Below are 103,316 nucleotides of genomic sequence, written 5' to 3'. Positions count from 1 at the left end.
GCCGCCATGCCCCCCAAGAGGGTCACCCCCACGCTGTCCGCGGGGGCCGGGCGGCACGACCCCCGGCTCTGCCCGTGGCCCGCCGCCCTTACCAGTTAAACCGGGGGGGGGGGGGTCGGGCACCCCCCCCCCCCCCCCGCCCTGTCGTGGGCACGGCCCGCGCGGTCAGTTGGTGCCGATCTTCGCCAGCAGGTCGACGATCCGCGACTGGACCTCGTCACTGGTGGACCGCTCCGCGAGGAAGAGGACGGTTTCCCCCGAGGCGAGCCGCGACAGCTCCATCTGGTCCATCCCGGCCGAGGTGTAGACGACCAGCGGGGTGCGGTTCAACTGCCCGTTGGCCCGCAGCCAGTCGATGATCCCGGCGCGCCGACGACGTACCTGCATCAGGTCCATCACCACGAGGTTCGGCCGCATCCGGCCCGCCAGGTCGACGGCCTCGCTGTCCGTCGCCGCCCGGGCCACCTGCATCCCCCGCCGCTCCAGGGTCTGCGTCAGGGCCACCGCGATCTCCTCGTGCTCCTCGATCAGGAGGACGCGCGGAGGATGCTGTTCGCTGTCGCGCGGAGCCAGCGCCTTGAGGAGGACGGCCGGGTCGGCCCCGTACGCCGCTTCCCGGGTCGCCTGGCCGAGACCGGCGGTGACCAGCACGGGGACCTCGGCCGCCACGGCCGCCTGGCGCAGCGACTGCAGGGCGGTACGGGTGATGGGACCGGTCAGCGGGTCGACGAAGAGCGCGGCGGGGAACGCGGCGATCTGGGCGTCGACCTCCTCACGGGAGTTGACGATCACCGGACGGTAGCCGCGGTCGCTGAGCGCCTGCTGCGTCGGTACGTCGGGGGCGGGCCAGACCAGCAGACGGCGCGGGTTGTCCAGCGGCTCGGGCGGCAACTCGTCGTCCATCGGCCGCGGGTGCGGCCGGTTGGCCACCTCGACCGCGCCTCCGGGCCCGTCCAGCGGCTCGGGCCCCTCGGCCCCCTCGTCGGGCGCCCCTATGGCGTACGCGCGCCCCTCCGCGACGGGCGCCGCGATGAGCTGCCCTTCGCCGTAGGCGATACCGGCGCCGGGCCCCTGGCCGGACGGGTCCTGGCCGGAGGGGTCCTGGCCCGGTCCCGGTCGGGAGGGACGGTCCGACGGGTCCGGCTGAGCGGGCCCCTGGGCCGGGGGCTGGTTCCGGCCGGGGTTCTGGCTCCGGGGCTGGGGCGGGCCGGGCTGGGCGCCGGGCGGGGGGACGGGCACGGAAGCACCGCCCGGGCCGCCCTGCTGGGGCCGGGGCTGCTGCGGCGGGACCGGCTGGGACGGGTTCGGCTGGGACGGGTTCGGCTGGGACGCGTGCTGACCGCCGGCGGGCCGGGCCGGATCCCGGTCGCCCTCGGGCGGGGCGGCGAGCTTGCGCCGCCGGCCGGCCCCGCCGACACCCTGGTACGGCTGGTTCTGCTGGTGTGCGAGGTGCTGGGCGAACGGCACGCCCTGGCCCAGCGTCCGCACGCTGAAGGCCCGCCCCTGCGTCGAATCGGGGTGGACGCCCTCCGGCATCGGCTCCTCGGCCGGCAGCGGCTGCCGCCGCGCGTCCGCGGCCGGAACGCCCGCGTCACCGTCGGCCGGATGCGCTGCCGGTTCGGCGAGGGACGCCGTGCCGGTGGCATGCGCGGTCGGACCGCCCCCGGTGCCGGGCCCGTGCGTGGTCGGGGCCGCCCCGGTGCCGGGTCCGTGCCCTGCGACGGAGGCCGTGCCGGTGGCGTGCGCGGTCGGGCCCACTCCCGTGCCGACGCCGGAAGGGGCGTTCTGCCCGGTTCCGCCCCACGGTGCGGGGCCCGGGTCCTGCGGTACGCCGGTGTCGGAACGGCCCGGAGCGGGCGCCGCCCCGGGGGGCCGGGGTACCGCGGGCATGCTCTGGTCGGCGGGGCCGGGACCGGCGGTCCCGGGGGAGGGGGCGCCCTGGGCAGGGGGCCCGTCCGTCTGCGGGCCGATGCGCGGCGGGGCGACGGGGTGCGGCTGGGGAGGGGTGTAACCGGCCTCCGGTGCGGTACGCGCGTGGTGCGCGCTCGCCCCCGGGGCAGGGCCTGCCGGGGCTTCGGGCGCGATCGGGGCGCGGTCGGCCTCGGCCGGCGGCAGGGCGAAGGCGGTGCGCGGACCGGCCTCGGCGGCCGTGCGCTCCTGCGCGGCGGCCAGCGCACGCCGGGCCCGCCGGCCTCCGGGACGGCGGTCGGACGGAGACGCTTCCGGGCCCAGGCCGCCCTCGGGGGCGCCGCCGTTGCCGGACGCGAGGGCGGGGAGGGCGAGGTTCTCGCCTTCCCGGCGGCCCCGCCGACCGGCGGGCGGGACGGGCTGCTGCGGATCCACCGGGACTCCGTGCGGCGGAACGGGCTGCTGCGGGCCCGCCGGAACCCCCTGGGGCGGAACGGTCTGCCCGAGCTGCGGACGACCACCCCCCTGGGCGTTCTCGGCGGCGGTGACGACCGCCCCCTCGGACGGCCCGGAAGACGCGGCGGGGGCCAGGGCCAGCGCGCTCCGCTGCGGCCGGGGCTCCCGCTGCTCCTGCGCGGCGGTCGCGGCCTCTCCCGGAGCGGCGCCGGGGGGCGTGCCCGGAGCCGCCTCGGCCGGACTGGGACGGCCGCGCCGACGTCCGGACCCCTCGCCCTGCTGGGCCGGGATCAGCTCGGGGGCCTGCTCCTCGGGCGCGGCCGGGCCCCGGCGGGCCCGCCGTCGCCCGGTCGGCGCGACGTCCGGACGGTCGTCGGGGGCGGGAGGCGCGGCGCCGGTCGCGTGGTCCCCGGCATCCTCCGGCGTACCGCCGGGGCTGTCCAGGAACGCGTCGGTGGAGGACCGGCGCGCCCGGCGACGGCCGCCGCTGGTGACGCCGGGCGCCCCGAGGCCCTCGGGCGAGGAGGAGGCCGTCGGGGCGGCGGGCTCCGGAGCAGGGCCGGCCCCGTCCGTCTCCGGGGGCGCGATGGTGCCGGCCGCCGCGCCGACGGGCACGTCGAGGACGTACGCACTGCCGCTCATCCCCGGCATCTCATGCGTCTGGAGCACCCCGCCGTGCGCCCGGACGATGCCGCGCACGATCGGCTCGTGCACCGGATCGCCCCCGGCGTACGGCCCGCGTACCTCGATCCGTACGACGTCCCCGCGCTGAGCGGCGGCCACGACGACCGTGGAGTCGACATAGCCGCCCCCGGGGACGGTTCGCGCCTTGCCGGTCGAGTCGACCCCGCAGACGTCCGCGACGAGATGGGCGATGGCGGTGGCCAGCTGACGCGCGTCGACCTCCGCCTCGATCGGCGGGGTGTGCACGGCGAACTGGGCGCGACCGGGGCCGATCAGCTCGACCGCCCCGTCGATCCCGCCCTTCACGATCCCCTCGACCAGGGCGGGGGCCTTGTGCAGCCCCTCCATACCCGCGTCCAGGCGCTGGAAGCCCAGGACGTTGTCGACGAGCGTGGTCATCCGGGCGTACCCGGCGGCGAGGTGATGCAGGATCTGGTTGGCCTCGGGCCACAACTGCCCGGCCGGGTCGGAGGCGAGCGTGGACAGTTCGCCCCGCAGCTCCTCCAGGGGCCCGCGCAGCGAACCGCCGAGGACGGCGGTGAGCTGGGCGTGCCGGGCGCCCAGGGAGGCGAGCAGGTCGGCCTGGCTCTCGATCTCGGCGGCGTACCGTTCGCTGCGGTCGGCGAGCTCGGCGGTGTGGGCCTCCTTCAGCGCCTCGATCTCGGCGGCGTGCGCCTCCTTGAGGGCGGTGACCTCGTCGGCGTGGCTCGTGGTCAGCTCGGCGACGACGCTCGTGTGCTGCGCCGACAACTCCTCGTACGGGCGGCGGTCGGTGAACGTCATCACCGCGCCGACGAGCTGGTCCCCGTCCCGTACCGGGGCGGTCGTCAGGTCCACCGGCACCTGCGCGCCGCTCTTGGACCACAGCACCTGCCCGCGCACCCGGTGCTTGCGCCCCGACCTGAGGGTGTCGGCGAGCGGTGAGTCCTCGTAGGGGAACGGCTCGCCCTCCGCCCGCGAGTGCAGGACCAGCGGGTGCAGCTCCTGGCCTCCGAGGTCGCTGGCCCGGAAGCCGAGGATCTGCGCGGCGGCGGGGTTGACCAGGACGACGCGCCCCTCGGTGTCCGTGCCGACGACGCCCTCGGAGGCGGCCCGCAGGATCATCTCGGTCTGCCGCTGGGAACGGGCCAGCTCCGCCTCGGTGTCGACGGTGCCGGAGAGGTCCCGTACGACGATCATGAGGAGCTCGTCGCCGGTGTAACTGGAGTGGATCTCGTTGTACGCGGCCTGACGGCTGTCGAGGCTCGCGCTGGTGACCTCGACCGGGTACTCGCGGCGGTCCGTGCGCCGCGCGATCATCCGGGTCGGCTTGGTCCTGCCCTGCTCGTCCGTGGTCTCGGGCCGGCGCATCGAGCCCGGGATCAGCCGGGAGTCGAACTCCGGCAGCAGGTCGAGCAGACCGCGACCGACGAGCGCGGTGCCCGGGGACTCGAACATGTCGATGGCGATGGCGTTGGCGTTGACGACGGTGCCGTTGCAGTTGACGAGCAGCAGCCCGTCGGGAAGGGCATCGAGTATGGCTGCGAGGCGAGCAGTGCCTCGGGACGGCCTGCTGCTCACGACGACGCTTCCTCCCTGATTACCGCACCTTGCCGACAGCGGGCCCCATCTTGCCCCTCGGACCGCGGGCTGTCACTGGAGGAGTCTAAGGCCAGGGGGAGCCCCCGGGACGGCGGATGAGGGGGAGCTCTCACCAAGGTTCTGTGCGCGCCGGGTGCGCCGAGGACCCCTGGGGCGGCTGTCCGCGCACCCGATGACGTGCGCGGACACACGGCGCGGCCCCCGTCTTTCGGGGGCGCGCGGGACGTACCGGAGAGCCCCGGGCGCCGTCGGGAGCGCGCGCCTTCACTCCGGGGCCATCAGGGTGCCCGGCTGGGCTCAGCGAACGTCGGGGAGCACCGGGACGAGGCTGTTCCAGCGGGCGATCTCGCAACCGTCGCGACGGCTCGCGGTGGTGTCCACGGCCCGGCCCTCCCAGGTGCCCACGATGCGGGCGAAGGCGTCGCCGCCGTGGATCATCGTGCACATCGTGCCCGCGGGGGTCTCCCGGAAGAGCTCCTGCCGCCCCGACCGGGTGGCCCCGGCCTCCGCCAGCCGGTCACAGGCGGCCTGGCCCTCCGGGTGGGTGCCCCCGGTGGGTCCGCACTCCAGCTCGAACGTCCCGTCGGCCCCGGGGACGCCGGTGTTCTCCACGCTCACGGTGAGCCGGGTCTGGGTCTCGTCCACCTCGCCGGGCGCCTCGCCCGCCCCGCCGCCCGGGAGCCCGGGGAGCGGGAGCGGCACGGGCAGGGGCAGCGGTCCCGGGGCGGGCCGGGCGGCGGCGAACGGCCCGGAGGTGGGCACGGCGGAGGGCGCCGGAACCGAGGACGCGGGCCCGGAGGCGGTGGACGCCGGCACGGCGGTGGCGAGCGCGGCGAGCGAGACGACGGCGGTGAGGACGAGACGGCGCACCATGGGAAGCTCCAGGATCTCTGCGGCGAGGTCGGCCGCGGACGGCGGTCACGGACGATCACGGACCCGCCCGGCCACCACGGCTGACGGAAGACGACGGACGACGGACGGGCGACGGGGACTCGCGGAGCCGGCGACGGCTCACGGAGGCGACGGCGGACGGAGACCCGGGCCCCCGCCCTTCTCTCTAACGCGCGCCGCGCCAGGACGTTGCGCCACCGCGCCGAACCGCTTTGCCCCGGCCCCCGGAGGACTAGTAACGTGAGCCGCGATTGGTGGCACGGCGTTCGACTGTGTCATCATCTGCACGCACCACTCGCGTCCGCGCGAGGTGTGTGGAGGAGGCGTCGCCTAGTCCGGTCTATGGCGCCGCACTGCTAATGCGGTTTGGGTCTTAAAGCCCATCGAGGGTTCAAATCCCTCCGCCTCCGCTCCACCCCGAAGCCCCGTGCCCCTGGCACGGGGCTTCGGCCGTTCCGGGCGCGGGGGCCCGTCGCCGGGCAGGCGGGCGGGGCCGGGGAGGCCCGGAGGGGCCGGGACGGGTCGGGACGGGAGGAGCATGGCCGAGATGAGCCCAGAGACGCTGTTTTCGCAGGTCAGGCGCGGTAGGGCTAATGGATTTCGCGTCACGGCGCAGGTCATGTAATGTTGTTCTCGCAACGCCGACCGGGAAGAAAAAGCCTGGAACGCCAAGCACTCGTAGCTTAACGGATAGAGCATCTGACTACGGATCAGAAGGTTGCAGGTTCGAATCCTGCCGAGTGCACAGCAGGCCGGAGGCCCCCAGGAGAAATCCTGGGGGCCTCTCGCGTTTCGGGAGCGGGCAGCTGCTCCACGGCGATCACGGCTGACAGAGCCGACAGAGCCGACAGAAGCGGGGTGGACCCCAAACTCGCGCTGCTCACCACGGGTTGCTGTTCCACCAGACGTGGTCGGGGCGGCCGGCTGCTTGCCCGGCTCACCCGGTGGACGGTTCGGTTCAACCAGTCCTGCGGTGCGCGTGCCAGGTGGTGGTGGCCCTCGCGAGGCGCAGGGTCCACGGGGAGGGATCGGCGTTGCTGATCTCGGACCAGACGTTGGCGTTGGCGGCGGCGAAGGCGGTGATGCCCTCGGCGGGGGCGGTGTGCCAGGAGGGGATCTCGGCGGCCCAGTGCTCGGCGGATGTGGGGGTGTGTCCTGCAGCGATGAGCCAGATGATCCAGTAGGCGGCGTCGAGCCAGGCCGCGCCGCGGGTGGCCCAGGCCCAGTCGACCAGGCGGGCTCGGTCACCGGAGGAGGCGCGGTCGTCGATGAGGACGTTGGTGTTGTTCAGGTCGGTGTGGAGGAGGTGAGTCCCGGCGAAGTAGCGGAGGTCGTCGGGACGAGCGGCGTAGTGCTCCAGGCGCTGTTCGGCGTGCCGCAGCTCGATGCCGGGGCGAGGGGCCTCGCCGAGTCGGCGCAGGAGGGAGGCGACTTCGGGGAGGTCGGGGGAGCCGGGGGCGTAGTCGGCGTGGTGGCCGCCGAGCACTTCGAAACCGAGGAGGTCCCAGCCGGCGGCCTCGACGCGCCAGCGGAGGGCGGGGGCCAGGCCGGTGAGGGAGGGGGCGATCTCGGCCTCCCGGCGCTGGGTCCAGGCGCGGGGGTGGTCGGTGCGCAGCCCCTTGATGTGCCAGGTGCCCGTGGTGGAGGTGACGCGGGCCGCGATCTCGCTGTTGAAGCCCTCGGTGGTCTCCTCGACCGTGAGGAGGGGGCCGGTGTGCTCTTCGACGGCTGCGCGGGCGGCGGGCGGCAGTCGGTCGAGGCCGATGCGGGTGGTCGCCATGGGACGTCACTCTTCCACGAAGGGGGGTGCGGGTGGGAACGGGCAGTGGTGCGGGGGCTTCCGACGGAAGAACGTCCGGAAGCCCCCGCGGTTCTGCAGGGCCGGTCGTCTACCGGTACGGGTTGTCGTCGTTGCAGCCCGGGACGGCCCCTTCGGACAGCACCTCCAAGTCGTCCAGGAGGATCACTCCCTCCGGCTCCTCCAGGACTGGCGGCCGGGGGTTGATCTCCACCATGACAGCGGTCATGACGCTTCCTCGCTTCCGTGTTGGCAGTAGGTGTTCAGTGGTGCCTTCGCCTCCTGGTACGCCTTGGCGAGCGGTCGGCAGACCCGGCAGGTGCCGGAGAGCCGGCAGCCGCCGCAGCCACCGGTGCGAAGCATCTGGGCATTGGCGACGCCGGGAAGACGGAGGAGCCCGTCCAGGCCCTCGGACATGAGGTCGATGGGGTTTTCGCGGCCGACCTTGCACATGGTCGCCAGGCCGTGCGGGTCGACGTGGAAGAAGGTGTGGCCGGCGGGGCAGCCCTTGAAGACGCTGGTCTTGTCCAGGAAGCCGGGGGCCTGCGCTGCCAGCGGTTCGGGCGTGCCGGTGTAGGTGGGGGAGATCGTGCCGTACTCCTGGCGGCTCGCCCCGTACCGTTCGGCGAGGACCCGCATGGCGTCCAGCTCATGGGCGTTGTGCCGGGTGATGATCAGCGCCAGTTCCAGCGCGATGCCGGCCTCGCGCGCCGCGATGAGCCCCTTCTCGACCAGCTTGAACGCTCCCGGCTTCCGGGTGAGCGAGTCGAAGCTGTTCGGGGCCGCCCCGTAGAGGGAGACGGTCACCTTGTGCGGTGGCAGCTCGCGCAGGAGGCCGATGATCTCGGGGTGGTGGAGCCGGGAGCCGTTGGTAAGGATCTCGATCAGCATCCCGGAGCGGTGAGCGAGGGTGTACGCGTCCACGAAGTCCCGGTCGATCAGCGGCTCACCGCCGGTGAACTGGAGCCACAGCACCCCGGCGTCCCGCAGCAGGTGCAGGAGCCGGACCTTGTCCGGCCAGGGCAGTCCCTCGAACTTCCGCTCCGCGAGGTAGCAGTGCTCGCAGTTGAAGTTGCAACCCTTGTTGATCTCGTACGTGGCCCGGCCGTAGCCGAGACCGGTACCGGAGCGTACGAGGACGGCGTCCCGCATTGCCACGCCCGTCAGATCCACGTTCCAGGCCTTGCGGGCGTGGTCGAGGAGCCAGGCCGGCGGCGAACTGCTGCCCCCGGCGGTCGAGGCCAGCTCTTCGTAGAGCGTCCGGGGGATGCGCATGCCGCCCTTGGAGCCGGGGCGGGCGATCAGGAACGTTCCGTTGTACGGGCTCGCGATCAGTTGGTGCACGGGGTCTCCTCCGGGGCGTCTTCCCAGGTGTGCTGCTTGACGTGACCGGCGAACAGACAGCAGCCCTCGCCGTCAGGACCAGGGGCGGTCACCGGGCAGTCCGGCAGGACGACGAGTGCCGTCTCGCCTGTCCCGTGCCAGCGGAGCCACAGCGCGGTCCCGTACACCCCGTCGTCGGTGAGGAGACCGAAGTGCTCACCCTCGCCGTGCGCGGACAGCTGGCACTGCACGGCCCTGTCGATGTACGAGGCGGTCGACTTCGCCCGTGCTTTCCTTGCCAGGTCGAGGGGCACCCGGCGCCAGTGCGCGCACCGCATCACCACACCATCCGGAAGGACGCGACGGCGTTCCGGGCCTGCTGCGAGCACCGGGGGCAGACGCACGGCGGGTAGCGGCCCGGGTTCTCCGGGACCACCGGGTTCTCGCCCACGCGTACCTCCGTGAGAGGCCCCCACGTCTGGCCGGAGTCACGGGAGACCCGCAACGTCATCCGTACGTCGTCCTGTCCGTTCGCCATGGACAGGAGCATCGCGTTCTGCGAGACCGGCCAGAAAGACCAAGCGGATTACCCAACGTGGGTAACATCACCCTCGGTTGACCAAAGTGCAGCGATCCGTAGTCCTCATGCCGGAGCGTGCCCGATGCCCGAGCCATCTCGCTCGAAGGAACTCCCGGTCAGCCTGCTCACGAACCCAGTGATGATCGAGGCATGCCAGGCCAGGGACTTCGGCCGCATCTTTCAGCTGGTCAAGGCACGAGCAGGCATCTATCCGTCGATGGTCGCGCGCCGTTGCGACCTGACCCCGAGCCGCGTGGGCGAGGTGATCGCCGGACGACGGCAGCTGCTGCACATGGACGTGATCGAACGGGTCTCCGACGGACTGCGCATCCCCGGACACATGCTCGGTCTTGCCCGACGCTCCTGGGAAACGCCGCCCAGCCTGACAGTCACGCCCCGCGAACCGGCCGAAGTGCCGGCCCCCTCAGCCGGCGAACCACTGGCCGCCGGACTACCGGGGGCGGACGTCGACAGGATCCTTGCCCTGGCGGCCGAGCGGGATCTCAGCGCCTCGACGCTGGACGCGCTGCATTCGTCGATCGCGGACTACTGGCGCCGGGACGACGAGCACGGCGGCGAGACCTTACGGCCGGCGGTCGTGGGCCAACTCCGCTACGTCGTCGATCTCCTCAAGGAACAGCGTCCGGCTCCTCTGCGGGACGGCCTGCACAGCATCGCGGCCGAGCTGGCCCGGCTCACCGGATGGACCTACTTCGACGCCCGCCAGTACCACCAGGCACGCGCCTACTTCACCGAATCCCTCGGCCTGGCCAAGGCCATCGATGACCGCCAGTTCATGGCCAACGTCCTCGCCTGCATGAGCCTCCAGGCCACCTACCAGGACAAGCCCGGCGACGCCCTCGCATTCGTCACGGCCGCCCAGGACCAGGCCCGAGCGGCGGCGGGTACGACACCGCGCGTCCTGGCTATGCTCGCGATGCGGGAAGCCTTCGCCCACGCCACCCTCGGCAGCCACGGCGCGACCCACACCGCGATCTCGGAAGCCCACACCCAGTTCGGGCGGATCGGCAACGGTGATCCGGATCCGGCCTGGGTCGCCTACTTCGACGAACCGAAGCTGATCGTGGACACCGGCATCGCGCACGGCCGCCTGGGCGAAGCTGCCCTCGCCGAACCCCTGATTGCGGACGCCCTCTGCCGCGAACACGCATCGAACCACCGAGGCCGCGCCTTCCACGCCTTCTGGCTCGCCCGCACCCAGCTCCAACGCGGCAAACTCGACGAGGCGTGCCACACGGCCATGGCCGCGCTCGCCCCGGCGGCGGCCGTCAGCTCGCAACGAGTCGCCGGCCACCTTCGGGAGTTCTACGAGCAGTTGGAGCCCTTCCGTCGCGAACCGGCCGCGGTGGCTTTCGAGTCCCGGCTTCGGGCAGTGCTGCCCCGCCAGGTCAGCGGATCGCCTCGTCCATGAGCACGTAGAGCAGCCCGACGAGGGATCCGCCGCTGACGATCTCGCGCCGGTCGATCATGCCCCGCACGTCGGCCAGCGGGATCCACTCGATCCGGTCCGACTCGTTCTTCTCGGTCGGCGGACCCTCGTACGTTGCCCCGTCGGCCCGGAAGACGTGGTGCTGGGAGTCGGTGATGCCGTTCGCCGGCTCGGCGTAGATCAGCGGCTTGATCGGACCGGGGCGCCAGCCGGTTTCCTCCAGCACCTCACGGGCCGCCGCCTCGGCCGGCGTCTCGCCCTCCTCGACCAGGCCCATGGGCAGCTCCCACGCCCAGGCGTCCGTGATGAAGCGATGCCGCCACATCATCAGAACCTCGCGCCGCTCGTTGACGACGGCGGCCACGGCCAGGTGCCGAAGCTTGACGACGTGGTGCTCCCAGCGGTTCCCGTCCGGCGTCTCGACGTCGGTGAGCCACAGGTTCACCCAGCTGTTCTCGTAGATCGGACGTTCCCCATGGATCTTCCACTGCATCGCTGCGGCCCCTCTCGATCGGGCTTCAGCATCGCAGAGATGCGGGTGCAGCGACTGTGCATCGGACAAGTTCGCGTCACATTGACGCTTACAAGATGCGCGCGCAGCGTGGCATGTCGCGTGACGGGCCCCGGGAAGGTATGGCGGCTACGCGCCCTGACGGCTCGGTAGTGCAGCGTCTGGTGTCGGCAGAGGCGCACGCAGGGTTGAACGACGGCGCGGACAGGACCTTCCGCTGAGCGGTCAGGCCGAAGTGCATGTGTGCTGGGGCGGTTGTTACAGGTTTCTCTACCTCATCAAGCACCCGGCTGCGCTCCGCTCCGCCAGGCGCGCTTCCCGGCTCCGGCTGCGCCCGAGCTCCTGCCTTCGGCCCGCTCGGCGCTGCCGCCGCCGACGCGCGCCCGCAGTGGATAGGCCCGTAGAGCATGAGGCGAGAACCAAGCCCGCGGCTTCACGAGGATGCCTCCGGCGAGGGCGCTCAGACTCCGGGATGGACGGGGCGCCGTTCGCGAGTGCCGGCCGGAGCGGGGCGAGCGTCGCGGGGCTCCCATCCCGACCACCTTCGACCCAGGCAGAGCCGAGCGGTCGCGGCCCAGGGCGTCAAGGTCGTTCGTACAGTGGCGCGCTCCACCTTGACGCCCTGAACCACGACCGCTCCACGGTGTGTGGGTCGAAGGCGGACGGGATGGGAGCTGGGGCGAGTGGTGGGTGGCAAGAAAAGCGAGGGCCCCGGAGCGTAACGCCCCGAGGCCGCTTATTCGTCAGCTCAGACAGGGAGCAGCAATCCAGCTACCAATCCCTCTACGACCGTCACAGCTGCATTCAAAACAGCCAAAATCGACTTTCGCATTTTCTTCATATGGCCTCCCCTCGTGGAGCATTAGTATTCGGGCATTCTGACTTTGTGTTACCTAGGGTCAGAATGATGAACCTGAGTGCCAATGCAACCGAGACGAGTACGAGGAGGGCGGTAAGGGGAATTGAACCCCAAGTCCCGGCCCCTAGTCTCAACTGACGAACAGTCGAATCTTGCCACTCGGCTCGTTCAGCCGTCAAGAACGGATTCGTCCTACATTCGACTAGGTGCTGGCCCTGGGGCTGTCCTGTGTCATGCCGTGCGCGAGGCGCTGTAAGGGTCTTCCTCTCCGTGGCCGCTGGTCACCGTGCGATGGGATCTCATGTCGGGCAGGCTGCCCAGTTGATCTCCCGGCGAGGCGGGGGTCTCGTCGGCCAGGAGTATTAGTAGTCGCCTACCCAAACCGGACAGGGTGTAGGGGCGGTAAGTTCCGCTATAGATCATGCCGCGTAGTGCGCTCTCGACCAGCCCCAACGAGAGAAGTTTTTGGAGAATCGCGTATGCGCCAACTTGTAGGCCTGGGTCAATCCGGCACACATCTGCCACAAGCATCCCGTACTTCACATTGTCTGCAGGCTCCTCAGATTGAGGCCACAACCACTATGGCCACTGGGGAGCTTGTCGCTACGTTCATCTTGACAGCTCGGAAGCACTTGGATCGGGCATAGGTCCGTGCCGCACGCTGAACTGTGGGACGTTGTGGTCTCCGTCGCTGTCAATGGACGCACAGCAGCGGTGTATCGCAACCACAGAAACCGACCCCGTACGCCACCGTCTCTCCGGACCCTCGTAACGGCTGGTATGACCACCACTGTCCTATCCGGCTAGAGCTACGGATCAGAAGGTTGCAGGTTCGAATCCTGCCGAGTGCACAGCAGGCCGGAGGCCCCCAGAGTCGTTTTCAGAGCCCCGGCACAAGACGGACCGGCCCTGGAGCTCTACGGACCGGGTGGTTCTCAGGCGGTCGTCGCGGTCGTCCGTGCCGGGGCTGCCGTTACCCGGCGGCGGCGGGTCGGCAGGTTCAGTGTCGGGTGGGCCACGGACCAGGCCGCCCCTTTGCAGACCGTCTCCTTGTAGAGCGCGGCCGGACGGCCCGTCAAGGTGGCGTTGACCGAGCGGTCGTCGGCGGTGACGTACTGGATCAGGCCCTCCTTGCGGCCCAGGGAGACGCACTGGTTGAAGTAGCGCGGGACCAGGGTCGGGAGCTTGGCGCCGGTGAGGCGGGCGGCGATGGCGTCGGCGGCCTGCCAGGCGGTGGGGATGCCCGAGGCGCACGACATGCGCAGCGGTGTGCCGCCGGGGCCGGCCGCGCGGGCCGCGTCGCCGATGGCGTACACGTCCGGGTGCGAGGTCGAGCGCATCGTGGCGTCGACCGTGATCTGCCCGTCCTCGGCCGTCTCCAGCGCCGTGGCCCGGGCGATCGGGTGGACCGCGAAGCCCGTCGTCCAGAGGGTGGCCGCGGCCGGGACGGCGCCTCCGGTGGTGGAGACCCGGTCGGCGTGCACGGCGGTGACCTCCGTGTTCTCGTGGACGGTGATCCGCAGGCCGGCGAAGACCTTCCGCAGGTGGCGGGCGCCCTTGGGGGAGAGCCAGTCGCCCAGCGGGCCGCGGGCGATCAGTGACACGTCGAGGTCGGGGCGGGCCTCGGCCAGTTCCGTCGCACCCTCCACACCGGTCAGGCCGCCGCCGACGACCGTGACGGGGCTGCCGGGTGCGAGGGCCGCCAGGCGGTCGCGCAGGCGCAGGGCTCCGGGGCGGTTGGCGATGTCGTGGGCGTGTTCGGCCACACCGGGGACGGCGTGGGTGTTCCAGGCGCTGCCCAGGGCGTAGACCAGGGTGTCGTACGGCACGGTCTCCGAACCGTCCGCTTCGCGTGGGGCGCCCGTGACCGCACCGGCCCCGGTGGCCGGACCGGAGGCGGGGCCCGTGACCGCACCGGCCCCCGTGGCCGGGCCGGTGGCCGGGCCGGAGGCGGGGCCGGTCGCCACCGTCACCGTTCGCGCGTCCACGTCGATCGCCGTGACCCGCCCCAGCCGGAGCTCCACCCCCGTGCCCGCGAACATCTCGCCGAGCGGGCGGGGGCGCAGGGCCCGGCCCACCGCGAGCTGGTGCATGCGGACGCGCTCGACGAAGTCCGGTTCGGCGTTGACGAGGGTGATGGAGACGTCTTCGCGGTGCAACCGGGCGGCGAGGCGTCCGGCCGCGCTCGCTCCGGTGTACCCGGCTCCGAGGACGACGATGCGGTGCTGGTGGGCGGTGTGACGCGTGTGCTGCTGCATGTCCTGCCACTCCTGTCTCGCGCGGTTTTCCCCTTGAACCGGGCAGCCCCGCGTTTCCTGACAGGCGGCCGGAGTGACGTGGGCCACTCGCGTCAGCCGATGCGGAGCACCGGCTCCCCGTGGTCCGCCGCCGCCCACCGCCGCGTCGCGCGTTCCAGCTTGTCGGGGTTGGCCTGGTTGCGGAACGCCGCGATGCCGTCTTCGGTGATCTCCGGGCACATCACGCCGATGACCCGGCCCCGGACCACGGCCACCAGGGCGGGCAACCCGTTGGCGGAGGAGAGGTGGATCTCCGCCGAGCCGCCGATGAGTCTGAGGGCGGCCCGGTTGGGGACGAACAGGCTGCGCAGGAACGTCGCGACCGCCGCCGCGCCCGTGAACGGCTTCGCGCGGGCCGGCACCTTTCCGCCGCCGTCGCCGATCGCGACGGCGTCCGCGGTGAGCAGCCGGACGAGCGGTTCGGTCCGGCCGCTGACGGCGGCGGTCAGGAACTCCTCGACGATCCGCCGGGCGGCCGCCGCGTCGACCTCCGTACGGGTGCGGCCCGCCGCGATGTGCTTCTTCGCGCGGTGGAACAGTTGTTGGCTCGCGGACTCCGTGGTGTCGAGGATCTCGGCGATCTTCCGGTGCGGGTGGCCGAACGCCTCCCGCAGCACGTACACCGCCCGCTCGTCGGGGGACAGCCGCTCCATCAGGGCGAGCACCGCGAACGAGACCGACTCGCGCTGCTCGGCGGTCTCGGCGGGGCCGAGCATCGGGTCGCCCGCGAGCAGCGGTTCGGGCAGCCACTGGCCCACGTACGTCTCGCGCCGGGCGCGCGCCGAGGTGAGTTCGTTGAGGCAGAGGTTGGTGAGCACCTTCGTCAGCCACGCCTCGGGGACCTCGATGCGTTCGACGTCGGCGGCCTGCCACCTCAGGAACGTGTCCTGCACGACGTCCTCCGCACCGTCCGCCGAGCCGAGCAGGCGGTACGCGATGGCCTTCAGCCGGGGCATGGAAGCCTCGAACAGGTCCACCTGGTCCCCGGTCAGCGCCATGGCCCGGATCCTAACGGGAACGCGCGGCGGCCGTTCGGCGGGGCCGGGGCGGGGTAGCCGGACGGATACGGGGCGTGAGGAGCGCGCCTCACCGGTCAGGAGGTGGCGATGGGGGCGAAGAGGCAGGGACGGGAAGGGCGTTGGCAGGACCGGTGGTGGTCCGTGGGGCTGCTGGTGCTGGTCGTCTGGGTGGCCGTCCGGCTGGCCTTCCACGGCTGGTCGGCGTGGCCCGGGGTCCTGGTCGGCGGGGTCGGCTACGCCGCTTTTCTGACGTGGTTCCTGATGCGGCGGCGGCGTGAGGACGCGCGGGCCGTGGGCACCGAGCCCGACCGGGTGCCGGAGCTGGAGCGGCGCATCGCCAAGAACGGCGAGCTGCCCGAGGACCCGGCCGAGCGGCGGGCCATGGTCCGGTTGATCCGGCGGCGGGAGGAGAAGCTGCGGCGCAACCGGTGGTGGGCCCTCCCCATGCTCGGGCTGCTGTTCTTCGGGCTGCCCTTCCTCTGGTTCGCCGCAGGGAACGTGTCGGCGGGGCTGTGGATGCTCGGCTTCGGCGGGGCGTTCATGGGGTGGATGATCTGGTTCAACCGGCGCTTCGTCCGGCGCATGGCCGCGATGCGGCGGCGGATCGAGGGTGTCGGAGGGTACGCGTAGCATCGCCGCGCCGGGGCGGGACAGGTCCGCCCGGTGCTCTGGAGCCGCGGCGGTGAGGGATCCCGGATGGCCGGTGGGTGGTGGTGCGCCGGAATGCGCTGGTCCGGTCCGGCGCCCGAGCTGGGGTGGCGCAGGGGCGGCGACCGGCGGGTGAGCGTGCTCGCCTACGGGACCGCCCTCGGGTTCCGGGCCCGCGGGGAGCGGCACTGCGTGGGGGCGCGGGAGAACGCCTGCCCGCTGGGCGCCGTGGTGCCGGGCCGCTCGACCGGCGGGCGGTGCGCCGAGTGCGCGCGGCTGGACCGGGCCCACTCCGTGGCCGCCGACACCGTGGCGGACGACCCCCGGACGTACCGCGTGTACCTCGCCTGGTTCGGGCCCGGACTGGTCAAGGTCGGGATCACCGGGGAGGGGCGCGGGGCGGCCCGGCTGCGCGAGCAGGGGGCGGTCGCCTTCACCTGGCTGGGGCGCGGGCCCCTCATGGCGGCCCGCCGGACCGAGGAGGTGCTGCGGGCGGCGCTCGGGGTGCCCGACCGTGTCCCGTACGCCGGAAAGCGGGCCGTGCGCGGGCGGTTGCCCGGTGTCGAGGAGCGGGCGGGGGCGGTGGCGGAGCTGTACGGGCGGGCCGCCGCGCTCCAGGGGCGCGGCTGGCCCGAGTCGTTGGAGCGGCTTCCCCTCGACGTCGTCGACCACGGGGAGGCGTTCGGGCTGGATCGCGCGCCCGCGCCCGCCCGGTCGGTGCGGGAGCTGGTGGACGGGGGTGTCGTGGCGGGCCGGCTCGTCGCCGCCGCCGGACCCGACCTGCACCTCCACGCGGACGGCGTCGGCGTGGTCGTGCTGGACACCCGGCTGATCACCGGGTGGGAGCTGACGGCCGCCGAGGGGGCCGTACGCGTCCCCCTCATCGACATCGGCGGCGGGGATGTGCAGGGTGGGTTGTTCTGAACGACCCGCGACCGATCGACCCGGAAGGACCCGCGCATGGGGGCGCCCGAAACGACCAGGACGACCGACGGGGAGGACGTGGCGCGGTTCCGGGAGCGGATCGGGCTTCCCGGGATCATCGACGTGCACACCCACTTCATGCCGGAGCGGGTGCTGCGCAAGGTGTGGGCCTACTTCGACTCGGTCGGGCCGCTCACCGGGCTGGAGTGGCCGATCGCCTACCGGTACGAGGAGGAGCGGCGGCTGGAGCTGCTGCGCTCCTTCGGGGTGCTGCGCTTCACCTCCATGCTCTACCCGCACAAGCCCGGTATGGCCCGCTGGCTGAACGGCTGGGCCGCGGGTTTCGCCGCCCGGACGCCCGACTGCCTGCACACCGCGACCCTCTTCCCGGAGGAGGGGGTGGAGACCTATGTGGAGGAGGCCGTCGAGGGCGGGGCCCAGGTCTTCAAATCGCACCTCCAGGTGGGCGCGTACGACCCGAACGACCCGCTGCTCGACCCGGCGTGGGGGCTGCTCGCGGAGGCCGGGGTCCCGGTGGTGATGCACTGCGGGTCGGGGCCCGCGCCGGGGAGGTTCACCGGGCCCGGGCCGGTCGGGCGGCTCCTGGCGCGCCATCCCCGGCTGCGGCTGGTCGTCGCGCACATGGGGATGCCGGAGTACGCGGAGTTCCTGGAGCTGGCGGAGGCGTACCCGGAGGTCCGGCTCGACACGACGATGGCGTTCACCGACTTCAGCGAGGGGCTCAGCCCGTTCCCGGCGGCGGAGCGGGGGCGGCTCGCCGACCTGGGGGAGCGGATCCTGCTCGGGACCGACTTCCCCAACATCCCGTACCCGTACGTGCACCAGCTCCAGGCGCTGGAGCGGCTGGGGTTGGGGGACGCGTGGTTGCGGGCGGTCTGCCACGGGAACGCCGCCGCGCTGTTCCCGTGAGGGCCCCGGCCGCTTTCTCAGGCAATTCACAGAAACGAGTCAGGCTTCTCTCACGGGCGGCTCACAGAGTGGTCCCCATGACGACGACGATCTCGCCCCGGGGGCGTACCGAACCGCTCAGGCCGGACCGTACCCCCGTGCGGGTGCTGGTCGTGGGCGACGAGGCCCCGCTCACCGACCTACTCTCGATGGCCCTGCGGTACGAGGGCTGGGAGGTGCGCAGCGCCGGGGACGGGGCCGGGGCCGTCCGTGCCGCGCGGGAGTTCCGCCCGGACGCGGTGGTGCTCGACGTGATGCTCCCGGACATGGACGGGCTGTCCGTGCTCGGCCGGCTGCGCCGCGAGCACACCGGTGTGCCCGTCCTCTTCCTGGCCGCCCGGGACGCCGCCGAGGACCGGATCGCCGGGCTCACGGCGGGCGGCGACGACTACGTGACCAAGCCGTTCGGGCTGGAGGAGGTCGTGGCCCGGTTGCGCGGGCTCATCCGCCGCGCGGGGTCGGCCGCCGCCGGGCGCGCCGGGTCCACGCTCGTCGTCGGGGACCTGGTCCTGGACGAGGACAGCCACGAGGTGAGCCGGGGCGGGGAGCCGATCCACGTCACGGCCACCGAGTTCGAGCTGCTGCGCTTCCTGATGCGCAACCCGCGCCGGGTGCTCAGCAAGGCGCAGATCCTCGACCGGGTCTGGAACTACGACTTCGGCGGCCAGGCCAACGTCGTCGAGCTGTACATCTCCTACCTCCGCAAGAAGATCGACGCGGGGCGCTCCCCGATGATCCACACACGGCGCGGGGCGGGGTACCTGATCAAGCCCGGCGAGTAGGCGGGCCGCGGAGCCCCGCGGCGGCCGGGGACCGTATGCGGCCCGGGGTTCAGGAACCGGCCGCGTACGTTCAGAAGTCCCGCATCGCCTCGGGCGCGACGGCCCCGGCCGACTCCGTCCGGGTGGGCAGGACGGCGACCGTGCCGGTGGCCGGGACGGTGCGGGCGGCGGTGCCGGTGCTCATGGCCTCCTCCGTGCGACAGCGTGTGCTCCGACGACCGGCGGGACGAGGCGGACTCACCGCTTCCGCTTCCGTACCAGCAGGTCCGCCACCACCGGCCGGTGGTCGGACGCGACGCTCTCCGGCACCCACGCCTTCCGGACGGTGACCGTACCGCCCGGGCCTCCGCCGTGCGCCGCGGCTCCCCCCTCGCCGTGCGACCCGCCGGCGTGTCCGCCGCGCGGGCCGTCGTACCGGCCGTCCTTCGACACCGCCACGAAGTCGATCCGCTTGACCGGGTTCCGCGCGGGGAACGTGGGCGCGCCCGGGTCGGCGTCCGCCAGCTCCCGCCAGAGCGGGGCCAGTTCGGGGGCGGAGGGCTCCGCGTTGAGGTCGCCGAGCAGGATCTTCGGGCCCCGGTCCTCGGCCATGATCCGCCGGGTGTCGGCGACCTGGGCGACGCGGACGGCGGGGTCCGGCCGGTAGTCGAGGTGGGTCACGTAGACGTGCACGGGCAGCCCCCGCACGCGTACGACGACCTCCCCGAACCCCGGGGCGGGGGCCGGGGCCGGGTTCGGGACCTGGGTCGAGAGACGGGTGATCTCGTGGTTCTCGGCGCTCACGATCCGGTGCCGCGACAGCACGGCCACCCCGAACTCGGCGCGGGGACCGCCCGCTTCGGCCGGGTCCAGGCTGTAGATCGGGGCGAACGAGAGGTGCATCCCCAGCCGTTCGGCCAGTTCGCCCGCGAGATCCCGCCACGCGCTCCGGGCTCCCCAGTGCCGGTCGACCTCCTGAAGGCCGATCACGTCGGCGTCGATCGACCGCAGTTCGGCCACTTGGCGGTCCAGGTCGAAGACACCGTCCGCACCGGCCCCGGCGTGGATGTTGTACGTGGCGACACGCAGCGGAACACCCCCGCCGGACGGTGGCCGGGACGCCGCGGCAGCGGTGGCGGGCGGCGCGAGAAGTGCCCCCGAGAGGGAGGCGGCGAGCAGGAGGTACGGGGTTCCAAGGGTGCGGCGTCGCAGCGACATGGCTCTCCCAACGGCCGAAGATCGCGCACTTTGTCAGGTCTGCGTCGAGAACCGTACCGCTCGGCCCCCGTCCCGGTCCCCGCAACGCGACGGGTGCACCACCGCGGAAATCGACTTGTACGCCGTACAGGGTTGTTCTACGGTGTATGACGCAGCGTCCCGTACACCGTATGTCCAACGCTGCGGCGCCCCTGGCCGCGGCCCCCGGCATCCGGCCGTCTCCGGCCGCCCGGCCCTCCCGCCCCCTCGACCCATGGATCCCAAGGAGCCCGTATGACGGCGCCCGCCGCACCGCGATCCGACCCCGCCCCCCAGGGGCACCCGCAGCGCTGGCTGATCCTCGGCGTCATCTGCCTGGCCCAGCTCACGGTGCTGCTCGACAACACCGTCCTCAACGTCGCCATCCCCTCCCTCACCACGGAGCTGGACGCCTCCACCGCCGACGTGCAGTGGATGATCAACGCCTACTCGCTCGTCCAGGCGGGCCTGCTGCTCACCGCGGGCAGCTCCGCCGACCGCTACGGGCGCAAGAAGATGCTGGTCGTGGGCCTCGCCCTGTTCGGCGTCGGCTCGCTCGCGGCCGGGCTCGCCCAGTCCTCGGGCCAACTCATCGCGGCTCGCGGCGGGATGGGCGTCGGCGGGGCCCTGCTGCTCACCACCACGCTCGCCGTCGTGGTCCAGATCTTCGACGACGCCGAGCGCGTCAAGGCGATCGGCATCTGGTCGACCGTCTCGTCGCTCGGGTTCGCGGCGGGCCCCCTGTTCGGCGGGTGGGTCCTCGACCACTTCTGGTGGGGCGCGATCTTCCTCGTCAACATCCCGGTCGCCCTGATCGCCCTGGCGGCCGTGGTCCGGCTCGTACCGGAGTCGAAGTCGGGCCGGGGGGAGCGGCCCGACCTGCTGGGCGCGCTGCTCTCCACGATCGGGATGACCGCCGTCGTCTTCGCGATCATCTCCGGGCCCGAGCACGGCTGGACCTCCGGCCGGGTGCTCCTGACGGCGTTCGTCGGGGCCGCGGTGGTGGCCGGGTTCGTGCTGTGGGAGCTGCACATCCCGAACCCGATGCTCGACATGCACTTCTTCCGGAACCAGAAGTTCGTCGGCGCGGTGGCGGGCGCGATCCTGGTCGCCTTCGGGATGGGCGGTTCCCTGTTCCTGCTCACCCAGCACCTGCAGTTCGTGCTCGGGTACGGACCGTTGGAAGCGGGGCTCCGGACGGCCCCGATGGCGCTCACCGTGGTCGCGCTCAACCTGACGGGGCTGGGCGCCCGCCTCGTGCGGAAGTGGGGGACCCCCGTCGTCATCGCCACCGGGATGAGCGGCCTGGCGGCCGGTCTCGCCGCCATCGCGGTGCTGGGGCGGCACGGCTACGGGGGCATGCTGCTCGGCCTGGTCGTGATGGGTGCGGGGATCGCGCTCGCCATGCCCGCGATGGCCAACGCCATCATGAGCGCCATCCCGCCGGAGAAGGCCGGGATCGGCGCGGGGGTGAACGGCACGCTCGCGGAGTTCGGCAACGGGCTCGGGGTCGCGGTGCTCGGCGCGGTGATGAACGCCCGGTTCGCCGCCCTCGTACCGGCCGCCGTCGGGGCCTCGTCGCTGCCGGCCGCGCTCGCCGCCGCCGGGACGCCGGAGGCCCGCCAGCAGATCAGGGACGCCTTCGCCTCGGGCCTGGAGGTCAGCCAACTGGCCGGCGCGGTCGCGGTACTGGCGGGCGGTCTGCTCGCCGCGCTCCTGCTGCGCCGGGCCGAGGGGGCGCAGGCGCCCGTGGCCGCCGGGGAGCCCCCGGCGGGGAAGGCCGGGGACCGGGCAGACTCCACGGGACCGGCGGCATAGCAATAGCATCGGAGCGGACGCGCGTACCGGACCGTCAGCGTCCGGTACGCCGTTCTTCCGGCAGGACGGACGGCTCGGCGGGGCGGTTCGAGCGAGACGAGGAGAGTGCGCCATGGTGTCCGAAACCGGGTCCGACCACGCGAACGCCCCCGGGGACGAGGCCCCGGCCGGCGCCCCGCGGACCAGTGTGTGGCTGGACCGGCGCGCCCCCGCGCGTTCCCGCCGCACGGAGTCCCCGGCCGGCCTGGACCGCAACCGGATCACCGAGGCGTCGGTGCGGCTGCTGGACGCCGACGGGCTCGCCAAGTTCTCCATGCGACGGCTCGCCGCCGAACTGGACGTCACCGCGATGTCCCTCTACTGGTACGTCGACACCAAGGACGACCTCCTGGAGCTGGCGCTCGACGCGGTGTACGCGGAGATCACCCCGCCCCGCGAGGACACCGCCTGGCAGGACCGGCTGCGCGAACTGGCCCGCAGCTACCGCGAACTCCTCGTCCGGCACATCTGGATCTCCCCGCTGGCCGGGACCTTCCTCAACATCGGCCCCAACGCGATGCTGTTCTCGTACGCCGTCCAGGACATCGTCCGGGCCACCGGCCTCCCCCTGGAACGGCAGACGGGCGCGCTCTCGGCGGCCTTCCAGTTCGTGTACGGATTCGGCACCGTCGAGGGCCACTTCAAGGCGCGGTGCGACGCGACCGGGCTCACCCAGGACGAGTACTACCGGCAGGCGATGGGCACGATCCGGGCGCAGCCGCACATGCGGCAGATCACCGAAGCGTCGGACGAGCTCATGGCGGCCCGGGGCGGCGACACGGTCGAGGAGATGCGCGAGCGGGACTTCGTCTACGCGCTGGACATCGTGATCGCGGGCATCGAGGCGGTGCGCGACCGGTCCGGCGCCCCGGCCCGCCAGGGCGTGTCCGGCGGATCTTGACCGGGTCCACGACGCCGGACACACCCCAGGGCCTGTCGTCGACCTGCCGCCGGCCCGGGCGACGACGGCAGTGTGAGGACAGGCCCCGGCCCTCGGTCAGTAGCCGCGTCCCACGTCCACCGTCAGCTCGGGCCGGCGGCCCGCCGCCACGGCCTCCCAGGCGGCGGTGAAGTCCACGACGATGTCCTCGTCCGCGGTGATCCCCGAGGAGTGCGAGGTGATGACCGTACGGGGCAGCCGCCACACCGGGTCCTGCGGTGCGGCCGGTTCCTTCGGCAGCACGTCCAGCACGGCCCGCCGCACCCGGCCGTCCCGTAGGGCGCTCTCCAGTGCCGCCATGTCCACGGTCGCGCCCCGCCCCACGTTGACGAACGTCGCCCCGCGCACCGCCGCGAACCGGCCGGCGCCGAAGAAGCCCGCCGTGGCCCCGGTCAACGGCAGCGTGGAGACCACCCAGCGGGCCTCTCCCAGCGGTTCGGCGTCCTCGGCGGCCCCGATCACCCGGTCGAAGCCGGGCACCGCGCCGGCGGCGCCCGGTTCCGGCCCGGTCCGCGCGGTGCGGGCGACGCCCACGGTCCGTACCTCACAGGCCCTCAGCAGCCGACCGACCGCCGCGCCGATGCGGCCGGTCCCGTAGACCACGGCGGTCTGCCCCGCGATCAGCTCGGTCGGGAGCTGCTCCCAGTGGGCGCGGGCGTGCTGGGCGGTGAACTCGGGTACGGCCTGGCACTCGGCCAGCATCCACCCCAGCACGTACTGGGCCATCCGCTCGCCCATCCGCCCCACGGTCCGGGTCAGGAGCGCCGAGCGGGGCCAGGGGCCCGCGCCCAGCAGCCGGTCCGTCCCCGCGGTGACGCTGTGGAACCAGAGCAGGCGGTCCGTCCGCAGCGCCTCGGGCAGCGAGCCGCCCACGCACAGGTAGGGCTCGCCGGACGGCGGCGGTCCGTCCGGCAGGGGCTGCGCACCGCGCCCGGCGATCCGCTCCACCTCCCGTACGAGGCCGGCGTCCAGGGAGGGCGAGACCAGCAGCCGGGCCCGCGCGAGGTCGTCGGAGGCGGGCAGTGGGGCCGGCACGGGCAGCCCGCAGGCGAGGGGCGAGCGGGGGTGCGCGGGGGAGGGCGACGGCGGGGCCTGATCGGCGGTCCCGCCGGCCGCGCCACCGCCGGACGCGCTCCCGGAGGGGTCGGTCGCGGTGTTCGGAGCCATGCCCACAGCCTAGGACCGCCCCGGCCGCCCCCGGCCGCCCTCGCCCGTCCTGGCGGAGGACATCCGGTCCGGTCAGGTCCGGTCGGGTCCGGTCGGGACCGGTCACGGCATCGGCAGCGCCTCGCCCTGGACCGCCTGGATGTCCAGCTCCACGCGCAGCGTCGTGCCGATCGCGGAGATGCCCGCCTGGACGACCTGGTTGTAGTTCATCGCGAAGTCGTCGCGGCGCAGTTCGGCGGTGGCGTGGAAGGCCGCGCGGGTGCCGCCCCACGGGTCGGGCCCGGTGCCGAGGTAGGTGAGGTCGAGGTCGACGGGGCGGGACACCCCGTGCATGGTCAGCTCGCCGTGCACGGTCCAGCGGTCCGGACCGGCCGGGGCCAGGGCGGTGGAGCTGTAGGCGATCTCCGGATACCGGTCCACGTCCAGGAAGTCCGGTGAGCGCAGGTGCTTGTCCCGCATCCCGTTTCCGGTGTCGATGCTGGCCGCCCTGATCACCGCGTCGACGCGGGAGCGCCCGATCTGCTGGGCGATCTCGATCCGGCCGCCGAAATCGGTGAACCGGCCGTGCACGCTGGAGATCCCCAGGTGCTGGGCGACCGCGGCGACCGAGGAGTGCGCGGGATCCAGCGACCAGGCGCCCGGCGGCGGCAGCTGCACCCCGCCCTGGCGGGCCAGCACGATCTGGCCGCCCTCGATCCGGCCGCTCGCGGTGACGAGGGCGGTGGAGGCGGCGGGCGCGTACCCGACCGCCGTGACGATCACCGTGTACGCCCCGGCCGGCAGGGAACCGTCCGTGCGGACGGCCCCGTCCTCGTCGGCGGTGGCGCGCAGCACCTGGGCGCCGGTCATGTCGGTGACGGTGACGACGGCGTGCTGGACCGCCCAGCCGTCCCGCGTCCGTACCTGTGCGCGAAGTCCCATCCCGTATCTCTCTCCTAGCTCGATGACCCCCGTGGCCCGGCCGGGCCCGTGGGGCACATGAGTCGGGCCCCGGGGCGGTCACGGCAGGCCGTCCCCTGCTCGCCGTGCCCGCCACCGGGGCCCGTTTCCACCCGGTCGCGACAGCCTCTCCGCTGGGAGTGCCGTCCGACCAGGGGCCTTCGCGATCTCTTCACGTGCTCACGCGTTCACGTGGTGATCGCGTGCACCCCGCAGGTCGCTTCCCCGAGGTGCACGTGCTCACGCGCCGGAAGGATCAATTCCTGGAACGGCCGCCGGACCGGGCCCGGTTCCGTGGACCGGCCGGCCGCGGCCGCCCGGTCACTCGCCCGGGTGGGCGAGTTCGATGTCGTGTCCGTCGACCCCCGGGCCGCTCACGGTCAGCGATCCGGCCACCGGCGGATAGCCGGTCGCGATGACCGCGTACTCGCCCGCGTCCAGGTCGGTGAAGGCGTACGCTCCGTCCTCGCCGGTCGTCGCGGTGGCGACCACGTTGCCGGCCGCGTCGATCAGCGTGACCCGGGCGTCGGTCAGCGGGGCCCGGGCGGACCCGGCCCGCACGACGCCCCGGACCAGCGCCCCGGACCGCAGCGCGGCCTCGACGCGGGTGACGCCCTGGCCGCCGATCTCCACCGGCAGCGCCAGCGGACGGAAACCGGCCGCGGTGACCGCGACGGTCACGGAGCCCGGCACCAGCTCTCCGAAGGCGAACTCACCGGCCGCCCCGGACGCGCCGGTGGCCAGCACGTCGCCCCGGACGTCGGTGACGACGACCATCGCGCCCTCGACCGGCGCCCCGGTCTCCTCGGCCCTGACCGTTCCGGCCAGCCCGCTCGTACCGGACAGCAGGATGTCGAAGGCCAGCGGCTCCTCGCCGACGACCACCGTGGACGCCTGCGGCTGGAAACCGTCGGCGGAGGCGATCAGCACGTAGCTGCCGGCGCCGGGCGCGTCCAGGACGTAGGCGCCGTCCGGCCGGGCGACGGAGCGTCCGAGCTGCCGGCCGCCCAGCGAGATCAGGGTGACGGCCGCACGGGGGACCGGAACGCCCTCCGCGCCGCGCACCACACCGTGGACCGGGACGCCCCGCACGCTGTCGTACGAGAGGGAGGCGGGAGCGTCGGCCTCGGAGGTGTCGACCGTGGTGACCCCGGCCGCGCCCTCGGAGACGAGCCCGGTCGCGCCGACCGCGGCGGGCACGGGGGATCCGGCCGTCTCGGCGGCGGCCGGAACCGGGACGTCCTGCGAGGAGTCGGCGGGGGCGTCGTTCGCCGCGCTGGTCTTCAGGGCGACCTCCTTGATGAAGATCGTCACGATGAAGGCGACGAGCGCGGCCGGAGCGGCGTACAGGAAGACGTCGCCGACGCCGTGCCCGTACGCGGCCTCCATGACCAGCCGGAACGGCTCGGGCAGCTTGTCCAGGTCGGGGATGCCCCCGCCGCCGGTACCGCCGTGGCCGAACTTCGCGCCCTCGGGGCCGAGGGCGGCGAGACCGTCCTTGACGTAGTGGGTGACCCGGTTGCCGAGGACCGCGCCGAGCGCGGAGACGCCGATCGCACCGCCGAGGGAACGGAAGAAGGTGACGACGGAGCTGGCGGAGCCGAGGTCCTCGGGAGCGACCTGGTTCTGCGTGGCGAGGACCAGGTTCTGCATCATCATGCCGATGCCGAGGCCCATGACGAACATGAAGACCGCGACGTGCCAGTACGGGGTGTCGTACCGGATCGTGCCGAGCAGCCCGAGCCCGGCCGTGACCAGGAAGCCGCCGGTGACCAGCCACGCCTTCCAGCGTCCGGTCTTGGTGATGACCTGACCGGAGATGGTCGAGGAGAGGAAGAGGCCCGCGATCATCGGGATGGTCATGACGCCGGACATCGTCGGCGACTTGCCGCGCGCCAGCTGGAAGTACTGGCTGAAGAAGACGGTGCCCGCGAACATCGCGATGCCGACGAACAGCGAGGCGACCGAGGCCAGCGTGATGGTGCGGTTGCGGAAGAGGCGCAGCGGGATGATCGGCTCGGCCGCCCGCGACTCGATGAAGACGAAGACCAGGCCGAGCAGGACCGAGCCCGCGACCATGACGTACGTCTGCCACGACAGCCAGTCGTACTTGTCGCCCGCGAAGGTCACCCAGACCAGCAGCAGGGAGACGGCGGCGCTGATGAAGAACGCCCCGGACCAGTCGACCTTCACGCCCTCGCGCTTGACGACGGGGAGCTTCAGGGTCTTCTGGAGCACGATCAGGGCGATGACCGCGAAGGGCACGCCGACGTAGAAGCACCAGCGCCAGCCCATCCAGCTGGTGTCGGTGATGACGCCGCCGAGCAGCGGGCCGCCGACGGTGGCGACGGCGAAGACCGCGCCCAGGTAGCCGCTGTAACGGCCGCGCTCGCGCGGGGCGATCATCGCGGCCATGACGATCTGCGCGAGGGCGGAGAGACCGCCGACGCCGATGCCCTGGACGACCCGGCACGCGATGAGCATGCCGCTGCTGGTCGACAGACCGGCGACGATCGAGCCCAGCACGTAGATGATCAGGGCTATCTGGACCAGCAGCTTCTTGCTGAAGAGGTCGGAGAGCTTGCCCCACAGGGGGGTGGTGGCGGTCATGGCCAGCAGCGAGGCCGTCACGACCCAGGTGTAGGCGCTCTGACCGCCGCCGAGGTCGGAGATGATCTCGGGCAGGGCGTTGGAGACGACCGTCGACGACAGGATCGCGACGAACATGCCGAGCAGCAGCCCGGTCAGCGCCTCCATGATCTGCCGGTGCGTCATCGGCGTGCCCTCGGGGGCGCCGGGGCCGGTGTGGCCCGTATGCCCTCCGTGCTTGGCGTGGCCGCCCCGCACACCGGTGGGTGTGGTCGTAGCCATTGAGTTCCTATCCGTGCGTATTTGCTTCTGTTACACAGGTGTACGGGTGTGAGCCTCGTCGCCGAGGCGGTTCCTGCACTCCCCGGTATGGCTTCCGGGGGCGCAGCCGCCCGCTCCACGGCAGGCGAAGCTGTCGCGGAGCCGGGACAGCAGCGCGTTGAGCCGGCCGACGTCCTCGTCGGACCAGTCCTGGAGGTTGTGGGCGAACACCTCGGTGGTCCGCCGGGTCAACTCGTCGAGCTGGGCGTGGCCGCCGGGGGTCAGCCGCAGGATGCGGGACCGCTTGTCCGCCGGGTCCGGGGACCGTTCGATCCAGCCGCGCTCGGCCACATGGGCCACGTGGCGACTGGTCACCGACATGTCCACGGACAGCAGCTCGGCGAGTCGGCTGATGCGCATCTCGCCGTGCCGGTCCAGGAGGGTCAGCACGGCTGCGGACCCCGCCGGGCAGGCGGCGGGCAGCGCGCGGGCCAGCCCTCTCTTGACGGCCCCGACGGCGCTGAGCTGCCGGGCCAGTTCCTCGTAACTACTCCTTGCCGCCACGGGGCCCCCAGCGCGCTCACGACTATGTTGTTGCTTAGGGCAACGATAGAAGCCGTTGGTTGCTACAGGCAAACGAAAACGGCCTTGCAGAAGTAAAGGAACACCAAAGCCTCCGTAGGGCCCGGGTCAAGCCCCTTTCCGGCCCGCCCCGCCGCACGCCGGACGGGGGGCCGGACGCCCCCGGGGGTTGGGCGGGGGGCCCGAGTTCGCTAGGGTCCTGCCCCATGGCACACAACCCCCACGCCCCCCAGCCGGGCCCCGAGGGCAACCACGATCCGGCGGGCAGCACGCAGATGTTCCGCGCCTTCGTCGACGAGGGCGAGCCGCAGCGCCGGCAGCAGCCCGCGGCGACCTCGTCCGGACCGAAGGCCGGGGTGATCGCGGCGGTGATCGCGGTCGTCGTCGTCCTCGGCGCGGTGGCCTGGCTCGCCCTGGGCTGACCACGGACGACAGCGAGACGCGCGGGAGCGCGACCGTACGGATACGGCACGACCGGCAGGCGCACGGAAGCGTGTCCGTGCGAGCGCGTGACCGTACGACTGCACGACCCGGCCGCACGGGGACGGACCGCGGAGCCGCACAGCGACGGCCACCGCTCCGCCCCGGGCGGCCTTCGTGCGTTCCGGCCCGCCGCGTCGGCCCGTTCCCGCACGACGGAGACGTCCTGCACCCCGACGCCCCCCCCCTCGGGCCCGCCCCGGGCGCGTGGGCGGCTCATCGGCCGGGGCGGGCCCCTGGAGTCCTCCGACCGCCCGACACGCGCGTGGGCTCCCCGTCAGGAGCTTCCTGGGCGGCCCCGGGGGCGGAGGATGCGGAGGAGGACGTACCGGTTCCACGACCGCCGACGCCGCGATCGCCGACCCCGCCCTTCGGCCGCCGCGCCCCCGGCGACGTGCCCTGGGCGACGCGCCCGTCTTCCGCTTCGCTTCCGCAGCCGGTCAGCTCAGCAGGGGGCCGCCCGGGCACAGCGAGGCTGCCGAGGCGACCAGGGCGGTGACTCGACGGCCGGTGGAGGCGTGTGCCCGGCCGGGGAGGTCCGGCCCAGGGGGGTCAGGGGCCGGGGAGGTCCGGCCCCGGGGAGGTCCGGGGCCGGATCGCGTCAGTCCGCGATGAGCCCTTCCCTGAGCTGGGCGAGCGTGCGGGTCAGCAACCGGGAGACGTGCATCTGAGAGATGCCGACCTCCTCGCCGATCTGCGACTGCGTCATGTTCGCGAAGAACCGCAGCATGATGATCTGGCGCTCGCGCGGGGCGAGCTTGGCCAGCAGCGGCTTGAGGGACTCGCGGTACTCGACGCCCTCCAGCGCCGCGTCCTCGTAGCCGAGACGGTCCGCGAGCGAGCCCTCGCCGCCGTCGTCCTCGGGGGAGGGGGAGTCGAGCGAGGAGGCGGTGTAGGCGTTGCCGACCGCGAGGCCGTCGACCACGTCCTCCTCGGAGACCCCGAGCGCGCGGGCCAGCTCGGGCACGGTCGGGGAGCGGTCCAGCTTCTGCGCGAGCTCGTCGCTGGCCTTGGTCAGCGCGAGTCGCAGCTCCTGGAGACGGCGGGGCACCCGCACGGACCAGGAGGTGTCGCGGAAGAAGCGTTTGATCTCGCCGACCACGGTGGGCATCGCGAACGTCGGGAACTCGACGCCCCGTTCGCAGTCGAACCGGTCGATCGCCTTGATCAGGCCGATCGTGCCGACCTGGACGATGTCCTCCATCGGTTCGTTGCGGCTGCGGAACCGCGCCGCGGCGTACCGCACCAGCGGGAGGTTCAGTTCGATCAGTGTGTCCCGCACATAGGTCCGCTCCGGACTGTCCGTTCCCTCGGGGCCCGAGGCGGGGCCGAGCGCGGCGAGCCGCAGGAACAGGGAGCGGGACAGCGTACGGGTGTCGATGGCTTCCGGTGAGCTGGTGAGCACGGCGGGTGCCGGCACGCTCTTCGTGAGCGTGAGCACCTTCGAGCTGCCCTGTTCTTCGGACATGCCACCCCCTTGAGGTCGCGGACGGTCGCGGCGGCCGCGACCATCGGAGGAACGCAGCCTCCACCTGAATACCGGAGGCGGGGCTGCGGCAAACGCGCTTCGAGCAGAATGTCACATGTCGGCAACGCGCTGTAGTGACATGTCGACAAGTCAGCGCCGAATCCGCCCTGGAAACAGGGGGTGTGACCCCTATATGCCGTCAGAACTGCTCTCTGGACGGTCTACCCGTTCCGGTTACGCCTCGATCCTGTTTGCGGATCTCAGTCGGGCGAAACTTCTGGCGAGAAGCCTTGACACATGCATCTGGGAGACGCCCAGTTCGGCGCTGATCTGAGACTGGGTCAAGTTGCTGTAGTAGCGCAGGAGGAGGATGCGCTGCTCGCGTTCGGGAAGCTGGACGAGGAGGTGGCGTACGAGGTCGCGGTGTTCGACCCCGGCGAGCGCGGGGTCCTCGTAACCGAGCCGGTCGAGCAGTCCCGGCAGCCCGTCGCCCTCCTGGGCGGCCTCCAGGGAGGTCGCGTGGTACGAGCGTCCGGCCTCGATGCAGGCCAGCACCTCGTCCTCGGAGATCTTCAGCCGCTCGGCGATCTCGGCGGTGGTGGGGGAGCGCCCGTGAGCGGTCGTCAGGTCCTCGGTGGCCCCGGTGACCTGGACCCAGAGCTCGTGCAGGCGGCGGGGCACGTGGACGGTGCGCACGTTGTCGCGAAAGTAGCGTTTGATCTCACCGACGACGGTGGGCATCGCGAAGGTGGGGAACTGCACCCCGCGCTCCGGGTCGAACCGGTCGATGGCGTTGATCAGGCCGATCGTGCCGACCTGGACGACGTCCTCCATGGGCTCGTTGCGGCTGCGGAAGCGGGCCGCGGCGTACCGGACGAGGGGGATGTTCGCCTCGATGAGGGCGGCCCGGACCCGGCGGTGCTCCGGGGTGCCCGGTTCCAGGTTCTTGAGCTGGCCGAAGAGGACCTGGGTGAGCGCTCGGGTGTCGGCGCCCCGGGCCCTGGCGGGCCGGGCGGCGGGGTCGGGCGTCTCGGTCCGGATGTCCTCGGCCGGGGCCGGCGGGACGGCTTGGACGGCCTGGGGAGGCACTTGAGGCGCTGTACTGGCCGGCACGGTGTCGCCACCCCTTTGCGGTCAACTACGGTCAACTCATCCGTCAAAAGCGGTCATAGCATCACAAGACATGTGCAGTATGCGCAAGCACCACATAGTGCCGTGTTGTGGGCATAAGGGTTTAGAACCCCATGAAGGAACCCCCCGCCCGAGGGGCGAGGGGTCGATGGAACCAGTCCGGGAGCCGAGCGGGGGGAACGCGCCCACCGTGGCGGCGAGAGTGGTCAGAAGGGGTAGTCCGCGATCACCCAAGTGGCGAATTCCCGCCACTGCCCGGCGGCGGCCTGGTGGGCCGGGTGCTCGATGTACCGCTTGAGCGCGTCCTCGTCCGCGACGGCGGAGTTGATGGCGTAGTCGTACGCGATCGGCCGGTCGGTGATGTTCCAGGCGCACTCCCAGAACTCCAGCTCCGGAATCCGCCCTTCCAGCTCCCGGAAGGCCCGGTCCCCGGCGACGACCCGCGGATCGTCCCGCTCGACGCCTTCGTTCAGCTTGAAAAGGACCAGGTGGCGGATCATCGTACTTCTCCTACTTCACCAGTTCTGACATGAAGTCACCGACGCTCTGCGCGGCGCTGGAAATGCCTTCGAACCCTATCTGGACCAACTCGGCGGCCCGCTGAGGAGACTGGATGATCGTGTACAGCACGAAGACCACCACTATGTAGATGATGATCGTCTTTGCCTTGGCCACAATCCTGCCTCCCCGTCGGCCCCGCGTGCGATCGGGCGATTGTATCCGCACAGATGGTCGTATCCGGTGGCCGTTTCCGATCACTGATGGGCCTTTTAAGGACCTATGGCCCCGTCACCGAGGTCTTTCGCCGGATCTCGCGCCCCTCCCCGCCCGGCAGTATGGATACCGAGCCCCACGGGACCTGGCAGGACCCGGAGGGCCGGAACGGGGCCTCACTGTGGGGTCGGCCGCCGCGTGATCCCCCCTGACCGCGACGGCTGACCGTAGGCCCTGTTCTCCTCGGGGGAAGCGGCTTGTCCCCCCGACGCCGCTTCCCCCGACTTGATCCGTGGACCGGAGCGCCCGGTCGCCGTACACCTCTGTACGGCGGCCGGGCGCTCTGCTGTCAGGCATGCGGAAGGTGCGGCGGCAGGGCCGGCAGAGGGGAGCCCCGCATGCGCGGGGACGGCCACCTCGACGTCCCCGGCGAGGTCATCGAAACCCTCGGAACACCCCCGCCGGCGCGGGGACCACGGCATCTTCGGTGCCGGCATCGGCGGGAAGGCGGGACCACCCCCGCGTGCGCGGGGACCACCGTTCGTGACCTGCGGGTTTAGGTGGCGGGGTGGCGGTTTTTACTTACTTCTCGAGAAACCGGCATATCTGGTCTTCCGTTATGAAGCGGCCATCTCTGCAGTTCGGTCGGTGTCATTCTGCCCGCTGCCAGTTCGGGTGGCCTGGTTTCGGTGTAAGAGGTGGGGCTCCATGTCCCGTAGGCGTGGTTCTGGGTGTGTGCTGTGGTGTGCCTGCTGTGCCCCGGGTGCGGCAGCGGGCCGTCTGCTGGTCGGAGATCAGACAGGTTTGAGCAGGTGGCGGAGGTTGGCCATGTGGGCTTTGACTGTGGCGATTTCAGCTGGCGTGGGGGCGGTTTCGCTGCCGCCCGTGTGGGTGTGGTGGCAGGGGTGGCAGAGGCCGTCGGGGAGGGCTTCCGGGGGGCCGGGGCGGCCGCATGCCGTGCATTCGATGAGGATGCGGCGGGAGGGCGTGGGGGCTTCGGAGGTCGGTGACATGGCTTCCGCCGTGGGGAGTCGGGGCGGGAGTTTGTCGGTGAGGCGGTGGCGGAGGAGGCCGGTGGGGGAGTCGATCTGGGCGGGGAGTCCTGCGGTGAGGGCGCTGGTCAGGTAGTCGACGCTCACGCCTCGTGCGAGCCACTGCGTTGCCAGGGGTTCGAGAGCGGTGCAGTCGGCGGCGGAGAGGGCGAGGCGGTGGTCGTCGCGGCCCAGGCGGGCTAGGGCGAGGTAGGCGGGGGAGGGGGCGGTGGGTCCAGGGGTGGCGCGGAACGCCACCGGGACTTCGCCGGGGGTGTGCGATGCCGGTGGAGGGGTGACGGCCGGGGCCGGCGGTGTGGAGCCCGGGCCCCGGGCGGGTGTGTCGTGCGTCATCACCCGTGGGGGATGCCCTTGTTCGGTGGCGTGCGGCCCGCGTGTACCGGGTGTCGGCGGCGGAGTGCGTTGCTGCGCTACGGCGGCGGGTCCAGAGGGTTGGCCCCCGGCCGGGTGTTCCGCCTGCGTGGGCGGCGGCGATTGTTCCTCGGCTGCGGCCCACGGGGGCGGGGGCGTGGGTGCGTCGGCCGGGGCGATCGCCTGTACGGCGGTCTCGGTGGCGAGGTAGGTGTTCCACCATTCGTTGTCGCGTGCGGTGCGGGACCAGAACGTGCGGTAGGCCCAGCGGACTTGGTCGCCCGTGCCGACCGGGCACCGTACGCGGCGGAGGTGGCCCGCGACGGAGAGGGCGGACAGGGAGGTGCTGATGGCCTGCTGGCCGTAGAGCGGGAGCTGTTTGGCCAGTTGCTTCACGCTCATCGCCGCGCCCTCGGGGAGATGATCGACGAACCCGGCCACGTACCGCTCGCGGGCGGGCAGCAGAGCGAAGTCGTCGCGGGCGCGGGGTCGTTGGTGCGGGGTCGAACGTTTGCCGTAGCCGGGTTTGGCCATCGGGTAGGCGTGTGGGGCTGCTGGAGCGGGCGGGGCGGAGCTAAGGTGCTGAGTAGCCACGGGATCGGCTTTCTGGGTTAACGATCTTGCGGTGAGACCCCGGCTCGGTGCTTCCAACACTGCGTCGGGGTCGTTTGGTTCTCGCACCGTAGACAGTCGTCACGCTGCGCCGCAAGCCGTCACCATTAGTCATACTTGCTGGCCGTGACGGGGTGGGGAGGACGGGGAGGTTTTCCTCAACCCCCCTTATTTCCCTACCGGTTAAAGAAGGCGCTCGGGTCTCGGAGCTCGTAGTCCGACGTCCGAGTCCCGGGCCCCGAGCTTCGGGCCCGAGGCTCCTCCCCGTGCCCCGAACGAGTGGTCCGCCCACCTCGAAGCTCGGGGCCCGAGCCCCGAGCTTCGGGCGGGGGGGTGACGCCTGCTCTCGCCCAGAGCGACGCGCAGCCGGTCGGGACCGCCTTGTGCCGGCAGTTCGTCGGCCAGATGGTGGGCGGTCGCGAGGACGGGGCGCCCGTGGGCCCGTGGGACGCAGAAACCCCCTCGATCGCGTTTCCGCAGATCGAGGGGGTTTTCAGAAGCGGTAGCGGTGGGATTTGAACCCACGGTGACGGGTTACGCCACACTCGCTTTCGAGGCGAGCTCCTTCGGCCGCTCGGACACGCTACCGAGAGAGAGCTTAGACCATCCCGGGGCGTGGACAGAAATCGGTTCTCCGCGCACCGGCCCCGGGAGGCCGGTGGGTGGTCAGAGGGTGCGGAAGAAGGCCGTCAGCTGGGTGGCGCACTCCGGTTCCAGGACGCCGCCGACAACCTCCGGGCGGTGGTTCAGGCGGCGGTCGCGGACGACGTCCCAGAGGGAGCCGGCCGCACCCGCCTTCTCGTCGCGGGCGCCGTAGACGACCCGGCCCACGCGGGACTGGACCAGCGCGCCGGCGCACATCGTGCAGGGCTCCAGGGTGACCACCAGGGTGCAGCCGGTCAGGCGCCACTCGCCGTGGGCCTCGGCCGCCCGGCGCAGCGCGAGGATCTCGGCGTGGGCGGTCGGGTCGCCGGTGGCCTCACGTTCGTTGTGGGCGGTGGCCAGCTCGGCGCCGTCGGGGCCGAGCACGACGGCGCCGACCGGCACGTCACCGGCCGACGCCGCCCGCGCCGCCTCGGCCAGGGCGCGGCGCATCGGGGCCTGCCAGGGGTCGCGTACGGGGTCGGGCTCCGGTACGTGTACGGGACCCGGGGCGGGCTCGGGTGAGGGGATCGGCGGTCGTGCGGTCACCCGCGGACCCTAACGGACGGGAACGGAAGGCGGCGGGACGCGGCGGCCCGCCGGGGCGGGCTGAAGGGGACGGAGTGGGGGGAGGGGGGTGAGGTCGGGTGGGTGGCTGGGTGGAGTGGGCGGGGAAGGGCGGGGCGGGGTGCGGTGGGTGGGCTCAGGTGTGCGGTGGCGGTCCGGCCGGTCAGCGGACCGCCTCCAGGACCTCCGTCGCCCCCACGGCCTCCGCGATCTCCGCGAGTGCGTCGGTCTGCAGCGTCAGCAGCTCCTTCTCGGACATCCCGAGGTCGGCGAGGACTCCGAGCTCCCCGATCGGCCCCGCCGGTACCGCGTCCTGGTCGGAGGCGTCGTCGTCCTGGTCGGCGGCGGCGACGGAACGGTTCGGTTCGCCGTCCTCCGTGCTGTCGAGGTCGACGAGCTCCTCCAGAGCGGCGATCTCGTCCCCGGCCCCTGGCGGACGGCCGAGCACTTCATCGGTGAGCAGGATCTCCCCGTACGAGGAGCGGGCGGCGGCGGACGCGTCCGACACGTAGATCCGGGGGTCCTCCTCCCCGTCCACGCGGACGACGCCGAACCAGGCGTCCTCCTGCTCGATGTAGATCAGGACCGTGTCCTCGTCCACCGAGGCGTCCCGGGCCAGATCCATCAGATCGGACAGGGTCTCCACATCGTCGAGCTCTGTATCGCTCGCTTCCCACCCGTCTTCGGTGCGCGCGAGCAGTGCGGCGAAGTACACCGTGACTCTCCCACTGGTCATAGGCGAATCGGTCCGACGGGAGGGCGAACGGTGATCCGTCCGTCCTGAGCCCCGCCCAATCGGCATCGTGGCAGAAACAAGCGCCGTGCGAGACCTCTTCGGCCGTTGCGTCGGCCATCAGTTCCAGGAGTGCCTGGTCGGACGTGGCCCTGACGCGCCGATGAGCGGGGAGTACGCCGGTGGTACACGCCGGTCCCACCGGCGGCGTGTGTCCGGATTCACCAGCGGAACGTGCGCATCCGCATCTGCTGCCGCATCCGTGCGGCGCGGGCGCGGCGCGGCTGGACCCGGTCGCGCAGCTGCTTGGCCTCGTGGAGCTCACGCAGGAACTGGGCGCGTCGCCGACGCCGGGCCGCGTCACTCTCCGGGGCGTCCTCGATGTCGCCCACGGCACCCCGTGCGGCCGCCGCGCCCGCCGTGCCCGACGAGTCGGCCGTGCCCGCCGCACCGGTCGCCGTCGTCGTGCCCGTCGCCCCCTTCGCGCCCTCGACGTCGCGCTCCTCGCGCGGCGCACGCGGGGCCGGGTTGCGGCGCAGTTCACCGTCAGCCATCGACACACCACCCCAGTGCTGGGTCCGTATGCCCCCACCTTCCCCCCGAACAGGTGGTTGATGCCAGCGCAGGGGGCCGGGCGGCGCGGTTACTGTTGACGCATGCGGATCCACGTTGTCGACCACCCGCTGGTGGCGCACAAACTCACCACGCTGCGCGACAAGCGCACCGATTCCCCGACCTTCCGGCGGCTCGCCGACGAGCTGGTCACCCTGCTCGCCTACGAGGCCACCAGGGATGTGCGCACCGAGCAGGTCGACATCGAGACCCCGGTGACGCCCACGACCGGGGTGAAGCTCTCGCACCCCCGGCCGCTGGTCGTCCCGATCCTGCGGGCCGGTCTCGGCATGCTGGACGGCATGGTGCGGCTGCTGCCCACCGCCGAAGTGGGCTTCCTCGGCATGATCCGCAACGAGGAGACCCTCCAGGCGGAGACGTACGCGACCCGGATGCCGGAGGACCTCTCCGGCCGCCAGGTCTACGTCCTGGACCCGATGCTGGCCACCGGCGGAACCCTCGTCGCGGCCATCCAGGAGCTGATCAAGCGCGGCGCCGACGACGTCACCGCCGTCGTCCTGCTCGCCGCGCCCGAAGGCGTCGAGGTGATGGAGCGCGAGCTGGCCGGAACCCCGGTCACCGTGGTCACCGCCTCCGTGGACGAGCGGCTCAACGAGCACGGCTACATCGTGCCGGGCCTGGGCGACGCGGGCGACCGGATGTACGGCACCGCGGAGTAGGGCCCTCCCCCACGATTTCGCGTCCTGCCCCGGTCCGTACGAAACCGTACGGGCCGGGGCAGGACGTTTTCGCGTACGGCCTACGGCGCCCGGGCGGGACGCCGTCACGGGGCGGGCGTCAGCAGGACGGGGACGGGGCCGGGGCCGGCTTCGTCAGGGCCGCCACCGCCGCCGTGGCCTGCTGCGGGGTGGTGAACGCCTTGAACTTCGTCCCGAGGATCAGGTCGACCTCGGCCGTCTTCCTCGTGTCGGTCTTCTCCACCGCGCCCGTCAGCTGGGCGCCGAGCACGGTGAAGTTGCCGTTCTTCGCGGCGGGTGCGCCGAGCAGCACGCCCGTACCCGGCACCTTCTTGTCGTACTCCTTCGACGCGTTCCCCACCTCGCCGATGGTGAAGCCGCGCTTCTTGAGCTCCGCGGCGGCGTCCTTGGCCAGCCCGCTGCGCGTCGTCGCGTTGTAGACGTTGACCTTGATCGAGGCCGGCTTCGGCAGCGCCTTGGCGGGGGCCGCCGACGGCTTCGCGGTGGGGCAGTCCCGCTTGTGGTCGGCCGCCGCGGCGCCCTTGTCGCCGCCGGTGGTGAAGACGTCGATGAGCTGCAGAGTGCCCCAGCCGGCCAGGCCGAGGGCGGCGACGGCGCCGATGCCCGCGAGGACCAGCCTGCGGCGGTTCCGGGGGCGACGCATACGGGGGTAGGCATCACCCGTGATGCGGTACTTTCCGCCCATGCCGGGGGGAGTGAGCATGCTCATGGAAGCAGCGTAATGCGCGCGGTGATGTTGCGTACTAAATGATCAACGTAGGGCACCCGGACGGGGAGGAAAGCACCCGAAAGGCCCGAATTGGCGACTCGGCCGGGGGGCGGGGTTCCGGCGGGGGCGGGAGGCGCGGACGGGGGACGCGTGAGAGGTGCGCAGCGGGGGCGTCTCCCGTGGCCGGGCGGAGCGCGCCGCGCGGGCCGGGCGGGTGTCAGCCCAGCTCGAGGACGCGGGCGTGCAGCACCTGGCGCTGCTGGAGCGCGGCGCGGACCGCCCGGTGCAGCCCGTCCTCCAGGTAGAGGTCGCCCTGCCACTTCACGACGTGCGCGAACAGGTCGCCGTAGAACGTGGAGTCCTCGGCGAGGAGGGTCTCCAGGTCGAGCTGGCCCTTGGTGGTCACGAGCTGGTCCAGGCGAACCGGACGCGGCGCGACATCCGCCCACTGTCGGGTGCTTTCCCGGCCGTGGTCGGGGTATGGCTTCCCATTTCCGATGCGCTTGAAGATCACACGGAAAGCCTACCGGGCAAGGACCACCGGGCGCAGCCGGGGAAGCACACCACGGTGGCGGAGCAAAGGGCGTATAGCGCCGATAGGGCGGGATAACGGTGGCGCCGTGGGGGCCGGGGTCCGGGGTGCGTCCTTCCCGAGCAGGGGCCGGGGTCCGGGGTGCGCCCTTCCCGAGCAGGGGACGGGCCCTGCCAGGGCGGGTAACGGGACCGCTCCGAGCGGGCGGTGGGCCCCCTGCCCGGGCCGACGGCGGGCCCGCCCGGGCAGGGGGTGGGCCCGCCCGGGCAGGGGGGCCCGCCCGGGCAGGGGCCGGTACGGAACGCGGGGAGGGGGCCGTTGCTCCTACTCCGTGTCGCGGCCGTGGCCCTCGCGCAGGCCGCCGCCGCTGCCACCGCTGCCGGGCGTTCCGGAGCCGGTGTCGGGGGTGACCGGGCGGGTCAGGGAGCGCAGGTCGTGGGCGTACGTCCCGACGGCGTTGGCGATCACGTCGATGTTGGTGTCGAAGTGACGCATGTCGATGTTGTCCAGGTCGTCACAGGCCGCGTGGTAGCAGGGGTCGTACGCGATCCCCGCCTCGCCGCCGAACACCTTCGCCTGGGCTTCCGTCTTGATGCCCTCGGCCCCCGTGTCCGTACCGCCCGAGGGGATGCCGACCTCGATGAACGGCCCGTAGTCCGAGCGGCCGGTGAAGTCCGTGCCCGCGTGCGGCTTGCCCTTGCCGTCGAGGAACTCGTTGATGTCCCGCTCCAGCTGGGCCGAGCCCTCCGGCCCGGCGCCCTCGCCGACCTGGTCGGAGTCGTCGCCGTCGAAGACGAACTGGACGCCGTTGGGCGAGGCGATCATGTCGAAGTTCAGGTAGAGCGCGATCTGCTCGCGCTGCTTGTCGGAGAGGGCCGCGACGTACTTCTCCGAGCCGATCAGACCGTTCTCCTCGGCCGACCACCAGGCGAACCGCACCTTGTTGGCGGGGTCGCCCTTCGACTTCGCCAGCTTCAGGGCGACGTCGAGCAGACCGGCCGAGCCCGAGCCGTTGTCGTTGATGCCGGGGCCCTCGGTCACCGAGTCGAGGTGCGCGCCGAGCATCACGGTCCGCGCCGGGTCGCCGCCGGGGGTCTCCGCGATGACGTTGCGGGTGGGGCGGTCCTCCTGGAGCTCGCGGATCTCGAAGGAGACCGTGACCTCGCCGGCCGCGACGTCCTGGGCGAGCTTCTCGCCCTCCTCCTGGGAGAGTCCACCGGTCGGGATCTTCCCGGCGGCGACCTCGCCGAGCGTTCCGGACAGCACGCCCTCGACGTTGTTGTAGACGATCGCGCCGACCGCGCCCGCCTCGGCGGCGGCCGCCTGCTTCTCGGCGAAGGAGCAGCCGCCGCGCCTGATCAGCGCGACCTTCCCCGTGAAGTCCGCGGCGGCGTAGTCGGACGCCTCGCAGCCCGTCGTGGCGTCGACGGGCACCGCGGCGAGCGCCGCCGTCAGACCGCCCTCCTCCGTCGACGGCGTGTACGTCATGGCCTTGATCGTCACGTCGCGGGGCGTCGGCGTCACCACGGCGAGCTTTTCGGCCAGCGTCTCCGTGTAGGTGAAGCGGAAGTTCTCGTACGAGACCTTGTAACCGGCCCGCTGGAGCTGGCGGTAGACGTACGCGGCCGAGGCGTCGTGGCCCAGCGATCCGGCGGCGCGGTGGCCGTCGGCGGAGTCGGCGATCGCCTGGAACTGCTGGAGGTGGCGGTACGCGTCCTGGGCCGACGCGCTCTTCACCAGCTTCCGCGACAGCTTGGCCGCTTCCTTGCCGGGGTCGTGAGCGGCGGGGCGTCCGGGGTTGGGGGACGCGGCCAGCAGGAGCGGCGTGGCCAGGGCGGTGGCGGCCACGACGGCCATGGCTCTGCGACGTATGGCGTGCACAGGAGTCCTTCCGGTCTGAACGGCTGGAGCCCGAGCCGCCGGTGTTCCGAGCGGATCGGTGGGGAACGGCTGAACGAATGTGCTGGGAAAGCTAGCGAGTGACGTCCCGCCTGGGAACAGGTGTGGCCGGATTTCGTCGGTGGGGCGGTGGTGGCGTCCTGATTCGGACCATGTTCACGTCACTTTTCGGACGTCGGCCCGTCGTTCTCCTTCACCGGCCCCCGTACTCCGGCCGTCGCCGTGGCCGGGGCCGTCACTGTCGCCGTCGCCGTTGCCGTCTTCGTCGCCTTGGCCGTCGTTCCGGCCGCCGCCTCGGCCTCCTGCTCGTACGCCCGTTCCCTGTCCTTGCCCGCCTCCTCGCTGCTGTCGCTGCCGCTGTCGCTCGGGGTCATGCCGCCGATCATCGCGAGCACGACGGGCGACGGCGACCGGTACTGCGCTGATGGCCTCTCCGGGACGGCCGAAGGGAGTAGAGGAGGCGCGGCACCGGCTGCGGGGCCCTCACCGGCCCGCCTCGTCCGCGCGCATCCGTAGATAGCGGGCCTCGGGCTCGCTGAGGGTGGCGTCGGCGGCGGCGCGGTAGGCGGTACGGGCGGCAGTCGCGTCCCCGGCCCGCTCCAGGAGGTGGGCGCGTACGGCGTCGAACCGGTAATGCCGTCCCGCCGCCTCCGCCAAGGCGTCCACCTCCGCCAGTCCGGCGCGCGGCCCGTGCACCATGGCCACGGCGACCGCCCGGCTCAGGGCGGCGGCGGGGTCGGGGGTGCGCCGCACGAGGAGGTCGTACAGGGCGAGGATCTGCGGCCAGTCGGTGTCCTCGGGCCGCTCCGCCTCGTCGTGCAGGGCGGCGATCGCGGCCTGGAGCTGGTAGTCCCCGGCCGGGCCCCGGGCGAGCGCCTCCTCGGCCAGGGCGGTGCCCTCCGCGATGGCCGTACGGTCCCAGAGGGCGCGGTCCTGTTCGTCGAGCGGGATCAACTCGCCGCCCGGCCCGGTGCGCGCCGGGGTGCGCGCCTCGGTGAGGACCATGAGCGCCAGCAGCCCGGTCACGCGCCCGTCGTGGGGCAGCAGTCGTCGGACGGCCCGGGTCAGCCGGATCGCCTCCCGCGCCAGGTCCGTGCGGTGGAGGTCGGGACCGGCGGTGGCGGTGTACCCCTCGTTGAAGATCAGGTAGAGGACCTGGAGCACGGCCCCGAGCCGCTGGTCGAGCTCCTGGGCGTCCGGCCGCAGGAACCGCGTACCGCGCACCACCCGTTTGGCCCGGCTGATCCGCTGCGCCATCGTCGCCTCCGGCACCAGGTGGGCGCGGGCGATCTCCGCCGTGGTGAGTCCCCCGACCGCCCGGAGGGTGAGGGCGATCTGGGCGGCGGGGGAGAGCGCGGGGTGGCAGCAGAGGAAGAGGAGGGTGAGCGTGTCGTCCTCGGCGGGGGCCCGGCTCCCCCCGGCGGCCCCTTCGCCGGGGGGCGGGGAGACGAACGCGTCCGCCGGGGTGAGCGCCGCCGCCGTCTCCTCACGTCTGCGCCGGGCCTCGTCGCTGCGGAGCCGGTCGGTCAGGCGGCGGGAGGCGACCCGGATCAGCCAGCCGCGCGGGTTGTCGGGCACCCCGTCCCGGGGCCACTGCTCGGCGGCCGCGATCAGGGCCTCCTGGACGGAGTCCTCGGCCGGGTCGAAGTGCCCGTACCGGCGGACGAGCGCACCGAGGACCTGCGGCGCGTGGCGGCGCACCAGAGCCTCGATGACGTCGTCCGCCGCCTGGTCCATGCGTCTCCCCGGGTCTCGCCGAAGCATGCGCCGCCGACTGCCGCCGCCCGGTCCGCCGTCTGCCGCCGGTGCCGGTCTGCCCCGAACCTGGAGGCCGGCCGGTCCCGGCCCCGGGCCCGTACCAGTCGACCACCCGGTACGGCCGAGCGCCACACGCCGAAGGGCCCCGGAGGCCCGGCCGGCCTCCAGGGATCGGGCCCCGGTGCCCTGGTCGCCCTAGTCGTCGATCCCGCCGTCGATGGGCCGGATGAGGACCGGGTACTCGGGCGCCCCGGCCGGTTGCGGACAGCGCGCCACACGGGCCGCGATCTCGGTCACCCGCTCCAGGCTCTCGCAGTCGAGCACCCAGAATCCGGCGAGCAGCTCCTTCGTCTCGCTGTACGGCCCGTCCGAGACGACCGGGCGGCCCTCGGCGTCGAGGCTGACGGCCCGGCCCGCAGCCGGCTCCTTCAGCCCGTAGCCGGTGACCAGTTCGCCCGACTCGGCGAGGTCGTCGTTGATGCCGCCCATATGGGCGAACATCTCCTGCACGGCCTTTTCGTCCCAGGCCGGGCTGTCGGCGCTCCCCCTGCCGGACTGCGCGTCGTAGTCCGCCTGGCTGCCCTGGACCATCACCAGATACCTCATGACCGTCGCCTCCGTGATCCGCTCGTGCGTTCCTCGTTCTTCTTCCTCCTGCACAGGGGACGTCGGGGCCGACGCGGCGTTCTCGACACCACGCGCGAAAACTTTCCGGAATCACCCGGCGGAGGGCGCGGAACAGGGCGTTCAGTAAAGTTCGGCAGCGTCGCGCTCGCGCGGCGCCCGCCCCTCCCGCCTGCCCTCCCGGCTTCCCGCCCCCTTCCCGCTCCGCTCCTCCACCCCTCCGCTCCTCCACCCCTCTGTTCCTCCGCTCCTCCGCTGATCGAGGTCCCGACGTGTCACCCGTTCCGCCGCCGGCCGCCGCCCCCCACCACCACCCGGTCTCCGTCGTGGGGATCGGCGCGGACGGCTGGCCCGGCCTGTCGGGTGCGGCCCGGGAGGCGCTGGGCGCGGCGGAGGTGCTGATCGGCGGGGCGCGCCAGCTGGAGCTGCTCCCCCCGGAGTGCGCCGGAGCGCGGGTGGCCTGGCCGTCGCCGCTGCGGCCGGCCGTGCCCCGGCTGCTGGCCGAGCACCGGGAGCGCCGGATCGCGGTGCTGGCCAGCGGTGACCCGATGTTCTACGGGATCGGGCGCGCGCTCGCCGAGGAGCTGGGGCCCGAGGGGCTGCGCGTCTTCCCGCACCCGTCCTCCGTCTCGTACGCCTGCGCACGTCTCGGCTGGCCGCTGGAGGACACGGAGGTCGTGACGCTGGTGGGCCGTCCGGCGGCCCGGCTCGCCGCCTCCCTGTACGCGGGCCGCCGCCTGCTGGTGCTGAGCGCGGACGCGTCCACCCCCGCCGCGGTCGCCGCCCTGCTCACGGCCCGCGGATTCGGCCCGAGCCGGCTGCGGGTCCTGGAGCAGTTGGGCGGCGAGGACGAGGGGTGTGCCGAAGGGATCGCGGCACGGTGGACGCACCCGCCGGGCGACCACCTGAACGTCATCGCGATCGAGTGCCGGCCGTCCGCCGACGCGCTGCGGCTCGGTACGGTCCCGGGCCTGCCGGACGAGGCGTACGAGCACGACGGCCAGCTCACCAAGCGCCATGTCCGGGCGGCCACGCTGGGCGCCCTGGCCCCCGCGCCGGGCGAACTCCTGTGGGACGTGGGAGGCGGCTCGGGCTCCATCGCCATCGAGTGGCTGCGCGCCCACCCGTCCTGCCGGGCGGTGAGCGTGGAGCGGGATCCGGTGCGGGCCGAGCGGATCGGCCGTAACGCGGAACGCCTGGGCGTCCCCGGTCTGGCGGTCGTCACCGGCCCGGCCCCCGCGTCCCTGGCCGGCCTGCCCGTGCCCGACGCGGTGTTCATCGGCGGCGGCCTGACCGCGCCCGGCCTGCTCGACGCGTGCTGGGAAGCGCTGCGCCCGGGGGGCCGGTTGGTCGCGAACACGGTGACGCTGGAGTCGGAGGCGCTGCTGGCCGAACGGCACAAGGCGTACGGCGGCGACCTGGTGCGGCTCGCGGTCGCCCACGCGGTCCCGGTCGGCGGCTTCACCGGCTGGCGGCAGGCGATGCCGGTGACGCAGTGGTCGGTGGTCAAGTCCTCGGGTTCCGGGGCGCATTCGGACAAGGGAGATCGATCATGACGGTGTACTTCATCGGTGCGGGCCCCGGGGCCGCCGACCTGATCACGGTGCGCGGCGCCCGGCTCCTCGCCGCCAGCCCGGTCTGCCTGTACGCGGGCAGCCTGGTCCCGGTGGAGCTGCTGGCCGAGTGCCCGCCGGACGCCCGCCTGATCGACACGGCGAACCTGGACATCGAGCAGATCACCGCCGAACTGGTCCGCGCCCATGCGGACGGCCACGACGTGGCGCGGCTGCACTCGGGCGACCCGTCGGTGTTCAGCGCGGTGAACGAGCAGATGAAACGCCTGGACGAGGCGGGCATCCCGTACGAAGTGGTGCCCGGCGTCCCCGCGTTCGCGGCGGCGGCGGCGTCGCTCAAGCGCGAGCTGACCGTTCCGACGGTCGGCCAGACGGTGATCCTGACCCGTGTCGCCCAGCGCGCCACGGCGATGCCGGAGGGCGAGGACCTGGCGACGCTGGGCCGCAGCGGCGCGCTGATCGTGCTGCACCTGGCGGCGCGGTACGTGGACCGGGTGGTGGCGGAACTGCTCCCGCACTACGGGGCGGACTGCCCGGCGGCGGTCGTGGCGATGGCGTCCCGCCCGGACGAGATCATCCTCCGGGGCCCGCTGGACTCGATCGCCGAGCAGGTGAAGGCGGCCGGGGTGATCCGGACGGCGGTCATCATGGTCGGCCGGACGCTGGGCGCGGAACAGTTCCGCGACAGCCACCTGTACGCGGTGGGACGGGACCGAAACGTCTGCTGATCGCCCCGCGGATTCGTCGCCCCGAGGCGGACAGCGCCCCCTACCCCCGCCCCACCACCGCCCCCGCGCGGTCGATGCAGATCACGTCCACCGCCACCGGGGCGCCCCGCAGGACCGACAGGGCCTCGTCGCGGGCACGGGCGGCCACCAGATCGCCCAGGGGGACGCCCGCCGCCTCGCACAGGCGCAGGGCCTCCAGGCCCGTGTTGGCGGTGGCGATGCGGGAGGCCAGGCCGTCGTCGGCGCCGCCCCGGCGGGCCAGGTCGGCGAGGAAGGGCTTGTCCACCTGGGAGCGGGCCGAGTGGAGGTCCAGGTGGCCCGCCGCGAGCTTGGAGAGCTTGGCGAAGCCGCCGCAGATCGTGAGGCGGTCGACCGGGTGCCGGCGTACGTACTTCAGGACCGCGCCCGCGAAGTCGCCCATGTCCAGCAGCGCGATCTCCGGCAGCCCGTACTCCGTGACCACCGTCCGCTCCGAGGTCGAGCCCGTGCAGCCCGCCACATGGGTCAGGCCCGCCGCCCTCGCCACGTCCACGCCCCGGCGGATCGAGTCGATCCACGCCGAGCAGGAGTAGGGGACGACCACGCCCGTCGTGCCGAGGATCGACAGGCCGCCGAGGATGCCGAGGCGGCCGTTCCACGTGGAGCGGGCGATCTCCTCGCCGTGGTCGACCGAGAGCGTGATCTCCACGTCGCCCGCCGCGCCGTGCTCCGCCGCCACCCGCTCCACGTGCTCGCGCATCAGCCGGCGCGGCACCGGGTTCACCGCCGCCTCCCCGACCTCCAGCGGCAGGCCGGGCAGGGTGACCGTGCCCACCCCCGGGCCCGCCCGGAACACCACCCCGGCCCCGGGCGGCAGCCTCCGCACCGTCGAGCGCACCAGCGCCCCGTGCGTCACGTCCGGATCGTCGCCCGCGTCCTTCACCACCCCGGCGGTCGCCGTCTCCCGCCCGGCCGCCAGCTCCTCCACCGCCAGCGCGAAGGCGGGCGTCAGCCCCTTCGGCAGCGTGATGGTCACCGGGTCCGGGAAGTCGCCGGTCAGCAGCGCTGTGTACGCGGCCGTCGTCGCCGCCGTCGCACAGGCGCCGGTCGTCCAGCCGGGGCGCAGGCCGGTGTGTTTGAGTTGGGCACGGCGACCGCCCTCGGCCCCACCGCCCGGTGTGGCCGTCCCGCCGTCCACGCCCGACGCCTCAGCGTTCATGAAAGAGTCCGTTCCGACGATGATGCACATTCTCGTACTGGGGGGAACCACCGAGGCCCGCCGGTTGGCCGAGACCCTGGTCGGCGCTCCCGCCGGCGGCCGGCGCGTCCGGGTCACCTCCTCGCTCGCCGGACGGGTCGCCGCGCCCCGCCTGCCCCCCGGCGAGGTGCGGGTCGGCGGGTTCGGGGGGCCCGGCGGGCTCGCGGCGTGGCTGCGCGAACACCGGGTCGACGCGCTCGTCGATGCCACCCACCCCTTCGCCGCGACCATGAGCCGGAACGCGGCCGAGGCCGCCGCCCAGGTCCATGTTCCCCTCCTCGCCCTCCGCCGGCCCGGCTGGGCCGCCCGGGACGGCGACCGCTGGCACTCCGCCGGAACGCTCGCCGAGGCCGCCGGGCTGCTGCCCGCCCTCGGCGCACGGGTCTTCCTCACCACCGGGCGGATGGGGCTCGCCGCCTTCGCGGGGGCGGACCTCGACGCGTTGTGGTTCCTCGTGCGGTCCGTCGACGCGCCGGAGCCGCCCGGCCCGGCCCGGATGCACGTCCTGCTCGACCGGGGGCCGTTCTCCCTCGACGGGGAGCGGGAGGTCATCCGGCGTCACCGCATCGACGTCCTCGTCACCAAGGACAGCGGCGGGGACGCCACCGCCCCCAAGCTGGCCGCCGCCCGCGAGGCCGGGATTCCCGTCGTGGTCGTCCGGCGGCCACCGGTACCGGAAGGGGTGCCGGTGGCCGCGACGCCCGAGGAGGCCGTGGCCTGGCTGCGCGGGAGGCCCTGAGCCTGCGGGCAGCGGCGCGGCGCCCGGACGCGGCTCCACGCCTGCGGGCGGCGGCGCGGCGTCCGGACGCAGCCCTACGCCTCCGGGTAGCGGCGCGGCGTCCACACGACGGTTTCGCCGTCCTCGCCCCGCCGCACCCACCGGGTCTGCGACGACCCCACGATCAGCAGCGTCCGCATGTCCACCTCCGCCGGATCCAGATCGGCCAGCCGCACCGTACGCACGGACTCCGTCGGCCCGCCCACGTCCCGCGCCAGCACCACCGGGGTGCCCGGCGAACGGTGCTCCAGCAGCAGGTCGCGGGCCTGGCCGACCTGATGCGTACGGGACTTCGAGCCCGGGTTGTACAGCGCCAGCACCAGGTCCGCCGCGGCCGCCGCGCGCAGCCGCTCCGCGATGACCTCCCACGGCTTGAGCCGGTCCGAGAGGGAGATCGTGGCGTAGTCGTGGCCCAGCGGGGCGCCCGCGCGGGCCGCCGCCGCGTTGGCCGCGGTGACGCCGGGCAGGACCCGGACGGGGACGTCCGCGTACGCCTCCTGCGAGGCCGCCTCCAGGACCGCCGTCGCCATCGCGAAGACCCCGGGGTCGCCGCCCGACACCACCGCGACCCGGTGGCCGCGCCGCGCCAGCTCCAGGGCGAACTCGGCGCGCTCCGCCTCCACCTTGTTGTCCGAACCGTGCCGTGCCTGGCCCGGGCGGACCGGCACCCGGTCCAGGTAGGTGGTGTACCCGACCACGTCGTCGGCGGCGGCGAGCGCCCCGCGCGTCTCGGGCGTCAGCCACAGCGGACCCGCCGGCCCGGTGCCGACGACCACGACCTCGCCGCCCGAGGAGGGGGCGGGGCGCGGCGCGTCCACCCGGCTCGGCAGCACCGCCACCGAGAAGTACGGCACCGACGCCGGGTCGATGTCCGCCAGTTCGCCCGTGCGCTCCCCGGCCATCGTCGCCCGCTCCACGTACCGGGCCTCGGCCAGCCGCCCCGACGCCTCGAACGCCCCGCGCACCGCCGGGAACGTCCGCCCCAGCTTCATCACCACCGCCGTGTCCGTGGCGGCGAGACGGGCCGTCAGCTCCTCCTCGGGCAGCGTGCCGGGCAGGATCGTGAGGATCTCCTCGCCCTCAACGAGCGGGGTGCCGAGCCGGGCCGCCGCCGCGCTGACGGACGTCACGCCCGGGATGACCTCGGTGGCGTACCGGTCGGCCAGCCGCTTGTGCATGTGCATGTACGAGCCGTAGAACATCGGGTCGCCCTCGGCGAGGACCGCGACGGTCCGCCCGGCGTCCAGGTGGGCCGCGAGGCGGGCCGCGGCCTTCTCGTAGAACTCCTCCAACGCGCCCCGGTAGCCGCCCGGGTGGTCGGTGGTCTCCGTCGTGACGGGGTAGACCAGGGGTTCCTCGATGTGGTCGGACCGCAGGTGCGCCGCCGCGATGGACCGGGCGATCGAGCGGCCGTGCCGGGCGCTGTGGTACGCGACGACGTCCGCCTCGCCGATGGCCCGGACGGCCCGCAGCGTCATCAGCTCCGGGTCGCCGGGGCCGAGGCCGACCCCGTAGAGCCGGCCGGTGCCGTTCACCGGAGAAGTCACTACTCCTCCTCGCTCGCGATGGCGTTGAGCGCCGCCGCCGCTATCGCACTGCCGCCGCGTCGGCCCCGGACGATCAGGTGCTCCAGCCCCGAAGCGTGCTCGGCCAGGGCCTCCTTGGACTCCATCGCGCCGACGAAGCCGACCGGGACGCCGATGACGGCGGCCGGGCGGGGGGCGCCCTCCTCGACCATCTCCAGCAGCCGGAACAGGGCGGTCGGCGCGTTGCCCACCGCCACGACCGCGCCCTCCATCCGGTCCCGCCACAGCTCCAGGGCCGCCGCGCTGCGGGTCGTGCCCATCTTCGCGGCCAGCTCCGGCACGGACGGGTCGGAGAGCGTGCACACCACGTCGTTGCCGGCGGGCAGCCGCTTGCGGGTGACCCCGCTGGCCACCATCGCCACGTCGCAGAGGATCGGCGCACCCGCGCGCAGGGCGGCGCGGGCGTCGGCCACGACGTTCGGCGAGAACGCGAGGTCGCGTACGAGGTCGACCATGCCGCAGGCGTGGATCATCCGGACGGCGACCTGGCTGACGTCGGCGGGCAGCCCGGCCAGATCCGCCTCCGCGCGGATGGTGGCGAAGGACTGGCGGTAGATCGCCGGTCCGTCCTTCTCGTACTGGTGCACAGTGCTGTCGCTTTCTTCTGCCGGTGGAGGGTCGGTCTGCATGGGGTCTACGGGTGGTCCACAGGGGGCCACGGCTGCTCAGGCGCGGGCGGCGGCCACCGCCGCCGCGCGTGCTTCCGGATCGGCGCGGACCGTCCGCGGCGGATCCCGCCGCTCCCCCCGCACGTGGGAGATGCGGTGCCCGTCCGGGGTGGCGACCACGTCGATCCACTCCCCGTGGGGGTGGCCGCAGCGGCGTTCGCAGCCGGACCAGTACACAGGGAGGCGCCCGACCGGTCCGACGGCGGCCCCCGCTTCGGCGCGCACGTCGGCCAGCGACTTCGCGCAGCCGGGACGGCCGATGCAGGCGCCGACGCCGGTCCACGGGGAGTCGGGGGAGGCGATCAGCCCGGCCTCCCCCAGAGCGCGGAGTGCGTCGGCCGCCCCGGCGCCGGGGAAGGGGCCGGGGACGACGACCCCACGCCAGGGGGTGAGCCGCAGCTCGCCGCCGTACCGCCGGGCCGTCGTGGTGAGCAGCCGCCACTGGGCGGGGGTGAGCCGCCCCAGGGGTACATGGACGCTGATCGCGGTGACGGGGTCCGGCGCGGCCGGGGCCGGAGGGCCGCCCGCCGCCGGGGCCGCGGGGGTGGGCCCGCCCGGCGCTCCGGGACCGTGCGGGCCCGGGGCGGGGGGCGTCGCCGTGCGCGGGCGGGGGCGGTGCACGGCCGGGCCGGCCGACGCGGCGACGGCGGCCACCAGCTCCGCCCGTACGTCCTCGGGCAGGTCGCCCACGCGCCAGGCGCCGGAGTCCCGGGCGGCGCGGAGGAACGCCTCGGCGGCGGAGAGCGCGGCGCGCGGTCCCGCGTCGGCCCCGACCCGGAACACCGTGTCCCCCGCCCCGACCCGCAGGAGGAAGTCGTCGCCCTCCGCGATCAGGGCCACGTCCGCGCCGAGCGCGTCCACGTCGCCGTGGCCCGCGTCCAGGGCGAAGAGGAAGCGGCCGGAGAGCCGCGCCGCGGCCGGGCTCGCGCACACCAGCCGGTCCAGCTCGGCCAGATGCTCCCCGAGCGCGGGCGAACCGTCGAGTCCGGCGAGCGGGGAGGCCACGATGTTGCGGGCTCGCTCGTGGGCGGCGGACGGCAGCAGCCCGGCGGCGGCCAGCAGCTCGGCGAGCCCGCCGCCGCACTCCGCGTCGAGGCCGCGCAGCTGGACGTTGCCCCGCGAGGTGAGGTGCAGTTCGCCGTCCCCGAACCGGTCGGCCGCCGCGAGCAGGGCGTCCGCGCCGTCCGCGCTCAGTACCCCGCCGGGGATGCGCACCCGGGCCAGCGCCCCGTCGTCGGCCCGGTGCAGCCGCAGCGTTCCCGGACAGGCGTCGCCACCGTCGCGGGGGGCCGGGCCGCCCGGGGAGAGGGGCGAGGGGGCGGAATCGGGCATGGCGGCGAGCATACCGACCGCTCCGATCCGATCGGCGGGCTCGCCCCTGTGACCTGGGGGACAGTGATCAGGACTCCGGTAGCCGGCCGGGAGGGCCAGGGAGTCACGGGCCGGGGCGCCCCGGGCCAGGGCGCCCCGGTCCAGGGCGTCCCCTCCGGCACCGGTCACCACCCCCGGCACCGGCCACCACCCCCGGGTCCAGGCCGCCCCCTCCAGCCCGGGCCTCCCCTTCCGGCACCGGCCACCACCCCCGGGTCCAGGCCGCCCCCTCCGGCACAGGTCACCGTTCCCGGAACAGGTTCCCGCCCCCAGCCACAGGCCACCGCCCCCCCAGCCACAGGCCACCGCCTCCGGCACGAGCCGCTGACCCCGGCGCCGGTCACCACCCCCGCCCTCTGCCCCGTCCCCGCCCCGCCGCTTAGGATGCAGGCGGTGGTCCGTTCAGGCCGCCATCGCCAGACGGCGACAGGGGAGGAAGCCCGGTGAGATTCCGGCGCGGTCCCGCCACTGTGAGTCCGGCCGCCGACCCCGGCTGCCGGACGAGTCAGGAACTCCCTTCCCCGAGCACCCGGCCCTCCGCCGGGCCGCCGGGGAGACCCTCCGACACCGCCCGGGGCGTGGACACCCCGAGGAAGGCCTGACGCAGCATGATCCTGCTCCTGTCGACGTCCGACACCGACCTCCTGAGCGCCCGCGCATCCGAGGGGCCCGTCAGCTACCGGTACGCCAACCCCTCCCGCACCGACCTCGACGCCCTTCCGGAGCTGCTGGACGGCGCCGACCTCGTCGTCGTACGGCTCCTCGGCGGCGTCCGCGCGTGGCAGGAGGGGCTGGACGCGGTGCTGGCCACCGGCCGCCCCGTCGTCGTGCTGACCGGTGAACAGGCCCCCGACGCCCAGCTGATGGCCGCCTCCACCGTGCCGATCGGGATCGCCGCCGAGGCGCACGCCTACCTCGCGCACGGCGGGCCCGCCAACCTGGAGCAGCTCGCCCGGTTCCTCTCCGACACCGTGCTGCTGACCGGTCACGGCTTCGAACCGCCCGCCCCGGCCCCCGCGTGGGGCCCGCTGGAGCGGGAGGCCCGCCCGGTGGCCGAGGGCGCGCCGACCGTCGCCGTCCTCTACTACCGCGCCCACCACATGAGCGGGAACACCGCGTTCGTGGACGCCCTGTGCACGGCGGTCGAGGAGGCCGGGGGCCGCCCGCTCCCGCTGTACGTCGCCTCCCTCCGTACGCCGGAGGACGAGCTGATCGAGACGCTGCGCGCCGCCGACGCCATCGTCACCACCGTCCTCGCGGCGGGCGGCACCAAGCCCGCCGAGGCGTCGGCCGGCGGTGACGACGAGTCGTGGGACGCCGGTGCGCTGACCGGGCTCGACGTGCCGATCCTCCAGGCGCTCTGCCTGACCAGCCCGCGCAGCGCCTGGGAGGAGAACGACGAGGGCGTCTCCCCGCTCGACGCGGCCACCCAGATCGCGGTGCCCGAGTTCGACGGCCGTCTGATCACCGTCCCGTTCTCCTTCAAGGAGATCGACGAGGACGGGCTCCCGGCGTACGTCCCCGATGCCGAGCGCGCGGCCCGGGTCGCCGGGATCGCCGTACGCCACGCGAAGCTGCGGACCATCCCGAACGCGGAGAAGAAGATCGCGCTGGTGCTGTCGGCGTACCCGACCAAGCACTCCCGCATCGGCAACGCGGTCGGCCTGGACACCCCCGCCAGCGCCGTCGCCCTGCTGCGCCGACTGCGCGCCGAGGGGTACGACTTCGGGCCTGAGGAGGACATCCCGGGGCTGGTCTCCGGCGACGGCGACGAGCTGATCTACGCCCTCATCGAGGCGGGCGGCCACGACCAGGAGTGGCTGACCGAGGAGCAGTTGGGGAAGAACCCGGTCCGCATCCCGGCCGCCGACTACCGCCGCTGGTTCGCCCGGCTCCCCGAGGAGCTGCGCACCGCCGTGGAGGAGCACTGGGGCCCCGCCCCCGGCGAGATGTTCGTCGACCGGTCCGCCAACCCGGAGGGCGACATCGTCCTCGCGGCCCTGCGGCGCGGCAACCTCCTCATCCTCATCCAGCCGCCGCGCGGCTTCGGCGAGAACCCGATCGCGATCTACCACGACCCCGATCTGCCGCCCTCCCACCACTACCTGGCCGCCTACCGCTGGATCGCCGCCTCCGCCGAGGAGAACGGCTTCGGCGCGGACGCCATGATCCACCTGGGCAAGCACGGCAACCTGGAGTGGCTGCCCGGCAAGAACGCGGGCCTCTCCGCCGCCTGCGGCCCCGACGCGGCCCTCGGCGACCTGCCTCTCGTCTACCCGTTCCTGGTGAACGACCCGGGCGAGGGCACGCAGGCCAAGCGCCGCGTCCACGCCACGCTGGTCGACCACCTGGTGCCGCCGATGGCCCGCGCCGACAGCTACGGAGACATCGCGCGGCTGGAGCAACTCCTCGACGAGCACGCCCAGATCGCCGCGATGGACCCGGCGAAGCTGCCCGCGATCCGCGCACAGATCTGGACGCTCATCCAGGCCGCGAAGCTCGACCACGACCTCGGGGTGGAGGACCGCCCGGAGGACGAGGGCTTCGACGACTTCATCATGCATCTCGACGGCTGGCTCTGCGAGATCAAGGACGTCCAGATCCGCGACGGCCTGCACGTCCTGGGCAACCCGCCCGCCGGGCACGACCGGGTCAACCTGGTCCTGGCCGTGCTCCGCGCCCGCCAGATCTGGGGCGGCACGGCCTCCCTCCCCGGCCTGCGCGAGGCGCTCGGCCTGGACGAGTCGGCGGCCGTCCGCACGGACGCCGACGCGGTCGAGGAGCAGGCCCGCGCCCTGGTCCAGGCGATGGACGACGCCGACTGGAACCCGGCGGCCGTCGCGGACGTGGCCGCCGGCCTGCCGGACGCGGTGGCCGACATCCTCACCTTCGCGGCCACCGAGGTCGTCCCGCGCATGGCGGCCACGACCGACGAACTCACCCATGCCGTCCACGCGCTGAACGGCGGATTCGTCCCGGCGGGCCCCTCCGGCTCCCCGCTCCGCGGCCTGGTCAACGTCCTCCCCACCGGCCGCAACTTCTACTCGGTGGACCCGAAGGCCGTCCCCTCCAAGCTGGCCTGGGAGACCGGCCAGGCGCTGGCCGACTCCCTCCTCACCCGCTACCGCACCGACAACGGCGACTGGCCCACCTCGGTCGGCCTCTCCCTCTGGGGCACCAGCGCGATGCGCACGGCGGGCGACGACATCGCGGAGGCGTTCGCGCTGCTCGGCATCCGTCCCGTCTGGGACGACGCCTCGCGCCGCGTGACGGGCCTGGAGCCCATCCCGTACGAGGAGTTGGGCCGCCCCCGCATCGACGTGACGCTCCGCATCTCGGGGTTCTTCCGGGACGCGTTCCCGCACACGGTGGGGCTGCTCGACGACGCCGTACGGCTGGCCGCCTCGCTGGACGAACCGGCCGAGCGGAACTACGTACGGGCGCACACCCAGGCCGACCTGGCCGAGCACGGTGACGAACGCCGGGCCACCACCCGCATCTTCGGCTCCCGCCCCGGCACGTACGGCGCGGGGCTCCTCCAGCTCATCGACTCCCGCGACTGGCGCACCGACGCCGACCTCGCCGAGGTCTACACGGTATGGGGCGGCTACGCCTACGGCCGCGAGCTGAACGGCCGCCCGGCCCGCGAGGAGATGGAGAGCGCCTACCAGCGCATCGAGGTCGCCGCCAAGAACACCGACACCCGCGAGCACGACATCGCGGACTCCGACGACTACTTCCAGTACCACGGCGGCATGGTGGCCACCGTCCGCGCGCTCAAGGGCACGGCCCCGGAGGCGTACATCGGGGACTCCACCCGCCCCGAGTCCGTCCGCACCCGCACCCTGGTGGAGGAGACGTCCCGCGTCTTCCGCGCCCGCGTCGTCAACCCCAAGTGGATCGCGGCCATGCGCCGCCACGGATACAAGGGTGCGTTCGAGCTGGCGGCCACGGTGGACTACCTCTTCGGGTACGACGCCACGACCGGAGTCGTCGCCGACTGGATGTACGACAAGCTCACCGAGGCGTACGTCCTCGACCCGGAGAACAAGCAGTTCCTCCAGGAGGCCAACCCCTGGGCGCTGCACGGCATCGCGGAACGCCTGCTGGAGGCCGAGTCGCGCGGCATGTGGGCCAAGCCGGACCCGGCGGTGCTGGAAGCGCTGCGCCAGGTCTACCTGGAGACCGAGGGCAACCTGGAGGGCGAGGACTGACCCCGCCCGGCCCGCCGCGCTGATCCCGGCGGGCGGCGCGAGGCCGCCCGCGCCGTATTTCTTCTGCGGAGCCCTGCCCCGGGCGGCCCCCGACCGGCACAATCACGGTCATGGGGACAACGGGGCAGGGGCCGGCCGCGCAGGACGCGACCGAGACCAACGGGCTTGCTGTGCACGGGCGTTCGATGGCGAAGGCGATCTTCGCCGGACTGCGTCTGACCTTCACCTCGGGAGCGGCCGGGGCGGCGGTCGCGGCGCTCGTGGTCGGCGTGATCCTGGAGCGGGTTCCGGTCTTCCTCTCCGGCGGCGGGGTCCTGGTCCTCCTGGTCCTGATCGGCTTCATCACCGGGCGGCGGCCCTCCGGGCCGGCCGAGCCGCCGGTCACCCGGACCGCCCTCGCCCGGATCGAGGACCTGCGGGCGACGAGCGGCGAATCGGCCGACGTACCGGTGACGTTCTGGATGACGGTCGCACCGGAGCCGGAGGACGGCCGTCCCGCGTACCGGGTCAAGTTCGACCAGCACATCAACCTGGTCGACATCCCCGCCTACCGGCCGCGCGGCATCGCGGTGGTGGAGTACCGCCCGGACGAGCCCTGGGAGGTGCGGATCGTCACCCGCCCGGCCCCGGAGTGGAGCCGCCGGGCCGAGGAGGCGGAGATCGACTCCGCACCCGCGTCCACGCTGGTGGAGAACCCGGGACCGAGCGAGGGCGCCTGGTGCATGCTGGTGCTCGTCACGTTCCTGGCGGGCGCGGCGCTGGTGGTGCTGCTCTTCCGGGGCGAACTGTTCACGCAGGAGGACGAAGCCGCGCCCTCCCCGAAGCAGCCCTCCGTCACGTCGTCGGCCTCCGCCTCCGTCTCCGTGTCCCGGCGGTTCACCACGTCCACCACGGTCCCCGGGCCCTCCTCCTCGCTGCTGGTCCTGGGCCGGATGCGGGAGACGGCCACGGAGCTGGCGAACCGGGCGGACGCCTCGGACGTCACCGCGATCTCCATCCAGGAGCGCCGGATGGAGATCCGCGGCGACTCCGCCCGCCCGCCCGGCGAGACGTTCCACATCCAGATGCTCCCGTACGAACTGTTCCCCGCCCTGGTCCGCGAGGCCCGCACGACCCTCGGCGTCCGCGCCCCGCAGAGCTGGCGCATCGACGTGACACCGGACCCCGGCACGGGTCCGGGCACGGGCCCCCGGGTCCGGGTCACGGTCACCGGTGAGGAGGGCACCGCCCACCTGGACGCGGACGCCACGGCCCGGATCGTGGACCGGCGGCCGGTGGGGGAGGGGGGCCGGGGGTGAGCCGGCGGGGGCCGGGCCCGGCATGCCGCGGGCCCCGGGAAGGCTTCCCGGGGCCCGCGGAACGTGGGTGAAGCAGTGCCGTACCGGCGTACAGCGCCGTACTAGTTGCCGTTCACCAGCTCATGGGCGGGCACCTTCACGGTGCGGGCGCCCTTCTTTCCGCCGAGGACGACCTTGCGCAGCGCGCTGTTGTTCTTGTGGTTGGTCTCCTTGAGCCGGTTCTCCGGGTTGGCGAGCACCTGGATGTAGTACGTGCCGTTCGGCAGGTTCGTGATGTCGAAGGACTGGCCGGGCAGGTCCTGGGTGTAGGTGTCGCCGGAGCCCACGTCGAGCACCTCGCGGACGGAGATCGAGTTCTCCTGGCCGCACGCGGTGGACAGGTCGGTGTTGTCGGGGTGCCAGTTGGCGTTCTTCACCGTGTAGTCGACCGCGTCGGTGTTGGCCAGGCAGAAGGCCTCCTTGCCGCTGCGGACCGTCTCCTTCTTGTCGGCCTTCAGCAGCCGGTAGCTGGCGAAGTCCGTGAAGTGCCAGTGCTCGTGGCCGGGGCGCGGGTCCCACTCCATGGTGCCGGTCGGGGTGTAGCCGACCTGCTTGCCGTTGGCGTCGTAGAAGTACTGGTACGCGTCCATCAGCTCCTTGCCCGGGGAGCGGAAGCCGTCCACGACGAGCTTGGCCGGACCCGCGTTCCACACGTTGGCGCTGAAGGCGAGGTAGTCCTTGCCGGGGACCTCCTCGTAGCCGTCGCTGACGGTGATGCCGTACGCGGGCAGCGAGCGCAGGTCCGGCTTGGGCACGGCGGGCACGGACGCCTTGCCGGTGGGCCGCTTGGCGTTGGGCCTCGCGGCCGGAGCCCGGCGCGAGCCGTCGGTCTGTCCGGCCCGGTCGCCGACCGTGGCGGCGGCGAAGGACTGCCGCTGGAGCGACTCCTTCTTCAGCGCCCACGGCAGGGCGGGCGGCGCGGGCGGGTAGGGCCCGTGGCCGACGTTGAACGTGGCGCCGGCGCCGGTCGTCCGCGCGGCGGGCGCCTCGGTACGGACCGGAGCGCCGTGCGCCGCGTGGGCGCCGTGGCCGGAGGCCGGAGCCTTCGCGGCGTGCCCCTCGTGGCCCTGGTGGCCCGCGTGCCCCTGGTCCGCGGAGGCGGCACTGCGTCCGGCGGGGGCCGGGGGCGGCTCCTCCCAGCTCCGCTCGCGCACGACGACCTTGACGGTCTGGGGCTTGCTCGCGATGCCGAAGAGGTCGCGGTACTTCTTGGTGACGTTGATCTTGGCGGTGTACGTACCCGCCGCCAGCTGGACCGGCTTGGAGTAGTACCCGGCGTAGGTGTTGGACGCCCAGCCGTTCTCCACGCCCCACACCGAGCCGAGGGTGAACGGGTTCACCGGGCAGCTCTGCGGATACTTCGAGTTGGCGGGGGCGTCCGGCCGGACCCGCCCGGACGCGTTGTTGGGGCAGAACGCCTCGGTCTGCTTGAGCACGGTCTTGCCGGCCGCGTCGGTGAGCTGGACCTGGGCGAAGTCCGGCAGCCCGGAGAAGTCCTTCACCAGCCCGGCGGGGAGCGCCTTGGCCGTGGTCTTCTTCCCGTTCCGGAAGACCTGCGAGACGGTGACCGGGTCCTTGTAGGACTTCCGGGTCACCTTGAGCTCGAAGGCGCCGTTCTCCGAGGTCAGGTAGGTCCCGAGGTCCAGGTAGACGCCGGGTTCCTCCTTCCACGAGTCGAGCGTCACCGAGGTGGAGGCCGCGATCAGGCTGAGCTTCGGCTTCGGCTCCGCCGTCTTGGCGCCGGGCGCGGCGGCGACGACGCCCGCGGTCACGGCGATGGCCGCGGTGACGGCGAGCGGGGTGCGGATGAGGCGGTTGGTGCGGCCCTGCGGGGATCTGGTCATCATTCCTCGTACTTCCGGCTTTCCGAGTGCGTAAGGAAACGTGGACGGCAGCACGGCCCCAACTCACCTGTGACGACGCTGTGTCCGGCCTGTGAGAGGCGGCCGGGGGCGCTCCGGGTTGTCTGGACTCCCCCGACTGGGCCAGAGTTGTCCGAAAAGCGCCCGAGGCGGTGTGATCGACACCGGGGCCGAATCGTCTGAGCTCGTCCTTTGCCGGTGCCGGAAGTCTGGCCGGGAAGGGGCTGGCTGGTTTATGCCTCTCGCGCCGCCCGAGACCGGCGGCGCCCGCAGGCACGGCCGATGCTCCACAACCCGCCCCCCCCGGGACAGAGCCCGCGACTCCAGCCGGACGCCACCCCCCGCCCTCGTGATCGTCGCCCGCAGGATCCGACCGCTGCGCTGTGCCCGAACGCCTCCGGGTGCGGTGGCGCGGGCCACGGGGGCCGGGGCAACGTCGAAGGCCCCCGCAGCGAGCTGCGGGGGCCTTCGACGTATTGCCCGGTGAGAGCAATGGCGGAGGATACGAGATTCGAACTCGTGAGGGGTTGCCCCCAACACGCTTTCCAAGCGTGCGCCCTAGGCCACTAGGCGAATCCTCCGCCGCAAACAATACAAGACGTTGGAGGGTGCTCGCGAACACGATCCCCGGAGATCGTCCGGAGACCGCTCGGGGGAGCGTCCCGAGAGCCCCGCCGCGGTCGCGCGACGACGCGCGGGGAGGGGCGGGGAGGGGTGGCGGCCTGGCGTCGGGGAGGGCGGGTGGACCGGAGGGGGTGGGGATCCGCTAAGGTGGGCGTCAGCCCCTCACGTGGCGCTATCTGACTGAACTCCCCCAGGGCCGGAAGGCAGCAAGGGTAGGTCGGCTCTGGCGGGTGCGTGGGGGGCCCTTGCGTTCCCGGGTGCGCAGATTCCCCCCGGGCCGCGTTCCTGCGGTCCCAGCCGCGCCGGGAGTCCGCTCGAACCGTGCCGGGCCCCGGGGCGAGCGGTGTGGAGCCGGTTGTCAGTCGGCCCCGATAACCTCGTAGGTGTGTCGTCCCTTGCGCTGTACCGCCGCTACCGCCCCGAGTCGTTCGCCGAGGTCATCGGTCAGGAGCATGTCACTGACCCGCTCCAGCAGGCCCTGCGGAACAACCGGGTCAACCACGCGTACCTGTTCAGCGGGCCGCGCGGCTGTGGAAAGACGACCAGCGCGCGCATCCTCGCCCGCTGTCTGAACTGCGAGCAGGGCCCCACCCCCACCCCGTGCGGGGAGTGCCAGTCCTGCCGGGACCTCGCGCGCAACGGGCCGGGGTCCATCGACGTGATCGAGATCGACGCCGCGTCGCACGGGGGCGTGGACGACGCCCGTGATCTGCGCGAGAAGGCGTTCTTCGGGCCCGCCTCCAGCCGTTACAAGATCTACATCATCGACGAGGCGCACATGGTCACCCCGGCGGGCTTCAACGCCCTGCTGAAGGTGGTCGAGGAGCCGCCGGAGCACCTCAAGTTCATCTTCGCGACGACCGAGCCCGAGAAGGTCATCGGGACGATCCGGTCGCGTACGCACCACTATCCGTTCCGGCTCGTCCCCCCGGGCACCCTGCGCACCTACCTCGCCGATGTGTGCGGCCGGGAGAACAGCCCCGTCGAGGACGGCGTCCTCCCGCTCGTCGTGCGCGCCGGGGCCGGGTCCGTGCGTGACTCGATGTCCGTCATGGACCAGCTGCTGGCCGGCGCGGGCGACGACGGTGTGACGTACGCCATGGCCACCTCGCTCCTCGGGTACACGGACGGCTCCCTCCTCGACTCCATCGTCGACGCCTTCGCGGCCGGGGACGGGGCCGCCGCCTTCGAGGTCGTGGACCGGGTCATCGAGGGCGGCAACGACCCCCGTCGTTTCGTGGCGGACCTCCTGGAGCGGTTGCGCGACCTGGTGATCCTCGCCGCCGTGCCGGACGCGGGGGAGAAGGGGCTCATCGACGCCCCCGCCGACGTGGTCGAGCGCATGCAGGCCCAGGCCTCCGTCTTCGGCGCCGCCGAGCTGAGCCGCGCCGCCGACCTGGTCAACGAAGGGCTCACCGAGATGCGCGGGGCCACCTCGCCGCGCCTCCAGGTGGAGCTGATCTGCGCCCGGGTCCTGCTGCCCGCCGCCTACGACGACGAGCGGTCGCTGCAGGCCCGGCTCGACCGGCTGGAGCGCGGTGCCTCGGCCGCCGCGGCCGCCTCGTTCGCCGCCCCGCCCGCCGCCGCCGCCCCCCTGGGGTACGTGCCGGGCCCCGACGCCCACGCCCCGGCCCCAGCTCCCCAGGCCGCCCCCATGGGCCTCGCCGGTCCCGACGCCGCCCGCGCCGCCGCCCGAGGGGAGGCGCCTCCCGCGCCCGCCGCCTACGCACCGCCCGCCCAGCAGATCCAGGCGCAGGCCCCGGTCCCCGCAGCCGAGTCGGCCCAGCGGCCCGGGTCCTGGCCCACCGCCGCCGGAACCCCCGCCGGAGCCGGAGCCCCCGTCGTAACCGGAGCCGGGGCCGGGGCCGGGGCCGGGGCGGGGGAGCAGGGCCGTCGTCCGGGTGGCTGGCCCACCGCCTCCGCCCCCGGCAGCGGCCCCGCCCGGCCCGCCACCCCGCCGCCCGCCGCCGCTCCCACCGCCCCCCCGGCCGGGCAGGCCGCGCCGGACGGCGGTCAGGACATGGCCCAGGGCGCCGTCCAGGTGCGGAACATGTGGCCCGACATCCTGGAGGCGGTCAAGAACCGTCGCCGCTTCACCTGGATCCTGCTCAGCCAGAACGCCCAGGTCGCCGGGTTCGATGGCACCACCCTCCAGCTCGGCTTCCTCAACGCGGGCGCCCGCGACAACTTCGCGAGCAGCGGCAGCGAGGAGGTGCTGAAGCAGGCCCTCGCCGAGCGCTTCAACGCCCAGTGGCGCATCGAGGCGGTCATCGACCCCTCCGGCGGCGGCGCCCCCGGGCCCGGCGGAGGCGGCGGACGCCCCGCCCCGCAGTACCAGCCCGCCCCCGCGGCCCCCGCGCCCGTCGCGTACGAGCCCCGGCCCCAGCACGCGCCCCCGCAGCAGCCCCCCGCACCGCAGCAGGGGCAGCACGCGCCCTCGGGCCCCTCGCCGGCGCCGGCCTCCGCACCGCAGCGCGGCCGGGAAGCCCCGCCCGCCGCCGGTGCGTACGGGGCGGAGCCGCCGAGGTCCGTGTCCATCGAGGACGACATCCCGGAGGCCGACGACCCGGACCTCGTCGACTCCGCCCTCTCCGGCCACGAGTTGATCGTCCGCGAGCTGGGCGCCACCGTGGTCGACGAGTTCCCCAACGAGCAGTGACGCGGTGACGGCCTGGGCGGCGACACGGGCGGTGACGACATGGGCGGCGGCGACGTAGGCGGTGACGGCCCGGGCGGGGACGCCGCGGGCTGGGGCGCCGTCCACCGATCGGCGGCCGTAAGGGCTCCGCGCGCCCGGCGGCTAGGCTGCACCCCGTGAAGGTCCTCGTCATCGGCGGCGGCGCCCGCGAACACGCCCTGTGCCGCTCTCTGTCCCTCGACCCCGACGTCACCGCTCTGTACTGCGCCCCCGGCAACGCCGGCATCGCAGAGGTGGCCGAACTGCGCGCGGTCGACGCGCTCGACGGTGACGCCGTCGCGCGCCTCGCGACCGAGCTGGGCGCCGGGCTGGTGGTCGTCGGCCCGGAGGCGCCGCTCGTCGCCGGGGTCGCCGACGCCGTGCGCGCGGCCGGCATCCCCTGCTTCGGCCCGTCCGGCGAGGCCGCCCGGCTGGAGGGCTCCAAGGCGTTCGCCAAGGACGTCATGGCCGGCGCCGGGGTTCCCACCGCCCGCAGCTACGTCTGCACCACTCCGGCCGAGATCGACGAGGCCCTCGACGCGTTCGGAGCCCCGTACGTCGTCAAGGACGACGGCCTCGCGGCCGGCAAGGGCGTCGTCGTCACCGAGGACGTGGAGGCGGCCCGCGCCCACGCGCTGTCCTGCGACCGCGTGGTCATCGAGGAGTTCCTCGACGGCCCCGAGGTCAGCCTCTTCGCCATCACCGACGGCACCACCGTGGTGCCGCTCCAGCCCGCCCAGGACTTCAAGCGCGCCCTGGACGGCGACGAGGGCCCGAACACCGGCGGGATGGGCGCCTACTCCCCCCTCCCGTGGGCCGACCCCAAGCTGGTCGACGAGGTCCTCGAAACCGTCCTCCAGCCCACCGTCGACGAGCTGCGCCGCCGGGGAACGCCCTTCTCCGGGCTGCTCTACGCGGGTCTCGCGATCACCTCGCGCGGCGTGCGGGTCATCGAGTTCAACGCCCGTTTCGGCGACCCCGAGACCCAGGTCGTGCTGGCCCGGCTGAAGACCCCGCTGGCCGGTGTCCTGCTCGCCTCCGCCAACGGCGCCCTCGACACCCTCCCGCCGCTGAACTGGCGCGACGACGCCGCCGTCACCGTGGTCATCGCCTCGCACAACTACCCGGACACCCCGCGCACGGGCGACCCGATCGAGGGGCTCGCGGACGTCGCGGCGCAGGACGGGCCCGACGCGTACGTCCTGCACGCGGGAACCCGTGCCGAGGGCGACGCGGTGGTCAGCGCGGGCGGCCGGGTGCTCTCGGTGACCGCGACCGGCAAGGACCTCACGGCGGCCCGGGAACGCGCCTACACCGCACTCGGCCGCATCCGGCTCGACGGCTCCCACCACCGTACGGACATCGCCCTCAAGGCGGCACAGGCCTGACGCACCCCGTACGACGGCCGCCCGTACAGCCCCTCCGCCGCCCCCCGTACGCTCCGGCGTGCGCGGCAGGCGCGAGGGGCTGTCGCGCACCCGGACGACCCTGGGACCAGGGGAGAAGTCCGCTTGCCCATCGGCGCGGACACGTCAGCAGCTTTACCCAAAGCCATTCCATCGAGTGACGGCTGGGCCATCCGGATGACGGCCGCCGGAGCCCCAACTAGGGTGCGGCGCAAGCGTTCCGGCACTTGGCCCACCGGCATTGCGATGTCGGTGGGGGGTGCCACAGTGGGGGAGTGAGCAACACCGTCGCGGGGCAGAGGGGGTGACGTCCGACCGTGTCCGGTATCGATGTGGGTGAGGAGCTGGGCGCGCGGGCCGCGCGGGCCCGAGCGCTCTCCCTGCTGCGGATCCGCGGCAGGGCGCTGGCCGTGGCGATCCTGCCCGCGGCCGTCGCCGTCGTCCTGTTCGCCGCGGACGCGCAGGGGCATCTGGACGGGCCCGCCTGGGACACCGTGCGCTGGACGGTCCTCGCCGTCGCGGCCGCCGTGCTGCTGGTGACCGTCCCGGTCGCCGTCTCCGTGGCCCGCGCGCGGCCCGCCATGAGCCCCACGGTCCCCGTGCCCGAAGAAGGGGCCCCCGACCTCTACCGGCTGGTCCGGGAGCTGGCCGACCGGCTCGGTGTGCCCGCGCCCTCGGCCATAGCGCTCACCCCGGACTGCGACAGCTGGCTGGAGGACCGCACCCACCGCGCGCTCCGGAAGGCCCCGGGGGCCCCGGTGGCCGCCGGGGGCGCCGGCGCCGCCCCCGTCCTCGTCATCGGCTCGCCGTTCCTGTGGTGGATGCGGGTCGCCGAGCTGCGCGCGGTCCTGGCGCCCGTGGTGGCGGGCACCGGCCCGTCCGCCGACCCCGACATAGCCGCCGCCCGCCGCTTCGTCCGCGGTCTGGACGCCGCGATAGCGGATGCCGCCGCCCCCGGCAGGGGCGCGCTGCGCGGGGCGCCGCTCGCCTTCGTGGGCTGGGTCTCCCGGCTGCTGCTGCGGGCCTGCCGGGACCATGCCGCGGAGATGGAGCGCTGTGTGGCGGCCGCCGGTGCCCTGCGGGCCCAGACGGTCGACCAGAGGCTGCGCATCACGGCCCAGGAGCAGGTCGGCCTCGCCTACGCCGGCTGGGACCGCCTGCTGACCCGGGTGGCGCTGCCCGCCTGGCGGATGGGCCGCTGGCCCTCCCGGCTGGACGCCGGGGTGGTCGCCGCGCTCACCGAGCTCTCCCGCCGGGACCGGCTGGCCGACGGCTTCGCCCTGCGCCTCGGCGAGCGGCCCGCCTGCGACCTGCTGGAGGAGCCCGGGACGGCCGACGAGGCCGCCTCCCTGCTCGCCGCCCGCCTCTTCCACGGCGGTCCCGCCGAGAGCGGCCCGGAGTGGGCGCCGGTGGACTGGCAGCAGTATCCGGACGAGGTCGTCGACCGGAAGTGGCGCAGCGAGGCGGCCCGCCTGCACCGGGTCCTGGACACCCTGGGCGTCCCCCGGGCGTCCGCCGCCGACCCGGCCGATCCCACCCTGGCCCGGGTCGTGGAGCACCTGTCCGGGCCCGGCGGGTCGAGCGAGGAGCTGGCGGCGGGCATCGGCGCCGCGGTCGCCCGCGAGGAGGGCGGCCCCCAGGGCCCCGGCGGCGTCGGCCACGGAAGCAAGGGCCCCGGCGGCCAGGGGCACGGTGGCGGTGCGGCGGACGACCCCCTCGACCTCTGGGGCCCGGGCCCGCTGCCCCTCTTCCCGCTCCAGCCTCCCCGTACGGGCGCCGAACTGCTCGCCGATCACGTGGCGGCCATGGTCTGCTGCGCGGCCGTGGACACGGCGGGCGCGGCCCCGGGCCTGGACTGGCTGGACGGCCCCGCGCTGCTGGTCGGCGGGGAGCGCAGGGCGGACCTCGCGGACCCGGTCCTCAGCCTGGTCGAGGACGGCGATCCGGACCCGCTGCTGTCCTGGCTGGCCGACGTGGGCGTGCGCGCCGACAAGCCGGTCCGGCTGGTGTGAGCGTGTACGCCGCGCAAGCCGTACGAATGGACGGGCGCATATGCCGGACGGGCGGGCTCCCCGCGGGCCGGCCGGAAGGGCGCGTCCACCGCGCGCCCGGACGGGCCGGTACGCCGTGGAGGCGCGCGGGCGCGGGCGCCGGACCGGCTCGATCCGCCCGTAGGGAGCGCGTACGCCGGACAGATATGCGGGAACGGACCGGAAGAAACGGTTCCGTTCCCGCCAATTAGCGACGAAGGGTGACGAGCTGCGTGCGTTATGTGATGTGCTGGGACCGGCGCTGACGTTCGGCGCATCAGAGTTGTCCGGGGGACCCCCCTGCGCTTGTCCTTTCCGGGGGTCCGAGGGAGGGGCGCGGCATGGGGGCGGAGCAGATTCGCCGGTGGGAGTCGGGTGCCCTCGCGCACGCGGTGAGCGACCCCTTCGGACAGGGGCCGCTGCCCTGGCTGCGCGGCAGTGAGAACTACTTCGACGACACCGGTCAGGTCGTCCCCTGGTACGCCGACCTCGCCCGCTCCACCGGCGGCGGCACCCGCACCGCCGACGACGTACGCCGCCAGATCAAGGGCTTCGTCTCGCCCGGCGCGGCAGCCCCCGGCGAGGCCGTCGACTTCCACATCACGGTGGACCCGCCCCAGCAGTTCTCCGTGGACGTCTACCGGATCGGTCACTACGGCGGCGACGGCGCGTCCAAGATCACCACCAGCCCGCGGCTCTCCGGCATCGTCCAGCCCCCTCCGCTCGCCGCCGACCGGACCGTCTCCTGCCACCACTGGTGGATGTCCTGGCGGCTCCAGATCCCGAGCTACTGGTCGGTCGGCGCGTACGTGGCCGTCCTGACCACCGCCGACGGCTACCGCTCGCACATCCCCTTCACGGTGCGCGACGACCACCCCGCCGACCTGCTGCTCCTGCTGCCCGACATCACCTGGCAGGCGTACAACCTCTACCCGGAGGACGGCCGCACGGGCGCCAGCCTCTACCACGCGTGGGACGAGCGGGGGAGGCTGCTCGGCGAGGAGGACGCCGCCGTCACCATCTCCTTCGACCGCCCGTACGCCGGGGCCGGCCTGCCGCTCCACGTCGGCCACGCGTACGACTTCATCCGCTGGGCCGAGCGGTACGGGTACGACCTCGCCTACGCCGACGCCCGCGATCTGCACGCGGGCCGCGTCGACCCCGCCCGCTACCGGGGGCTGGTCTTCCCCGGCCACGACGAGTACTGGTCGCTGCCGATGCGCCGGGCCGCCGAGCGCGCCCGGGACACCGGCACCTCGCTCGTCTTCCTCTCCGCCAACACCATGTACTGGCAGGTGAGCCTCGCCCCTTCCGCATCGGGCGAGCCGGACCGCCTGCTGACCTGCCGCAAACGCCGGGGCCCGGGGAAGTCCGCGCTGTGGCGCGAGGTGGACCGGCCCGAGCAGCAGCTCCTGGGCATCCAGTACGCGGGCCGGGTGCCCGATCCCCGCCCGATGGTCGTGCGCAACGCCGAGCACTGGCTCTGGGAGGCGACGGGAGCGGCCGAGGGAGACGAGATCCCGGGGCTGGTCGCGGGCGAGGCCGACCGCTACTTCCCGCGCACCAGCCTGCCCCAGCACGACAACCGCATCCTGCTCGCCCACTCCCCGTACGAGGACTCCGAGGGGGCCCTCCGCCACCAGGAGACCTCGCTCTACCAGGCCCCCTCCGGCGCCCTCGTCTTCGCCTCCGGCACCTTCGCCTGGTCCCCGGCCCTGGACCGCCCGGGCCACACCGACCGCCGCATCCAACAGGCCACGGCCAACCTCCTGGACCGGATCTGCAAGAGCGACTGACCGGGACAGGAGCGACCGACCGGGCCGCGTACCCGGCAGCGGCATCGCGACCACCCGGTTCCGGGCCCCCGCCCAGGAGAAGCGCCCGCCTCCGGGCCGGCCCCCCGGCCGTCACCCTCCGGGGCCGGCCCCCGGCCGCCCCCCTTCGGGCCCGGCGCGCGCCGCAGGCACTTCGTGCGGGACAATCGGAACCGCTCCTGGATCAAGCTACGCGGAGGAACCGTGTCCGGTTTTGTAGAAAAGCCCGAGCCCGTACAGGTGCCGGGCCTCACCCACCTGCACACCGGCAAGGTGCGTGACCTGTACCGGAACGAGGCGGGCGACCTCGTGATGGTGGCCAGCGACCGCATCTCCGCGTACGACTGGGTGCTGCCCACGGCGATCCCCGACAAGGGCCGCGTCCTGACCCGGCTCTCGCTCTGGTGGTTCGACCAGCTCGCCGACCTGGTGCCCAACCACGTCCTCTCCACCGAGCTGCCCCCGGGCGCCCCGGCCGAGTGGGAGGGCCGCACCCTCATCTGCAAGAGCCTGCGCATGATCGAGGTCGAGTGCGTGGCCCGCGGCTACCTGACCGGCTCCGGGCTCGTCGAGTACGACGCCACCCGTACGGTCTGCGGCATCGGCCTCCCCGAGGGCCTGGTCAACGGCTCCGAGCTGCCCGGCGCGATCTTCACCCCGGCCACCAAGGCCGCCGTGGGCGAACACGACGAGAACGTCAGCTACGAGGAGGTGGCCCGCGAGGTCGGCGTGGAGACCGCCGCCCAGCTGCGGCAGACCACGCTCGACGTCTACCGCCGGGCACGCGACATCGCGCACCAGCGCGGGATCATCCTGGCCGACACCAAGTTCGAGTTCGGTTTCGAGACCGCCGAGGACGGGACCGAGCGGCTGATCATCGCCGACGAGGTGCTGACCCCGGACTCCTCCCGCTTCTGGCCCGCCGCCACCTGGGAGCCGGGCCGCGCCCAGCCCAGCTACGACAAGCAGTTCGTCCGCGACTGGCTGACCTCCCCGGCCTCCGGCTGGGACCGCGCGAGCGAGACGCCGCCCCCGGCGCTCCCGCAGGAGATCGTGGAGGCGACCCGCGCCAAGTACATCGAGGCGTTCGAGGTGCTGACCGGCGCGAACTGGGCGTAAGGGCCGACGGATACGAGGAAGGCCCCGGACCGAAAGGTCCGGGGCCTTCTCTGCGTGGAGCGGATGACCAGGTTCGAACTGGCGACCTCAACCTTGGCAAGGTTGCGCTCTACCAACTGAGCTACATCCGCAGTGCGCCGCAGCGCGCTGCCCACTATACCCAACCCCGCTCGCGTGCGAGACGCACGGCCGTGTGCCGGTTCTCGGCGCCGATCTTGGAAGCGGCCGAGGAGAGGTAGTTGCGCACGGTCCCCTGGGAGAGCGACGCCCGCTCGGCGATCTCCGCGACCGGCGCCCCGTCCGCCGCCAGTTCGAGCACCTCGGCTTCGCGGGCGGTCAGCGGCGAGTCCCCGGCGGCGATGGCGTCGGCGGCCAACTCCGGGTCCACGTAACGGTTTCCCGCGTGGACGGTACGGATGATCTCGGCGAGCCGGCGGGCGGAGACGGTCTTCGGCACGAACCCGCGTACGCCGGCGGCCAGCGCCCGCTTGAGGTGCCCGGGGCGGCCGTGGCTGGTCACGATCATGGTCCGGCAGTCCGGCAGCCCGGTCCGCAGCGATGTGGCGACCTTCACACCGTCCGCGCCCGGCATCTGGAGGTCCAGGACGGCGACGTCGGGCCGGTGCGCGAGCGCCATGGCCAGCGCCTCGGGGCCGCTCGCCGCCTCCGCGACCACGACGAGGTCCTCCTCCAGGGCGAGCAGCGCGGCCAACGCGCCCCGGATGAGGTGTTCGTCGTCGGCCAGCAGGACCCGCAGGGGCCGGTCGGTGGTCATCGTTCCTCCGGAGGAGCGGATGCGGAAGCGGGGTCGGAAGAGGCGGAGGAGGTGGACGAGGTGGGCGAGGCGGCGGGGTCGGAAGCGGTGGGAGAGGCGGCGGAGGTGCGGGAGGCGGCGGGGTCGGAAGCGGTGGGAGGGGTGGCGGGAGGGGAAGAGGCACGGGAGGTGGCGGAGGCAGGGGAGGAAGCCGCACGGCCGCCCGGCCGCGTACGGGGGCCCGTCAGCGGAACCGTCGCCGTTACCCGGAAGAGATCGTCCCCGGCCCTTCCCGCGCTGAGCGTCCCGCCGAGCGCTCCGAGCCGTTCGCGCAGCCCTCTCAGCCCCGCACCACCCCCGTCGCCCGGGCCGCCGTCGCCCGGGCCCGCGGGGCCCGCCCCGTCGTTCTCGACCTCCAGGACCACCGCGTCCCATGTCCGCGTGAGCCGGATCCGGCAGTGGCGGGGGTCGCCGTGGCGCAGGACGTTGGTCGCCGTCTCGCGCACCACCCAGCCGAGCGCGGCCTGCACGGCGGCGGGGGCGCCGATGCCGGCCGGGCCGTCCGCGCCCTCCACGCCCACGGAGATCCCGGCTGCCTCCAACACGCCTCGTGCGCCCATGAGTTCGGTGGGGAGGTCGGCCTCCCGGTAGCCGCGTACGACATCGCGGACCTCCTGCTGGGAGGCGCGGGCGATCCGCTGCACCTCGACCATCTGGTCCATCGCGGCGGGGTTCCCGCGCTGGGCCAGCTCCACGGCCAGCTCGCTCTTCAACGCGATCACGGACAGGTTCCGGCCCAGTACGTCGTGCATGTCCCGGCCGAACCGCAGCCGCTCCTCCGCCACCGCCAGCCGGGCCTGCATGTCCCGCGCCTCCTCCGCCTGCCACATCACGGACAGACTCCAGGCGCTCGGCCGGGCCGATACGAGCACCAGCAGAGTGACGACGGCCAGGGAGACGAAGGCCCCGAACAGCTGCCCGCCCGGTACGCCCACGGCCGCCAGGAGGGCCACGCCGGCCACCGAGAAGGCGGCGGCGTGGAGCAGGAACCTCCGGACCGGGACGAGCAGGACGTACGGGACGGCGAACGCCACGGGCAGGTCCAGCACCAGCAGGACGAGCCCCTCGTCCTTCACCCCGCCCACCCCCGCGAGGGCCACCAGCAGGCCGGTCATCACCGTCTGGAGCGCGGCGGGCAGGCGCAACCGCCGGGCGGGGAACGGCGCCGTGCCCCGGTAGTCCTCGAAGGCGGGCGCCAGGTTGCGGCTGCTCAGCACGGACTGGACGACGTTGGCGGCGAGGAACGCTCCGCCCAGGGCGATCGCCACCGCTCCCCGGTCCAGGGTCTCGCCGAGCGGCAGCAGCCCCCACGACACCGCGAAGAGCCAGATGATCGAGCAGAGCGTCACCCGGGTGTAGAGGTCGATGCGCTGCAGCTTGCTGCGTTCGTGCCAGCCGCGCCGCCAGCCCCGTACCCGCCCGATCACACCCTTCAGCCCCTTCACCTCAGCCGCGCGGATCCCAGCGGAACCACCGCTGCACAGCAAACACCGCGAACGCGGTCCAGGCCAACGCCACCGCGGCGGCCGTCAGCAGATCACCGCCCTCCACCCCGCCGAGCCAGCCGTGCTGGACGAGGGTCACCACCCCGGTCAGCGGCAGCAGTTCGAGTGCCGAGGCGAGCCTGTCCGGGAAGACGTCCAGCGGGACGAAGATCCCGGAGCCGAAGAGCGAGACGAAGTACAGCGGCAACGTGGTGAGCTGCGAGGTCTGGACCGTCCGCGTCAGCGCCGAGGTCGCGGCGGCCAGCGCCGACATCATCACCAGGCCCACCACCAGGCCCGCCAGGAACACCTCGGGGCGCTTCGGGGCCGCCAGGTCGAAGGCGATGGCGCCGGCCACGACGAGCAGCACGCACTGCACGAGCGCCAGGGCGATCGAGGGCACGGCGGTGGCGGTCAGGATCTCGCGGTCGGTGATCTCGCCGGTGCGCAGCCGCTTGAGGACGAGCTCCTCGCGCCGGGTGACGTAGCCGGTGACCAGGTTCATGTAGACGACCTGGAGGAGGACGACGCCGATGCCGCCGGTGAGGGCCGCGCCCGCGATCGAGAGCCCGGTACCGGTCAGGTCGATCTGCCGGAGCGACGCCCGGATCGAGAAGATCATGACGACCGGCAGCACCAGGGCCAGGAAGAGCGCCGACCGGTTGCGCAGGAGCAGCACCAGCTCGGCACGGGCGAGGGCGGTCAGCCGGCGCGCCGACGCGGCGGCCTTCGAGGGCGGCGCGGGGGAGCCGCCGGGGGCCGTGCGGTCGTCCGTGAGGACGGTGGGCGTGGTCATGCCGTCACCTTCTTCGTCTTCTCCGTCGCGTTCCGGACGCCGCCGTCCGCGGGGCCGCCGGCCCCGGCCCGCCGCGGGTCGTCGGCGCGGGAACGCAGTTGGGTGTGGGCGATCTGGAGGAACGCCTCCTCCAGGGAGGCGGAGCGGGCGTCGAGGTCGAGCAGGTGCACGCCCGACTCCCGTGCCCAGCCCAGCAGTTCGTGCAGCGCTTCCTGGAGCACCGGGGTGCGGATCTCGATCCGCCGCCCCTCCGCGGCCGCCCGCAGGGAGAGCGGAAGACGCGCTGCCGGTACGTCGTCGGGCAGCGTGAACCGGATGCGTGCGGGCTGTGACGCGGTCACCTCGGCGGTCGTTCCGGCCGTCACGATCTGCCCCTGGTGCATGATCGCCAGCCGGTCCGCGAGCGCCTCCGCCTCCTCCAGGTAGTGGGTGGTCAGCAGGACGGTCGTGCCGTTGTCCCGGAGCGCCCGGATCAGCTCCCAGGTGGACCGGCGGCCCTCCGCGTCCAGTCCCGTGGTCGGCTCGTCGAGGAAGAGCACCTCGGGCCGCGAGGTCAGGGCGAGCGCCAGGTCCAGGCGGCGCTTCTCGCCGCCGGACAGCTGCTTGACCCGCACCCCGGTGCGGCTCGTGAGGCCGACCATGTCCAAGGCCTCGGCGGCGGGGCGTGCGCCGGTGGTGCACGCGGACCACATCCGCGCGGTCTCCAGGACGGTGAGGTCGGAGGGGAAGCCGCCCTCCTGGAGCATCACCCCGGTCCGGGGCCGGACGGCGGCGCGTTCGCGGTACGGGTCGTGGCCGAGGATCCGGACGGTCCCGGAGGTCGGGAGCGCCAGCCCCTCCAGGAGTTCGACGGTCGAGGTCTTGCCCGCCCCGTTCGTCCCGAGCAGGGCGAACAGTTCGCCGCGGGCCACGGAGAAGGAGATGCCGGACACGGCCTCGAAGCCGTCCTGGTAGCTGCGGCGGACCCCGTCCGCCGCGATCACCGTCTCCGCGCCGGGCGTGCCTCCGGTCGGGCCACCGGTCGAGGCCGGCCGGGCGCTGAACATGTCGTCGCTGGTCATGCTTGAAGGCTTCCGCCGGACCGGGCCCGCGGGCAGTGCGCGCTGTCATCACTGCTCATGACAAACGTCATGGGGGGGGCGTGCCGGGGCGGCCGGGGAGACGGGGGCGAGGAGGGGAACACGACAGAGGCCCCGATCCGAAGATCGGGGCCTCTGCTGCTGAGCGGACGACCAGGTTCGAACTGGCGACCTCAACCTTGGCAAGGTTGCGCTCTACCAACTGAGCTACGTCCGCAATGCGACCACTCGGCTTTCACCGGTGGAGCGAGCACCACTCTACCTGATCCGACGGTGTGGCCGGTCCGGAGAGTCGTGCAGAGCGGGTGACAGGAATTGCACACTGCGCCTTCCCCCTGGAAGGGGGATGTTCTACTACTGAACTACACCCGCACGCTGCGTGGGATTCGGCTTTGCGGCCTCGCCCCTCGGCGTGCTCCAGACTCTAGCCGACCTGCGGGGGTGTCGCGCAAGTCGGCTCCCTCCGGCGTTCGCGGGCCGGGCCCCGGCGCCCGGTCGGAGGGGCGCGCGGAGGCCGGTCGGAGGGGTGCCCGGGGGCCGGTCGGAGGGGCGTCCGGAGCCCGTTCCGCCCCGCCCCGGGGGAGGGTGACGGGCCGTCCGGAGCGGGGGCCGGCCGCCGTTCCGGACGGACCCTGCCCGCTGGGCGCCCCTGCCCGCCGGACGGCCCCGCTCGCCGCGCGACCGCGTGCCGCCCGGTGGCTCCGGCCGGTCGCCGGCGGCTCAGCCGGCCGCGTCGAACGCCTCGTAGACCTTCTTCGGGATGCGGCCCCGGGCCGGCACCTCCATCCGGTGCGAGCGGGCCCAGGCGCGGACGGCCGCCGGGTCCGGGGCGAGGGAGGTGTGCCGGTAGGACGTGGGCTTCCGCCCGTGCTTGCCGGTGTGGGTCTGCTTTCGGGCGGCGGCCACGTAAGGCGCCAGGGCCTTCCGCAGTTTCCTGGCGTTGGCGGGATTGAGGTCGATCTCGTACGTCTTCCCGTCCAGGGCGAAGGCCACCGTTTCCGCCGCCTCTCCCCCGTCGATGTCGTCGGAGAGCGTCACCACTACGCGCTGAGCCACGGATATCGGTCCTTTCCTACGGCATCGGCGCGTCCTGCGTGCGCGGATGCCGGCCTTCCGGCTGCCAGGCGGGCGGATGCGGATCGACGCGATGTCGACTGGTCCGTTGTTCCCGTTTTTCCGTTGTTTGCCAGGGGTCGATGCTGCTTTCCCCCTAATCATTTGTACAGCGGCGGACACCACATTGTGAAGCCCGACCAATTACCTCCGCGTGTCCGTGTGCAATCCGGGTACAAACGGCGCGAGTTTTTCCCAGACCTTTTCCTTGCGGTGTCGCCGCCGATATCCGGACGTGATCCGCGGAAGATGTCCGCCGGGTCCGCCCTGCCCGATATCTACCCGCGTAGAAATTTTGGGCAGGTACGCTGAGTGGACCCGCGGGGGTCTGGGGGACCCCCCTGGAGAGACAGCCGCACCACACCACCACACCGGGAGTGCCAGTGGCACGCGTCGTAGTCGACGTCATGCTCAAGCCCGAGATCCTCGACCCGCAGGGACAGGCGGTGCAGCGCGCACTGCCCCGTCTCGGCTTCGAGGGAATCGCGGACGTTCGTCAGGGAAAGCGTTTCGAGCTGGAGGTCGAGGGGCCGGTCGACGACGCCGCCCTCGCCCGCATTAACGAGATGGCCGAGACGTTCCTCGCCAACACCGTCATCGAGGACTTCGTCGTGAAGGTGGAGGAGGAGAAGTGACCACCCGTATCGGCGTCGTCACTTTTCCCGGCACCCTCGACGATCAGGACGCCCTGCGCGCCGTCCGGATCGCGGGCGCCGAGCCCGTATCCCTGTGGCACCGCGACAAGGATCTCCACCAGGTCGACGCGGTCGTGCTGGCCGGCGGTTTCTCGTACGGGGACTACCTCCGGGCGGGGGCGATTTCCCGCTTCTCGCCGGTGATGGAAACCCTCATCGAGCAGGCGAAGGCCGGGATGCCGGTCCTCGGCATCTGCAACGGCTTCCAGATCCTGACCGAGGCGCACCTGCTGCCCGGCGCGATGCTGCGCAACAACCACCTCCACTTCGTCTGCCGCGACCAGAGCCTGCGGGTCGAGAACGCGGAGACCGCCTGGACCTCGGACTACAGCGCCGGCCAGGAGATCAGGGTTCCGCTCAAGAACATGGACGGCCGGTACACCGCCGACGAGCGCACGCTCGACGAGCTGGAGGCCGAGGGCCGCGTCGCCTTCCGCTACCTGGAGGGCAACCCCAACGGCTCGCTCCGCGACATCGCGGGCATCACCAACGCCGCGGGCAACATCGTCGGCCTGATGCCGCATCCGGAGCACGCCGTGGAGCCGCTCGTCGGCACCGGCCGCACCGACGGCCTCGGTTTCTTCACCTCGATCATCAAGAAGCTGGTCAACGCATGAGCCTGGATACGGTCAAGCACGCGGCCGAGACCCCGGACGCCGAGCAGCCCTGGAAGGAGCTCGGCCTCAAGGAGGACGAGTACGCCCGGATCCGCGAGATCCTGGGCCGCCGCCCCACCGGCGCCGAGCTCGCCATGTACTCGGTGATGTGGTCGGAGCACTGCTCGTACAAGAGCAGCAAGGTCCACCTCAAGCAGTTCGGCGAGAAGGTCCCGGAGAACGACGCCATGCTCGTCGGCATCGGCGAGAACGCCGGCGTCGTCGACGTCGGCCAGGGGTACGCGGTCACCTTCAAGGTCGAGTCGCACAACCACCCCTCGTACATCGAGCCCTACCAGGGCGCGGCCACCGGCATCGGCGGCATCGTCCGCGACATCCTCGCGATGGGCGCCCGCCCGGTGGCGGTCGTGGACCCCCTGCGCTTCGGCGCCGCCGACCACCCCGACACCAAGCGCGTCCTGCCGGGCGTCGTCGCGGGCATCGGCGGCTACGGCAACTGCCTGGGCCTGCCCAACATCGGCGGCGAGGTCGTCTTCGACGCCTGCTACCAGGGCAACCCGCTGGTCAACGCCGGCTGCATCGGTGTGATGAAGCACGAGGACATCCACCTCGCCCAGGCGTCGGGCCCCGGCAACAAGGTCATCCTGTACGGCGCCCGCACCGGCGGCGACGGCATCGGCGGCGTCTCCGTGCTGGCCTCCGAGACCTTCGAGTCCACCGGGCCGGCCAAGCGCCCCGCCGTCCAGGTCGGCGACCCCTTCCAGGAGAAGCTCCTCATCGAGTGCACCCTGGAGATCTTCAAGGAGAAGCTCGTCGCGGGCATCCAGGACCTCGGCGGCGCCGGGCTCTCCTGCGCCACCAGCGAGCTGGCCTCCGCCGGTTCCGGCGGCATGCGCGTCGAGCTGGACACCGTGCCGCTGCGCGACTCCTCGCTCTCGCCCGAGGAGATCCTCATGAGCGAGTCGCAGGAGCGCATGTGCGCGATCGTCGAGCCGCAGCACGTGGACCGGTTCCTGGAGATCTGCGAGAAGTGGGACGTCATCGCCACCGTCATCGGTGAGGTGACCGACGGCTCCCAGCTGGAGATCTACTGGCACGGCGAGCAGATCGTGGACGTGCCGCCGCGCTCGGTCGCCCACGACGGCCCGGTCTACCACCGCCCGTTCGCCCGCCCGTCCTGGCAGGACGCGCTCCAGGCGGACGACGCGGGCAGGCTCGCCCGCCCGGGAGACGCCGCCGAGCTGCGCGAGCAGGTCCTCAAGCTGGTCGCCTCCCCGAACCAGGCCTCCAAGGCGTGGATCACCGACCAGTACGACCGCTTCGTGCAGGGCAACACCGTCCTCGCGATGGGCGAGGACGCGGGCATGGTCCGCATCGACGCCGAGACGAACCTGGGCGTGGCGCTGGCGACCGACGGCAACGGCCGGTACGCCAAGCTCGACCCGTACACCGGCGCGCAGCTCGCGCTGGCGGAGTCGTACCGCAACGTCGCCGCCTCCGGCGCCCGGCCGCTGGCCATCTCGGACTGCCTGAACTTCGGTTCGCCCGAGGACCCGGACGTCATGTGGCAGTTCGCGGAGGCCACGCGCGGTCTCGCGGACGGCTGCCTGGAGCTGGGCACCCCGGTCACCGGCGGCAACGTCTCGCTGTACAACCAGACCGGTGAGACGGCGATCCACCCGACGCCGGTCGTGGCCGTGCTCGGTGTGATCGACGACGTGAACCGGCGCACGCCGGTCGCCTTCGCGGAAGAGGGCCAGCTCCTCTACCTGCTGGGCGACACGGCCGAGGAGTTCGGCGGCTCGGCCTGGTCCGAGGTCGTCCACCAGCACCTCGGCGGCCTGCCGCCCAAGGTGGACCTGGCCCGCGAGAAGCTGCTCGCCGACATCCTCATCTCGGCCTCGCGCGACGGCATGATCGACGCCGCGCACGACCTGAGCGACGGCGGTCTCATCCAGGCCGTCACCGAGTCCTGCCTGCGCGGCGGGAAGGGCGCCCGGCTGGTCGTGCCGGACGGCCTGGACGCGTTCACGTTCCTCTTCTCCGAGTCGGCGGGCCGCGCGGTCGTCGCGGTCCCGCGCAGCGAGGAGCTCCGCTTCACCGACATGTGCGGCGCGCGCGGTCTGCCCGTCGCTCGCATCGGCGTGGTGGACGGCGAGGAGATCGAGATCCAGGGCGAGTTCAGCATCCCGCTGAGCGAGCTGCGTACGGCGCACGAGGCGACGATCCCCGCGCTGCTCGCCTGAGCCGCGCGCCGACCGGCGTTTCTCCGAAGCCCCCGCCCGGGCCATCCGGGCGGGGGCTTCGGCCTTCTCACCCACCTCTTGTTGGAAATTACGTAATTACGTAAGGTTGTGTCATGGAGCTGGAGCAGCGGGTCGCCGAGCTGGAGCGGCGGCTCACGGCACTGGAAGGGCGGGAACCCGCGTCCCCCCGACTGGGAGACGGCGACTTCTGGGCGCTGGACGGGCTGAAACAGCAGCTGGCCGCCGTCGGAGAAGCCGCCGCCGACGGCGGAGTGCTGTACACGGGCGCGGTGCGGCTGCCCACCGGCGAGAGCTACGAGTGGCAGTACGGCGCTCTCACCGAGGCCCTGGTCGAGGGGGACTGGGCGGACGCCGCCGAGTCGTTCGCCGCGCTCGGCCATCCGGTCCGGCTGCGCCTGCTCCGCGAGATCCTCGGCGGCCTGAGGACGGCCGCCGAACTGGCCGCGCTCGACGGGGCCGGCACCACCGGCCAGATCTACCACCACCTGCGCCAGTTGACCGCCGCGGGCTGGCTGCAGGCGACGGGCCGCGGCCGGTACGAGATCCCGCCGGTCCGGGTGGTGCCGCTGCTGGTGGTGCTCACGGCGGCGCGACCGTAGGGGCCGCGGGCCGAACGCAGACGACAGGGGGAGACGACCATGACCGTCCGCAGAGCCGTTCCGACCGCCATGCGGCTGTCCTGGGCGGCGCTGTTCGCGCTGGTGATCGGGGAGTCCGTCACCGATCTGCCCGGGCCGGGGTGGGCGACCACCCTCCTGCCCGCCGTGGTCGTCCTCGCCCTCATGGCGGCGACGACCGTCCTCCAGGCCAGGGCCGCCCGGCCCCGCGGCGTGCCGCGGCCCCCGGTCGAGGTCGCCCCGCCGGTGACCGGCCGCTGGACGGCCTTCAACAGCCCGGCGGACAAGGCGCCGAGCCACGGGACGCACGTGTACGGGCAGACGTACGCGATCGACATCGTGGCCGAGCCGGAGACGGCGGAGGGCGAGGGTCCGGCCCGCCCGGCGTCCCACCGGCTCTGGCCGCTCGTCCGCCGCAACCGCGCCTTCCCCGCGTTCGGCGCGCCGCTGCTCGCGGTGGCCGACGCCACGGTCGTACGGACGAGCGACGGACAGCGCGACCACCTGAGCCGCACCTCGCTGCCCGCCCTCGCGTACCTGATGTTCCTGGAGGGCGTGGTCCGCTCGATCCTGGGTGCGCACCGGATCCTCGGAAACCACGTCGTCCTCGACCTCGGCGGCGGTGTGTACGCGGTGTACGCCCACGCCCGGCGCGGCTCGCTCCGGGTGAAGCCGGGGGACCGGGTCCGGGCCGGGCAGGAGATCGGGCGCGTGGGCAACTCCGGCAACACCACCGAACCGCACCTCCACTTCCATCTGATGGACGGCCCGGACCCCGACGACGCCCGGGGCGTCCCGTTCATGTGGCGGGGGGTCGGCGTCCCCGCCGACGGTGAGACGTTCACGGTCGGGGAACGGGTCACCGGGGTCTGAGGGCGCGTTGTCGGGAAGGCGGGCTACGCTCGGCCCATGCCTCCGGCCAAGAAGCGCCCGCGCGCCTACGACTACCTCAGGACCCGTACCGCGGTCCTCGCCCAGTTCGGCCATGTGCGCGACGCCGTCGCGGAGTTGACGCCCGAACAGCTCGCCGCGCCGACCCGGCTCGGCGACTGGACGGTGCGCGAGCTGGCCGCCCACATCGCGATGGGGCTGAGCAGCGTCGCCCGCTCCCTGGCCCTGCCGGAGCCGCCCGGCGCCAAGCCCGGTCTCGTCCTGGCGGAGTGGCCGTCGGCCACCGCCGCGTACGCCGCCCCGATCTCCGCGGACGTCGTGGAGCTGGCGGCCGGCAGCCCCGACCTCGTCGCGCTGTACGAGGAGGCGGAGGCGGATTTCGCGGCGGCGGTCCCCGCCACCGGCACGGGGGAGCGGTTGCTGGCCACCCGGGTCGGATCCATGCGGCTGGTCGACTACCTGGTCACCCGGACCGTCGAGCTGACCGTCCACACCGACGACCTGAACGCGGCGCTCGGGCTGGAGGTCCCCTACGACCGGCAGGCGCTGGCCGCCTGCACCCGGCTGCTGGCGGACGCCCTCGCGGACCGGGCCCCCGGCGGCTCGGTCGAGGTGCGCGTGCCGCCGTTCGCGGTGGTCCAGTGCATCGGCGGGCCGAAGCACACCCGGGGCACCCCGCCCAACGTCGTGGAGACCGCCCCGCTCACCTGGCTGCGGCTCGCCACGGGGCGTACGCAGTGGGCGCGGGCCCTGGCGGACGCCGAGGTCGCCGCCGGCGGGGAGCGGGCCGATCTGGCCGCGCTGCTGCCCCTGATGGGGTGAGGCGCCCGCCCGGAAGCGGAACGCCCGGAAGCGGAACGCACGGAACCGGAACGCACGGAACCGGACCGGGGGGCCGTTCCGTCACATCGCCATGCGCACACAACGGATGACCCTCAGCGTCAGCGTCCTGGCCCTCCTCGCCCTCGCCGCCTGCGGTACGGAGTCCGGTTCCGGTTCCGGTGGCGGCGGCGACGCCGTGCAGAGCGACGTCCCCGTCACCGGCGTCGCCTGGAGCGTGGACTCGGTGACCGTCGACGGGAAGAAGACCGAGGCCCCGGCGGGGGCCCGGATGGAGATCGACCCGAAGGGCCGCGCCACCGCGGATTTCGGTTGCAACCACATCGGCGTGGACGCGCGGGTGGAGGGCGACCGGATCACCCTCGGCAAGCCCGTCACCACGCAGATGGCGTGCGACGAGGAGATCGAGAAGTTCGAGAAGGCCGCCATCGACGCGATGGGCGGCGAACTGACCGCGAAGCTCTCGGGCGGGAAGCTGACCCTCACCAAGGAAGGCGGCGCGACCATGGAGCTCAGCGAGGAGAAGGCCGCCGACCTGGTCGGCACCCGGTGGACGGTGACCACGCTGCTCGACGGCGAGACGGCCACCACCGTGCCGGCCGACCTGCCCGCCGAGCGGGCGCCCCGCCTGACCTTCGCCGAGGACGGCGCCGTACGGGGCGACTCCGGCTGCAACTCCTTCAGCGGCAAGGCCGCGGTGAAGGGCTCCACGATCACCTTCGGGCCGATCATGAGCACCCGGAAGATGTGCCCGGAGGCGGAGATGAAGGTGGAACGCGCCGTGCTCGCGGCCCTCGGCGGCCCGGCGACGTACACGATCAAGGGCAGCACCCTCACCCTCACCGGGGAGGACGGCAAGGGGATCGGCGCCACCGCCGCCCCCGCCGGGGCCGCCCCCCGGCACGGGTGACCCGGAGGGCGCGCCCGCGGCCCGTGACGGAGGCGCGGCGGGTGCCGCAGGACGTGCGGGCCGGTGGGCGGCCGTGCCCGCCCCGGCGGCCGGGTGCCGACCGGCCGGGGCGCGCCGCCGGACGCCGCTGAAGACGGGTCAGGAGGCTTTCGGATAGGGGAGCAGGCCGGAGTCGGTCCTCTCCCACGACGCCCGCAACTCGGCCAGCCGTCCCGGGTCGGTCTTCGCCCGGTCGGCCTGCTCGCGCCGGTCCTCGGCCAGGTTGAACAGCTGGTCGGTCCCGCTCCTTCCCCGGTAGTACTTCCAGTCGCCGCGCCGCAGCGCCCGCTCGCCGCGCCGCAGCGCCCGCTCGCCGCGCACCCGCCAGAACAGGTCGCGTTCCTTCGGCGTCTCACCCCGCAGCAGGTACCCCGCGAGGCTGATGCCGTCCAGCGGGTGGGCGGGGTCCGGTCGTGCCCCGCCCAGCTCCAGCAGGGTGGCCGTCCAGTCGGGGGAGAACACCGGCAGATCGCTGACCTGGCCCCCCTCGATGCGGGCGGGCCAGCGCAGCACCGAGGGGACGCGGATGCCGCCCTCCTGGAGCGAGCTCTTGTTGCCGGTGAGCGGCCAGTTGTAGGAGAACCGCTCGCCGCCGTTGTCGCTGGCGAAGAAGACCAGGGTGTCCTTCTCCTGCCCCGACCGCTTCAGCGCCTTCAGCACCTCGCCGACCGAGCGGTCCAGGTCCTCGACCATCTCCGTGTACTTCTCGACCGAGCCGCCGTCGGCGTGCCGGAGGGCGGACCGGTCGCCGGCCTCGATCCGCCGGACGATCTCGGCGCTCGCCCCGGTGTCGCCGTCGGCGATCCAGGGCCAGTGCGGGGTGGTGAAGTTCAGGTTGAGCAGCCACGGCCCGCCGTCGTGGCCGCGCCGCACGTACTCGCTCGCGCGCTCCGTGAGGACCCGGGTGTAGTACCGCAGGTCCTTGTACTCGGCGTCGCCCTCGTACAGGTCGTACTCGCCCCCCAGGCCGAGCTTGGAGTAGTACTCCAGGGCCCCGCCGAAGTTGCCGAAGAACTCGTCGTACCCCGACTTCGTCGGGCTGTAGTCCGGCAGGTACCCGCAGTGCCACTTGCCGATCAGCGCGGTCGCGTAGCCGACGCCGCGCAGGAGCGAGGCCAGCGTCGGATGGGTGGGCTCCAGCCCTGCCGAACGGTCGGCGATGGGCTCGGCGAGCCCGCCCCGCGTACGCCCCGGATAGCGCCCCGTGTAGAGGCTGAACCGGGTCGGGGAGCAGGTCGCGGATCCCGCGTACGCGTCGGTGAAGCGCACGCCCTGCCGCGCCAGCCCGTCCAGGTGGGGCGTGCGGATGTGTGGAGACCCGTACGAGGAGAGGTCCGCCCAGCCGAGGTCGTCGCCGAGGATGAAGAGGATGTTGGGACGGCGCGCGTGTTTGCCGCGGGCGGCGCGGAACGGGCGTTCCCGTGGCACGTCGGCGGCGGCCGTGCCCGCGGCGGTCGCCGGGGCGGCCCCCGCCGTCCCGGCCGCCGTGACGGCGGCCGCGCCGACGGCGGTGGTGAAGGCGCGCCGGGTCAGCGGCGTCCCGGATCGTGGTTCCGCAGGCGTGTGCGCATCGCGAGAGGTCATGAGGGCTCCTGGGCGGGCCTCGGGCGCCGGTCGGAGGACGGGGCGCGAGGCGGTGGGCGCGACGTTCCGGCGGGCGGGGGCCCGCGGAGGGGCGCACCCGCCCGCGAGGGACGGAAGAGGGAGGGAGAGCGAGAGGGAGGAACGCGGGCGCGCAGGCCGGGGCCCGGGGCGGAGGCCCTGCGGGGTCCGGGAGGTGCGGCTTCCTCAGGCGCGGCGACAGATGGCGCTCGCTACACGTCCCAGATCGACGTGCCGGCGCACCACGAGCGTGATCGAGAGATCACCGAGGGGCTGCATGGGGGAGGAGCCTGCCAACGGGCCGGGGAGCTGTCAATGGCGGTCTCGGACTGCGGACGACGGCCCTCGTCCTCCACGGCCCTCGTCCTCCACGGCCCCCGCCCTCCACGGCCCGGGCCGCTCGCCCGGGGCCCGGAGGTGTGAGGCTCACCACGGAACGAGCGTTCGGCCAGGGGGCGGGGCGGCGTTCGGGCGGGTTCACCGAGCGCCACGGACCCTCCTCCGCTCCCGCCGCTCGCTACCGATCGGTAACCGGTTCTCCGGCCCGGAAATGAGTGCCGCGGTCGCCTCGCACAGCCCGTACCACCCCCACGGTGGTAACGCAGCGTCACCGGCCGAAGCCCCGCGAATCGCCCGTCCCGCGCGGTCCCCGGGGCCGCCGTCCCCGCTCCGCCCGGCGTTTGCCCGCCGGTCCCCAATTCGGACCAGTGGTCGATCTCCCCTACACTCGGTGCCGTGCCCCGTGGTGATGGACGACTCAACCACGACCTGCTCCCCGGAGAGAAAGGCCCCCAGGACGCTTGTGGCGTCTTCGGTGTCTGGGCTCCGGGTGAAGAGGTCGCCAAGCTCACCTATTTCGGACTGTATGCCCTGCAGCACCGCGGACAGGAATCCGCGGGCATCGCAGTGAGCAACGGGTCCCAGATCCTGGTCTTCAAGGACATGGGACTGGTCTCGCAGGTCTTCGACGAAACGTCTCTGGGTTCCCTCCAGGGCCATATCGCGGTCGGACATGCCCGCTACTCCACCACCGGCGCCTCGGTGTGGGAGAACGCGCAGCCGACGTTCCGTGCCACCGCGCACGGCTCGATCGCCCTCGGCCACAACGGGAACCTGGTCAACACCGCCCAGCTCGCGGAGATGGTCGCCGACCTCCCGCGCAAGGACGGCCGCGCCACCCAGGTCGCCGCGACCAACGACACCGACCTGGTGACCGCGCTGCTCGCCGGGCAGCGCGACGAGGACGACAAGCCGCTCACCATCGAGGAAGCCGCCGCCAAGGTGCTCCCCGATGTGAAGGGCGCGTTCTCGCTCGTCTTCATGGACGAGCACACCCTCTACGCCGCCCGCGACCCGCAGGGCATCCGCCCGCTGGTCCTCGGCCGGCTGGAGCGCGGCTGGGTGGTCGCCTCGGAGTCCGCGGCGCTCGACATCTGCGGCGCCAGCTACGTGCGCGAGATCGAGCCGGGCGAGCTGGTCGCCATCGACGAGAACGGTCTGCGCACCTCTCGCTTCGCGGAAGCGAAGCCCAAGGGCTGCGTCTTCGAGTACGTCTACCTGGCCCGCCCCGACACCGACATCGCCGGCCGCAACGTCTACCTCTCCCGGGTGGAGATGGGCCGGAAGCTGGCCGCCGAGGCCCCCGCCGAGGCGGACCTCGTCATAGCGACCCCGGAATCCGGCACCCCCGCCGCGATCGGGTACGCGGAGGCGAGCGGCATCCCGTTCGGCGCCGGACTGGTGAAGAACGCCTACGTCGGCCGGACCTTCATCCAGCCCTCGCAGACCATCCGCCAGCTCGGCATCCGGCTCAAGCTGAACCCGCTCAAGGAAGTCATCAAGGGCAAGCGCCTGGTGGTCGTCGACGACTCGATCGTCCGCGGCAACACCCAGCGCGCCCTGGTCCGGATGCTCCGCGAGGCCGGTGCGGCCGAGATCCACATCCGGATCTCCTCGCCGCCGGTGAAGTGGCCCTGCTTCTTCGGGATCGACTTCGCCACCCGCGCCGAGCTGATCGCCAACGGCATGACCGTCGACGAGATCTGCACCTCCATGGGCGCCGACTCCCTCGCGTACATCTCGATCGACTCGATGATCGAGGCGACGACGATCGACAAGCCGAACCTCTGCCGCGCCTGCTTCGACGGTGAGTACCCGATGGAGCTGCCCGACCCGGAGCTGCTCGGCAAGCAGCTGCTGGAGACCGAGCTGGCGGCGGGCCCGGCGGCGACCGCCGCGGCCGACGCGCTGCGCCGTCCGTGACCCGGACGCGCCGCCGCATCCCCCACCAGCCCCGTATCTCCACACGAAAGATCCCACGCCATGTCTGAGACAACAGGTGCCTCCTACGCGGCGGCCGGCGTCGACATCGAAGCCGGCGACCGCGCCGTCGAGCTGATGAAGGAGTGGGTGAAGAAGACGCAGCGCCCCGAGGTCGCGGGCCTCGGCGGCCTGGGCGGCTTCGCCGGCCTCTTCGACGCCTCGGCGCTCAAGCGCTACGAGCGGCCCCTGCTGGCCTCCGCCACCGACGGCGTGGGCACCAAGGTGGACCTGGCGCGCCGGATGGGCGTGTACGACACCATCGGCCGCGACCTGGTCGGCATGGTCGTGGACGACCTCGTCGTCTGCGGCGCCGAACCGCTGTTCATGACCGACTACATCTGCGTCGGCAAGGTGCACCCCGAGCGGGTCGCCGCCATCGTGAAGGGCATCGCCGAGGGCTGCGTCCTGGCGGGCTGCGCCCTGGTCGGCGGCGAGACGGCCGAGCACCCCGGGCTGCTGGGCCCGGACGACTTCGACGTCGCCGGGGCCGGTACGGGCGTGGTCGAGGCCGACCGCCTGCTCGGACCCGACCGCATCCGCGAGGGCGACGCGGTGATCGCCATGGCGTCCTCCGGTCTTCACTCCAACGGGTACTCGCTCGTCCGCCACGTGGTCTTCGACCGGGCCGGCTGGTCCCTGGACCGCGAGGTCGAGGAGTTCGGCCGCACGCTCGGCGAGGAGCTGCTGGAGCCCACCCGGATCTACTCCCTGGACTGCCTGGCGCTCACCCGGACGACCGATGTGCACGGCTTCAGCCACGTCACCGGCGGCGGGCTGGCGAACAACCTGGCGCGGGTGATCCCGGACGGCCTGCACGCCACGGTGGACCGCTCCACCTGGACGCCCGGCGCGGTCTTCGACCTGGTCGGCAAGGCCGGGAAGGTCGAGCGGCTGGAGCTGGAGAAGACGCTCAACATGGGCGTCGGCATGATCGCGATCGTCCCGGCGGAGTCGGTGGACGCCGCGCTGACGACGCTGGCCGACCGAGGGGTCGACTCCTGGGTCGCCGGCGAGATCGTCGACCGCGGCGACCACGCGACCGGCGCCGAGCTGACCGGCGACTACGCGCGCTAGCCGGCCGTGTGCGCGGAGCGCCGGGCGGACCGCCCGGCGCCCCGCGCATCAGCCGGCGCCCGGCCCGGCCGCCCGGATCGGGACACACAGAACCCGGCCCGGGGCTGGCCCGGACCGGGTTGAAGTGTCAGCGCGAGGTCAGGCGCCGCGGCGCTGTGATGACGACGGGCCGGACTGATCGTCCTGATCGTCGTCATCGTCCTGGTTGTAGCGATCCGCGTACTGTGCGTACGGGTCATCCTCCTCGTCATCCTCGAACGGCTCTGCGTTCGGTGGCTGACTCGAAGGCGATGCGCCCAGCTCATTGGCCAGACGCGACAGATCAGTCCCGCCGGTGCTGTACTTCAGCTGGCGGGCGACCTTGGTCTGCTTGGCCTTTGCCCGGCCGCGCCCCATGGCTCGACCCCCTCGGTGACGGGGCTCGACGGCCCCAGAGTCTTGACACGCGTTCATGTTTCAGGACGGACTCCCCGGAGGGAGACCGTGCCCGTAGGGCTTTAACGGTACCTGCTTCCGTGGCCATACGGTACGCCGCCCGCGTTCCGGTCCCGGCACGGGGCCACCGAGGAGCCCCTTCCTCGCTGGTCAACTGCGATTTTAACCTCTTGTGGAGGTACGACCCGCCGACCGGCGTGAACCTTGTCTCCCCGGTCGGCGGGCCGCTCGCGCGCCCGGTCAGCGGGTGCGCGCCTCCGCCATGCGCTGCTCGGCGAGCCGGTCGGCCGCCGCGGCCGGCGGAATCCCGTCCGCCTTCGCACGTGCGAATATTTCCAGCGTGGTGTCGAAGATCTTCGTCGCCTTCGCCTTGCACCGGTCGAAGTCGAAGCCGTGCAGCTCGTCGGCCACCTGGATCACCCCACCGGCGTTGACCACGTAGTCGGGGGCGTACAGAACCGACCGGTCGGCCAGATCCTTCTCCACCCCCGGGTGCGCGAGCTGGTTGTTGGCCGCGCCGCACACCACCTTCGCGGTGAGCACCGGCACGGTCGCGTCGTTCAGCGCGCCGCCGAGGGCGCACGGCGCGTAGACGTCCAGGCCCTCGGTGCGGATCAGGGCGTCGGTGTCGGCCGCCACGGCGACCTCGGGGTGCAGCTCGGTGATCCGGCGCAGCGACTCCTCGCGGACGTCGGTGATCACGACCTCGGCCCCGTCGGAGAGCAGGTGCTCGACGAGGTGGCGGCCCACCTTGCCGACCCCGGCGACGCCGACCTTGCGGCCGCGCAGCGAGGGGTCGCCCCACAGGTGCTGGGCCGAGGCGCGCATCCCCTGGAAGACGCCGAACGCGGTGAGCACGGAGGAGTCGCCCGCGCCGCCGTTCTCGGGGGAGCGGCCGGTGGTCCAGCGGCACTCGCGGGCGACGACGTCCATGTCGGCGACGTAGGTGCCGACATCGCAGGCGGTGACGTACCGGCCGCCGAGCGAGGCGACGAACCGGCCGTAGGCGAGGAGGAGTTCCTCGCTCTTGATCTGCTCGGGGTCTCCGATGATGACGGCCTTGCCGCCCCCGTGGTCGAGGCCGGCCAGGGCGTTCTTGTACGACATCCCGCGCGCGAGGTTCAGCGCGTCGGCGACGGCGTCGGCCTCGGAGTCGTAGGGGTAGAAGCGGGTGCCGCCGAGGGCGGGGCCCAGGGCGGTGGAGTGGAGCGCGATGACGGCCTTGAGACCGCTGGCGCGGTCCTGGCAGAGCACGACCTGTTCGTGGCCTCCCTGGTCGGAGTGGAACAGGGTGTGCAGTACATCGACGGGCGCGCCGGTCACATCGGTCACTGTGGTGACTCCCAAACAACGAAGCGGCGGAAGACCCTCCTGAGGGTGGGGAGGGTCTCGGACCGACCGGCTCGGCCGGTCCGACGGGCACGAGCGTAAGTCTTCCGGCGGCGCGGATCTGCCCCCCTGCGAAGGATCACCCCCTGCGGGTGATCCGCCGTGACACGATGCGCTGCATGTCGGTGGTGTCTTCGGTGCTCGTCCCTTACACGTCGTATCTCCGGGTCTATGAGCCGCTCGCCGCCTTCGCGGAGCCCGAGCGGAGCCACTGGGCGCGCTACGCGCGGCGCGGGGACCTCCCCACGGCCCAGGACGAACTGCGCCGCTCGCTCGCGGACTTGGCGGCGACGCCGCCGGTCGGGGTGCCGGTCCACGAGAGCGGTGACGCGTTCGTGGCGGAGGTGGACGGGGTGGTGTGCGTCTGCCCGTGGCGGACCAGGCTGCGCGGCTGGCTGGCCCTGGAGGAGCTGGAGGGGATGTTTCCGGCCAACGTGCTCGACGCCGTGCTGCCCGCGGTGGTGCGCGGCCAGGCGGCGGTGGACCACCAGCGCTGGCAGCGGCGCCATCCGGACGCGCGGCCGTGGATCCGGACCACGGTGTGGCAGGTGCCGGTGCGCTGGTTCGTCCTCTTCGGCGACGAGGAGCGGGAGTACCGGCCGGGGGACGGGGAGGAGGGGCCGGTCCTGCGCTACCGCACCCCCATGGTCGAGGCCCGCCGCCGGCTGGCGCGGGCGCTGCGGACCCTGCGGGAGAACGTTCCCGAGGGCCTGCTGACCGAAGGGCTGGTGGACGTGGGGCGCTGGCTGGAGGAGTTCCACCCGCGCTCCCTGGTCGAGCTGGACTACGGGGGCCTGGTGCACGCCCTGCCGGCGGAGCAGTTGGCGGGGGACCGGTCGGCGGCGGATGTGGCGGAGGGGCTCACCGCGCTGCGGGCCGGGGACGAAGGGGGCGCGGCGGAGGCGTACGCGCGGCTGGCGGAGCGCTGGCGGGCGGTCCGGGACCGGCAGTTCACCAATTGACGTGAAAAGACCCACAGCGGCATCAAGGCGACGGAACCGGGGCATCCTTCTTCCAGGACGGCCGGGAGGCCGGCGGACGGCCACCGGGGCCCGTCCGTACGGGAGGAGGAGGTCGCGTCGCCCGGCGGAGGGTGACGGAGAGGGCTCGACGGGCAGGTGACGGGCCGTGAACCTGCGTCCGGTGTGACACGTGTGAAGGGGGAGGCGGGAGCGGTGCGCCGCCGATCCAGGGACCTACGTCCCGAACCGGGCCTAAGCCTCATGCGTGATGGACGGCACTAACGGGGCCCTTGCGCCTATCCCTACTCCTCATGCCAAAATAGGACAAGGAGTCCGGGGAGGGCTCCTTCTGTCCAAGTAAGGGCAGAATGCTCGACATTGCACGCTATGGGGGGTTTGACGACTCCTGATCGCTCTGTGACTGATCGTCACCGGGGTGTGACTGTCCGCTATGGCATGGTCCATCGGCTTTCCGTCGCTGATGAACACCTGGGAGGGCAATTCCATCGGTTTGGCCGACGCGGCTGGACGGATGGTGTAGTTGTAGTGCCGAGGACAAGCCGTTCGTCCTATAACCGACTCGGCCCGCGTCCGCCATTTCGGGCAACGCGGGTCAAGGTGCAGAATTTAAAGGAAAGAACCGAGAAGGTTCGGTTCTCCCGAGGAGGCCGCTCATGACCGCTCGCACCCCTGATGCCGAGCCGCTGCTGACCCCGGCTGAGGTTGCCACGATGTTCCGCGTGGACCCGAAGACGGTCACCCGTTGGGCCAAGGCCGGCAAGCTCACGTCCATCCGCACGCTCGGTGGACACCGCCGGTACCGCGAGGCGGAGGTCCGCGCACTGCTGGCGGGTATTCCGCAGCAGCGCAGCGAGGCCTGAACACCCCTGCCTCGCAGCAGAAACAGCAGTTCGGCAGTACCGCAGTAACGCAGCACAGCACCACATCGGGCAGCTGTCGGGTCCCCCAACCCCAGTCGCCCGCCCATAGCTCCACTCGACGGACGCCTGCCCCAACGGGCGTCACACCTGTGTCTCACGGGTGTCGTCGTATCGATCGCGCTGGACTCCGCCGGGTCCAGCGCGATCTTTTTTGTGCCCTGAACGGCCTCCCTCCCCCTCCGCGGGGGCGAGTTCCTGCCCGCGCGGCTCCGACCGGGCCTCCTGCGCGCCCTGGGGGCCCTCCGGGGCCGCTCCCGGCCTTGCGGGCCGGTACCGGTCCAGAACCGGGCGGTCGGTCGGCTTCGGGGGCCGGAGGGCCCCCGGCGCGCCGTCGGCCGACAGGGGCGGCCCACGGGTCCGGAGGCCTTCGTGGGGCTGTGGGCGGGTCTGGGCGGGAGTGTGGCTGAGCGTCCCGGAGGGGGCGGGGGACGCGGTGGGACACCCCCGGACGGAACGGTCTCCCGGGGGCCGCCCCCAGTGATCGGCCCCGTGCAATTGCACATATTAAATTCACCAGTTGTAGGGGAGGCGTAAAATCCCCCAGTCTGAAAACTCTTTCGGTGACTACCGTCACACCGCCTGATGCTTGCCAACTCCCAGAGTGCCACTGCGTGGAGGGGGAAGCACCCGGCCGATGGTCATGTCGGGGAGGGTCTTTCGGCCCCGGCCCGTTCCTCCGCGGCCCGCTTTCCGGGGTCTCCGGTCGGGTTCCCGTCCGGGAGGCGGTCCTCGCGCCCCCGCCCGTCCGGCTGTCCGGCGGCCCCCTCGCCCCGGTCGTCGGCGCCCGGGCCGGCCCCGGCGGCTGCCGAGACGGCGGCGGGGGCGGCGGCGGTGGGCTCCCCGTCGCCGCCGGGCTCCATGGCGAGCCGCAGGAGGCGGTGGCAGACCGCGCAGCGGCCGGTGAGGTGGCGATAGGCGGAAGCGGCCGCCAGATGGGCGCGCAGCAGCGCGCGGATCTCGTGTCGTGCCGTGGACGCGGACATGCGAGCCACCTCCCGGTGGGCCCGGCCGTCCCCGCCGTACGTGGCGCCACAAGCGCCGAGTGCGGCCGAGGGGCGCCGGGATGCAGGGACAGCCTCTGCTCTACGGGGTACCCGGGGCGGAGGGGGCCCGTCAAGACGCGAGAAAGCCCGGATCGAAACGATCCGGGCTTTCTCCACTGCGGTCCTGACGGGATTTGAACCCGCGGCCTCCACCTTGACAGGGTGGCGAGCACTCCAAACTGCTCCACAGGACCAGGTTTTCGCCGCTTGCCTTGCGGCTTGCTGCGAAACCAGACTGTACAGGAGGGAAGAGGTCCAGGTCGACTTCACTCCTGGTGGCGACCCCGTCACCGTCCCCGCCCCGTGCCGCGTCAGGGCGCCAGGGCGTCGATCGCCTTCACGATCCGCTTGTCCGAGACGGGGAAAGCGGTGCCCAGGGCATGGGCGAAGTAGCTGACGCGCAGCTCCTCGATCATCCAGCGGAGGTCCCGCACTTCCTGGGGTACCGGCCGCCCCTGCGGGAACTGCTCCAGCAGCCAGGCGTACTCGTCCTGCATCTCGTGGACCTTCTCCATCCGGGTGGTGTCCCGCTGCACGGCCGTCGGCATCTGCTGGAGCCGCCGGTCGGCCGCCACCAGGTAGCGCATCAGGTCCGGCAGCCGGCGCAGCCCGGTGGCCGTGACGAAACCGGACGGTACGAGACGGGCCAGCTGCTCGCGCACGTCGGCGACGTTGGCCACCAGCGTCAGGCTGTTGGTCGCCTTCAGCCGGCGCTCGCACGCCTGCCACGCGGCCAGGACCTGCTGCACCTGGTCGATCGTGCGGACGGTGAGGTCCACCAGGTCCGCGCGCACCTTGTCGTAGAGCGTCCGGAACGCCTTCTCGTCCCACGCGGGACCGCCGTGCGCGGCGATCAGCCGGTCGGCGGCGGCGGTGGCGCAGTCCTCGAAGAGGGCCTGCACCGAACCGTGCGGGTTGCGGGACAGCGCCAGCTTCTGCTGGTTGCTCAGCCGGTCCGAGGCGAACTTCGCCGGGTTCACCGGGATGTTCAGCATGATCAGCCGCCGGGTGCCGCGCCACATCGCCTGCTGCTGCTCGGCCTCGGTGTCGAAGAGGCGTACGGCCACGGTGGCGCCCTGGTCGACGAGGGCCGGGTACGCCTTCACCGGCTGCCCGGCGCGACGGGTCTCGAAGACCTTGTCCAGCGTGCCGATGGTCCAGTCCGTGAGCCCCGAGCGCTCGATGGACTCGCCGGAGGGGCCCGCGGTCGCCGCGGCGGCCTGGGAGAGCGCCTGGCGGGCCTTGGGGCGCAGCGTGAGCTTCAGCGCCTCCAGGTCCTTGCCCTCCGCGACCCGGCGCCGCCGCTCGTCGACGATCCGGAACGTGATCTTGAGGTGGTCCGGGACGCGGGAGAGGTCGAAGTCGTCGGCCGTGACCGGTACGCCGACCATCCGCTGGAGCTCCCGGGCCAGCGTGACCGGCAGCGGCTCCTGGAGCGGGACCGCCCGGTCCAGGAACTTCTCCGCGTAGTTCGGCGCGGGGACGTAGTGCCGGCGGATCGGCTTCGGCAGCGAGCGGATCAGCTCGGTGACGACCTCCTCGCGCAGCCCCGGGATCTGCCAGTCGAAGCCCTCGGCCGTCACCTGGTTGAGCACCTGGAGCGGTACGTGGACGGTCACGCCGTCCGCGTCCGCGCCGGGCTCGAACTGGTACGTCACCTTGAACTTGAGCTTCCCCTGCCGCCAGGAGTCCGGGTAGTCGTCCTTGGTGACGGTCCCCGCCTTCTCGTTGATGAGCATGGAGCGCTCGAAGTCGAGGGCGTCCGGCTCCTCGCGCTTCTTCTGCTTCCACCAGGAGTCGAAGTGCGCCCCCGAGACGATGTGCTCGGGAATCCGCCGGTCGTAGAAGTCGAACAGCGTCTCGTCGTCCACGAGGATGTCGCGGCGGCGGGCCCGGTGCTCCAACTCCTCGACCTCGCCGAGGAGTTTGCGATTGTCATGGAAGAACTGGTGGTGGGTGCGCCAGTCGCCCTCGACCAGGGCGTTGCGGATGAACAGCTCCCGCGACGCCTCCTGGTCGATCCGGCCGAAATTGACCTTGCGCTGGGCGACGATCGGCACGCCGTAGAGGGTGACCCGCTCGTACGCCATCACCGCCGCCTGGTCCTTCTCCCAGTGCGGCTCGCTGTAGGTGCGCTTCACCAGGTGCTGGGCCAGCGGTTCGATCCACTCGGGCTCGACCTTGGCGTTGACCCGCGCCCACAGCCGGGAGGTCTCCACCAGCTCCGCCGACATCACGAACCGGGGCTGCTTCTTGAACAGCGCCGAGCCGGGGAAGATCGCGAACTTGGCGCCGCGCGCGCCCAGGTACTCGTTCTTCTCGGTGTCCTTGAGCCCGATGTGCGACAGCAGGCCGGCCAGCAGCGAGGTGTGCACCGCCTGCTCCGGAACGGAGGCGTCCGCCTTGGGCTCCTCGACCGTGATGCCCATCTGCTTGGCCACCGTGCGCAGCTGCGCGTAGATGTCCTGCCATTCGCGGATGCGCAGGAAGTTCAGGTACTCCTGCTTGCACATCCGGCGGAACGAGGACGATCCGCGCTCCTTCTGCTGCTCGCGGACGTACGCCCACAGGTTCAGGTACGCCAGGAAGTCGGACGTCTCGTCCTTGAACCGGGCGTGCTGCTGGTCCGCCTGCGTCTGCTTCTCGGCGGGCCGCTCGCGCGGGTCCTGGATGGAGAGCGCGGCGGCGATGACCATGACCTCGCGGGCGCAGCCGTTGCGGTCGGCCTCGATGACCATCCGGGCCAGGCGCGGGTCCACGGGCAGCTGGGAGAGCTTGCGGCCGAGGGGCGTCAGCCGCTGCCCCTTCTTCCCCTCCTGGGGGGACTTCTCCGCCTGTTCGAGCGCCCCCAGCTCCTGGAGGAGCTGCACGCCGTCGCGGATGTTGCGGTGGTCCGGCGGGTCGATGAAGGGGAACTTCTCGATGTCCCCGAGCCCGGCGGCGGTCATCTGGAGGATGACGGAGGCCAGGTTGGTGCGCAGGATCTCGGCGTCGGTGAACTCCGGCCGGGTGAGGAAGTCGTCCTCGGAGTAGAGCCGGATGCAGATGCCGTCCGACGTACGGCCGCAGCGGCCCTTGCGCTGGTTGGCGCTGGCCTGGGAGATCCGCTCGATCGGCAGCCGCTGGACCTTGGTGCGGTGGCTGTAGCGGGAGATGCGGGCGGTGCCCGGGTCGATCACGTACTTGATGCCGGGGACCGTCAGCGAGGTCTCGGCCACGTTGGTCGCCAGCACGATGCGGCGGCCCGTGTGGCGCTGGAAGACGCGGTGCTGCTCGGCGTGCGAGAGGCGGGCGTAGAGGGGGAGGACCTCGGTGTGCCGGAGGTTCCGCTTGTTCAGCGCGTCCGCCGTGTCCCGGATCTCCCGCTCGCCGGAGAGGAAGACCAGGATGTCGCCGGGGGCCTCCTGGCCCAGCTCGTCGACGGCGTCGCAGATCGCGGTGATCTGGTCGCGGTCGGAGTCCTCGCTGTCGTCCTCCAGCAGGGGCCGGTACCGCACCTCCACCGGGTACGTCCGCCCGCTGACCTCCACGATCGGGGCGTCCCCGAAGTGGCGCGCGAACCGCTCCGGGTCGATGGTCGCCGAGGTGATGACGACCTTCAGGTCGGGACGGCGGGGCAGCAGCCGGGCCAGATAGCCGAGCAGGAAGTCGATGTTGAGCGACCGCTCGTGGGCCTCGTCGATGATGATCGTGTCGTACGCCAGCAGATCGCGGTCCGTCTGGATCTCCGCGAGCAGGATGCCGTCGGTCATCACCTTCAGATACGTCGACTCCGGGTTCACCTGGTCGGTGAAGCGGACCTTCCAGCCGACGGTCTCGCCCAGCGGCGTCCTCAGCTCGTCCGCGACCCGCTCCGCGACCGTGCGGGCGGCGATCCGGCGGGGCTGGGTGTGCCCGATCATGCCCCGGACGCCGCGCCCCAGCTCCATACAGATCTTGGGGAGCTGCGTGGTCTTCCCGGACCCGGTCTCTCCGGCGACGATGACGACCTGGTGGTCGCGTATCGCCTCCAGGATCTCGTCCTTCTTCTGGCTGACGGGCAGCTCGTCCGGGTACGACAGGGCGGGCAGCCGGGCCGCGCGCGCCGCGAGCCGTTCGGCCGCCCTGCCCGCCTCGGCCGCGATCTCGTCCAGCACGGACTGGCGGGCCTCGGGCTTGCGGATGCGGCGCGCTCCTTCGAGGCGCCGGCCGAGCCGGTTCGCGTCGCGGAGCGAGAGCTGTCCGAGCTGGGACTGGAGATCGGCGAAGGAAGTAGACATACGGCTCCCAGGATCTCACCCGGGCCGGTTCGGTGGCGACCTCATTTCGCGCGGGCTGCGTCACGCGGCACGTACCATTTCGGGCAGCCGAACGCCCCGTCACCGCCGCTCACGCGAGAAAGGCCCGGTCCCGTGTCCCGTACGCAGTGGTGGAGCCTGACGGCGCTGCTCGCGGTGGTGGCGGGGCTGCTGTGCGGGCCGGCGGCCTTCGGGGGCGCCGGTGAGGGCGGCGTACGGGCTGCTTCCGACGTGCGGGTCCTGGCCCGGGACGCGGGCCGGGCGGCCGGTTCGGTCGCCCCGGCGGACGCGGTGGCCCCCGCGACCGGGGCCGCCGCCGCGCGGACCCCGGCAGGCCCGGCCCCCGCCTTCGCGGTCGTCGAGGCGAGTGCACCGGCTTCCGCGCCCGGGGCCGCCGGGACGAGCGTCCCGGTCTCCGCCTCCGGGGGCGCCGAGACAAGCTTCCCGGCCTCCGCCTCCGAGACCGCCGACGCCGGCGTCCCGGCAGGGGCCGAGGTAGAGGCCGACGACGCCCCCGTTCCCGGCTGCGGCAAGCTCCGCGACCACGACGGTGAGCCCGCCGTGCCCTCCCGTGCCCGGGGCGGCCACGACCAGGCGCCGGGCCTCGCTCCGTGGGGGCTGCCCGCCGCCACGGGGGCGCCCTCGGCCGAGTCGCCGCCGGGGGTCCGGGCCCGCGCCCCGGCCCCGTACACCCCGACGCCCGTCGAACTCTCCGTGCTGCGGGTGTAGGCGGGCCCGCACCGCCCGCCCCACCTCCTGCCTCTCCTTTCCCTCCCTTTCCGCACCAGCACGGAGTGCCGCATGCCCACGTCCAAGAAGCCCGCACCCCCGAAGCCCGCCTCCAAGAAGCCCGCTCCCGCATCGAAGAAGCCCCTCGTCTACGGCGCGGTGGTGGTGGTCGCCGCCGGGCTGCTCGGGTTCGCCTCGTACCGGGCCACCTCCCCCGACACGTCCTCCGACGACACCACCGCCACCGGCCCCGCCGCCGAGGTCTCCGCCGACCCGGCCGAGGGCGTCTACCCGGAGCTGGCGAAGCTCGCCCGCCGGGACGCGGACGACAAGCTGGCCATCGGCCGCCCGGACGCCCCGGTCGTCCTGATCGAGTACGCCGACTTCAAGTGCGGCTACTGCGGCAAGTTCGCCCGGGACACCGAGCCGGAACTGATCGAGAAGTACGTGGAGGACGGCACGCTGCGCATCGAGTGGCGCAACTTCCCGATCTTCGGCGAGGAGTCCGAGAGCGCGGCACGGGCCGCCTGGGCCGCCGGGCAGCAGAACCGCTTCTGGGAGTTCCACGGTGCCGCCTACGCCGAGGGGGCGAAGGAGAAGGGCTTCGGCAAGGACCGGATCAAGGGGCTCGCCCTGGAGGCCGGGGTGAAGGACCTGGACCGGTTCATGAAGGACCTCGACGGCGACGCGGCCCGTGCGGCGGTCAAGAAGGACCAGGAGCAGGGGTACGGGATCGGCGCCACGTCCACGCCGTCGTTCCTGATCAACGGCCGCCCCATCGCGGGCGCCCAGCCGGAGGAGACGTTCACCCGCGCCATCGAGGCCGCCGCCGAGCAGGCGAGGGCGACCGGGGCGGGCCAGGCCGGGGAGCCCGCCAAGTGACGGCGGACATCGGCTACTTCGCGGCGTTCCTCGGCGGGCTGCTCGCCCTGGTCAGCCCGTGCAGCGCGCTGCTGCTGCCGGCGTTCTTCGCGTACTCCATCGACTCCGCCTCCCGGCTGCTGGCCCGCACCGGCATCTTCTACGCCGGGCTCGCCACCACCCTCGTCCCGCTCGGGGCGGCCGGTTCGTACGCCGGGCGGCTGTTCTACGGCCACCGCGACGCCCTCGTCACCGGCGCCGGCTGGCTGATCATCGCCCTCGGCGCGGCGCAGATCGTCGGCCTCGGCTTCGCCTCGCGGCGGATGGCCGAACTCAGCGGGCGTATCCGCCCCACCACGGCGTTCTCCGTCTACGCGCTCGGCGCGGTCTACGGCCTGGCCGGCTTCTGCGCGGGCCCGATCCTCGGCAGCGTCCTGACCGTGGCGGCGGTCAGCGGCAGCCCGGTCTACGGAGGGCTGCTGCTGGCGGTGTACGCGCTCGGCATGGCGGTCCCCCTGTTCGTCCTCGCCCTGCTGTGGGAACGCTTCGACCTCGGCCGCCGGTCCTGGCTGCGCGGCCGGACCGTGCGCCTCGGCCGGTTCGAGCTGCACACCACGTCGCTGCTGTCGGGCCTGTTCTTCATCGGGCTCGGCACGCTGTTCCTCGTGTACGACGGGACGACCGCGCTGCCCGGTCTGCTGGGGGTCGACGGTTCGTTCGCGGTCGAGCAGTGGGCGCAGCGGCTCGGCGAGCGGGTGCCGGACCTGGCCGCGCTGGCCGGGGCGGTGCTGCTGGCGCTGCTGGTCCTGGGCGTACGGATGAGGCGGCGGCGCGGCGCGGACGGGACACCCGACGCGGGGGCCGAGGAGACCGAGAAGGCCGAGAAGGTGTGACACGGCGAAGGCCCCGTCCGGTGGACGGGGCCTTCGAGAGGTGGCTGGGGCCGGGATCGAACCGGCGACCTATCGCTTTTCAGGCGATCGCTCGTACCAACTGAGCTACCCAGCCACGCAGCCGCTGGGGCTGCAAGCGGTCCTGACGGGATTTGAACCCGCGGCCTCCACCTTGACAGGGTGGCGAGCACTCCAAACTGCTCCACAGGACCAAGCAATGTGCGAAACAAGTCTCGCACACGGTGAAACGTGCCCCCAACGGGATTCGAACCCGTGCTACCGCCTTGAAAGGGCGGCGTCCTGGGCCACTAGACGATGAGGGCTATTGGCCCGCCGGTTCGCTTTGCAGCGCGTCGGGGACGTGAGAAGCATATGGGATGGGTGGAGCTATCGCCAAAACGGTTTACGGCGACGGGGTGGGGCGCCCCGGGGAGCGGCCCGGCGAGGCTCCCGCGGAGGGCGAGGAGGACGGCGACGGGGTGGGGGAGGCGGAGCCGCCCTCCTTGAGGTTCTCCTCCGGGAGATGGCGGCCGACCTCGGCGGTCGTCAGCCCGAGGCCGCCCAGCGTGATCTCGTCCCACGCCTGGAGGCGGCGGGTCGAGCGGTCCATGTAGAGCACCGAGGCGTGCACCTTCTCGGGCTTCTCGTTCTGCACGGCGCGCAGTCCGCCGCCTCCGGTGGAGCCCTCGACCTTCAGCCGGGTGCCGAACTTCAGCTGCTCGTTGATCCGCCGGTGGTAGTGGCCGGAGAGCACCAGCGGGACCGTGCCGTCGGTCTCGCGGGCGGTGTTCGGGTCGTGGGCGACGGCGATGTCGGCCGGGGTGCCGGCGCGCTCCTGGTCGCGCAGCGCGGAGGCCAGGCGCATGCCCTCCAGCCGGGCGGCCTCCTTGTTGCCGCCGGGGCCGGTCCGGTCCGGGGTGAAGGAGACGTCGCCGGTGCCCGCGATCCGCAGCCCGCCGACGTTCACCGCCGCGCCGTCGTCGAGTACGTGGACGTTCTCGAACTTCTTCAGGTACGCCTGGGTGACGGGGGAGTCGTGGTTGCCGCGCACCCACACGTAGGGCGCGCCGAGGTCGCGGATCGGGTCGAGGAAGCCGTTCTCCGCGGCGGAGCCGTGGTCCATGGTGTCGCCGGAGTCGACGATGACGTCGATCTCGTACTGCTCGACGAGCGAGGCGATGATGTGCCACGCGGCCGGGTTCAGATGGATGTCGGAGACGTGCAGGACCCGGATCGTGCCGGGGTCGGGCTGGTAGACGGGGAGCGTGGAGGTCGCGTCGTACAGCTTGGTGACGTTGGTGACCAGCCGGGCCAGTTCCCGCTGGTAGAGGTCGAACTCGGTGACGATGGAACGGGCGTCGCCGACCAGGGACGGGGCGCTGGAGAGCAGCCCGGAGAACTTCGGTTCCAGGACGGACTTCGGGTTCCAGGTGGCGTACGCGCTGACGCCCGAGGCGGCCAGCAGGGTGAGGGCGAGCCCCCCGGCGGCCAGGGCGCGGCGGGGGCGGCGGTAGACGACGAGGCCGAGCGCGACCGCCCCGGAGACGACGGCGACGCAGGAGCGCACGGCCAGCTCGCGGGTGCCGGAGGCGACGTCCCGGGTGACCTCGTCCTGGAGGTTGGAGAACCGTTCCGGCCGGTCGACCAGGGCCTGGGAGCGCTCGGGGTCGAGGCGGTCCACGTCCACGTCGAGCCGGAGCGGCGCGATGTGCGAGTCCAGTTCCAGCGCGCCGAGCGGGGAAATGTTGATCCTGCTGCCGCCGCTGAGGGAGGGGCGCAGCGCCATGTCGGTGTCCATGGGGCCGACCGGCGTACGGATGCTGCCCACGGCGAGCAGCCCCAGCCAGGCCCCCAGCACGACCACGGCCAGCATGCCGAGGGCGCGGAGGAAGGGGCGGCGGGCGGGGGACGCCAGGTCACCGGCGGCCGCCGGGCCGGTGCGCGGCGGCCGGGGGCCGTTCGCGGCGCGTCCCGGGAGGCTGCCCGGCGCGGGGCCGCCGGGCGCCCGGCCGCCGGCCTTCGCGCGGCCGGATCCGGGGCGCTCGGGCTCGGGACCGCCGGCCTTCGTGCCGCCGGAGCCGGGGCGGTCGGACTTCGTGCGGACGAGCTGGCTGAGGCGGTGCCGGACGCGGTCGGCTGCGGCACGGAACGGGGCGCGGACCATTGGGCGCGTATGCCCCGGTACGGGCTCCGTCATGCCGGGTGGCGGGGGCGGAACGGGGCGAGGAGGCGCCGACGCGTACGGCCCGTCCGCCGCCCCCGTACGGGACAATGACCGGGTGCTGGAGATGACGCGCGAACAGTTCGAAGAGCTGGTGAGCCAGGCTCTGGACCGGATTCCGCCGGAGTTGACGCGGCTGATGGACAACGTGGCGGTGTTCGTCGAGGACGAACCGGACCCCGGCGACCCCGATCTGCTCGGGCTCTACGAGGGCACGCCGCTCACCGACCGCGGCGAGTGGTACGCGGGAGTGCTGCCGGACCGGATCACCATCTACCGGGGCCCGACCCTGCGGATGTGCGAGACGCAGGAGGACGTCGTCGCGGAGACCGAGATCACCGTGGTCCACGAGATCGCCCACCACTTCGGCATCGACGACGAGCGGTTGCACGCCCTGGGCTACGGATGAGCGAGCAGGAGCCGCCGCGGCCCGGCCCGCCCGCCGCACCGCAGAGCCGGGTGCTCGCGGCGGTCGCCGCCGGCGGCGCGCTCGGGGCGCTCGCCCGGTACGGGGCGCTGGTTCTGTGGCCCGGGACGGGCGGCTTCCCGTGGACGGTGTTCGCGGTCAACGTGAGCGGCTGCGCCCTGATCGGGGTGCTGATGGTGCTGACCGCCGAGCGCGGCCGGATCACGCGTCCGCTGGTGCGGCCCTTCCTCGGGGTCGGGGTGCTCGGCGGCTACACGACCTTCTCGACGTACGCGGCGGGCGCCTGGGGCCTGCTGGCCCGTGAGGAGGTCGCGGTGGCGATGGCGTACACGGTGGCGACGGCGGTGGCCGCGCTCGGCGCGGTGGGGGCGGCGGCCGTCGCGACGCGGGCCGCCCTGGACCGGGGTGCGCGGTCGGCCGGGCCGCGGACCGGGCGGACGACGTGACCCGGCCGGCCCGGGGCACGCGGACCCCCCGGGGCGTTCAGGGAGTTTGGGGCGAGCGGGGTCTCCCGGGCGAACGGGGCCTCCGGTGCCTCCAAGGCGTGCGGGGCCTCCGGTGCCTCCAGGGCGTGGGGGGCGTCCGGGGCGGGAGGCGGGCGGCGTGACCTGGCTGCTGGTGGCGCTCGGCGGGGCGGTGGGCGCACCCCTGCGCTACCTGACGGACCGTGCGGTGCGGGCGCGCCAGGGGCCGGGCGTCCCGGGCGTCTTCCCCTGGGGCACCTTCGCGGTGAACACGGCGGGCAGCCTGCTGCTCGGCGTGCTGACCGGCGCGGCGGTCTCCTCCCCGGTGCACGCCCTGCTGGCGACGGGGCTGTGCGGGGCGCTGACCACGTACTCGACGTTCTCCTACGAAACCCTCCGCCTGGCCGAGACGGGCCGCCCCCTCCTGGCCGCGGCCAACGTGCTGGTCTCCCTGCCGACGGGGCTGGGGGCGGTGTTCCTGGGGGCGGAGCTGGCGGGCGGGATCGGCGGGTAGGGGCCCGGCGCACGGGGGTGGCCCCGGCGGGCGTGACAGGGGCATCGGGGTGGTGCGAGCGGCCGGCGTACGGGGCATCGGGGCGGTGCGAGCGGCCGGCGTACGGGGGTGGCTCGGGCGGGCGTCGCGGGGGCGGGCGCGGTTTCGGGCGTGTCTCCGGCGGGGTCGGGGGAGTTGGGCACGGTACGACGCCGGGCCGGTCGCCGCCGGTTTCCGTTCCGGTCGCCCCGGTCTCCGTTCCGGCGTCCACCACGGTGCGCCCGGTTCGGCGCCCCGGCCCGTCCGGGCGTCGCGCTCCACCCACGCCACGCCCCCGCTCCCTCGTCCCGGAGGTGCCCCTCGTGCGCCAGTTGTCCGCCCCCGTCCGCTGGGCAGCCGCCACCGCGCTGACGATCGCCGCCTCCACCGGCTGTATGAGCGTCGGCGAGAACGACGCCGGGGCCCCCGGCCCCTCCCGCTCCGCCGGGCCCCGGGGGGCCGACGCCGACCCCGCCGCGGACACGGTCCCCGACGCCGGGCGGGCCGGAAGGGGCGGCGGGGACGCCCACCCCCACTCGGACCGGGCCGTCCCCGGCGCCACCCCGCGCCCGGACGCCTCCGAGGCGGGGCCGAAGGCCACCCCCGCGGGCCCGCACCCCGAACCGGCGGCCCCGGACCCCACCCGAGGCGCCGGCGCCCCGCCCCCGACGCCCACGCCCTCGACCCCGGGGCCGGGCGAGCCGCCGCCGACCGTCCCGGAGCCGCCGGCCCCGCCGTCGCCCTCCCCGGACCCGGAGCCCGAGCCGGAGCCCACCGACCCGCCGGAACCGTCACCCTCGGCCTCGCCCGCCGCGCAGCTCCGGGCGCAGGGGATGAGCGGCCGGGAGGTCGTCGGCCCGCCCTGGACGCCGGAGGCATCGCCGCAGGTGGGACCGGTGTAGCGGAGGGTTCTCGCCGCCGGGTTTGCGCAATGTGGGGGGGAGTGCGTATGGTAGTAGATCGTTTGATCCCATTGCCCGGCGCCGACACAGAAGAGCGCCGTGTGGCGCGTACTCTCCCTTGCCGTGGCTGGACCGCATTGAGGCGGTCGAAATTGCGAATCACGGAGTTATGGGCGCGTGCCGAGACTCCGGAAGGTTTCGCATTTCGCATGTCAATTTCCAGTTCTGACCGCACCGTCATGCCCGAGAACGTCGACAGCGCCGAGCTCGCCGAGCTCGTCGAGTCCGCCGTGACCGAGGCCCCCGCCGGCGCGTCCGCCCCGGCCGCCGAGAAGACCCCGGCCGCCGAGAAGGCCCCCGTGGCCGAGAAGTCCGTCGCGGACTTCGTCGCCGACAAGGCCGACCAGCAGGACGCCGAGAAGGCCGACGACCCGCAGGCCGCCGCGGCCCCCGAGGCATCCGCCGAGGAGGGCGCGGACGCCGAGGCCGAGGCCGACGCCGAGCCGACCCTCACCTTCGGTGACCTGGGCCTGCCCGAGGGCATCGTCCGCAAGCTCGCGCAGAACGGTGTGACCGCCCCCTTCCCGATCCAGGCGGCGACCATCCCGGACGCCCTGGCCGGCAAGGACATCCTGGGCCGTGGCCGTACGGGCTCCGGCAAGACGCTCTCCTTCGGTCTGCCGACGCTGGCCACGCTGGCCGGCGGCCGCACCGAGAAGAAGAAGCCCCGCGCGGTCATCCTCACCCCCACCCGTGAGCTGGCGATGCAGGTCGCGGACGCGCTGCAGCCGTACGGCGACGTGCTCGGCCTCAAGATGAAGGTCGTCTGCGGCGGTACGTCGATGGGCAACCAGATCTACGCCCTGGAGCGCGGTGTCGACGTCCTCGTCGCCACCCCGGGCCGCCTGCGCGACATCATCACCCGCGGCGCCTGCTCCCTGGAGGACGTCCAGGTCGCCGTCCTCGACGAGGCCGACCAGATGTCGGACCTGGGCTTCCTGCCCGAGGTCACCGAGCTGCTCGACCAGATCCCCGCCGGTGGTCAGCGGATGCTCTTCTCCGCCACCATGGAGAACGAGATCGGCACGCTGGTCAAGCGCTACCTCTCCAACCCGGTCACGCACGAGGTCGACAGCGCCCAGGGCAACGTCACGACCATGTCGCACCACGTCCTCGTCGTGAAGCCGAAGGACAAGGCGCCGGTCACGGCCGCCATCGCCGCCCGCAAGGGCCGCACGATCATCTTCGTCCGCACCCAGCTGGGCGCCGACCGCATCGCCGAGCAGCTCATCGAGTCCGGCGTGAAGGCCGACGCGCTGCACGGCGGCATGACCCAGGGCGCCCGTACGCGGGTCCTGGAGGACTTCAAGAAGGGCTACGTCAACGCGCTCGTCGCGACCGACGTGGCCGCCCGAGGCATCCACGTCGACGGCATCGACCTGGTCCTGAACGTGGACCCGGCCGGCGACCACAAGGACTACCTGCACCGCTCGGGCCGTACCGCCCGCGCCGGCAAGTCCGGCGTCGTCGTCTCGCTGGCGCTCCCCCACCAGCGCCGCCAGATCTTCCGCCTGATGGAGGACGCGGGCGTCGACGCCTCGCGCCACATCGTCCAGGGCGCGGGCGTCTTCGAGCCGGAGGTCGCCGAGATCACCGGCGCCCGTTCGCTCACCGAGGTCCAGGCCGACTCCGCGAACAACGCCGCCAAGCAGGCCGAGCGCGAGGCCGCCGACCTGACGAAGCAGCTGGAGCGGGTCCAGCGCCGTGCCGTCGAGCTGCGCGAGGAGGCCGACCGCCTGGTGGCCCGTGCCGCGCGCGAGCGGGGCGAGGACCCGGAGGCCGCGGTGGCCGAGGTGGCCGCCGAGGCCGAGGCCGCCCTCGTGGCAGCCGTCTCCGTCCCCGAGCAGCCGGCCGCCCGCGACGAGCAGCGCCGCGACGAGCGGGGCAACTACGAGCGCCGCGACAACCGCGGTGGCGACCGTGGCGGCTACCGCGGTGGCAACGACCGTCCCTCGGGTGGTTTCCGTTCCGGTGGCAACGACCGCCGTGACGACCGTGGTGGCCGTTCCTTCGAGCGTCGCGACAACGACCGTCCGGCGTTCAACCGCGACCGTCGCGACGACCGCCCCTCGGGTGGTTTCCGTTCCGGTGGCAACGACCGCCGTGACGACCGTGGTGGCCGTTCCTTCGAGCGTCGCGACAACGACCGTCCGGCGTTCAAC

Annotated in this window: 84 protein-coding genes, 11 tRNA genes, 1 other RNA gene and 1 riboswitch; of the genes, 41 read left to right on the top strand and 55 right to left on the bottom strand. The window is 73.1% G+C overall.

The features are described from left to right. Nucleotides 1-165: 165 nt before the first annotated feature. Together ACH4K1_RS29380 and ACH4K1_RS29375 are read right to left on the bottom strand one after the other, a co-directional pair. Nucleotides 166-4,608 carry a PAS domain-containing protein gene (locus tag ACH4K1_RS29380; RefSeq protein ID WP_398092578.1) on the bottom strand — a complete coding sequence of 1,481 codons (4,443 nt, stop codon included), beginning with the start codon at nucleotides 4,606-4,608 and terminating at the stop codon, nucleotides 166-168. 318 nt (nucleotides 4,609-4,926) lie between these two features. After that, on the bottom strand, nucleotides 4,927-5,502 hold the full coding sequence (locus ACH4K1_RS29375) for an SSI family serine proteinase inhibitor (protein WP_398092577.1): 576 nt from the start codon (nucleotides 5,500-5,502) through the stop codon (nucleotides 4,927-4,929). A 337-nt stretch (nucleotides 5,503-5,839) separates the two neighbouring features. Here ACH4K1_RS29375 and ACH4K1_RS29370 point away from each other — a divergent pair. Together ACH4K1_RS29370 and ACH4K1_RS29365 are read left to right on the top strand one after the other, a co-directional pair. Beyond that, nucleotides 5,840-5,930: transfer RNA gene (locus tag ACH4K1_RS29370), tRNA-Ser, on the top strand. Between the two features lie 262 nt (nucleotides 5,931-6,192). Continuing rightward, nucleotides 6,193-6,265, top strand: a tRNA-Arg gene (locus tag ACH4K1_RS29365). A gap of 213 nt (nucleotides 6,266-6,478) precedes the next feature. On the opposite strand, the gene ACH4K1_RS29360 is transcribed toward ACH4K1_RS29365, so the two are convergent. From ACH4K1_RS29360 to ACH4K1_RS29340, 5 genes are all read right to left on the bottom strand, one after another. After that, nucleotides 6,479-7,300 (bottom strand): aminoglycoside phosphotransferase, encoded by an 822-nt coding sequence (locus ACH4K1_RS29360; protein ID WP_398092576.1) that lies wholly within the window; start codon nucleotides 7,298-7,300, stop codon nucleotides 6,479-6,481. A 109-nt stretch (nucleotides 7,301-7,409) separates the two neighbouring features. Further along, entirely contained in the window at nucleotides 7,410-7,547 is a 138-nt protein-coding gene (locus ACH4K1_RS29355) for a hypothetical protein (protein WP_398092575.1), read from the bottom strand. Beyond that, the gene (locus ACH4K1_RS29350) at nucleotides 7,544-8,662 is read right to left on the bottom strand and encodes a radical SAM protein (protein ID WP_398092574.1); all 1,119 of its coding nucleotides are present in this window, start codon (nucleotides 8,660-8,662) and stop codon (nucleotides 7,544-7,546) included. The genes ACH4K1_RS29355 and ACH4K1_RS29350 overlap by 4 nt, the downstream gene beginning before the upstream one ends. Beyond that, nucleotides 8,650-8,979 carry a hypothetical protein gene (locus tag ACH4K1_RS29345; RefSeq protein WP_398092573.1) on the bottom strand — a complete coding sequence of 110 codons (330 nt, stop codon included), beginning with the start codon at nucleotides 8,977-8,979 and terminating at the stop codon, nucleotides 8,650-8,652. Before ACH4K1_RS29345 ends, ACH4K1_RS29350 begins: the two co-directional genes overlap by 13 nt. After that, nucleotides 8,979-9,179, bottom strand: a complete 201-nt coding sequence (locus ACH4K1_RS29340; RefSeq protein WP_398092572.1) for a hypothetical protein — start codon at nucleotides 9,177-9,179, stop codon at nucleotides 8,979-8,981. Before ACH4K1_RS29340 ends, ACH4K1_RS29345 begins: the two co-directional genes overlap by 1 nt. 124 nt (nucleotides 9,180-9,303) lie before the next feature. Between ACH4K1_RS29340 and ACH4K1_RS29335 the strand changes: the two genes are divergently transcribed. Next, a complete protein-coding gene (locus ACH4K1_RS29335) occupies nucleotides 9,304-10,653 on the top strand; it encodes a hypothetical protein (protein ID WP_398092571.1) in 1,350 nt (449 codons plus the stop codon). Here the strand turns inward: ACH4K1_RS29335 and ACH4K1_RS29330 are convergent. The 3 genes from ACH4K1_RS29330 to sigJ form a co-directional block, all read right to left on the bottom strand. Continuing rightward, entirely contained in the window at nucleotides 10,631-11,164 is a 534-nt protein-coding gene (locus tag ACH4K1_RS29330; protein WP_398092570.1) for an NUDIX hydrolase, read from the bottom strand. The genes ACH4K1_RS29335 and ACH4K1_RS29330 overlap by 23 nt on opposite strands. 1,812 nt (nucleotides 11,165-12,976) lie before the next feature. Then, nucleotides 12,977-14,299, bottom strand: a complete 1,323-nt coding sequence (locus ACH4K1_RS29325; RefSeq protein WP_398092569.1) for an NAD(P)/FAD-dependent oxidoreductase — start codon at nucleotides 14,297-14,299, stop codon at nucleotides 12,977-12,979. Between the two features lie 92 nt (nucleotides 14,300-14,391). After that, complete coding sequence (gene sigJ / locus ACH4K1_RS29320; RefSeq protein ID WP_398092568.1) at nucleotides 14,392-15,336, bottom strand: RNA polymerase sigma factor SigJ; 945 nt, start codon at nucleotides 15,334-15,336, stop codon at nucleotides 14,392-14,394. Between the two features lie 108 nt (nucleotides 15,337-15,444). On the opposite strand from sigJ, the gene ACH4K1_RS29315 reads away from it, so the two are divergent. The 4 genes from ACH4K1_RS29315 to ACH4K1_RS29300 all read left to right on the top strand — a co-directional run bounded on the left by ACH4K1_RS29315 (nucleotide 15,445) and on the right by ACH4K1_RS29300 (nucleotide 18,680). After that, complete coding sequence (locus ACH4K1_RS29315) at nucleotides 15,445-15,987, top strand: hypothetical protein (protein ID WP_398092567.1); 543 nt, start codon at nucleotides 15,445-15,447, stop codon at nucleotides 15,985-15,987. A 66-nt stretch (nucleotides 15,988-16,053) separates the two neighbouring features. After that, nucleotides 16,054-16,929: a DUF2797 domain-containing protein gene (locus tag ACH4K1_RS29310; RefSeq protein ID WP_398092566.1), complete on the top strand. Its 876-nt coding sequence runs from the start codon at nucleotides 16,054-16,056 to the stop codon at nucleotides 16,927-16,929. A gap of 36 nt (nucleotides 16,930-16,965) precedes the next feature. Continuing rightward, a complete protein-coding gene (locus ACH4K1_RS29305; RefSeq protein WP_398092565.1) occupies nucleotides 16,966-17,859 on the top strand; it encodes an amidohydrolase family protein in 894 nt (297 codons plus the stop codon). Nucleotides 17,860-17,936: 77 nt separating this feature from the next. After that, nucleotides 17,937-18,680 carry a response regulator transcription factor gene (locus ACH4K1_RS29300; protein ID WP_398092564.1) on the top strand — a complete coding sequence of 248 codons (744 nt, stop codon included), beginning with the start codon at nucleotides 17,937-17,939 and terminating at the stop codon, nucleotides 18,678-18,680. A gap of 237 nt (nucleotides 18,681-18,917) precedes the next feature. Here ACH4K1_RS29300 and ACH4K1_RS29295 read toward each other — a convergent pair whose 3' ends face one another. Beyond that, nucleotides 18,918-19,877 carry an endonuclease/exonuclease/phosphatase family protein gene (locus tag ACH4K1_RS29295; protein WP_398092563.1) on the bottom strand — a complete coding sequence of 320 codons (960 nt, stop codon included), beginning with the start codon at nucleotides 19,875-19,877 and terminating at the stop codon, nucleotides 18,918-18,920. 273 nt (nucleotides 19,878-20,150) lie between these two features. Between ACH4K1_RS29295 and ACH4K1_RS29290 the strand changes: the two genes are divergently transcribed. Together ACH4K1_RS29290 and ACH4K1_RS29285 are read left to right on the top strand one after the other, a co-directional pair. Further along, the gene (locus ACH4K1_RS29290; RefSeq protein WP_398092562.1) at nucleotides 20,151-21,713 is read left to right on the top strand and encodes an MFS transporter; all 1,563 of its coding nucleotides are present in this window, start codon (nucleotides 20,151-20,153) and stop codon (nucleotides 21,711-21,713) included. 112 nt (nucleotides 21,714-21,825) lie between these two features. Next, nucleotides 21,826-22,653 carry a TetR/AcrR family transcriptional regulator gene (locus ACH4K1_RS29285; protein ID WP_398092561.1) on the top strand — a complete coding sequence of 276 codons (828 nt, stop codon included), beginning with the start codon at nucleotides 21,826-21,828 and terminating at the stop codon, nucleotides 22,651-22,653. Between the two features lie 96 nt (nucleotides 22,654-22,749). Here ACH4K1_RS29285 and ACH4K1_RS29280 read toward each other — a convergent pair whose 3' ends face one another. The 4 genes from ACH4K1_RS29280 to ACH4K1_RS29265 all read right to left on the bottom strand — a co-directional run bounded on the left by ACH4K1_RS29280 (nucleotide 22,750) and on the right by ACH4K1_RS29265 (nucleotide 28,212). Next, nucleotides 22,750-23,733, bottom strand: a complete 984-nt coding sequence (locus ACH4K1_RS29280) for an NAD(P)-dependent oxidoreductase (RefSeq protein ID WP_398092587.1) — start codon at nucleotides 23,731-23,733, stop codon at nucleotides 22,750-22,752. A gap of 228 nt (nucleotides 23,734-23,961) precedes the next feature. Beyond that, the gene (locus tag ACH4K1_RS29275) at nucleotides 23,962-24,780 is read right to left on the bottom strand and encodes a YceI family protein (RefSeq protein ID WP_398092560.1); all 819 of its coding nucleotides are present in this window, start codon (nucleotides 24,778-24,780) and stop codon (nucleotides 23,962-23,964) included. Nucleotides 24,781-25,119: 339 nt separating this feature from the next. Continuing rightward, nucleotides 25,120-27,669, bottom strand: coding sequence for an MFS transporter (locus ACH4K1_RS29270; RefSeq protein ID WP_398092559.1), 2,550 nt, complete (start codon nucleotides 27,667-27,669; stop codon nucleotides 25,120-25,122). Nucleotides 27,670-27,699: 30 nt separating this feature from the next. Then, on the bottom strand, nucleotides 27,700-28,212 hold the full coding sequence (locus tag ACH4K1_RS29265; RefSeq protein ID WP_398092558.1) for a MarR family winged helix-turn-helix transcriptional regulator: 513 nt from the start codon (nucleotides 28,210-28,212) through the stop codon (nucleotides 27,700-27,702). A gap of 224 nt (nucleotides 28,213-28,436) precedes the next feature. Here ACH4K1_RS29265 and ACH4K1_RS29260 point away from each other — a divergent pair, with 224 nt between their 5' ends. Then, complete coding sequence (locus tag ACH4K1_RS29260) at nucleotides 28,437-28,652, top strand: hypothetical protein (protein WP_030579032.1); 216 nt, start codon at nucleotides 28,437-28,439, stop codon at nucleotides 28,650-28,652. Between the two features lie 659 nt (nucleotides 28,653-29,311). Here the strand turns inward: ACH4K1_RS29260 and ACH4K1_RS29255 are convergent. The 9 genes from ACH4K1_RS29255 to ACH4K1_RS29215 form a co-directional block, all read right to left on the bottom strand. Next, a complete protein-coding gene (locus tag ACH4K1_RS29255; RefSeq protein ID WP_228991770.1) occupies nucleotides 29,312-30,178 on the bottom strand; it encodes an RNA polymerase sigma factor SigF in 867 nt (288 codons plus the stop codon). 234 nt (nucleotides 30,179-30,412) lie between these two features. Continuing rightward, entirely contained in the window at nucleotides 30,413-31,291 is an 879-nt protein-coding gene (locus ACH4K1_RS29250; RefSeq protein ID WP_398092557.1) for an RNA polymerase sigma factor SigF, read from the bottom strand. Nucleotides 31,292-31,515: 224 nt separating this feature from the next. Then, nucleotides 31,516-31,809, bottom strand: coding sequence for a Dabb family protein (locus ACH4K1_RS29245; protein ID WP_145798421.1), 294 nt, complete (start codon nucleotides 31,807-31,809; stop codon nucleotides 31,516-31,518). Between the two features lie 10 nt (nucleotides 31,810-31,819). Continuing rightward, entirely contained in the window at nucleotides 31,820-31,984 is a 165-nt protein-coding gene (locus ACH4K1_RS29240) for a hypothetical protein (protein ID WP_199876420.1), read from the bottom strand. A gap of 833 nt (nucleotides 31,985-32,817) precedes the next feature. Beyond that, nucleotides 32,818-33,960, bottom strand: a complete 1,143-nt coding sequence (locus tag ACH4K1_RS29235) for a MarR family transcriptional regulator (RefSeq protein WP_398092556.1) — start codon at nucleotides 33,958-33,960, stop codon at nucleotides 32,818-32,820. Nucleotides 33,961-34,538: 578 nt separating this feature from the next. After that, nucleotides 34,539-34,626 (bottom strand) — tRNA-Ser (locus tag ACH4K1_RS29230). Nucleotides 34,627-34,704: 78 nt separating this feature from the next. Continuing rightward, nucleotides 34,705-35,133, bottom strand: a complete 429-nt coding sequence (gene tadA, locus ACH4K1_RS29225; RefSeq protein WP_398092586.1) for a tRNA adenosine(34) deaminase TadA — start codon at nucleotides 35,131-35,133, stop codon at nucleotides 34,705-34,707. A 277-nt stretch (nucleotides 35,134-35,410) separates the two neighbouring features. After that, on the bottom strand, nucleotides 35,411-35,962 hold the full coding sequence (locus tag ACH4K1_RS29220; RefSeq protein ID WP_398092585.1) for a hypothetical protein: 552 nt from the start codon (nucleotides 35,960-35,962) through the stop codon (nucleotides 35,411-35,413). 239 nt (nucleotides 35,963-36,201) lie between these two features. Next, complete coding sequence (locus ACH4K1_RS29215; RefSeq protein ID WP_398092555.1) at nucleotides 36,202-36,540, bottom strand: hypothetical protein; 339 nt, start codon at nucleotides 36,538-36,540, stop codon at nucleotides 36,202-36,204. 96 nt (nucleotides 36,541-36,636) lie between these two features. On the opposite strand from ACH4K1_RS29215, the gene upp reads away from it, so the two are divergent. Next, a complete protein-coding gene (gene upp, locus ACH4K1_RS29210; protein WP_010063062.1) occupies nucleotides 36,637-37,272 on the top strand; it encodes a uracil phosphoribosyltransferase in 636 nt (211 codons plus the stop codon). 118 nt (nucleotides 37,273-37,390) lie between these two features. Here upp and ACH4K1_RS29205 read toward each other — a convergent pair whose 3' ends face one another. From ACH4K1_RS29205 to ACH4K1_RS29180, 6 genes are all read right to left on the bottom strand, one after another. Then, on the bottom strand, nucleotides 37,391-37,996 hold the full coding sequence (locus ACH4K1_RS29205) for a LytR C-terminal domain-containing protein (RefSeq protein WP_398092584.1): 606 nt from the start codon (nucleotides 37,994-37,996) through the stop codon (nucleotides 37,391-37,393). A 241-nt stretch (nucleotides 37,997-38,237) separates the two neighbouring features. Next, nucleotides 38,238-38,534, bottom strand: a complete 297-nt coding sequence (locus ACH4K1_RS29200) for a type II toxin-antitoxin system VapB family antitoxin (RefSeq protein ID WP_018101777.1) — start codon at nucleotides 38,532-38,534, stop codon at nucleotides 38,238-38,240. A gap of 342 nt (nucleotides 38,535-38,876) precedes the next feature. Further along, nucleotides 38,877-40,409, bottom strand: a complete 1,533-nt coding sequence (locus ACH4K1_RS29195; RefSeq protein WP_398092583.1) for a M28 family metallopeptidase — start codon at nucleotides 40,407-40,409, stop codon at nucleotides 38,877-38,879. 203 nt (nucleotides 40,410-40,612) lie between these two features. Continuing rightward, complete coding sequence (locus ACH4K1_RS29190; RefSeq protein WP_398092554.1) at nucleotides 40,613-40,825, bottom strand: hypothetical protein; 213 nt, start codon at nucleotides 40,823-40,825, stop codon at nucleotides 40,613-40,615. Nucleotides 40,826-40,934: 109 nt separating this feature from the next. Then, a complete protein-coding gene (locus ACH4K1_RS29185; protein ID WP_398092553.1) occupies nucleotides 40,935-42,188 on the bottom strand; it encodes an RNA polymerase sigma factor in 1,254 nt (417 codons plus the stop codon). A gap of 216 nt (nucleotides 42,189-42,404) precedes the next feature. Next, complete coding sequence (locus ACH4K1_RS29180) at nucleotides 42,405-42,815, bottom strand: YciI family protein (protein ID WP_398092552.1); 411 nt, start codon at nucleotides 42,813-42,815, stop codon at nucleotides 42,405-42,407. 290 nt (nucleotides 42,816-43,105) lie between these two features. Here ACH4K1_RS29180 and cbiE point away from each other — a divergent pair, with 290 nt between their 5' ends. Beyond that, nucleotides 43,106-44,389: a precorrin-6y C5,15-methyltransferase (decarboxylating) subunit CbiE gene (cbiE, locus tag ACH4K1_RS29175; RefSeq protein ID WP_398092551.1), complete on the top strand. Its 1,284-nt coding sequence runs from the start codon at nucleotides 43,106-43,108 to the stop codon at nucleotides 44,387-44,389. Next, a complete protein-coding gene (cobM, locus tag ACH4K1_RS29170) occupies nucleotides 44,386-45,135 on the top strand; it encodes a precorrin-4 C(11)-methyltransferase (protein ID WP_398092550.1) in 750 nt (249 codons plus the stop codon). The genes cbiE and cobM overlap by 4 nt, the downstream gene beginning before the upstream one ends. Before the next feature lie 40 nt (nucleotides 45,136-45,175). Here the strand turns inward: cobM and ACH4K1_RS29165 are convergent, their stop codons facing one another. After that, on the bottom strand, nucleotides 45,176-46,333 hold the full coding sequence (locus ACH4K1_RS29165) for a cobalt-precorrin-5B (C(1))-methyltransferase (protein WP_398092549.1): 1,158 nt from the start codon (nucleotides 46,331-46,333) through the stop codon (nucleotides 45,176-45,178). A 22-nt stretch (nucleotides 46,334-46,355) separates the two neighbouring features. Between ACH4K1_RS29165 and ACH4K1_RS29160 the strand changes: the two genes are divergently transcribed. Beyond that, nucleotides 46,356-47,111 (top strand): cobalt-precorrin-6A reductase, encoded by a 756-nt coding sequence (locus tag ACH4K1_RS29160; RefSeq protein WP_398092582.1) that lies wholly within the window; start codon nucleotides 46,356-46,358, stop codon nucleotides 47,109-47,111. Nucleotides 47,112-47,185: 74 nt separating this feature from the next. Here ACH4K1_RS29160 and ACH4K1_RS29155 read toward each other — a convergent pair whose 3' ends face one another. The 3 genes from ACH4K1_RS29155 to ACH4K1_RS29145 all read right to left on the bottom strand — a co-directional run bounded on the left by ACH4K1_RS29155 (nucleotide 47,186) and on the right by ACH4K1_RS29145 (nucleotide 50,748). Continuing rightward, nucleotides 47,186-48,697, bottom strand: a complete 1,512-nt coding sequence (locus ACH4K1_RS29155) for a precorrin-2 C(20)-methyltransferase (RefSeq protein WP_398092548.1) — start codon at nucleotides 48,695-48,697, stop codon at nucleotides 47,186-47,188. Beyond that, complete coding sequence (locus ACH4K1_RS29150; RefSeq protein ID WP_073767980.1) at nucleotides 48,697-49,323, bottom strand: precorrin-8X methylmutase; 627 nt, start codon at nucleotides 49,321-49,323, stop codon at nucleotides 48,697-48,699. The genes ACH4K1_RS29155 and ACH4K1_RS29150 overlap by 1 nt, the downstream gene beginning before the upstream one ends. A 78-nt stretch (nucleotides 49,324-49,401) precedes the next feature. Further along, nucleotides 49,402-50,748, bottom strand: a complete 1,347-nt coding sequence (locus ACH4K1_RS29145; RefSeq protein WP_398092547.1) for a cobalamin biosynthesis protein CobG — start codon at nucleotides 50,746-50,748, stop codon at nucleotides 49,402-49,404. A gap of 459 nt (nucleotides 50,749-51,207) precedes the next feature. After that, a riboswitch (cobalamin riboswitch) is annotated at nucleotides 51,208-51,290 on the top strand. 93 nt (nucleotides 51,291-51,383) lie between these two features. Here ACH4K1_RS29145 and cobN point away from each other — a divergent pair. Together cobN and ACH4K1_RS29135 are read left to right on the top strand one after the other, a co-directional pair. Further along, on the top strand, nucleotides 51,384-54,989 hold the full coding sequence (gene cobN, locus ACH4K1_RS29140) for a cobaltochelatase subunit CobN (protein ID WP_398092546.1): 3,606 nt from the start codon (nucleotides 51,384-51,386) through the stop codon (nucleotides 54,987-54,989). A gap of 110 nt (nucleotides 54,990-55,099) precedes the next feature. Continuing rightward, nucleotides 55,100-56,287: a hypothetical protein gene (locus ACH4K1_RS29135; RefSeq protein WP_398092545.1), complete on the top strand. Its 1,188-nt coding sequence runs from the start codon at nucleotides 55,100-55,102 to the stop codon at nucleotides 56,285-56,287. Nucleotides 56,288-56,388: 101 nt separating this feature from the next. Here ACH4K1_RS29135 and ACH4K1_RS29130 read toward each other — a convergent pair whose 3' ends face one another. Then, nucleotides 56,389-58,173 (bottom strand): lysyl oxidase family protein, encoded by a 1,785-nt coding sequence (locus tag ACH4K1_RS29130; protein ID WP_398092544.1) that lies wholly within the window; start codon nucleotides 58,171-58,173, stop codon nucleotides 56,389-56,391. 508 nt (nucleotides 58,174-58,681) lie between these two features. Then, nucleotides 58,682-58,769 (bottom strand) — tRNA-Ser (locus ACH4K1_RS29125). Between the two features lie 196 nt (nucleotides 58,770-58,965). On the opposite strand from ACH4K1_RS29125, the gene ffs reads away from it, so the two are divergent. The 6 genes from ffs (at nucleotide 58,966) to ACH4K1_RS29095 (ending at nucleotide 67,858) form a co-directional block, all read left to right on the top strand. Beyond that, an RNA gene (gene ffs / locus ACH4K1_RS29120) (signal recognition particle sRNA small type) lies at nucleotides 58,966-59,062 on the top strand. A gap of 135 nt (nucleotides 59,063-59,197) precedes the next feature. Then, on the top strand, nucleotides 59,198-61,471 hold the full coding sequence (locus ACH4K1_RS29115) for a DNA polymerase III subunit gamma and tau (RefSeq protein ID WP_398092543.1): 2,274 nt from the start codon (nucleotides 59,198-59,200) through the stop codon (nucleotides 61,469-61,471). Nucleotides 61,472-61,626: 155 nt separating this feature from the next. Further along, nucleotides 61,627-62,877, top strand: coding sequence for a phosphoribosylamine--glycine ligase (purD, locus tag ACH4K1_RS29110; protein ID WP_398092542.1), 1,251 nt, complete (start codon nucleotides 61,627-61,629; stop codon nucleotides 62,875-62,877). Between the two features lie 335 nt (nucleotides 62,878-63,212). Continuing rightward, a complete protein-coding gene (locus ACH4K1_RS29105; RefSeq protein ID WP_398092541.1) occupies nucleotides 63,213-64,907 on the top strand; it encodes a hypothetical protein in 1,695 nt (564 codons plus the stop codon). A gap of 359 nt (nucleotides 64,908-65,266) precedes the next feature. Further along, entirely contained in the window at nucleotides 65,267-66,721 is a 1,455-nt protein-coding gene (locus tag ACH4K1_RS29100; RefSeq protein WP_398092540.1) for a N,N-dimethylformamidase beta subunit family domain-containing protein, read from the top strand. 222 nt (nucleotides 66,722-66,943) lie between these two features. Further along, entirely contained in the window at nucleotides 66,944-67,858 is a 915-nt protein-coding gene (locus ACH4K1_RS29095; protein WP_398092539.1) for a phosphoribosylaminoimidazolesuccinocarboxamide synthase, read from the top strand. A 55-nt stretch (nucleotides 67,859-67,913) separates the two neighbouring features. Here ACH4K1_RS29095 and ACH4K1_RS29090 read toward each other — a convergent pair. The 8 genes from ACH4K1_RS29090 to ACH4K1_RS29055 form a co-directional block, all read right to left on the bottom strand. After that, nucleotides 67,914-67,989 (bottom strand) — tRNA-Gly (locus tag ACH4K1_RS29090). Nucleotides 67,990-68,012: 23 nt separating this feature from the next. Then, nucleotides 68,013-68,633 carry a response regulator gene (locus ACH4K1_RS29085; RefSeq protein ID WP_398092538.1) on the bottom strand — a complete coding sequence of 207 codons (621 nt, stop codon included), beginning with the start codon at nucleotides 68,631-68,633 and terminating at the stop codon, nucleotides 68,013-68,015. Continuing rightward, nucleotides 68,630-70,099, bottom strand: a complete 1,470-nt coding sequence (locus ACH4K1_RS29080) for a sensor histidine kinase (RefSeq protein WP_398092537.1) — start codon at nucleotides 70,097-70,099, stop codon at nucleotides 68,630-68,632. The genes ACH4K1_RS29085 and ACH4K1_RS29080 overlap by 4 nt, the downstream gene beginning before the upstream one ends. A 19-nt stretch (nucleotides 70,100-70,118) precedes the next feature. Next, on the bottom strand, nucleotides 70,119-70,952 hold the full coding sequence (locus ACH4K1_RS29075; RefSeq protein ID WP_398092536.1) for an ABC transporter permease: 834 nt from the start codon (nucleotides 70,950-70,952) through the stop codon (nucleotides 70,119-70,121). Continuing rightward, a complete protein-coding gene (locus ACH4K1_RS29070; protein WP_398092535.1) occupies nucleotides 70,949-72,013 on the bottom strand; it encodes an ABC transporter ATP-binding protein in 1,065 nt (354 codons plus the stop codon). Before ACH4K1_RS29070 ends, ACH4K1_RS29075 begins: the two co-directional genes overlap by 4 nt. 162 nt (nucleotides 72,014-72,175) lie before the next feature. Next, a tRNA-Gly gene (locus tag ACH4K1_RS29065) sits at nucleotides 72,176-72,248 on the bottom strand. An 83-nt stretch (nucleotides 72,249-72,331) separates the two neighbouring features. Continuing rightward, nucleotides 72,332-72,403, bottom strand: a tRNA-Gly gene (locus ACH4K1_RS29060). 348 nt (nucleotides 72,404-72,751) lie between these two features. Continuing rightward, entirely contained in the window at nucleotides 72,752-73,087 is a 336-nt protein-coding gene (locus ACH4K1_RS29055; protein WP_398092534.1) for an Lsr2 family protein, read from the bottom strand. A gap of 440 nt (nucleotides 73,088-73,527) precedes the next feature. Between ACH4K1_RS29055 and purS the strand changes: the two genes are divergently transcribed. From purS to ACH4K1_RS29020, 7 genes are all read left to right on the top strand, one after another. Continuing rightward, complete coding sequence (gene purS / locus ACH4K1_RS29050; protein WP_010056446.1) at nucleotides 73,528-73,779, top strand: phosphoribosylformylglycinamidine synthase subunit PurS; 252 nt, start codon at nucleotides 73,528-73,530, stop codon at nucleotides 73,777-73,779. Beyond that, nucleotides 73,776-74,456, top strand: coding sequence for a phosphoribosylformylglycinamidine synthase subunit PurQ (gene purQ, locus ACH4K1_RS29045; protein WP_145798408.1), 681 nt, complete (start codon nucleotides 73,776-73,778; stop codon nucleotides 74,454-74,456). Before purS ends, purQ begins: the two co-directional genes overlap by 4 nt. Then, nucleotides 74,453-76,702 (top strand): phosphoribosylformylglycinamidine synthase subunit PurL, encoded by a 2,250-nt coding sequence (gene purL / locus ACH4K1_RS29040; RefSeq protein WP_398092533.1) that lies wholly within the window; start codon nucleotides 74,453-74,455, stop codon nucleotides 76,700-76,702. Before purQ ends, purL begins: the two co-directional genes overlap by 4 nt. Nucleotides 76,703-76,815: 113 nt before the next feature. Next, entirely contained in the window at nucleotides 76,816-77,322 is a 507-nt protein-coding gene (locus tag ACH4K1_RS29035; protein WP_398092532.1) for an ArsR/SmtB family transcription factor, read from the top strand. A gap of 39 nt (nucleotides 77,323-77,361) precedes the next feature. Beyond that, nucleotides 77,362-78,213, top strand: coding sequence for a M23 family metallopeptidase (locus ACH4K1_RS29030; protein ID WP_398092531.1), 852 nt, complete (start codon nucleotides 77,362-77,364; stop codon nucleotides 78,211-78,213). Between the two features lie 36 nt (nucleotides 78,214-78,249). Beyond that, complete coding sequence (locus ACH4K1_RS29025; protein ID WP_398092530.1) at nucleotides 78,250-79,053, top strand: sterol carrier family protein; 804 nt, start codon at nucleotides 78,250-78,252, stop codon at nucleotides 79,051-79,053. 91 nt (nucleotides 79,054-79,144) lie between these two features. Further along, complete coding sequence (locus tag ACH4K1_RS29020; RefSeq protein WP_398092529.1) at nucleotides 79,145-79,981, top strand: META domain-containing protein; 837 nt, start codon at nucleotides 79,145-79,147, stop codon at nucleotides 79,979-79,981. 138 nt (nucleotides 79,982-80,119) lie between these two features. On the opposite strand, the gene ACH4K1_RS29015 is transcribed toward ACH4K1_RS29020, so the two are convergent. Next, complete coding sequence (locus tag ACH4K1_RS29015) at nucleotides 80,120-81,604, bottom strand: sulfatase (protein ID WP_398092528.1); 1,485 nt, start codon at nucleotides 81,602-81,604, stop codon at nucleotides 80,120-80,122. A 204-nt stretch (nucleotides 81,605-81,808) separates the two neighbouring features. Continuing rightward, on the bottom strand, nucleotides 81,809-81,901 hold the full coding sequence (locus ACH4K1_RS29010; RefSeq protein WP_350693465.1) for a putative leader peptide: 93 nt from the start codon (nucleotides 81,899-81,901) through the stop codon (nucleotides 81,809-81,811). A 456-nt stretch (nucleotides 81,902-82,357) separates the two neighbouring features. Between ACH4K1_RS29010 and purF the strand changes: the two genes are divergently transcribed. Both purF and purM read left to right on the top strand, forming a co-directional pair. Continuing rightward, nucleotides 82,358-83,884: an amidophosphoribosyltransferase gene (purF, locus tag ACH4K1_RS29005; protein WP_073767903.1), complete on the top strand. Its 1,527-nt coding sequence runs from the start codon at nucleotides 82,358-82,360 to the stop codon at nucleotides 83,882-83,884. A 60-nt stretch (nucleotides 83,885-83,944) separates the two neighbouring features. Further along, a complete protein-coding gene (gene purM / locus ACH4K1_RS29000; RefSeq protein ID WP_398092527.1) occupies nucleotides 83,945-85,018 on the top strand; it encodes a phosphoribosylformylglycinamidine cyclo-ligase in 1,074 nt (357 codons plus the stop codon). Nucleotides 85,019-85,156: 138 nt separating this feature from the next. Here the strand turns inward: purM and ACH4K1_RS28995 are convergent, their stop codons facing one another. Together ACH4K1_RS28995 and ACH4K1_RS28990 are read right to left on the bottom strand one after the other, a co-directional pair. Beyond that, nucleotides 85,157-85,414 (bottom strand): DUF3073 domain-containing protein, encoded by a 258-nt coding sequence (locus ACH4K1_RS28995; RefSeq protein ID WP_073767899.1) that lies wholly within the window; start codon nucleotides 85,412-85,414, stop codon nucleotides 85,157-85,159. Between the two features lie 279 nt (nucleotides 85,415-85,693). Beyond that, nucleotides 85,694-86,785, bottom strand: a complete 1,092-nt coding sequence (locus tag ACH4K1_RS28990; protein WP_398092526.1) for a Leu/Phe/Val dehydrogenase — start codon at nucleotides 86,783-86,785, stop codon at nucleotides 85,694-85,696. Nucleotides 86,786-86,961: 176 nt separating this feature from the next. Between ACH4K1_RS28990 and ACH4K1_RS28985 the strand changes: the two genes are divergently transcribed. Together ACH4K1_RS28985 and bldC are read left to right on the top strand one after the other, a co-directional pair. Beyond that, on the top strand, nucleotides 86,962-87,804 hold the full coding sequence (locus tag ACH4K1_RS28985) for a hypothetical protein (RefSeq protein WP_398092525.1): 843 nt from the start codon (nucleotides 86,962-86,964) through the stop codon (nucleotides 87,802-87,804). A 674-nt stretch (nucleotides 87,805-88,478) separates the two neighbouring features. Next, nucleotides 88,479-88,685: a developmental transcriptional regulator BldC gene (gene bldC, locus ACH4K1_RS28980; protein WP_003949541.1), complete on the top strand. Its 207-nt coding sequence runs from the start codon at nucleotides 88,479-88,481 to the stop codon at nucleotides 88,683-88,685. A gap of 698 nt (nucleotides 88,686-89,383) precedes the next feature. Here the strand turns inward: bldC and ACH4K1_RS28975 are convergent. The 3 genes from ACH4K1_RS28975 to hrpA form a co-directional block, all read right to left on the bottom strand. After that, nucleotides 89,384-89,728, bottom strand: coding sequence for a DUF6274 family protein (locus tag ACH4K1_RS28975; protein WP_398092524.1), 345 nt, complete (start codon nucleotides 89,726-89,728; stop codon nucleotides 89,384-89,386). Nucleotides 89,729-89,907: 179 nt separating this feature from the next. After that, a tRNA-Asp gene (locus ACH4K1_RS28970) sits at nucleotides 89,908-89,982 on the bottom strand. Nucleotides 89,983-90,099: 117 nt separating this feature from the next. Continuing rightward, the gene (hrpA, locus tag ACH4K1_RS28965) at nucleotides 90,100-94,047 is read right to left on the bottom strand and encodes an ATP-dependent RNA helicase HrpA (protein ID WP_398092523.1); all 3,948 of its coding nucleotides are present in this window, start codon (nucleotides 94,045-94,047) and stop codon (nucleotides 90,100-90,102) included. A 132-nt stretch (nucleotides 94,048-94,179) separates the two neighbouring features. On the opposite strand from hrpA, the gene ACH4K1_RS28960 reads away from it, so the two are divergent. The 3 genes from ACH4K1_RS28960 (at nucleotide 94,180) to ACH4K1_RS28950 (ending at nucleotide 96,548) form a co-directional block, all read left to right on the top strand. After that, nucleotides 94,180-94,794, top strand: coding sequence for a hypothetical protein (locus ACH4K1_RS28960; protein ID WP_398092522.1), 615 nt, complete (start codon nucleotides 94,180-94,182; stop codon nucleotides 94,792-94,794). 72 nt (nucleotides 94,795-94,866) lie between these two features. Next, entirely contained in the window at nucleotides 94,867-95,676 is an 810-nt protein-coding gene (locus ACH4K1_RS28955; protein ID WP_398092521.1) for a DsbA family protein, read from the top strand. Further along, nucleotides 95,673-96,548 carry a cytochrome c biogenesis CcdA family protein gene (locus tag ACH4K1_RS28950; RefSeq protein ID WP_398092520.1) on the top strand — a complete coding sequence of 292 codons (876 nt, stop codon included), beginning with the start codon at nucleotides 95,673-95,675 and terminating at the stop codon, nucleotides 96,546-96,548. The genes ACH4K1_RS28955 and ACH4K1_RS28950 overlap by 4 nt, the downstream gene beginning before the upstream one ends. 41 nt (nucleotides 96,549-96,589) lie before the next feature. Here the strand turns inward: ACH4K1_RS28950 and ACH4K1_RS28945 are convergent. From ACH4K1_RS28945 to ACH4K1_RS28930, 4 genes are all read right to left on the bottom strand, one after another. Beyond that, nucleotides 96,590-96,663: transfer RNA gene (locus tag ACH4K1_RS28945), tRNA-Phe, on the bottom strand. Nucleotides 96,664-96,685: 22 nt separating this feature from the next. Then, a tRNA-Asp gene (locus ACH4K1_RS28940) sits at nucleotides 96,686-96,760 on the bottom strand. Nucleotides 96,761-96,798: 38 nt separating this feature from the next. Beyond that, nucleotides 96,799-96,871, bottom strand: a tRNA-Glu gene (locus ACH4K1_RS28935). An 80-nt stretch (nucleotides 96,872-96,951) separates the two neighbouring features. Continuing rightward, the gene (locus ACH4K1_RS28930) at nucleotides 96,952-98,712 is read right to left on the bottom strand and encodes a metallophosphoesterase (protein WP_398092519.1); all 1,761 of its coding nucleotides are present in this window, start codon (nucleotides 98,710-98,712) and stop codon (nucleotides 96,952-96,954) included. A gap of 115 nt (nucleotides 98,713-98,827) precedes the next feature. Here ACH4K1_RS28930 and ACH4K1_RS28925 point away from each other — a divergent pair, with 115 nt between their 5' ends. The 5 genes from ACH4K1_RS28925 to ACH4K1_RS28905 all read left to right on the top strand — a co-directional run. Then, entirely contained in the window at nucleotides 98,828-99,178 is a 351-nt protein-coding gene (locus tag ACH4K1_RS28925) for a metallopeptidase family protein (RefSeq protein ID WP_006125792.1), read from the top strand. Then, nucleotides 99,175-99,642 (top strand): fluoride efflux transporter FluC, encoded by a 468-nt coding sequence (locus ACH4K1_RS28920; protein ID WP_398092518.1) that lies wholly within the window; start codon nucleotides 99,175-99,177, stop codon nucleotides 99,640-99,642. Before ACH4K1_RS28925 ends, ACH4K1_RS28920 begins: the two co-directional genes overlap by 4 nt. Before the next feature lie 157 nt (nucleotides 99,643-99,799). Beyond that, nucleotides 99,800-100,174 (top strand): fluoride efflux transporter FluC, encoded by a 375-nt coding sequence (locus tag ACH4K1_RS28915; RefSeq protein ID WP_398092517.1) that lies wholly within the window; start codon nucleotides 99,800-99,802, stop codon nucleotides 100,172-100,174. A gap of 341 nt (nucleotides 100,175-100,515) precedes the next feature. Further along, nucleotides 100,516-101,094, top strand: coding sequence for a hypothetical protein (locus tag ACH4K1_RS28910; RefSeq protein WP_398092516.1), 579 nt, complete (start codon nucleotides 100,516-100,518; stop codon nucleotides 101,092-101,094). A gap of 239 nt (nucleotides 101,095-101,333) precedes the next feature. Further along, on the top strand, nucleotides 101,334-103,316 hold a 1,983-nt coding region (locus tag ACH4K1_RS28905), incomplete at its 3' end, for a DEAD/DEAH box helicase (protein ID WP_398092581.1).

This window comes from Streptomyces sp. NPDC017448, from assembly GCF_044330565.1.
In the GTDB taxonomy this organism is placed as follows: Bacteria; Actinomycetota; Actinomycetes; order Streptomycetales; family Streptomycetaceae; genus Streptomyces.
Note: the sequence above shows the minus strand (reverse complement) of the source record. Positions and strands in the feature narration are given on the sequence as shown.

Coding starts and splice junctions, on each gene's coding strand:
- ACH4K1_RS29185 (WP_398092553.1), bottom strand. CDS start 42,188: ATGGACCAGGCGGCGGACGACGTCATCGAGGCTCTGGTGCGCCGCCAC.
- cobN (WP_398092546.1), top strand. CDS start 51,384: ATGATCCTGCTCCTGTCGACGTCCGACACCGACCTCCTGAGCGCCCGC.
- sigJ (WP_398092568.1), bottom strand. CDS start 15,336: ATGGCGCTGACCGGGGACCAGGTGGACCTGTTCGAGGCTTCCATGCCC.
- ACH4K1_RS29020 (WP_398092529.1), top strand. CDS start 79,145: ATGCGCACACAACGGATGACCCTCAGCGTCAGCGTCCTGGCCCTCCTC.
- ACH4K1_RS29085 (WP_398092538.1), bottom strand. CDS start 68,633: ATGACCACCGACCGGCCCCTGCGGGTCCTGCTGGCCGACGACGAACAC.
- ACH4K1_RS29245 (WP_145798421.1), bottom strand. CDS start 31,809: ATGATCCGCCACCTGGTCCTTTTCAAGCTGAACGAAGGCGTCGAGCGG.
- ACH4K1_RS29160 (WP_398092582.1), top strand. CDS start 46,356: ATGCACATTCTCGTACTGGGGGGAACCACCGAGGCCCGCCGGTTGGCC.
- ACH4K1_RS29375 (WP_398092577.1), bottom strand. CDS start 5,502: ATGGTGCGCCGTCTCGTCCTCACCGCCGTCGTCTCGCTCGCCGCGCTC.
- ACH4K1_RS29270 (WP_398092559.1), bottom strand. CDS start 27,669: ATGGCTACGACCACACCCACCGGTGTGCGGGGCGGCCACGCCAAGCAC.
- ACH4K1_RS29180 (WP_398092552.1), bottom strand. CDS start 42,815: ATGAGGTATCTGGTGATGGTCCAGGGCAGCCAGGCGGACTACGACGCG.
- ACH4K1_RS29330 (WP_398092570.1), bottom strand. CDS start 11,164: ATGCAGTGGAAGATCCATGGGGAACGTCCGATCTACGAGAACAGCTGG.
- ACH4K1_RS29035 (WP_398092532.1), top strand. CDS start 76,816: ATGGAGCTGGAGCAGCGGGTCGCCGAGCTGGAGCGGCGGCTCACGGCA.
- ACH4K1_RS28930 (WP_398092519.1), bottom strand. CDS start 98,712: ATGGTCCGCGCCCCGTTCCGTGCCGCAGCCGACCGCGTCCGGCACCGC.
- ACH4K1_RS29335 (WP_398092571.1), top strand. CDS start 9,304: ATGCCCGAGCCATCTCGCTCGAAGGAACTCCCGGTCAGCCTGCTCACG.
- ACH4K1_RS29310 (WP_398092566.1), top strand. CDS start 16,054: ATGGCCGGTGGGTGGTGGTGCGCCGGAATGCGCTGGTCCGGTCCGGCG.
- ACH4K1_RS28920 (WP_398092518.1), top strand. CDS start 99,175: ATGAGCGAGCAGGAGCCGCCGCGGCCCGGCCCGCCCGCCGCACCGCAG.
- ACH4K1_RS29075 (WP_398092536.1), bottom strand. CDS start 70,952: ATGACCACGCCCACCGTCCTCACGGACGACCGCACGGCCCCCGGCGGC.
- ACH4K1_RS29355 (WP_398092575.1), bottom strand. CDS start 7,547: ATGACCGCTGTCATGGTGGAGATCAACCCCCGGCCGCCAGTCCTGGAG.
- purM (WP_398092527.1), top strand. CDS start 83,945: ATGTCTGAGACAACAGGTGCCTCCTACGCGGCGGCCGGCGTCGACATC.
- ACH4K1_RS28955 (WP_398092521.1), top strand. CDS start 94,867: ATGCCCACGTCCAAGAAGCCCGCACCCCCGAAGCCCGCCTCCAAGAAG.
- upp (WP_010063062.1), top strand. CDS start 36,637: ATGCGGATCCACGTTGTCGACCACCCGCTGGTGGCGCACAAACTCACC.
- ACH4K1_RS29205 (WP_398092584.1), bottom strand. CDS start 37,996: ATGGGCGGAAAGTACCGCATCACGGGTGATGCCTACCCCCGTATGCGT.
- ACH4K1_RS29360 (WP_398092576.1), bottom strand. CDS start 7,300: ATGGCGACCACCCGCATCGGCCTCGACCGACTGCCGCCCGCCGCCCGC.
- ACH4K1_RS29190 (WP_398092554.1), bottom strand. CDS start 40,825: ATGACCCCGAGCGACAGCGGCAGCGACAGCAGCGAGGAGGCGGGCAAG.
- ACH4K1_RS29100 (WP_398092540.1), top strand. CDS start 65,267: ATGGGGGCGGAGCAGATTCGCCGGTGGGAGTCGGGTGCCCTCGCGCAC.
- bldC (WP_003949541.1), top strand. CDS start 88,479: ATGACCGCTCGCACCCCTGATGCCGAGCCGCTGCTGACCCCGGCTGAG.
- ACH4K1_RS29315 (WP_398092567.1), top strand. CDS start 15,445: ATGGGGGCGAAGAGGCAGGGACGGGAAGGGCGTTGGCAGGACCGGTGG.
- ACH4K1_RS29195 (WP_398092583.1), bottom strand. CDS start 40,409: ATGGCCGTCGTGGCCGCCACCGCCCTGGCCACGCCGCTCCTGCTGGCC.
- ACH4K1_RS28985 (WP_398092525.1), top strand. CDS start 86,962: ATGTCGGTGGTGTCTTCGGTGCTCGTCCCTTACACGTCGTATCTCCGG.
- ACH4K1_RS29325 (WP_398092569.1), bottom strand. CDS start 14,299: ATGCAGCAGCACACGCGTCACACCGCCCACCAGCACCGCATCGTCGTC.
- tadA (WP_398092586.1), bottom strand. CDS start 35,133: ATGCGCCGCGCCCTGGCCGAGGCGGCGCGGGCGGCGTCGGCCGGTGAC.
- ACH4K1_RS29255 (WP_228991770.1), bottom strand. CDS start 30,178: ATGTCCGAAGAACAGGGCAGCTCGAAGGTGCTCACGCTCACGAAGAGC.
- ACH4K1_RS29025 (WP_398092530.1), top strand. CDS start 78,250: ATGCCTCCGGCCAAGAAGCGCCCGCGCGCCTACGACTACCTCAGGACC.
- ACH4K1_RS29015 (WP_398092528.1), bottom strand. CDS start 81,604: ATGACCTCTCGCGATGCGCACACGCCTGCGGAACCACGATCCGGGACG.
- ACH4K1_RS29145 (WP_398092547.1), bottom strand. CDS start 50,748: ATGCTCGCCGCCATGCCCGATTCCGCCCCCTCGCCCCTCTCCCCGGGC.
- ACH4K1_RS29345 (WP_398092573.1), bottom strand. CDS start 8,979: ATGCGGTGCGCGCACTGGCGCCGGGTGCCCCTCGACCTGGCAAGGAAA.
- ACH4K1_RS29260 (WP_030579032.1), top strand. CDS start 28,437: ATGGCACACAACCCCCACGCCCCCCAGCCGGGCCCCGAGGGCAACCAC.
- ACH4K1_RS28995 (WP_073767899.1), bottom strand. CDS start 85,414: ATGGGGCGCGGCCGGGCAAAGGCCAAGCAGACCAAGGTCGCCCGCCAG.
- purL (WP_398092533.1), top strand. CDS start 74,453: ATGAGCCTGGATACGGTCAAGCACGCGGCCGAGACCCCGGACGCCGAG.
- ACH4K1_RS29290 (WP_398092562.1), top strand. CDS start 20,151: ATGACGGCGCCCGCCGCACCGCGATCCGACCCCGCCCCCCAGGGGCAC.
- ACH4K1_RS29285 (WP_398092561.1), top strand. CDS start 21,826: ATGGTGTCCGAAACCGGGTCCGACCACGCGAACGCCCCCGGGGACGAG.
- hrpA (WP_398092523.1), bottom strand. CDS start 94,047: ATGTCTACTTCCTTCGCCGATCTCCAGTCCCAGCTCGGACAGCTCTCG.
- ACH4K1_RS29010 (WP_350693465.1), bottom strand. CDS start 81,901: ATGCAGCCCCTCGGTGATCTCTCGATCACGCTCGTGGTGCGCCGGCAC.
- ACH4K1_RS29340 (WP_398092572.1), bottom strand. CDS start 9,179: ATGGCGAACGGACAGGACGACGTACGGATGACGTTGCGGGTCTCCCGT.
- ACH4K1_RS29070 (WP_398092535.1), bottom strand. CDS start 72,013: ATGACCAGCGACGACATGTTCAGCGCCCGGCCGGCCTCGACCGGTGGC.
- ACH4K1_RS28975 (WP_398092524.1), bottom strand. CDS start 89,728: ATGTCCGCGTCCACGGCACGACACGAGATCCGCGCGCTGCTGCGCGCC.
- cobM (WP_398092550.1), top strand. CDS start 44,386: ATGACGGTGTACTTCATCGGTGCGGGCCCCGGGGCCGCCGACCTGATC.
- ACH4K1_RS29305 (WP_398092565.1), top strand. CDS start 16,966: ATGGGGGCGCCCGAAACGACCAGGACGACCGACGGGGAGGACGTGGCG.
- ACH4K1_RS29295 (WP_398092563.1), bottom strand. CDS start 19,877: ATGTCGCTGCGACGCCGCACCCTTGGAACCCCGTACCTCCTGCTCGCC.
- ACH4K1_RS29135 (WP_398092545.1), top strand. CDS start 55,100: ATGGGGACAACGGGGCAGGGGCCGGCCGCGCAGGACGCGACCGAGACC.
- ACH4K1_RS29275 (WP_398092560.1), bottom strand. CDS start 24,780: ATGGGACTTCGCGCACAGGTACGGACGCGGGACGGCTGGGCGGTCCAG.
- ACH4K1_RS29030 (WP_398092531.1), top strand. CDS start 77,362: ATGACCGTCCGCAGAGCCGTTCCGACCGCCATGCGGCTGTCCTGGGCG.
- ACH4K1_RS29300 (WP_398092564.1), top strand. CDS start 17,937: ATGACGACGACGATCTCGCCCCGGGGGCGTACCGAACCGCTCAGGCCG.
- ACH4K1_RS29165 (WP_398092549.1), bottom strand. CDS start 46,333: ATGAACGCTGAGGCGTCGGGCGTGGACGGCGGGACGGCCACACCGGGC.
- ACH4K1_RS29235 (WP_398092556.1), bottom strand. CDS start 33,960: ATGGCCAAACCCGGCTACGGCAAACGTTCGACCCCGCACCAACGACCC.
- ACH4K1_RS29130 (WP_398092544.1), bottom strand. CDS start 58,173: ATGATGACCAGATCCCCGCAGGGCCGCACCAACCGCCTCATCCGCACC.